The organism is Thalassobacter sp. HA4-2 (assembly GCF_055693705.1).
Genome location: NZ_JBVFUK010000003.1, coordinates 1 through 110343, shown reverse-complemented (window position 1 = coordinate 110343; position 110343 = coordinate 1). Strand labels below are relative to the sequence as shown.

Sequence of the window (110343 nt, the reverse complement as noted above, 5' to 3'; positions counted from 1 at the left end):
TACCTGGTCATTGCCGCACGTCCCGAGTTGGTCACGCGACTGCCCCGGCCCGGGCGATGGATGCTTCTGGTCAGGATCCTTCTTGGCGGTCTGTTGCTGGCAACAGCCGCATGGCTCTTGTTCGTTCTTGTCGGCGTGACGGGTGGGCGTGCAGCTGCCTTCATCTCGGCACTCACAGCTGTGTTCATTGTCGCCGCATCAATCCCACAGGCAAACCAATGGGTACGGCGTGCGGTTCTCAGCGCCTGTGTTTTTCTGGCGATTTTCGGGGCAGGTCTCACCTCAACCCCTGACCGCACCACAGCAGGGGTTGATGCGACGTCCCACTGGCAGGATTTCGAACCCCTCGGCATCGCGCGCCGCGTCTCTGAAGGCGAGACGGTGTTCGTCGATGTGACCGCGGATTGGTGTCTGACCTGCAAAGCCAACAAGTCTCTCGTGCTTGACAGGGATCCAGTGCGTGCGCGGTTGCGCGGCGGTTCCGTGATCGCCATGCAGGCGGATTGGACCCGCCCGGATGACAACATCGCGCGGTTTCTCGAGCGATATGACCGCTACGGCATTCCGTTCAATATCGTCTTCGGGCCAGGGTCGCCTTCCGGCATCGCTCTCCCGGAAATTTTGACGCCACAGGCAGTTCTTGACGCTCTCGACACAGCGTCTGTTCGAAGTGTCGCGTCGGAGTAACGCGCTTAATCGAGCTGAAGATCGGAAATCGACGCAACGATTCTGCCCTTGGTATCATCGCTTTCGGCCGACACGGCCAATCCAATCAGGGCACCCGGCTCGATCCCGAACGCAGTGCGATGATCTGATGCGAGATCGACCTGCTCACGATACTGCCCGATCTCTGAAGGGCGCAGGACTTTGCTGCGCAACCGGGGCGAATAGGGGCTGGGCAATATCGCATTGGTCGGGTGCGCACCGCCCCACACGTAGATCAGGGCGCGTGCGCTGTCCTCTTGAAGAATGCGCCGCGCGCTCTTTCCGCTCAGAGCGTCCACCCTCTCCGGATCGACGAACACGAAGTAGATCGCCAGATTTCTGTCGTCACCACCTTTGATCGTAAGATCGGTCGGTCGGACACCCTCGTGGACCCGCCAGACCCAACGCGCAGATTCAACCGAACGATTGAGGTCCTTAACGGGGCGCCAGAGCAACGAGACCGTACCGTCCGAAACGATGTCCAACTGGCGTCCCCGTTGACCAAAATCGTTCGAGAAAAGGCGCAAGAAGCCCTGCTTTTTCCAGCTGCCGTCAAAAGAAATGACCTCGTTGGCGATGCCCGCGGCTGGTGTAAACACGGCGCATGTCAGCAAGGTCAGGACTTTGGCGACATGGACCATTGCTCGTCCTATATCCAACCGAGTGCGCGCGCGGGCATCCAGACCCCCATAAAGATCATCATCAGATTTTCGGTCAGCGACACAAATCCCAGTGGCACGTTCGACCCGCCACCAACGCAAGCGCATTTCAATTCTCGCCCGTCGATATAGACCGCCTTGAACACGGAAACCGCCCCGATGGTCCCGATCACGAGGGCAATTGGGGCGCTGATCCACACTAGTGCGCCCGCGACCATGAGAACGCCCGCGATGGCTTCACCAAAGGGATAGATGTAGCCGTAACGCACCCAGCGTTGCGCGAGCAGATCGTAGTTCAGGAACATCGTCGAGAAGCCTTCGATATCCTTCAGCTTCTGGACGGCAAGGAAGCACATGGAGATCGCGATAAACCACTCGAAAGCACGGAGCGTACGTATCGACCCAGAGAACGCCCAGCTGAGACCCAGGGCCATCAGAAACGACACCGAGAAGATCGCGATGACCGGCTGATAGGTTGTCTCGTCCGCGTCCTTAACCTCTTTCCCGAAGTGCTCGCGCAAGGCGTCATAGCCGCCGATGCGCGTACCGCCGATGAAGGTCTGGGGTGTTGTCGATACGTCGTGTTCCGCCTTGAACGCGTCCGTCTCTTCGCGCGTCGTCAGATGATGATCTTCGACCTCATACCCTTCGCGCTCCAAGAGATCTTTCGATTTTAATCCATAGGGGCAGAGGTGGTCTTCCATGACCATGCGATAAAGAACAGCCTTTCCTGCGGCCTGGTTGGTATCTTTCGGCATCATGTCCTCCATTGGTCTAGCCGTTGCAGGTCCAGTAGCCCATGGAGCCAACCGCGAGCGGGGTTTCACCGGTCAATTCGAACAGAAGGGTAGAGCCTTCTCCATTGTCAGCATCGCTCATCGCGACGGTCATCTGGCCACCATCGGCCATCAGAACACCTCCAGAGGCCACACTGCCGGTCGCTTCGAATTGCACCAGCGACCCGGAGACCTTCGCGATTCCCTGCCCGTTTCCATCGGTCGCCAATATGGGGTCGGCGTTGACGGCGCGAACGAACGTACACATCGGCTCGGTGCCGAGCCCGCTTTCGATCTCCGCGTCCGAAAGAGGAGCAGGACGGATGCCTGCAATGACCGGCGTCGAGATTGCCTGCGTCAGGCTTGCCACGCTTGCAGGTCCATCGGATTTACCCAATGGCCATTCTGGCCCAGCTTCACCATTTGCCTCGATGTCGGCGAGCAGGAAGCGCATCTCCGCAATTTCCCGATCTTGGGCCACGACAATTTCTTCAGCAAGCGCTTTGACGCGCGGGTCAGTGATTTCCGCCCTCTTGCTGGTCATGATTGCAATCGAATGGTGCGGGATCATGGCACTCATCCAACTTTCATCCTGCACGGTTTCTTGGCCGCGGACGAGCCAGAGAGCGCCGGCGAACAGGACTGCCGAGCCTGCGAGAATGGCGACATTGGCGGCGAGGTTTTTGTACATGCCCCACATAAACAGGAGCATCACGACTGCCATCGTCGCACCCATGACAAAGGTCATATAGAACCGTGTCTCGCTCCAATAGACATGCTCAATGGCATAGGTGTTCAGATACATCAGGCCGAACATAATAGCGGTCGACGTTCCAACCATCGCGAGGAAGCGCCCGTAAGAAGACTTGCCGTGACTGTCCGATTTCGCGGAATCGGCTGTGCGGCTGTCGTGATTTAATATTGCTGAATCTGACATGTGAACTCCTTTCGCTTTTCTCTCAAACAAGATTCCAGCGCTGGAGGGTTCCGAAATAGAACGCGTTTTCAGCGGATGTTCTTCAGGTCACCAGAAAGATCCTTCAAGATCGGGCAATCCGGTCGGTGGTCTCCGCGGCAGGCCTCGACGAGATGGGACAAGGTCTCGCGCATGTCCTGAAGCTGCGCGATCTTGTCGTCGATTGCGCTCAGGTGCTCTTCGGCGATGGCCTTCACCTGAGCGCTCGCCCGCGTTTCATCCTCATAGAGATTCAAGAGATTGCGGCAATCCTCGATCGAGAACCCGAGCGCGCGCGCGCGACCCAGAAACGCAAGCTTGTGCAGATCGGTCTCGCGGAATGCGCGGTATCCGTTGCCGCTGCGCTGCGGCCTGACCAGGCCGATATCCTCGTAGTAGCGGATGGTTTTGGGCGGGATGCCAGACCGCTCTGCAACTTCTCCAATGTTCACGACACGATCCTCCTATTCCGCGGGTTGGGTCTGTGCACTGATCCGTGGTGCGGTGATGTCTCTGTCTTCACGCAAGGCCGGCGCGATGCGGCGCAGACGCAGGGCGTTTGTCAGAACCGATACCGACGACAGGGCCATAGCACCCGCCGCGAAGACCGGGGAAAGAAGCAAACCAAAGGCCGGATAGAGAACCCCGGCAGCGACCGGGATCAGCGCGACATTGTACCCGAAGGCCCAGACGAGGTTCTGGCGAATGTTCGACATGGTGCGCCTGGAAACCTCAACCGCATTCACCACGCCGCGCAGATCGCCTGACATCAAGACCACATCGGCGGATTCGATAGCGACATCGGTTCCGGTGCCGATGGCGATGCCGACATCCGCATGGGCCAGGGCCGGTGCATCATTGATGCCGTCGCCGACGAAAGCAATCATTCGGTCTCCCGCGCGCAGATCGTCGAGCGCTGCGACCTTGCCATCCGGCAGGACACCCGCGATCACGTGGTCGATTCCGGTTTCGCGCGCGATGGCCTCCGCCGTCTCGCGTTTGTCTCCGGTGATCATCGCAACCTTGAAACCGCGCGCGTGCAGGGCTGCAATGGCTTCCTGGCTGGCGGGTTTCACGGGGTCCGCCACGGCGATCACTGCGGCCAGTTTGCCGTCGATCGCCGCATAAAGCGCTGTCCGGCCCCGCCCTGCCAGCTCGGCTTCCGTTTCGACCAAGGCGGCGATTTCGATCCCTTCGCGGGACATATAACGGTCCGCGCCGACCATCACCTCCTGACCTTCGACAGTCGCGGCGACGCCGTAACCGGTGATCGACCGGAAGCCCGTGGCATTCGGAACGGCGATCCCTTCGGCCCGCGCGCCGCGGACAATGGCTTCGGCGATGGGATGCTCAGACTGGGCCTCCACAGCGGCGATCAGGCTCAGCACTTTGTCTCGGTCGAAACCGTCGGTAGTGACCAGATCGGTCAGCGACGGCTGGCCTTCGGTGACAGTCCCCGTCTTGTCGAGTGCGATGACATCGACTTCGGACAAGGCTTGGAGCGCATCCCCCTTGCGGAACAAGACTCCCATCTCTGCGGCGCGCCCGGTGCCCACCATGATCGACGTGGGTGTGGCCAAGCCCATGGCGCAAGGACAGGCGATGATCAGAACCGAGACGCCGGCCACCAGCGCAAAGGTCAAAGCCGGGTCCGGTCCGACAAGCAACCAGATCACAACCGTGAGTGCCGCGAGCACCATGACGGCAGGCACGAACCACAGGGTCACGCGGTCAACTAGGCCCTGGATGGGCAGCTTGGCACCTTGAGCCTCTTCGACCATGCGGATGATCTGCGCGAGTGTGGTATCTGAACCAACCCGTGCGGCCTTAAACGTCAGGCTTCCAGTGCCGTTGACAGTCCCGCCAGTGACAGCGGCACCAGCGGTTTTCTGCACGGGCACGGGCTCTCCGGTAATCATGCTCTCATCGACATTACTCGACCCCTCGGTCACCTCGCCATCCACGGGGATCCGTTCACCCGGTCGGACAAGGATCACATCGCCGACAGCGAGTGCGTCGACATCGACCTCCGCCGTTTCACCGCCCCGAATGACGCGCGCGGTGCGGACCTGCAGGCCCAGCAAAGCCTGAATCGCTGCGCCGGTGCGACCCTTCGCGCGTGCCTCAAGCCAGCGCCCAACCAGAATGAGGACGACGATGACCGCAGCTGCCTCAAAGTAAACCGCGCGTACCCCCTCTGGCAGGAGTCCGGGAAGAAAGGTTGCGACCACCGAGTACCCCCAGGCCGCGCCGGTGCCGACGGCAACGAGGCTGTTCATGTCCGGCGCGCCCTTGAAAAGCGCGGGAAACCCCTTGGTGTAGAAATGGCGTCCCGGCCCGAAGAGGACGAGTGTTGCGAGGACGAACTGGATGATCCAAGACGTTTGGAGACCAATCGTCGTCATCACCAAGTGATGAAATGCCGGAATAAGATGGGAGCCCATTTCTAGGATGAAGACCGGGAGCGTTAGAATTGCTGCCAAAAGGACGCTGCGACGCAGTCCGTCGGCTTCTTCTGCCTTGCGTGCGGCGCGAGACTGGCTCGCCTGCGCCTCTGCAATCTCGGCCGGATAACCAATCGCCGCCGATGCCGCCATCAAATCGCCCAAGGACACCGCGCCCTCGAGATACTCGATCGTTGCCGTTTCTGCCGCCAGGTTCACGCTGACGGAAAGCACTCCGGGCACGGCCGCCAGTGCCTTGTCCACCCGTCCGACGCAGGATGCGCAGGACATGGACGCAATGTTCAAAGTGACTTTGGATGTCCGCGCGGGATAACCCAAGGAGGCAAGCGTCTGCGTGGCGTCGGTTAGCCGAGACGGATCATCCAGCGAAAGGCGCGCCGTCTCAGACGCGAGGTTGACGGCGACGTCGGAAACGCCGTCGAGCCCCGCCAAGGCCTTTTCAACACGTCCCACGCAGGATGCACAGGTCATGCCGTCGATGCTGAGCGTTGTTTGGCTGGTGTCGGTCATAGCGTGTTACCTGGATTGTATGGTCTAGGCAGATATAGGGCTTCCAGTCACTGGAAGCTCAAGGGGTCATCGGAGATTTCTTTTGGTGACCGGCACAGCATCAACCTGAAGCATGTCTAACCCCCTGTTTCCAATTGAAATGTATCGATTTGTAAACTTGGCGGACAAGCCACCGGTGCGCTATTCCCCGGTCAGGAGAGTGCCCGATGAAAATGTCAGATCAGGAACAGCAGCCGCAGAATTCAAAAATGATGCACGTCGGCATGTGGGTGTGCTGCGCGGTGATGCTGCTTCCGCTGCTTGTTTTCTTTGCCCGAGGCGGCTCGTTTTTTGGATTGCAGGACATTTTGGGCGTTCTAGCACCAATCGCCCTTTGCCTCGGCGCACATGGCGTGATGTTCTTCTTCATGGGGAAGTCCTGCCATGGAAGCGGCAAGTCATCGGATAGCAACGCACCCGCGCCCTCAAAAGCCCCTTTTCCAACATCGATGGATGCTTGACCTTCCACCCGCTGGAACCCTTAGTTCCTATGAGTGAGAAGAGGATACACCATGAAATTTCACGTCCCAGACATGAGCTGCGGCCATTGCATTGCAGCTATCGAAAAAGCGGTCAAGGCTGCAGACCCGTCCGCAACCATTCGGCCGGATTTGGCTGCACACACGACAGAGATCGACTCGACAGCCTCCTCCTCGGCGGCCCTGCTTCAGGTTCTTGCGGAAGCTGGTTATCCGGCGACCGCTCTGGAAGAAGGTCCGGAGGATTGAAGAGCCGGATAAACACGATCTTGAAGGCGTCGGGCTTGATCTTTAGTGCTTATCTGCTGACCGGATGTTCCACGACACCCGTGGTCGATGCGGACGGTGCCTTCACCGAATTGCCTGAACCACTCGTCGGTCTCGCTGCGCCATACCAGAACCTCAACAAGGTACGGCTTGATCCGAATGACAATTGTTTTTGGTATCTTCACAACGGCCCGGTTGAAGCGACCTGGTTGCCTCTCAGAACGCCACAAGGCAATCCAATCTGCCAGGCGGTGAGCTAGTTCAAGACGCTTTGAGCAACACCAAAATGCCCCATTAGCCCCCGATCGCATCTTCGGGCGGATACAGGTGAGCGGTTTTGCCCGTTTCCACGTTGGGATAGAGATCGTTGATATGTGCCATGATCATGCGCACGCACCCCGAACTCGCCCGACCTCCGATCGAACGCGGCTCAGGCGATCCATGAATACGCAGATAAGTGTCCCGGTTCCCCACGTAGAGATAAAGCGCACGGGATCCCAATGGGTTGGTTGGCCCCGCGTCCATCCCCTCCGCATGCTGTGCATAAAGGTCCGGGTCGCGTTCGATCATGTCGTCCGTTGGACGCCACGTGGGCCACTTGGCTTTACGCCGGATCGTGTAGACACCCGGCTCGTACAATGTCCCGCGTGCGATGGCCACGCCATAGCGCATCGCCGTGCTGCCGTTCGGCTCGATATGATACAAGTAGCGCGCAACGGCATCGACATGGATGTCACCCGGCACGAGGCCCGCCTTTGCCTCCACCCGAACCGGTAGGAACCGCGGATGAACCCCCCACGGATTGGAAGTTGAGGGGTCATAACCCGGAGGTGTGACTTGCGCATCCCAGACATCCCACATCGCGCGCGGGGACGTGGGCGCTGCCGATATCGACGTGGCGAGTGGCGCCGAAAAGAGCATTGCAGACCCTACCACAAAGTGCCGACGCGTCAGTTTGGCCATCAAAATACCTCTTTCACTCGTCTTGACTGTGTCCGTTCGCCAATTGTCAGGAAACTATTGACCTGCGGCGCGTGCCTCCTGCGTAAGACGGATCATCTGATCGGCCTCGATGACCCCCGGAACCAGCGCGTCTCCGATCACAAAGGATGGCGTGCCATTGAAGCCGAGCGCGCGGCTCATCTCCATTGACGCCGCGATATGGGCATCGATCTCAGGTGCCTGCATGTCCCGTCGCAGCTGCGCGATATCCAAACCAATCTCCTGTGCGACCTGGATGACGGACGCTTCCTCGGCCCGGCCTTGCATGCCCATCAACGCCCAGTGAAATTCCTCGTATTTACCCTGCTCTCGCGCGGCCAATGCGGCGCGCGCGGCAAAAACAGAGCCGTCGCCGAGGATCGGCCACTCTCGATAGACCAGCCTCACATTGGGATCTTCGTCCAAGAGCGCTTCAATATGCGGCTTTACCCTACGGCAATAGGGGCAGTTGTAATCGAAGAACTCCACGACCGTGACGTCGCCTTCTGGATTTCCGAGAACCGGTGCGTTCGGGTCGTTCTCGAGGAGATCGCGATTTTCGGAGAGGACACTCGCCGCCGCGGCCGCCTGCCGTTCCTGTTCACGCCGTTCAATGATCTGAACCGCCTCGAGGACGATCTCCGGGTTTTCGCGGATGGCCTCCAGGACCAATTCCTTGACCCGGTCTTCGCTGAGCGCGTCAGCATGAGACGCGAATGGGGCGAGCAAAGTGACGACCAGAGACATCGTCATTGCGATCTTCATGAGAGTTCTCCTAGTTCACCGGCACACCATGGGTGCGCGCGTACTGAATATCCTGTATTTCCTCGGGCCAGGTCGACTTGATGTACCCGAGGATATTCCAGATTTCCTGGTCGGACAGTTGGTCGCCGAATCCGGGCATACCGCTGTCGAACTCCATGCCCTGAGCGGCCATCACCTCTCGGCCCCCAAGCTTTGTGTAGTCGAACAGCACCTGGTCGGCATGATGCCAGGTGTGACCCGTTTCATCATGGGGAGGTGCAGGCAGCCGACCGTCCGCGCCCGGACTCCGCCAGTTGTCCTGACCCTCCAGATTGGCCCCATGGCACGCAGCGCAGGTCTCGGCATAAAGCGCTTCGCCGGCCACGAGATCGACGCTTTCCGGCATCACCACGCTTTGGACATCACCGGCAGACCCGGTCCAGACATAGGCTGCCGCCCCGAGAGCCGCCAGGACACCAATCCCGAGGATGGCAGCCATCGCTCTCATGCCACATTGACCCATGTCATCATGCCGGACGCCGCGTGTGACAGCATATGGCAATGCAGCAACCATTTTCCGGGGTTGTCTGCCACGAAGGCAAGGGCGCGCACTTCGCCCCGGTCCAGCAGTGTGGTGTCGCGTAGCGCGCCGAGGCTGCCATCGGCTGCGATCTCGTGAAAGTGCATCCCATGGAGATGCATGGCATGCGGAAACGACGTGTCATTGGTGATCTTCAGCCGAACGGTTTCGCCACGCGACAACTCCGCCAGTGCTGGACCATCCATGCCCCCCACCGCGCCATTGAAGGCCCAGAAGTTTCCTGTCTCCATCATGTCGCGCATCGAAGACATCCGACCGCCCATCATGGCACCGCGCATGCCGCCCATGGCCCCCCTTCCATCAGCAATGCGATGTCCCTTGCCGATCCCAGATCGGGGATGGCATGGGCATTCGGTGGGAGGGGTTGAGGCGTTCCGCGCCGCGCGCGTGTACCGTCGCCTGTCACCTCGAAGGCCACCTGAGAAAAGCTTTCATCGCGGCTCAATTGCACGATATGGCCTGCGCTGCCGACCTCTGCGGTCACGTCGACGATCAGGTCCACCCGTTGTGCCGACGACAGCAGGAATGAACCTTCCACGGGTTGCGGCACGGCCAGCGGCATCCCGTCCATGGCCACAATCCAGCCTTCGAGCCCCTCCAGCGCAAGTTGGAAAATCCGGGCGTTGGACGCATTGATCAGCCGCAGGCGCAGACGCTCATGCCGTTTCACGCTCTTTGCGAGATTGTAGACGCCGTTCGTTGTGATGTAATTTCCAAGACGCCCGGCATGGCTGAGGTCATGCATCGCCCCGAAAGTATCCGCAATCTGGGCTGTTTCCGGATCGATCCGCCAATCGTCGAGGATCAGGACCTCTTCACGGTCGATATCGATCGGCTCCGGCTCTTCGACGATCAGCGCACCCTGAAGACCACGTGCGACTTGCTCGAACGAGCGGTTGTGCGCGTGATACCAGTAGGTGCCCGCATCGGGGACAACGAAATCGTAGTCAAAGCTGTCCCCGGGGCGAATGGCGTCCTGCGTCAGACCGGCCACCCCATCCATCGCATTGTCGATGCGGATCCCGTGCCAATGGGTCGATGTCGGATCGGGTAACTCATTGATAATACGTCTCTGTACCCGCGCGCCTTGCGTAACCCGGATTTCAGGGCCCGGCGCGATACCATCGAACCCCCAGATCTGTGTTTTTCCGTAGTCATCAGGCAAAAGCTGTATATCTGCGACCCGGGCTGTCACCGCGCGCATGTCTGTCTGCGCGAACAGTGAATTCGGCATGCACGCCAAACCGGCAGCACTCATGCGAAGAAAATCGCGTTTTGAAAGTTTCATGATGGCACCGTTAGAATTGAGGTGAAGACAGCCGTGGCAAGCAAGATGACACCGATACAAACCCATTCGAGAGAAATCGATCTTGCAAGGTGTGGCCCAGCTTTGGGATCACCGCTCTGCAAAGCGGGCACAAGCCGTGTTTTGTTGATGGCGGCAAGGGCCAGAAGCAGCGTCACGACGGCAATCTTTGCCAGAAGTGTCAAACCATAGGCAGTGCCGAGAAGCGCGGGTAACGAACCAACCAGTCGCCAGGTCATTACCACGCCAGCGAGTAGTAGGAGTGGGACCGCAACAGATGCGACCTGTCCAAAGCGATGTCCAAGCACGGCAGCAACTCGCAATGTGTCCGCAGACCCCGAAAGCTTATGGAGTGGAAGAAGGACGCCGATCCAGAATGCGGCAACGATCAGATGACCGAACAAGACGCTCTGAAACCACAGGCGATCTTCGCTGGCGACATGACCGATCTCGCAAAAACTCCAGATTGCCAAGAAACTGCCCAAGAGCGCGACCCATAGCCACCGTCCCCCCAAGACCACACCGGTCAGGAGTGCCCCCAGGCCCAGTAGCCGCAACAGCAGGGCGTCTCCGGGCGGCGTTTCCCAGAGCAACGCCAGGATCGCCAGATCAGTCATGCCTGAAGCATCATCCATGAGCACCGCGCCCCGCACGGCAAAGCCGAGGAATGACATTGTAGCCGCCAAAAGAGCAAAGAAGACGGCCCAGGCGCGTAGAAAACGGTCGAGCCCAGCCAACTGCTCGGAAAAGACTTGGCGACAGAGTATCAGCCCGGCACTCGTGAGGACGCCGAGATAGAGCAAAAACTTTGTGGCAACCGCAGCCTGTCCCCAGATATCCGGCACCGCTCACTTCACTTCAAACGAGAAGACACCGTTCATCGGGTGCCCATCAACACCAAGCCCGCGCCATTCAATGTGATACATGCCCGGCCCCATGGGCGTGAGAGGAAGCGAGAATTCTTTGACAAAACCGGATTGGGTGCCGAGGTCCAGAGCCTCGGTGTGCGTCTCAGCATGGGTCATTTCGACTTTCGTCAATCGCATCCCATCGTTGAAGCGCAATCCAATCGTCTCCGGTACGGCGTCAAGAATGGCTCCGTCTGCAGGCGTCATGCTTTCCTTTTCAGAATGGGCGAGGGCTTGCGCGCTGGTCAGCGCCAAAAAAATTGTCAGTGCGACTCTGTATATCACGGATCGTCCTTCGTCGGTTTCTTCAGTCAGTTTATACCATTCGCGCGTTGCAACTCACGCACATAGGCCACGATCATTTTCACATCGCCATCGGTGACACCTTCGACCGGCGGCATGTTCCCAAAGCGCCAATGATGCGCACGGACACCATTCTTGGCCGCCAGAAGGAAAGCGGCATCCCCATGGTGGCTGGGTTCGTAAATCTTATGCACAAGAGGGGGCGCCACACCGTCCTGCCCGGCAGCATTTGCGCCGTGACAGGCTGCACATTTCGCATCGTAGGCCAGTTTGCCGACCTCCGCGTTGGCCGACAGCACTTCCGGCAAGGCGACATCGACCATGGGCCCGTTGGCGCGAGACGCGTCGTCCGTGGTCGTTGCCACGTCATCGTCAGTTGGTCCTGTCCACCAGAAGCCAATGCCAAGAACCACCGCAAGGGCGACGGATAAGATCGTGTAACGCCCCATCAGATCAATTTGACCTGCGTTCCGACCGGTGTCCGATTGTAAACCTCAATGATATGTTCGTTGTAGAGGCCGATGCAGCCGCTCGACGAACGACGACCAATCTTGCGTGTATCGTGTGTCCCGTGAATGCGATAATATTGCCAGGTCAAATGCAGCGACCGCACCCCGAGCGGATTGTCCGGACCTGGCGGCATATAGGCCGGCAAGGACGGATCGCGCTCGCGCATGGATGGCGTGGGTGTCCAATCCGGCTCAGGATCTTTGAAAACGATCTCTGTATAGCCCCGCCGCGTCAGCTCATCCGTCATTGGAACCGATGTCGGATAAAGAAACATTTCACCGTCGGCTGTCCATTGCTGAAGCGCCCGTGAATTGGTGTCCGCGATAATGATGCCTTTGCCCAGATGATCGAAGTGGTCTTGCCAATCGTGGGTTCTGAAGCTCGAAGCGTTGCGCCGAACCGGTGCGCGTGGTTCTGCGCGCAGCACCGAAGGCGCAAACAGGAGCGCCGCGCCGACGCCGCCGACAAAATGACGACGCGACCAAAAGGATCGATTTCTTGCCTGCATGGCTCTGCCTCGTTTCCATGTCGAACGCTTTGTTTTCTATCGAAGATCAGTGAGCGACGGAACGCAGGGAGCCCCGGAATTTTGTAAGGTTATGTATCAACCCGCCGGTTGGACCGCGGCGCTACACTTTTTTAGTCCGAGCCGAAAATCCGGTTTCGGCGCGCGCTTCGGGATGCTCTGACGGAGATGTCATTGCAGCTTGATGCGCAGTCACGGGCAAAACAATGTGCGCACGGAGTCCGCCCTCTGCACGGTTCGACAGGGTGATCGCGCCGCCGTGTTGCAAAACGATGCTGCGGGCGATTGAAAGGCCCAGCCCATGGCCTCCGGTTTCGCGGGAGCGCGATCCTTCCAAGCGCAGGAAGGGCTGAAACACATCGCGCAAGCGGTTGTCAGGGATTCCCGGCCCATCGTCCTCGACCAAAATCTCGATGCTCTCGTCAGAGACGCCCCAGGTTAGGGTCGGGTTGCGCCCGTAGCGCCCCGCGTTGTCGATGAGATTGCGCAAAGCACGGCGCAGCGCCTTGGGCTTGATCTGCACCATTGCCTCGGGTCCCGGGCGCACGTCCAACGCACCGTTGGTAGCGTCCCGAATGTCGGTCAGGAACGCGCCAATCTCGGTCCGTTGCAGGGCCTCGTCCTGTCCCACACCGCGCGCATAGGCCAGCGTGGCTTCCACCATATCCTGCATCTCGTCGAGAGAGGCCGTGATGCCGGTCTTGGTCTCCGCATCCTCCACCATCTCGGCATGAACCCTGAGCGCGGTGAGTGGCGATCTCAAGTCATGGGCCAGGGCGGCCAGCATTTGCGTCCTGTCCGTGACGAAGCGAGCCAGGCGCGTTTGCATGTCATTGAAGGCCGTCGTCAGGTTCCGCACTTCATTTGGGCCGACCGGCGTGAGGGGTCCTTGCCCGCCACCGCGCCCGAACTCCTCGGCTGCCGCGGCGAGATCATTCAGTGGCCGCGTCAGGCGCGTCAGCAGAAACCAGAAGATCGCAAGCAGCAACACGGCGGCCGTCAACACGAAAGAGAGGGTGGAGGCCCAAGACCATTGTATGGGCGGCCGCTCGAACCGGGTGGCGACGTTCAGCCATTGGCCTCCGGCAATGGCGATCGAGACCTCCATCTCGAGGGCCGCCAGGGTGCCCTGCATCATCTCGGCGTGCATTTCCGCCATTTCCGGAGAGAGGTTCGGCAGCGGCAACAGCCCCTGTTCAATCTCATGCACTTCGACCCGGATATCGCGGGTGTAGCCATCGTTCAAAAGCGCACGCACGCGCGCTTCTATCGCTCCGTTCTCATCATGGTGGGTGTGCGTTACGGCAGGCGTGTCGCCGAGATCGAAGCGTACAAGGGGCGAGTTTGCCGCCGCCACAATATCCTCATGCAACGTCGGCGGTGCCTCCTCGATCAGACGGGCGACGTTTGCCGCGCGTCCGGCTGCCTCGCTGCCGATGGCCGCTTGCACGGCCAGCGACCGTTCATCGACGAAAAGCCACAAACCCACGACCTGCGCCACGAACAGAACCACCACCACCAAAAGGGCGATCTGTGAGCGGAACCCCATTCGCATCAGGCCTCGACCTCCACATCACAGTTCAGGCAATATCCACCATTGCGCACGGTCGATATGATCCGGGGGCGAAGCACATCGGGTTCGATTTTCCGGCGCAGGCGCGAAACCTGATTGTCGATCGTTCGGTCAAATGGTCCGGCAACACGGCCGGCGCTCAATTCCAGGAGCTCATCCCGGCCGATCACCGCCCGAGGACGCTCAAGTAAGACCGTCAGCAGCTTTGCTTCGGCCGTGGTCAATGTATTGACCGTGCCATCGGGGCAAATGACATGGCTGGCGTCGTGATCGAATGTGATCCCGGCAAAAACGGCCCGCTTGCCCGCAAATGTTCCGCCATGGGGTGCATATCCGTCCCCCGCACGGCGCAGGATCGCATTGATCCGGGCCAGAAGCTCGCGCGGATTGAAGGGCTTGGCCAAGTAGTCATCTGCACCGGTGTCGAGCCCCTTGATCCGAGCGTCATCGTCGCCGAGCGCCGTCAGCATGAGAATCGGGGTATGCTGCTGCTCCCGACGCAACCGTGCACAGGCCGCGAGCCCGTCCTCTCCCGGCATCATGATATCGAGCACGATCAGATCGAATTTGTCCTCGCTCAATCGCGCATCCATCTCGCCCGCACTTTTGGCTCCCGTCGCGCGCAGCCCGTTTTTCTCCAGGTAGCGCGTCACGGAGTGCCGGATCTCGGCATGATCATCGACGACCAGAATATGCGCCGATGCCGCCATCAGCGATCGGGTCCCACACATCGGCACGTCTGGCTGATCGGCCTACTATTCAATAGATTGAGTTCCATAACACCCAGAATAGATTGTTCTTTCGGGAAAGACCCGCACCTCGTTTGTCGCAATATGTATCAATCGACCTGACATGTCTTGACCCTCCAGCTGCTGGAAGCCCCATCTGACGCGGCATGACAGGCGCAAGACCAGACATATCGGGGCAACATCCCGCCCAATCAGTGCACCGGACCATGGCGGCGCCCGCGTGGATCGGATTTGCGCTTTTTGTGGTCACAATGCCCGCCCACCTCCTCCTGGAACAGGCAGACTCGCTTGCCTTGGCAGCGGTCACACTGGCCCTGATCGGCGGGGCCTATATCGGGTTCGGTGCCGCCGATGGCCGTCGCTCCGTGTTCTGGTCTGAGCTGGCGGTTGCTCTCGTCTTTGGTGCGGCGGCCGTAGCGGGTCTCCTTTGGCATTGGGCAGCCTTGCCTCTGGGTCTCGCGCTCCATGCGCTGTGGGATCTTGCCCATCACAATGCGGTCCGGCTTGCCCGGGTCCCACACTGGTACATCCCGTTTTGCGTCGTCTTTGACCTGATGGCGGCAGCCTTTCTTGTGCTGCTTTATACGAGGTAGGCCATGGTGCGTGTCGTTGTTCTTGTCCTTCTGGGGCTCTTGCTTCTCGTCCTGGCGCGTCCGGACCTTGCGGGGCTCGATGCCGATCTGCCGGAGCGCGACGACCTGCGCCTTTGGATCGAGGCAGCTGGTCTTCTTGGTCCGCTTCTGGTCGTGGCGCTGATGACGCTGGCGATCGTGGCCAGTCCCCTGCCCTCGGCGCCGATCGCGCTGGCTGCCGGGGCCGCCTATGGTCACACCTACGGAACACTGCTTGTCGTGCTCGGCGCGGAGATCGGCGCGCTTGCTGCGTTTCTACTCGCGCGCGGGCTGGGGCGCTCTTTCGTGGAACGCCATGTCGGCGAGACGATCGGGCGTGGACTTCTGGGGTCACAGAATACACTGACGTTTCTGGTGTTCGGAAGCCGACTGCTGCCGTTCCTGTCCTTCGACATGGTCAGCTACGCTGCAGGATTGAGCGTCTTGCACCTTTGGCGGTTTGCCCTGGCGACCCTCGCGGGGATCATTCCGGCCAGCTTCTTGCTCGCCCATCTCGGCAGCGAAGCCATGAATGGGGACGTGCAAACCGCCACCTGGACGGCGCTGGCGCTTGGCGCATTTACCGCCGCGTCCGTCCTCTTTGCGGTATGGCGTGACCGCCGCACGCCGAAAAAGGAGATCTGACATGGCCACTCATTCACATGCGGGACATATGCCGTCGTCGGGAAAAGCTCTGGTCATATCTGCCTGGCTGACCGGCATCTACTTCGTGATCGAACTGGCCGTCGGGCTCTGGACCGGCTCGATCGCGGTGCTGTCAGATGCGTTTCACACGTTGTCCGCCGTCGGGGGCGTGCTCGTCGCCATCATTGCGCAGCGGATCGCGCGCCGCCCGGCGGATATGGCGCGCAGTTACGGGTGGTATCGCGCAGAGATCATTGGCGCGCTCGTGAATGGCGGCTTTCTTCTCGGCATGGCGCTTCTGGTGATCTGGATGGGGGCGATGCGGCTCGGAAATCCGATCCATCTGCCCACGGGACCGATGCTCTGGGTGGCCTTCGGTGGCTTGGTCACCGAGGTGATCTCGCTCGGCCTGATGTGGAAATCCAGCCAGGATGATCTGAATGCCCGCGGGGCCCTCTGGCACATCATCCAGACCTTCGTCGGCAGCCTGTTGATCATCGTGACCGCGCTCGTCATCGAGTTCACCGGCTTTCTGGCGATCGATCCGATCCTTGGTATGGCCTTCGGGGTCGTGCTCCTCTGGGCCTCGATCGGAGTTATCCGCGAGGCGGTGCATATTCTGTTGGAAGGGACCCCGGAAGAAACTGATCTCTCGGCCGTGACCGCTGATCTGCGCGCGCAGGACGGCGTTCTCGATGTCCACCATGTCCACGCCTGGACCCTGACCAGCGGCAAGCACGCCTTCTCGGCCCATCTGCGCCATGCAGAACCTGCCGATGCCGCGCGCATCCTTGAGACCGCCTATACGCACCTTACCAAGCATCACCGGTTTCACATGGTGACCCTGCAGCTTGAAACGGACTGCCTCGACGAGCGCCACGCGGACGATTTGGACGTCACGCAATCGATGGGGCCGCAGGCAGAGCTTCATGAACCACCTGCGCACCGCGATCACCTCGACAGTGCCGCTCCGGATGCTAATCTCGAACGCAATTCAAAAGGAAACGACACATGAAACGACGTAGCTTTCTGCTGACCGGCGCTGCCGCCACAATCGCGCTCCCGGCCATGGCTGATGCCGGGCCCATCATCAAGGTTGTCAAAACCCCGACCTGCGGATGCTGCACGGCCTGGGTCGATCATGTCCGGCAAGCCGGATTTCTGGTCGAGGCCCAGGATGTCGATCAGGACGCCCTCTATGCGCTGAAAGACAGGCTCCGGATCGCGCCGGAACTGGCCGGTTGCCACACCGCCGTGGTGGGCGATTATTTCATTGAGGGCCATGTGCCGGCTGAGGACATCGCCCGGCTTCTTTCAGAGCAACCGGCGGCGCGCGGGCTGAGTGTACCGGGTATGCCGATGAGTTCCCCCGGCATGGGCGGTCCCGGTGCCGGCGATACGTTTGATACGCTGCTTGTCGGGCCTGATGGCGCGACATCGGTCTTTGCCAGTCATAGCTAGGCCAATCGGTAGGTCCCACGGGACGGGTTTGTAACCCGGCCCGCTTCGACAAGCGCCCGCAGCGCACGGTAGGTCGCCTCATGCGTCAGCTGGAGGCGCGCGGCAAAGTCGACGACGGTGCCATCCAGAAGACCCGCAACGATCCCCGCCATCACCCGATCCTCGGCGCGTCGGATGCCGACAATTCCCATGATCTGCCGGTGCGCCTGAACCTGTTGGGCCGCATGGCGTCCATAGGCCCGCGCAAAATCCGGGTTCGCGAAGGCGGCGAGAACCGCGGACTTGTCGATCCGGACCAACTCACCTGCATCCATCACGATGGCATCGCAATGATAGCGCTCCGAAAAGACCGAGGCTTCGGCAAAGCTGGTCCCGGATGTCGCCCGGTGAATGATGAGCCGCTCGCCATTCGGACCAACCCGTTCGAGATGCACACGCCCGGTTATCAGCACATAGAGGCCCAGGGTCCTTGCACCCTGTCGGAAGAGCACGTCGCCAGCCGCAATTGTGTGCGACTGACGCGCAGTTGTCGGGAGAAGGTCGTAGGGCTCTGGCAGCATATGATTGAAATCATATTCCAGAGCAGGCCTGCGTGCTACGAAAAACGGGTATCGTGCCGTTCAAAAGGATCCCCCCATGCGCCTTGTTGCTCTCCTGCTTGCCCTGTCATTTTCTGGACCCGTCGCGGCCCAGCACAGCCATTCCGCGACCGGGCATGCGATGCCGGGTCCGCAGGAAACCGGGCAATCTGCCTTTGCCGCCATGGCCGAGATCGTGGCGCTCCTACGCGCCGATCCCGCTACCGATTGGGCAAATGTCGATATCGCGGCCCTGAGGCGACATCTGGTGGACATGGAGCTTGTGACGATGGAGGCCGAGGTTACCCGCAGTGTGCGGCCCGCCGGTATCCGGTTCGAAATCCGCGGAGCACCGCGCGTTCTCGAGGCCATTCGCGCCATGGTGCCTGCCCATGCGCCGTTCCTGGCTGCCGAGACGGGTTGGGAGGTCACGACAGAGGATCTCGGGGATGGTGTTGCCCTCCTCGTCGATGGCGATTCCGACCAGATACAGGGTCTTGGGTTCTTCGGGCTGATGACCATCGGCGCGCATCACCAGGAGCATCACCTCATGGTGGCAAAAGGCGAACCGCCCCACCATTGAGCTGAAGATCCGCCACAGTTTCCCTCCGCCAGCCCCCGGGTTGCAGACAAAACATTACAAAACCCGCGTTGACGTTCCGGGGCGGGAAGGTTGCACACTCGCTGTGCTATGGATGCCACCGACGACACTGAACGCAGGGATTTCCTGTATTATGCCACTGCTGGCGCGGGCGTGGTCGCGTCCGGTGCGGCGCTCTGGCCGCTGATCAATCAAATGAACCCATCGGCGGATGTGCGCGCCCTGGCGACGATCTCGGTGGATATCTCCGGGCTCGCGGAAGGCACCCAACTGACCGTCAATTGGCGCGGAAAGCCCGTCTTCATTCGCCACCGGACGCAAGCGGAGATGGCCCAGGCGCGTGAAGAGGCGGTCTCCACCTTGCCGGACACCGATGCGCGCAATCCCAATCTTCCCGGCGAGGCCACAGCGCAGGATGAGAACCGGGCCATTCCGGGCCATGACGCCTATCTGGTGATGATCGGTGTCTGCACGCATTTGGGATGTGTCCCGCTTGGCGATGGCGCGGGCGATTTTGGAGGGTGGTTCTGTCCCTGCCACGGGTCGCACTACGATACCGCGGGTCGTATTCGCAAAGGGCCTGCGCCGGAGAACCTACACATTCCACCCCTGGCCTTGTCCGACAACATGGTGCTGACGCTAGGCTGAATAATATGAACTTTTTGACGTAGTCGCGCCGTGTGAAACCAGACCATATTCAGACGCCTTCCGATCACCATGGATTGCGTCGCACCACATCCGAATTATTCTTTGCCCGGATATTTCGCGAAGTGGGGCTCTGGCTTCCATCCAAGCGAGGTTGCGGTTGACGGGTGCGCGCCTGTTGCCCGAAGCGATCATCGCTCCAAACACGGCCAATGTGAGTCCCCATGTGAAGTTTGGAATGACTGATCTTTCGCTGTTCGGAGACCAAATGTGCCTAGATGGGTGGAAGATTGGGCAAAGAAGCGCGCTAATCAATACCAGACCGGACAGGAGGCCAATGACCATTAGATGCTTTGAACCACCGTCATGAGCGGTGTCCGAACACCTGTGCCTCTTTATGCGCATTGTCGCTCGCTTCAAACTCAAGCGTGGAATGCTCAATTGAAAAACGTTCATGCAGCACTGATTTGACGTTTTCTTTAATTTTGTCGGCCTCACTCATCCGGTCGCGTTCGACGACAATATGGCAGTCCAATGCCGCAGCGTGCTCCTGCATTTGCCACAGGTGGACATGATGCACGTCCACAACGCCATCGACACACTGGATCGCTCTGACCACGTCGTTTCCATCCACATCCGGCGGGCTTCCAAGCATCAGGGTTCGAATTGGGCCCCCTATTTCGGTGAAGGACAAATACAGGATGTAGAGCGCGATGCCGATGGTGATGGCCGGATCAACCCAACGCATTTCATAGAGTATAATGAGCGTCCCGCCGACTATGACGGCCACTGAAGCCAACGCATCCGAAAGGTTGTGGAGAAAAAGCGCACGGATGTTCACGCTCCCCTTCTGCATCGAATAGGTCAGCATTGCGGTCAGCGTGTCGACCACAAGCGCGATTCCACCGAGAATGACGACGGTCCACCCCATGACTTCGGGTGGATCAATCATGCGCATGCCACCTTCGTAGATCAGATAGAAGCCGATCACGATGAGGGTGGTGTAGTTGATCAGGGCCGCGACGATTTCGACCCGACCATAGCCGAAGGTCATACGCTCATCGGCTGGGCGGCGCGCGATCTTGCGTGCGGCAAAGGCAATGACAAGCGAGGCCATATCGGAAAAGTTGTGCAGCGCATCGGCGATCAGTGCCAGGCTGCCCGACAATATGCCCCCGACGATTTGCGCAACGGTAAGAAGCCCGTTCGCCCAGATCGCGATGGCAACCCGCCGATCGCCAGAATCCGGATCGATATGCGCGTGCCCGTGGTCATGTGGCATTGGCAGGCTCCTCATGCGCGTGTGTCGCGCGTCGGTCAGTCTTCAGGCGGCCGCTGCGGAAACCACGTACGCGCGCATTCATCCAGTGGCGTATGATATGACGGTATAAGGCACCACGCAGCCATCCAAAGGATTGCTCATGGGACAAATAGAAGGCGTCCGGCGTATCAAACACGCCGAAATCCTGCACGATGCCGGTTTTCTGAATGTAGGTATCTTCTCCGTTCCAGGCGACGGGAGGCGCGCCAAGGCAATCCGTGCCCGCGCCATAACCGCAGAGACTGTCCGTGTCCGAGAAAGACGTTTGCAGGACTTTGAGGAAAGCGTCATCCAGGATGAAGCCTTCAAGGTTGATCCAGGCACCTTGAAATTCGATCTCGACCCATGAGTGGAGAATTTCCTGCGGAGCAAGCGGATACACCAGCTCAGGTACAACACCGCGCTGCAAGCCTTTATGGATCGTAAACCCATGCAACCGGCAACGAATGCCGACACCACGCAGCAGCGCCATCAAGAGCGTGCCTTTGGTATTGCACTGCCCATAGCCGTCGGAAAGCACTTCGGATGCGGGGATGTCGTCAGCTCGATTGTATCCGAACGCGATTTCATTCCGAACGAAATCATAGGCAGCTCCGATCCGATCGTATTCGGATAAGCCGCGCCAGCTGCGGTTCTCAATTAGACGCGCAAGAGGCGCGGCATCAAAATCCAGTAGTTTGGTGGGTACAAGTAGGGGGTCGGTCATCTGCAACGGGTCGCTCCTCGAATCGTCTTGGAACAAGACTAATTGCTATAGTCACTGTAGCTTCAATCCTTTCTTTCAGAAAGAATCTCCCGCAACTATTTGTCCGTGTGAACCGCTTTGTGGTGTTCGCCGTGTGCATCGCGCAGGATGTCGATACCGCCCCACGCCGCGATCCCGGCCACGACCACACCCACGACTAGGTCCGGCCAGTTCGTTCCCAGCCAGGCGACGAGACCGCCAGCCACGACGATCCCGAGGTTTGCGGCGAAGTCGTTCCAGCTGAAGGTGTTCGCCGCGCGGATGTTGACGTCCGGTTCGCGAAGTCGGGCGAGCAACCAGACGCAGACCGCGTTGATCGCCGCGGCGATCAGGGCCATGGTGATCATGATCGTCCCGAGCGGATCCGACCCGCCGACATAGCGCCGCCACGCATCGTAGAGGATGCCTGCAGCGAACAGGATCAGCAGCCCACCGGAGATGTTCGCCGCCCCGCGTTTCCATTTGTCGGATCGGGACAAAGCGAAAAGGCTGATCGCGTAGACGAAGCTGTCGGAAAGGTTATCGAGCCCGTTGGCGATCAGGGCACTTGAGTCGCCGAAGGCGCCTGTTGCGAAAAAGGCCACGGCCAAACCGATATTGAGCGCCAGAACGATCCAAAGCGTCCGTCTCTCCATTGAATCTTGTCTAGCGGCCATTTTGTGGTTCCAGCTTGTGTTGTAGGACACATTAACTTCTGCGGCTGATCTGCGTTCCAGCCGGAATGTTGGCTGAATTCCTTCAGGCCCCGATTTCCTCGTGCTCGGTCAAGCATTCCGAATGGTCCCGCAACACCTCAAGCACCTTGCAATCTCCCGTCCGCCCGCCGCTGCATTCGTGAACCATGCGTTTCAGTTCCGTGCGCAGCGCCTTCAGGCGGTCCATGCGCTGCTCCACCTGTTTGAGCTGGCGACGCGCGATGGCATCTGCCTCGTCGCAGGGGCGGTTGGGATGGTCGCTGAGGTCGAGCAGCTCGCGGATCGCATCGAGCGAAAAACCGAGTTGCCGCGAATGGCGGATGAAGGACAGTCGGTCGAGCTGTGCATTGTCGTAGCGCCTCTGTCCGCCTTCGGTCCTGCCAGGTTCGGGCATGAGTCCGATCTGTTCGTAGTACCGGATGGTCTGCACTTTTGTGCCAGTCTTCTTTGACAGAGTACCGATCGTGAGCATTTTCGCCTCCATGAAAAAGATACAGTTTGTGTAGGTTTTGCCGTCGGAATAAACAAGTGTCGGATTCACAGACGCGTGAGTTCAAGCTATACCATGATTTCGTGCTTGAACCTCTAGCAGCTAGAGGATGTATCCGCACAGGCAATAAGAATCAAAATCAGGCGAACAGGATTGTCCCTTACATCGGCACAGAAGTTTCTTTGGGTTTTGGCAGGCGTGGCAGCGCTTGCCTTCGTATGGCTTTTGCTATGGTCCGATTATCGTGCCGATAGCGCCCGAACCGACGCCGAACCGCCTTTTTTCGCTGAGTTCGAACTGACGGACCACCAGGGTATGGTTCGAACCGAGGAGGACTTTGCGGGGCGCTGGATGCTGGTTTTTTCGGCTTTACCAACTGCCCCGACGTCTGCCCGACGACCCTATCCGAGGTCGCGGCGGTGATGGACAGTCTGGGCGACGATGCCGCCAAGGTCCAGCCGATTTTCATAACAATCGACCCTGAACGAGACACGCCCGCAGCACTCGCCGAATACGTCCCGCTGTTCGATGCGGGCATCATCGGGCTGACCGGCACGCCGGAACAGATCGCCGCTACATCCGAGACCTTTCCGATCTTCTTCGAACGCGTCGAAGAGGCTGCGGCGCCGGATGGTTACACGATGGGCCACACGTCGCATCTGTTCCTCTTCGATCCCGACGCGGGCTTCGCCGACTCGTGGCCCTACGGCACCTCCGCCGAAGAGATCCTCGCCGATCTGGAAGAGAGGATCTGACCGACATGATCCGTATGTCCGGAGAAACAGCCCTCGGGCTGGCGTGGATCATCGCGCTCGTCGCCTCGCTTGCCGTGCTTTTCATCGGCGAGGTGCTGGGGCAGACGCCCTGTGTGCTATGCTGGTTCCAGCGCGCCTTCATGTTCCCCTTGGCCATTGTCCTCGGGCTCGGCCTTTGGTGGCGGGACGGCCGCGTGGGGCGCTACGGCATCGCATTGGCGCTTGGCGGCGGCGCAATCGCCCTGTGGCACATGGGGCTGTACGTCGGTCTTGTTCCCGAACGCATCCAGCCCTGCACGGCCACCGGCCCCTCTTGCACCGATGACAACCAACTGGTCTTCGGCATCCCTATCCCGCTGATGGCGCTCGCCGCCTTCGCGCTGATCGGGGCGCTGTCGGCCCTTTCATTGAAGGACACACGAACATGAACCGACGCGGCCTGATCCTGTCCGTTCTCGCCCTCGGCGTCGCCGGTTTCGGCGGAGCCACCTGGTTTGCAACCCGCCCCGGCCCGGTGGCCGAAGCGGAGCCTGTTGCTCCGGAACTTGCTGAGGCGATGATCCGCCCCTACTCGCCCATCCTCGGACCTGCGGAGGCGCCCGTCACGATCGTCGAATTCTTCGATCCGGCCTGCGAGGCCTGTCGCGCCTTTCATCCCATCGTGAAGGACATCATGGCCGAGCATGGGGATGCTGTCCGCGTCGTGATCCGCTACACGCCCTTCCACGGCGCGGCATCCGAGGAAGCGATCCGCGTGCTCGAGGCGGCGCGCATGCAGGACGTTTACGTGCCGGTGCTTGAGGCCGTTCTGCGGGAACAGCCGAGATGGGCTTCGCACGGTGCCCCGGCGCCTGGCCTGATCCTTCAGATCGCCACCACGGCCGGACTCGATGCCGAGGCCGCGCGCACGCAAATGCTGGCGCCCGATGTCGTGGCGATCCTGAATCAGGATCGTGCCGACGTCGAGACCGTGGGAATTCGCCAGACGCCCACATTCTTCGTGAACGGCAAGCCGCTCGATCCATTCGGAGAGGCAGAATTGCGTCGTCTGGTGGCTGCCGAAGTCGCTGCCGCGCAAAGCTGAATGGAAAAGGCAGGATCAGAACGATGAAAAAGTATATTTTGACCAGCACACTGGCCGCGCTTTTGACCCTTGGAGGGCTCTCGGTGCCCGCGCTGGCCGGACCCGAGGATGTTGTCGTCGAGAACGCGTGGTCCCGCGCCTCCATCGGGATGAACCGTCCCGGGGCCGCCTACATGAAGATCCGCAACACTGGCGACGAGCCTGTGACGCTGATCGGTCTTACAACACCGCTCGCGATGATGCCCGAAATTCACGAGACGAAGACAAATGCCGAAGGTGTGAGTTCCATGAGCCCGGCGGGGGAGATCGCGATCGCCCCGGGCGAGAGCGTCGCGCTCGAACCGGGGGGCCTGCACGCAATGCTGATGCGGCTACAAGAACCGATGACGGAAGGGGACACCTTTCCGCTGACCCTGCTTTTCGACGACGGAGGCGAAATGACGGTCGAGGTGCCGATCCTCGGAATCGCCGCGCGGGGGCCAGAGGACTGATGCGGCGACGAGCGATCCTGGGGTACGGCGCGGCTGGTGTCGGGGCGGTCGCCCTGATGCTCTTCGTCGGTTGGTGGCAGGTCGATGGACCCGGTGGACCCGAACCTGTCGGGCAGCGGCCTGTGGCTCTGACCGAGATGGATTTCCGTCTGACGGATCATGAGGGCAACGCGGTCGGGCCAGAAACCCTGATCGGCCGCCCGACGATGGCGTTCTTCGGCTTCACCTACTGCCCCGATGTCTGCCCGACCACGCTCTCTGACATTTCGGGATGGCTCGACGATCTGGGAGACGAGGCCCACGAGATGAACGTGGCTTTCATCACGGTCGATCCCGAGCGCGACACTGTCGAAACGATGGCCGAATATGTCGGCTACTTCCATCCGGCGATCCGCGGCTGGACGGGGCCCGAGGAGCAGATAGCGCGCGTCGCGGACGGCTTCCGTGCCACCTACGAGCGGGTGCCGACGGAGAGCGGCGATTACACGATGAACCACACCGCGAGCGTCTTCCTGTTCGCAGCCTCTGGGCGGTTCGTCACCATGATCGACTATCACGAACCCAGAGAGTTCGCGGTGCCGAAGATCCGCCGCGCGCTGGAAAAAGAAATGGAGGGGGCGACATGAGGCTCAGAACTTTGGCGGCTTGTGTCGCAATTGCGGGGACGGTTTCGGGAGCGGCTATCGCCATCTCTGATTTCATGTCGAAAGAACCCGTGCCGCCGGAACTTGCCCAGGCAAGTAGCTGGATGCCACAACGTCCTGAAGTCCCCCAGAACGTTGACATTCCCGTGACGCTGCCCGCGGCGGCATGGGCAGACGATGCACACAATCTCAGCCCGCTGCCCCTTCTGCAGGTCGCTGTTGCCGACAGGCCGGTGCAAGCGATCGAGCCACCCCTGTCGACGTGGTCGCGCGACATTGCTCCGGGCGAAACGCTCGATTTCTTGCTGTCAGAGGCCGGTCTTGCGGCACCTGACAGAGCCGAAGTTGCCCTCGCGCTTGGTGCGGAATACGATCTGCGACGGCTGCGGCCGGGGCACTCGGTCACTGTCGCTTCGACCGTGGACGGCAGCCCCCGCACCGTCTCACTCGCCGTCGAGGACGGGGTTCGGATCGAGGTGGTTTTCGGCGAGCAGATGTCCACGCAGGTCGTGGCTCCGGATCCGGAAATCGTAACCCTTGCCGGCGAAGCCATGATCGACAGCTCGATCTTCGCGGCACTCGACGAAGCCGGCATACCCGCCCGTTTTTCCGTGGACCTTGCGCAGATGCTGGGTGGGACCGTGGATTTCCGCCGCGAGATGGCCGGCGGCGAAACACTAAGGCTTCTCTGGCGTGAGGCGCGGGTCGGCGAGGACAGGATCGGACAGCCCGAACTCGCCTTCGCCGCACTGGAGATCGGCGGTTCGCTCTACGAGATCGTATGGCCTGACGACGGCAGCGGTCAGGCGACGATCTACGTCGATGGCGAGGTGCTGCGCGTCTTCGCACAGCCGGTCGAGGGTGCGCGCCTCAGCTCGGTGTTCGGGCGCCGCACGCATCCGGTCTTTGGCAACGTCCGGATGCACACCGGCGTCGATTTTGCAGCGGCACGTGGGACACCGGTTCAAGCGACGGCACCGGGGCGGGTCAATTTCATCGGCTGGCGCGGCGGATATGGTCGCGTGGTCGAAATCTTGCACGGCTCCGACACCATGACGCGCTACGCGCATCTGAGCGCCGTGCCGGAAGACTTGGCACAAGGCCAACGCGTTGCGGCGGGAGACGTGATCGGCCGCGTCGGCGCGACTGGCACGGCGACAGGTCCGAACCTGCACTATGAGGTGCTCGTGGATGGGCGCCCGACTGACCCGCTCTCTGACGACCGGCTCGCCGAAGCGGCCGAGAGCGATGCGGATGATGCCGCCGCGCTCTCGCGTCTGGCCGAGGCGCGGGCGCTTCTGAATGAAAACCTCGGCAGCGAGATTGCCAAAACGACAACCGAAAGGCTCTGACCCATGAAACGTATGACCCAAGCTCTTGCCATCACGCTCGCCCTGTTCCCGGCGGCACAGGCCCTCGCAGAGGCAACGGCGATCGACGTCCGCAAGACGAACGGTTGCGGCTGCTGCCTCTCGTGGATGAACCATCTCGAAGAAAACGGGTTTGCGCCGACGGGCGAGAACATGTTCGGTGGGTTGCTGGTTCGCTTCAAGCTCGACAACGGCGTGCCGCAGCGCATGGTCTCCTGCCACACCGCGCTCATTGATGGCTACGTGATCGAAGGCCATGTCCCAGCCGCTGACATCCGCCGCATTCTCGAGGAGCGCCCGGACGCCGTCGGCCTCGCTGTTCCGGGGATGCCCTATGGCTCGCCCGGCATGGGGCCAGAAGACGACCGCGAGGCCTATGATGTCTTCCTCATCCGCAAGGACGGGTCGACGGAAGTCTTTTCGAGCTACGCCGAAGGATAATCTGGCCCGCCCATGGAAAATCTGTCTCCGATAGTGCTCGGCTTTCTCGGAAGTCTTGCCGCCGGATCGCTCACAGCAGTCGGAGCAGTTCCCGTGCTGTTCGGGCGCATCCCGTCTCGGGCCACACGCGATCTGTCGCTCGGCTTCGCTGCCGGTGTGATGCTCGCCGCTTCTTTCTTTTCGCTGATCATCCCGGCATTGGATGCGGCAGAACCGATGTTCGAGAACGGCGCGATGCCTGCGGCCATCGTATGCGTTTCGATTCTTCTGGGCATGGGGGCTGTCGCCCTGATGAACGAAAAGCTGCCGCACGAGCACTTCAAGACGGGACGCGAAGGGCCGGAAGCGGCGTCTTTGCGGCGGGTCTGGTTGTTCATCATTGCGATCACGATCCACAACTTCCCCGAAGGCCTTGCCGTGGGGGTCGGCTTCGGATCCGGAGGTATGGAAGGCGGCCTACCGCTCGCCATCGGCATCGGGCTTCAGAATGCGCCCGAAGGATTGGCCGTCGCTGTATCTCTGCTGGGCGAGGGATATCCGAAGCTGCGCGCCTGGGGCATTGCGGCGCTGACGGGCATGGTCGAGCCGATTGGCGGCCTGCTCGGGGCCGGGATCATCACACTGTCGGAACCGCTGCTGCCATGGGGACTGGCCTTTGCCGCGGGCGCAATGCTCTACGTCATCAGCCACGAAATCATCCCCGAAACCCATCGCAGCGGCCATCAGAACAGGGCAACGCTCGGTCTCGCTGTCGGGCTCGTTCTAATGCTGTTTCTCGATGTCTGGTTGGGATGAGGCAATGTCATCATACAAAGTATCTCCGATGATCGGCATATTTGCAGCGCTTGCTGCGTTCGCGATCGATCAGATCACCAAAGCCATTGTCGTTGCGAATGCCGTCACTATTAGCGCTGGGATTTCCGTGTTTCCGGGATTCAACCTCGTCTTTTATCGTAATGACGGCGTGACTTTCGGGATGCTGGGCGGCAGTCCGTGGTGGAGCCTAATCGCTCTCGCTCTTGCCATCTGTGTTTGGCTAGGGGTTATGCTGTTTCGCGCCGAAAATGCGGTCGAAACACTTGCCTATGGCGCGATCATTGGCGGAGCCCTGGGCAATGTCATCGATCGTGTGCGGTATCGGGCTGTAACAGACTTTCTCGATTTCTACATTGGCACAACACATTGGCCTGCCTTCAACTTGGCCGACGTATTTGTCGTCAGTGGCGTGGGGCTCTTGCTCGCCGCGCCATGGATCAGCGCGCGGCGTTCGATCAAGTCGTGAAGCCGGAAATTCTAAACCGCATCGCTCTGCGCCACCGTTTTCTTTCGCGGATGACGCTTGGTTTCGCCGCCGGGGCGCTGACCGTTCTGACTTTCCCGCCTCTTTCGATTCTCCTGCTCGTTCCCGTTGCCTATTCCGCGTTGTTTGTCGGGCTTCGCGATCTCTCCTTCGGGCGCGCTTTCCTCGTCGGCTGGGCGTTTGGTCTCGGCCAGTTCGGTTTCGGGATTTCGTGGATTGCAGAGAGTTTCTACGTCGAGGCCGAGCGGTTCGGGGCGATGGCGATCCCGGCCGTCGCGGGATTGTCCGCAGGTCTCGCGATTTTCCCGGCCATTGCCGCCGCGCTTTTCGCCGAAATCGCGCGGCGCGGAGCCCTGGGTAGTCTCTTGGCTTGCCTCCTGTTCGCGACCTCCTGGACCGCTGCCGAGTGGTTGCGAGGTCACGTTTTGACAGGATTTCCGTGGAACCTCGCCAGCTACGCTCTGGTCGATTACGCCGCTCTTCGCCAGCCCGCCGCCTGGGTCGGAAGCTATGGGTTAAGCTTTCTCACCGTGTTCGTTGCGGTACTCCCCGGCGCGGCTGTCATGGTGTCCGGGCGGCAACGATTGACCGTTTCGCTCATGGCGCTGGCCGGCATCGCGACGATGTGGGCTGTCGGCACGCTTCGCCTCCAGTCGGATGCACAACAGCCACCCACTGTCGACCTGCGCATTGTCCAAGGCAACATTCCACAAGAGGAGAAATGGGCGCCCGAGAATCGCGAGGCGACATTCGCGCGCTATCTTGAGCTTTCAACCCGGCGCGGCGATTTCGACGTTCTTCTCTGGCCGGAAACCGCCTTTCCGGGTTTCCTCGATGAGGATACGGAGGCGCAGGCCCGCATTGCCGCTGCGCTAACGGAAGGCAGCGTGCTGCTCACCGGGGTGCCGGACCGTGTACCGAGCGACGATGGCACCCGATATTTCAACACGGTCCAGGCTTTTGGCGCGACCGGCAGAATCCTGACCGGATACGCGAAACACCATCTCGTACCCTTCGGCGAATATGTGCCATTCCGTGGCTGGTTGCCCATCGAGCGGCTCACGGCGGGCCTGGGCGATTTTACGCCCGGACCGGGCCCGAGAACGCTTGCGCTTCCGGGTGTGCCGCTGGTCGCCGTGGCGATCTGCTATGAGATCATCTTCCCAGGGCATGTGGTCGACGACCTGTTCCGGCCGGACTGGATTTTCAACGCGACAAACGATGCCTGGTTTGGCACCAGCATCGGACCCGAGCAGCATCTGGCTTCCGCACGTACGCGCGCCGTAGAGGAAGGCCTTCCAGTCATCCGAGCCGCGAATACGGGCATCTCTGCGGTCATCGACGCGAGCGGAGAGATCGTTGCGCGGCTCGATACCGGCGAAACGGGCATCATCGACGCTAGCCTGCCCTCCGCGCGACCGCCGACACTCTACGCGAGCTTCGGGGACTGGATGCTGTTGGCGCTCATCTTGGCTTCGTGGAGCTGGGCAATGGCGCCAATGCGACGGCTCACTACCGCCGCATGAGAAAGACCGTCATGCAAAGATGTGGATAGGTGTCCCGTCCTTCACCATTGCATAGATGTCTTCGATCTCCCGATCCGTGACCGCGATGCAGCCAGCTGTCCAGTCGCGGACATTTGTCGGGTCGATGCCGGGGCGTGGGCCACCATGGATGAAGATGTCGCCGCCGGGGGAAAGGCCCTGCGCTTCGGCAAAGGCGATGTCGGCCTCGTTCGGATAAGAGATGCCAACTGAAAGATGATACGTACTTTCAGGGTTGCGCTTATCGACAATGTAGGTGCCCTCCGGGGTCCGGCCGTCTCCCTCGAATTGCTTGTGACCCTCAGGAGCGAAACCCAGCCCGACCGGATAGGTTTGCAATACGCGATCGGCTCCGTCGAGAACAAGCAAGCGCTGTCCCTTGTAAAGCCGAACACGGGTCACCTCGGGTCCGCCATAGCTGCGGAACTTGCTGGCACACCCGGACAGAAACGCTGCCAGCCCGCCCAACAGGACGGCGCGGCGGGGAAATCGGATGGTCTTCACTGCTCGATGCCTCTTTGGTGAGGTCTGATATGGACATCACGTTACTTTGCAAATGCAGCGTGATCAATGTCCGTGGGCAAGCGCGGCCTTTGCCATCTGTGGGCCAACCTGCTCACCGCCGGACGGCGGCGCCTTGGCCTTTTGGCTGTTCAGCAGGCGCAGGGCGTTGGCCACCACCAGCAATGACACTCCTACATCGGCTGCAATAGCGCCCCACATCGATGCCACTCCGAAAGCGGTAGCGACAACGAAGACGCCCTTGGTCGCCAAGGAAATACCGATGTTCTGATGGATAATCGACATTGTCCGGCGCGAATGACCGATCAGCCAAGGCACCTTCCCGAGGTCGTCTGTCATCAGGGCAATATCCGCCGTCTCGATTGCCGCGTCCGAACCAACGGCACCCATTGCGATGGCGTAATGCGCGCGCGCCATGGCCGGGGCGTCGTTGACCCCGTCGCCGATCATGGCCACCATGTCATGCGTTTCGACCAGTTCTTCGATGGCTGTCACCTTGTCTTCGGGCAGAAGCTCGGCACGGACCTCGTCGATGCCGACCTCGGCTGCAACAGCGCGCGCTGTCCGCTCGTTGTCGCCCGTCAGCATAACGATGGTCTTCACGCCCTGCGCGTGGAGCTGTGCCACGATGCCCTTGGCATCGGGGCGGATACGGTCGCGCAATTCCAGGATGCCGGTGACGCCGGTGTCGTCGCCCACGGCAACAAGGGTGCTGCCGGCCCCTTCGATGCGGTCGCGCAGATCCTTCGGAATGGCGTCGCCGAAACCCTTCTCCTCGGCAAACCGGTCGGACCCTAGCCAGATCGACCGGCCGTCTGTGCGTCCTTCAAGTCCCCTACCTGGAACGGTTCGGGTATCTTGCGCGGCGGACACATTGATGCCGTCGGCTTCTGCCCGCGCGAGAATGGCGCGCGCCAAGGGATGCGAGGAACGTGCCTCCAGCCCAGCGGCGAGGGTCATCAGATCTTGCGCCGATGCTTTGCCCAGCGGATGCACCGCCGCCACCTCCGGCTCGCCCATGGTGATCGTGCCGGTCTTGTCCATGGCCAGTGCAGTGGTCTTGCCCGGTGCCTCAACATATGCACCGCCCTTGATCAGCACCCCAGCCCGCGCTGAGGCGGCGAGTGCGGCGACGATGGAGACCGGTGTCGAGATGACCAGAGCACACGGGCAGGCGATCACCAGCAGCACGAGTGCATTGTAGAACCAATAATCCCAGGCCCCACCGAAAATGAGCGGCGGCAGCAGGGCAATTGCAATGGCGAGAGCCATGACGATAGGCGTGTAGATGCGGGCGAACTTCGCCACCCACTGCTCCACCGGCGCGCGGCGGGCATGGGCGTCACCGACCATGCGGATGATCCTGGCCAACACGGTATCCGAGGCGGCCTTCGTAGCGCGCACCGTCAGTGTGCCTTCGCCGTTGATCGTACCGGCATAGACTTCGTCGCCCCGTTCCTTTGGGACCAGCGCACTCTCTCCGGTGATTGGCGCCTGATCGACGGCCCCTGCCCCATCGACAACCTCACCATCCAATGGGATGCGGTCTCCGCCGCGCACGACGAAACGTACGTTGATAGCAACCGCGGAAGCCGGTACGTCCGCTTCCGAACCGTCATCATAAAGAATTCTTGCCGTCGGCGGCGCCAGGTCCAGCAGAGCTGAAACCGCATTCCTCGCACGCCCGACGCTCCAGCTTTCGAGGAAAAGCGAGAGCGAGAAGAAGAACGCAACCGTCGCCGCCTCGAAAAATTCGCCGAGGCCAATTGCACCCGCGACTGCGACGACCATGAGCAGGTTCATGTCGGGCGACAGCCGCCGTGCGGACGACCATGCCTTGGGCGCCACGAGCCAAACACCGAACAGGATCGCAACCGCGAATAACCCTGCCTCGACCAGTGGCATCGGCGCTTCGCCGTGCCCTGCGAAGAGGCCGAGTGCCCCCCATGCCGGTCTCGATGATGTGCCACAGAAATCCCGCGGCCCAGAAGCCACCACTGAGCGCCGTAAACAGCCGCTGGCGTGCAAGATGGGCCGCCTGGTCGACCGACGCGTTTTCGGCATCCCAGGGCTTGGCGGTCATGCCGGTGCTTGCGACCAGTTCTGCAATTTCGCCGTCCGATACACTCTTGGCGCTGTCGAGGATAGTCATCCGTCCATTGATCACGTCGAACGCAAGATGTTCGGCCCCGCCGATCTTCGGGCCGACCACCTTGTTTAGGATTGCTACCTCCTCGGCGCAATCGAGGCCGGACACCTGAAAACTGCGCCCGCCCGCTGGCGCGGGGTCGCCGGAACGATGTCGCCGCACGTTCCGGCGACCCCGCAGCAGCTGCCGCCGCTTGTCTGGGCATCTTCGGCGTGATCGTGGTCGTGACGATGGGTGTCGGACGGCATGAATGGACCTCTGGATTCGGGTGCTTTACCATGACATAGCCCCTACAGTGGCTAGAGCTTCAAGAGCAAAATACGGTGGTATTTCAGATTGTTTTATTGCTACACGGTTTGATGACCGGCTCGTTCACCCCTTGAGGCATGAGAACCGATCGAAGGAAAACCAGAAACGAAAGGAAGCTCGATGCGGGGTTCGATGCTGAAGCAAAAAATGATGGTTGCGACGGCGCTGTCGCTCCTCGCTGGATGCGCCATTGCTCCAAGTGGCAGTAGCGACCCGGCGAATGCGATCGGGAATGTGCCTGAGAGCGTGGTGGCAATGGCGGCGCCCGATCAGAATATATCGACCGCCCGCCTCAGGCCGGAAGACGGCTGCTATTGGTACGAGCACAGCGGCCCGGTGGAGGTGACCTTGCTCCCTCTGCGAACAGCGAACGGCAACCCGATCTGCGCCGCGCGCCCAACCTGAGATCGATCGACGGACCGCAGGCACGTTGGCCGACCGAGCGCTCCCTCAGCTGCGGGCTGTGACGCTGTCCTCTGCCGAATACAGGTGAGCTGTAGAGCCGAGTTCTACATTCGGATAGAGATCGTTGATGTGGGCCATGACCATCCGCACGCAGCCTGAACTCGCGCGACCGCCGATGCTTCTCGGGTAGGGTGTGCCGTGGATCCGGAGATAGGTGTCGCGATCCCCGACATAGAGATAGAGTGCCCGTGATCCGAGAGCGTTTTCCGGCCCTGGTTCCATCCCATCGGCCCATTGTGCGTTCACGGGATCGCGTTCGATCATGTTTTGTGTTGGCGTCCAGTGCGGCCACCTGACCTTGCGCTTGATGGTATAGACACCTGGCTCGTAGAGGTTGCCCCGCGCGATCGCCACGCCGTAGCGCATCGCGGTTCCACCCTCTTCAATGTGGTAGAGATATCGCGCGACCGCATCGACATGGATATCTCCCGGCACGAGACCGTCCTTCGCGACGACTCGTTGCGGCAGGAACCGCAGGTGCAATCCCCATGGGTTGGAAGTCTCGGCAACATAACCCTGAGGCGTCACCTGTGCGTCCCATTCAGCCTTCTGAGCCTCGGTGGGCCAAGTGTCGGCAAAAGCCATACCGGGACCGGTCACCGAAAAAAGCGCCGTTGTTGTCTGAATGAAGTGTCGTCTTGTCAGCATTTCGTACCCTTTCGGTTCTCACCGGCGATTGATGGCAAGAACGGTATGTGTTCTCCTTGAACAGATAGGACTTCTAGTGGCTAGAGGTTCAAGGGCAAATTTTCGTAAGTAAACATGCGATCCTTGCAGTTTCCAGTTTGCTAGGGAGGAGAAAACTGCTCGCACGATACCTGGTCCGAAGTTGCGCAGCGACAATTCGTTAAGTCGCAGATTGTCTGGAAATTTAGGCACAGCGGCTTCGATATCGCGACCATGAGATCGGGAACGTCACGGCACAGGGAACTTACGCCACTCGCAAATGCTACGATGCCATCTCTGGCTCCGGCTCTCATTCCGTTATTTCGCCCCGTTACAACCTTCACCCACTGGAGCTTCAAGCGATCAATTGTCACAAAAACGTGAGACGAATGGCTAACGAACGCTTTGGGCTGGAAAAGCCTTGTCGCATTCGAACGGAAAGTGGCTTAAACGATCATCTGGGGCGGCACTAAAGCGTGCCAGGTCAAGCCGGTGTCAGCCTCGACAAATGACCTATATTAGGTCAGCTTTCCACATGCGATACCTCCCGTGCCCCGTCACCTCGCGGATCAAACCGCTTGCCTCCATCCATGCGAGATTGCGCTGAAGGGCGGCGCGGCTGGCTCCGGTCATGGCCTCAGCCATCGGGGCGGAGACCAAGGGCCATTCCGTGAAAACCTTTCGCAAGGCAACCGGCGTGCGGCCAGATAATTGCGCCATGACGTTTTCTGCCCGCCCGATCCACACTTCAATATCATCAAGTGTTCGCATCGCCGTTAGAATTGCGCTGTTCATCCCATCCAACCAGCGGGCCAAACGCTCGGGTGGCAAGCCCGAAACGCGCAGCCCCCCGGCCCCGGCCATAGCGAGCGGCGCGAAGATGGCACCGCTTCCATCGCTGGTCGCGATCCTGGACGCGGTGACGGCAGCTTCGATCTGGTCGCCGTGGCGTCCGAGGCCCGCCAAGCTCCACAGGTGATACCCCATGCACGCCCGCGTGATCGGGTGGAGACCCTTTGCGGCTGCCATGACGTCCAGCCACCCACCCGCGCGATCCTCGAAACGCTCAGCGCTGTCTTCAATGTTCTCGGGATCGCGGCGATCCAGGAAGGCGGCCAAGTCAGCTTTCGGTCCAGGACCGCCTGTTAGGCGCCGAACAGCCCATCCAACTCTTGCCAGTGCATTTGGGTCATCCTGTGCACCTGACAGCCGCATCGATATCCAGAGCGCCAGACGATCAGAACTCACCCGATCCCCTGCGAACCAGCTGAGATCCGCTGCCTCGATAAGAGCGAGGCGATGCCGCCAGCCTTCCGGGCCACGCAGCAGCCGGTCATCCAGAGCTCCCAGGCGTCCAGCCACTCTTGCCAGTCGCGCAGCGTGAACGCCTTCTGCTTTTGCCCAGTCTTCGACGACAGCAGTGTCGGGCGGTTCCGCCCGTGGCCCTGGAGGCAAATCATCCGGTTCTTCTTCAAGTGACCTAGGTAGAAACCAGAGATCGTCTTCGTGAGCCTCTTCATCCTCCTCGATGGTGATAAGGGGGTCGTCGTAATCATCAGTCAAAGAAGAGGCTTGCGTCACCATGTGTGCAAAATACTGATTTTTTGCACATTGCCCAGGCGTTTTCGTGGCCGCTGCCTGCGCCCTTTATATAGTACGAGCGCGCGACTGCAGGTGAAACCTCTCAGATCGCTTTCAGCGCAAGGAAACCAAAGGTTTTTGGACGAGCACGACGAGAGAGCACCTACTTGCATTTGTTTACAAACGGTCGTTTATTGGCGATATATTAAATTGCAAACGGCCCAGTTTCATGCCCCTGATTGGCTATGCGCGCGTCTCCACCGAGGATCAGACCCCCCTGCCCCAGTCTGAGGCACTGCAGTCTGCGGGATGCGCCGAGATCTTTGAAGAGCACGCCTCGGGCGGCAATCGCGCGCGGCCCGTGCTTGCACGTGTGCTGGAGCGGATTGGCAAGGGCGACACGCTGGTCGTCGTGCGGATCGACCGGCTTGCGCGGTCTTTGTCGCACCTACTTGAGGTGATCGAAAGACTGGAGGGCAAGGGGGCGTTCTTCCGCTCGCTCCAGGACCCGATCGACACTGCCTCGCCCCAGGGCAAGTTCACGTTGCAGGTTCTGGGCGCTGCGGCTGAGTTCGAACGCGCCCTGATCCGCGAGCGTACCAAAGCCGGACTTGCCTCGGCACGCTCAAAGGGCCGCGTCGGCGGCAACCCAGGTCTTCGCGCCAAGGACCCTAAAACGCTGCGCAAGGTGCGGCTGGCGCGACAGGACGGCTACATGGAGCGCTTGAACGAAACTGCGCAGGATTGGGTGCCCCACGTGCGCCGTTTGCGCCCCGATATGGCTTGGGAAGACGTCCTGCGGATCATCAATGGCCCCCTGCCCCATGATCGGCGCTGGACGCAAAGCCGCCTGCTCCGCGCCGTGAAGGCATATGTACGCGACGGGTTTCTACCCGCCGAAGTGCTGGATCGTGCTGGACGCCGGGATACTGATGACCGCCTACCCGCGATCGTCGCCGCCATCAAAGGCGCAGACCCGGATGTCACGCTGCAGGCGATCTGCGACCGGTTGGAGGCTATGCGCGAGCGTACCCCGCGTGGCCGCACGAGGTGGCAGCCGTCGTCGGTCAAGATGTTGCTCGAACGAGCGGAGCGACTTGGTCTAATTTCATCAGAATCGGCGAACTCCCGACTGTAACTAGCAGGGACTCATCCAACTGAATCTATCGCTCCAGACACCGTCAGAAGGTCAATTGTGCCATTGGGTGCATGGGTTTAGCTGAAACCATCCAAACAATTCGGATCGGTGGCTTGAAGTGCGATCGTGTCGACTTAATACAACAAAATCAAGAATTTGCGGCTATCCTGATGCGACTGAACGTATTGGTGCTGTGGATAACTTTCACACTACATCTAGATTCTTCTTGCCGGACTCACTGGATCGTGGCATTCCCATTCTGACGGCAAAACGCGTCAGACACGCTGTACACCGTCAGAATGACTAAGAGCCTCAACAGAGGCCGAGAGTGGGCGGCAGGATATGGATGATCGTAACGTTGGATACGCGCAAGGCATAGGGTCTTCCGACATCGGAGCATTTGCCGACAATCTGGCTGAGTCTTTGGATCGCCAGATGAAAATCGCTTTCGAGCCCGAAGAACGAAAGTCCTTACGCCGTTTCAGTTCTACCGAGGTCGCCAGCCTCCTGCGCGTGAGCACATCTAACCTGCGCAATCGGCACAAGGACGGCAGCTTCCCGGAAGTGCATACAGACAACCGCGGACACCGGTTCTACACAGCCCAAGAGATTGATGAGTTGCGCGATATTCTGGGGCGCACTGGAAAGAACGCAGAAAGTTACCGCCCTGGTCGACGTGAGGGCGATCGTCTCCAGGTGATATCCGTCGTCAATTTCAAAGGCGGATCGTCAAAAACGACGGCAACGATACATCTTGCACAACGGTATGCCTTGCGAGGCTACCGAGTGTTGGTCTTGGATCTCGATCCGCAGGCAAGTCTGACCACCTTTTTCGGCTTTCGGCCCGAGCTCGAGTTCGCCGAAGGCGGCACAATCTATGATGCCCTGAGATATGAGGAACAAGTTCCGCTCTCAGCCGTCATCCAAAAAACCTACTTCCATAAGCTCGATATGGTCCCAGCGGGCCTAATGCTATCGGAATACGAAACCGAGACGGCAAACGCCCTCGCCCGCCGGGTGCAGCCCATATTTGCGGAGCGTCTCGCCTTAGCGCTTGAGGAAGTAGAGGCGAATTACGACATCGTTCTGATCGACTGCCCACCTCAACTTGGTTTTTTGACCCTTACGGCGTTGGCAGCCTCTACGGGACTTTTGGTAACCGTAGTACCTGGCATGCTCGACATCGCTTCCATGAGCCAGTTCCTGAAACTTGCTTCGGAAACGGTCAAGGCCGTGGAAGAAGCCATTGGCCGGCGCGTTACCTGGGACTTCGTAAAGTTCTTGATCACGAGATACGAACCGTCGGACGGGCCTCAGACGCAAATGGCGGGCTACCTGAGATCGATCTTGGCCGGACAGGTCATGACTGAACCAATGTTGAAATCTACGGCAATCTCGGACGCTGGTATGACCCAGCAAACCGTCTACGAAGTTGATCCGAGCCAATTCATCAGAAAAACGATTGATCGCGCTCTGACTAGCGTGAACGGCGTTGGCGATGAGTTGGAACAGACAATCCAAATGGCATGGGGGCGTCGCTGATGGCCCGAAACATCTTCAACCAGCCCCCAAAGGATGAGACGGAGAGCGCAGCCCCTCCCCTACCCCGCCAAGAGCGGCAAAGCTGCCAGGATCTGTTGGCGGATTGCGCGACTCGTTGCGCGAGATTACAGCAAACTCGATCCGCGACATCGAGCCCGATCAGATTGATATGGATGGGCTGCGCGATCGGTTGGTGCTAGAAGATTCCAGCATCGATGAATTGGCCGAGAGTATCGCCAAGCATGGCCAACAAGTGCCAATCATGGTCCGTCCATCTGCCCAACCGGACAGATACCGCATCATCTACGGCCGCCGCAGGCTTGCGGCGATCCGCAAGGTGGGTGGAACGGTCAAGGCAATTGTTCGAACCTTGGATGATGACGCATCTCTGATCGCTCAAGGCCAGGAGAACAACCTCAGGCTTGATCCGTCTTTCATAGAAAAGTCACTGTTTATCAAAGAGATGCAGGAATCCGGCTACAAACCCGGTGTCATCCAGGATGCTCTGGGTCTGACCCGGCAAGGCGTATCCAACCACAGGGTCGTCATAGAACAACTGCCAGACGGCCTTGTTCAACTCATCGGGCCAGCACATGGGATCGGACGACGGCAGTGGAGTGATCTGGCTGCCTTATCGGTGAAGGTAGATTTGGTGGACGTCGCCAAAGAGGCGCTCGCCACTCTACCCGACGACACACCTAGTTCCGAAAAGTTCCAAGCGGTCTATTCGGCTTGCTCGAGCAAAGCACGTAGCGACAAGAAGCCGCCCAATCGTGGCCTGACTTCGGTCATCAAAGATGAGAACGGCAGTTCATTGGGCACGCTGACAGTCGACCAGAAAACAATCGCCATCAAGATCGCCAAGAAGGACAACCCAGAATTCGGCCAATGGATCGAAGAGCGGGCGGAGGCAACGCTTTTGCAGCTCTTCGAACAGTGGCGGAATGAGAGCGGCTCTGGGTCCTAAGCCCCGAGCCACACAGAGTAACGCGAGCAGAGGAGAAAAGCGAAGACCAGAAAGAAAAGAGCCCCCCAAAGTTTCCCCTGGAGAGCCCTCATCATTCGATTAGCACTCATGATGTAGCAACCTCCAGCAAACCGGTCAAGAGTCACCGATTCGGTGGACGGATTTTTATTGCCTTTTCCTGAGCGAAATCTCGGGAAGAGACTGGGAAGTTGTGGGCCGAACGGTCGTCGTGAACAAGCCATGGCATTTACAAAACTATCGATCAGATCCGCTGGTGCTGATGCATCACGCGGCTCAATTTCTGCGGCTGAAACCGACATTTGGACCATCTTCAGGGCACTGAGAGATGCCCGCAGCGTGTTCGGTCTGCGTCCTGGCCATATCCAAACACTTCAAGCAATGCTCAGTTTCTTGAAACCAGGCCATGGCGAAACGGTTTTCGCGTCCAACAACTCGATTTGCCAGCGCGTCGGCGGAATCGACGAACGGACCCTCCGCAGACACATAAACCGTTTCGTTGAACTCGGTTTCATCAAGCGCAATGACAGCTCGAACCGAAAGCGCTACCGCGTTCGCTCATCCCGCGGTCAATGCATCAGCTATGGACTGTCTCTAGCCCCCTCCTCCAACGTGCGAACGAGCTTATCGCCATCGCACATGAGATGGAAAACAACCGGCGGGATCGGATATTTGTCCGCAAACAGATCCTTACAAAGCTCGCCCATTTGGAAGAGCATGATCCAAGCAACACATTCATCAACCACGCACGGAGAGCTCTACGCAGGAAGCTGAGCCTGCCCGAATACCGCGCGCTGCTCGCCGACACGGACAGCGAATGCCAGAGTTTGTATACCCCAGATGACTCACCAGAAACTATGGAATTGCCCGCCAATGACGGACAAACTGTCCGGCACCAATCTAAGTCTGAAGAAGAAAAAAAGATTTAGATAGCAACATAGGCAATGAAGCTCTGAAACCAGACTTGCTAACCTCAGTCTGCAATCAAGCGACTTCGTTCTCCACAGAGAGACTTAGAGACTGGTTGGACATTGAAAACCATGCTCGAACACTTGCACCCATGATGGGCATTCACCCAGAAACATTCGAGAAAGCCAAGGATGCAGTAGGAGCTCAGAAAGCGTCATGCGCGATTTTCATCATGCTAGAACTTGGAAAACGCATCAGGGACTTTGGAGCGTATTTTCACAGTATCACCTTGGGCCAACGTCAAGACCAATTTGATCCATTGGCTTTGATCAAGCGTCTGTCTAAAACTGCTATGCAATCCGCCTAGTGTCCACCGCGGTGGACGTCTGACCGGCAAATGGTCCAATGACGCGCGGTCTCTCCACGCGCATCAACGCCACGAAGCCAAAATCCACTAGCGCGATACTGCGCGGTCATTCCGTGTTCCTCCGACCGGCCAATGTCCACCGCGGTGGACAGATCAGGCACCAAGTCTCACAGCTCACATGCGTGACAGTCGCTCTTCATCATCCACCACTGCCAAAGAACCTTTATTGTCAGTCCAGACCCACAACACGATGTTGAAGTCCGATGATGACGCACCCTTCGCAAAGCTTTGGATCAGAAGCCCCGCAAACCGATCCGCTATGAGGGCGCATGCTAAATCCTGCGTCGGAACTGATTGCCCTTCGAGCATTTTCATGCGCCATGCAGGATCGGCAAGCATTGACGCTGTCATCCCATACCGTTCGAGCCTGTCCTGATCGCGGGTATCGAAAATAGGCCCAAGGTCGGCCTTGTAGGACACCAGGATAGTGGGTTGCAGGCTGCCGACCTGGTTGGCTTCTCTAAGAGCGGTCGCGGGATCCAGCGAGGTGTAGAGGGCAGGGGTGCCCTTGGCGTTAAACCGCCCTCCATAGAGTTCAGCGCCTCGTCCGGACAGAGGTTCACGCGCATAGACCGGGTTCAGGGCGCGATAGAGCGGCCCTGAGTAGCGTCCATCTTTCAGGGGCATCAGGCAAAGACGCCCGCATCGACCGCATCGATGTATTCCAGAACTTGCTGCGCTTTGCCTTCCTGCACCAGCTGCATGGCTGTCCGGCCATCAAAGCCGGGCAGGGGCTCTGACCGGTACCATGCATAGGCCATCAGTTCCGAGCCGAAGCGCGGTTCGACTTTGTTCAGCACCTCTACCAATTCGCGCAGGCGGCGCTGCGTCTTGTCCGAACCGATGCGGGTTCGCCTCTGCAACGCGTCTTTGCCCAAGCCGACGGTCAATGCGATCTCTTCTGCTGATGTGCGTAGCACCGCGGCGATCTTGCGCGGTTCGAATTGCCCAGCTTCAGCAAAGTTCGTGATGTGCATGATCTATGCCCCTACAGTGATACTGACGGTATATAGCGGCAATATTGCTGAAATTCAAGCTGTCAGGAGGTACTGTGCCTTCGTTTCCCATGCTAATCCGTAACGCTTTATAGCTCTGAGCGTCGGAAATCCTAATTTTTGGGCTTGAGAAGTCGCCGTAGGCGCGTTTTTTGCCGATCGAGAACATCAGATAAGTTATTGAAAATATGCCAAAGACTGCGGCAGTCGGACCGGGTTTGCCGATATGGCTTGCCGATCTTGGACCAGAACCGGCACTTATTGCATGCAGTCACTGGGGTCCGCGGTGGTGTCGGGCCATTGACAGTTACCTCAGACCAGTTGGCTGGTGGAAAGTAAAAGTGGACTTCGGGTTTTGTGACTGACGGATGAGGGCCTTCGGGGTGCCTCGGACGGGTCCGGGCCGGGTTCCGGTCTGACGTTCCTGATGAAGGCATTCCCATGCAAACAGGTGTCTTGCGCGTCTTGCGCGCGACCGCTGCCTCCTGGTGGCGGCATAGAGAACTGCGCCGAACTGGCCAGACGGCGCTGGCACAGCAGCTCGAACGCCAGACCGTCCAGCGTGACCTTGGCTATCTCAGGCAGGCGGCGACAATGCCGGACGCGCATGTGATCTGCGGGGAGGGTGGCACTTTCCTGCATCTCGGCTGGACCACCGTTTCGACTCTCGCGCCGATCGAGTGCTTTCCCTTGGCCGTCCTGGCGGTCGCACGAGGGACGCCCCTCATCGATACCCGGCCCATCACCGATGTCTTCGCCTTCGCGAACCTGCCGCAGGTGAGGCGGGACGGATCGGTCAACCCTGAGCATTCGGGTGTCGGCAGGTCTGTCACGCTGTCCACCTACATCGACATGGTCGAAGAGCTCGGCGCAAGCATCACCAACGATCCGCGCCCCTGTCGGTCAACCTAGTCACCACTCCCTCTCATCAACACTCGAAAGGAGGCCAGCCATGGCCCGATCCCGCACGCCCAAATTCGATGCCTCCGAGGTCATCACAAACGAAATCATCCGCATCATCGAGCGCGGCGTTCTGCCGTGGCGCAAGCCCTGGACGGCAGGAGGCAGTTCTCGCCCCCTGCGCGTGGGCGGTGAACCCTACCAGGGCGTGAACAACTTCCTGTTGACCATGCGCACCGTGATGGCGGGCCACAGCTCGCCCTTCTGGATGACGCTTCCGCAGGCCAATGCTTTGGATGCAAAGGTTCGCAAGGGCGAGAAGTCCTCTGTCGTTGTCTACTACGGCCAAAGCCGGAAAGACGCTGGCGGCGAGGATGATCAAGGGGAGAGCGATGATCAGTCCGAGGAGGCCCACATCTTCCGCTTCCAGAAATCCTACCGCGTGTTCAATGCCTGTCAGATCGAGGGTCTGCCCGACAGTTTCTTCCCAGATCCGGAGCCGGCACCCGAACATCCGCCGTCCGAGCCCATCCCGCATATGCAGGCGTTTTTTGACGCCATCGACATCACAACCGTCTTCACAGGAACGGAAGCGTACTACCTGCCGCCCGTGGACAAGGTCTACATGCCGTCCATCACGCGGTTCCAGGACCCGCGCAATTTCTACGGGGTCTGGGCGCATGAGCTGGCCCATGCCACGAAAGCCCCCCATCGACTGAACCGTGATTTCGGGTTCTCGAAGTTTGGCAACACGTCCTATGCGCGCGAGGAGATCGTCGCGGAATTGACCTCGGTGTTCCTGGGTCAGACGCTCGGCTTCACGGCGCATACGCTCGAGATGAATGCCGCCTATCTCCACAACTGGTTGCGCGTTCTTCGGTCGGACAAGGGTGCGATCTTCAAGCACGCCGCAGATGCGCAGCGCGCCTGCGACTATCTGATTGCCAGATCGGAGGTGGGCAGGGCAGGGCGCAGTGCCGAGGCCGCCTGACCACAGCGAGAACGGAGACACCTATGCCACGCAAGGAGCCCAAGACGCTGCGGGTGGCCTGCTTCGCTGACGGCCGCCGCAAGATCATCACCTTCAAGCGCAGTGCCTATTGGTGGAGCGCGTCCGAGGGTGCCTATCCACTCTCGGCAGCGCTCGAGACCATCAAGGAACAGGGTGGCTGGGTCGAGACAATCCCCAACCCGAATTACAGATCCAAGGGGCTGTTCGGATAGGGCACCTTCTCCTTCGGTCCTGCCGCCAGGCGGAAAAGAAAAAGCAGGCTTTGAGATGGGTGTTTCAACTTCACAGAGGAATGCCCCATGACCATCACCGCACAACCCCAGACAGACCGCCCTGATCCGAGTGTGATCGCAGCGCAGAACGACGCGTTTCGCAGGCTCGCATGCCTTGGAGTACCGCTCGCGCAGCCCATCCAGGGCCGGATGCATGTCACCCGCTCGCTTATGGAGGCTGGCGACGGCTTCATGGCCGAGGCGGTGAAGGCCACCGGTGAGTTTGCCACGTTCGAGCCTGAGAATGATCCCGAGGGCTGGCACGATTTCGGGGCGGTCGAGATCCGGGGCGAGACCGTGTTCTGGAAGATTGATCTCTATGAAGCAGACTCGGATTTCCGCTACGGGGCTGAGACCCCGGACGATCCCGCCACCACCATGCGCGTTTTGACCATCATGCTGGCGCGCGACTGGTAGAAGGGCAGGGGACGCCTCCCCTGACATCTCAGACGATGAAGGCCCGCTGCCCCCAAAAAGGCAAAGCGGGCCTTTTGTCGTGGTGATCCCCGAAGCCGGGGATTGGTCACGCGCATGAACGCGCGGGCCGCTCCAAATCCATCGAGAAGGATATCCCATGACCGCAAGCTTCAAACCCGTCTCCGTCGCCATCGGCGATCTGGTCCCGCATCCCGCCAATGTGCGCAGCAATTCGCCGGAAACCTACGACCCCGAGAACATCGCACACCTGAAAGCCAGCATCGCGGTGCTGGGTCTCCTCCAGCCGCTCCTTGTCCAGAAGCTCGACGGCAAATACGCCGTGCTTGCCGGTGGCCGCCGTCATGCCGCGCTGAACGAGCTGGTCGCCGACAAGGCCGCCAAGGGGTTCACCGCCAAGACCAAGATCGACTGCCGCCTCGTGCCGGACGACTGCGATGTGACGACGGCGCTGTCGCTTGCTGAGAACATCACCCAGGCGCCGATGAACGCCATCGACGAGTTCGAGGCTTTCGCCCGGATGATGGAAGTCGACGGCCAGACGCCCGAGACGATCGCCAAGACCTTCGGCACCACGGTGGCGGCCGTGAAAGGCCGGTTGCGCTACGGTCTGATCCATCCCGACATCCGCGCCGCCGCTCGGGCGAAGACGATCACGCTCGACACGATGAAGGCCTTTGCGGAGCATCCGAGCCAGGAGGTGCAGCGCGAGGTCTTCGAGGCGCTCACCAAGGAAGACAGCTATCTGCAAGCCTATACCGTCCGACAGGCGCTCAAGACTCGCGGCGTGCAGGTAAGTGACGATATCGGGGCTTTTGTGCGTGAAGACTATGAGGCCCGCGGCGGCGCGGTTGCGGCCGATCTGCTGGAAGAGCATTCCGTGCTGGAAGATGCGGCGCTGGTCGAGACCATCCTGCTCGAAAAACTCAGTGCCGCTGCCGAAGAGGCCCGCATAAAGCTGGGCTTTGCCTGGGCCGATGCGATGGTGCGCTATGATTACGCGACCATGGCCGACTACGGCCGCGTCTATCCCGGCCCGATCGAGCCGGATGAGGCTGCCCGGAAGCGCATCGATGAGATTACCGCCGAGCTTGAGAAATTGCAGCTCGAGATGGAGGATGAGGGGCTCGAGGACGGTGCCTACAACGCGCTTTACGACCGCGTGGATGCCTTGGAAGAGGAAGCCCGCGACCTGCAGGAGGCCTACAGCGCCGAGGACCTGGCGCGGTCCGGGGTAATCGCCTCGTGGTCGAATGGTCAGGTGACGCTCCATGTGGGTCTCGTCCGCCCGGAAGACACCGTCAAAGAGGAGGGCGCGCGCGGCTCCTCGGCAAGCCCGACCGCGGAGGAGGCCCCGGACGCCGGCGAAATCACCTACCCGGCCTCGCTGGCCGAGGACCTCAAGACCGAGCGAGCCATGGCGCTTGGGGCCGCGATGGCGCTGCATCCGGAAGCCACGCTCGATCTGACGCTCTTCAAGCTGGTCAGTGACGTCCTTGGCGCCGGCATGAGTGCCACGCAGGCGATCAAAGTCGACGCCCGCAAGGAATACCGCAGCCACGCCAAGATGGATGAGATCGACGGCACCTCGCTCGAGCAAGTGGCTGCGGCACATGATGCGCTCGATCTGTCCTGGTTGGACGAGGCCCGGTCTCCCGCCGATCAGTTCGCGGCGTTTCGCGCGCTGAAGCCGGGCGAGAAGGCCAAGCTCGTCGCCTTTGCAACCGCCAGCACCACGCAATCCTGCTTCGCGCGGGACCGCCAGCGCGACAGCCTGATGCATGATTTCGAGATCGAGATCATGCCCGACATCCGGGCCCACTGGACGCCGAACGCGGCGCTGTTCAATCGCTTCAAGAAGGCCTGGCTCCTGAAGATCCTCGGCGAGGATCTGGGCCTGGCCCAAGAGGCGGTGACGCTGGCCTCGTCGAGCAAGAAGGAGATCGTCGCCTTCTGCGACAAGCTTTTCGCCGAGCCCTTCGCCACGCTCACGGACGCGCAGCGCGCTGCCGTGGCCGCCTGGCGCCCGCCTATGATGCAGACCAACGGTGTCGCTTGTGATGAGGCGGAGCCCGCTGCGGAAACCCCGGAGTCTGATAGCGAGGTCGCGCAAGCGGCCTGAGTCCTCACGCGACCCGCGCGAGCCATGCCGCCCGGGCGGGTCGACCCTCCCACACCCAACGGAAAGACATCCCATGGCTATTCTCAAGTTCTCTGCGTCCGCTGTCGCGGCGCAAATCGCACATGCGCGCGCCTGCAAAACCTTCCTGCCCAACTGGAACGGGCCCGTGGACAGGCCGGCTCTGATCCTCATCGTCGGCAATGGTGTGCATCTGCGCTCGAACGGCATCGATGGCACGACCACCCGTATCGTCACCACCGAACAGGCCGATCCCTCCTTCGCCTTCGCCGACGGCATGAACCCATTTCGGGATACCGACTGGATGGCGCAGCGCCGCATGGCGTTTCGCGATCTGACCGGCCAGTTCTACACCGACATCCTCGATGATGTGCAGGTGCTCATCGACCGGGGGCGGGGGGCCATCCGGCTCGCCACCGATGGCCACAGCATCCGCGTCTTCGTGCGCCGGGCCTCGGATTATCTCATCGGCGGGACCTACGAGGTGCCGTCAGGCCTCGGCGGCACCTTCCGGGTCATCCTCAAGGATGCCTGCGACACCTTCGCGATCGTGCAGAACTGCGGCAATTGCGAGGATTTCGACGCCATGCAGCCCTACCGCGTGCCGCTCGATGCGCTGATGGAAATCGATGACCGGAGGGTGGCGTAACCCGCCCTTTCTCAAACAAGCATCGCCAATACCCTGCCGGGCCTGCGGCCCTCTCGGGACATTGGCGACAACAATTTTCCCAAACGAGAGAAAGGACTCTGAAATGGGTTGGCTTTTCTACACCGACGGCCGCGTCCAGAACTACGCGGATGAGAAAGCGGAGATTGCCCGGCTCTGCACCTTCGAGGGCGACACGCGCAAAACCGAACTGGTCAAGGCATGCAAGGTCGGCTCCACCTGGTATGCGGCGGCGAAGGTCACAAGTATCGATGGCTCGCCGGTCGAGGACACGACCTATGTGACCGATGCGGATGGCTCCATCACGTTCGGGGCTGTCTTCCTCACCCGATACGATGACGGCTGCTGGGGCTACAAGGACATGGAGGAAAGTGCTGGCCCGAACGAGTCGCGTGCTCCCCTTGGGCTGATCGAGCTTCTCTCCAACCTGAAAGACGAAGGCAGCTACGCCCATGCCTGGCGTCAGCGCTGCCGGGATTGGGCTGCGATCCCGGACTATGAGGAAGGCGACAAGATCAGGCTCGCCACCCCTGTGACGCTCACCGATGGCAGCACCTGCCAGATTGTCACCGCGACCCACTACAGGCGGGGCCGGCAGAAACGCCGCTGCTACCGCATCGAGGAAACCGGCGGCCTCGTGCGCCTGTCGAAAGCGACGCTTGTGGGCTCGGAGCTGATCAGCTCCGCGAAGGGTGCGGCCAGCCCAGTGCTGGCGGAGTATCTCGCGGGGCGAGATTAGGTCCTGCGCCGGACGGTTCATCGACCTGCCCGGCGACAGCAGATCCTGCGGCTTGTCTTGACAAGGCAATGCAAATGCATTACCTATCGCAGGCAGCAAAGACCCCCATTCTTTCAGGAGACTGCCATGACAGCCCTCGCACAAGATGTCTCGAGACTCACGGATCGGTATCAGACGACCGTGCCGGCGGGTGTGCGCAAACAGCTCAAGCTGGGCAAGGGCGACCAGATTCGTTACTGCACCGAGCCGAGTGGCAGGGTCTATATCGAGCCCGTGCGCAGCGACGAGGAAGATCCCGTGCTCGGAGCCTTTCTCGATTTTGTCGAGGCCGATATCAAGGCGCATCCGGACCGCATTCGGGCGTTCGATGGGGCTTTGCATGACCGTCTTGCAGCACTGGTCGGAGACGTTGACGTCGATCTCGATGCGCCGCTATCGCTCGAGGATGAATGAGCGGCGATAGCGTGCCCGCCCAAGCGCCCCTTGTCGTAAACGGATGGTCGATTTATGCGCATCCGCTCTTTCTGGATCAGCTCGAAGGGCTGATTGAAGAGGTCGAGGCGCGTAAGGCACGCGATCCTAAGACCTGGCGCAAGAAAAACCCGACGAAACGGCTGGCCGCCATCTTCAAGCTGGTCACCGAGGCCATACCGGCAGATCCGGGTGCCGCCGCCTTCCGGCAAGGCGGCACACTCGGCGATCACCGCAAGCACTGGTTCCGGGCGAAATTCTTCCAGCAGTATCGGCTGTTCTACCGGTTCAACAGCGATGCGAAGGTCATCGTGGTGGCATGGGTGAACGACGACAAGACCCTGCGCGCCTATGGCAGCAAGACGGATGCCTATGCGACGTTCAAAGGGATGCTGGAAGATGGCAATCCACCTGACAATTTCGACGCGCTCTTGAAAGAAGCTGCAGCGGCGGGCAAGCGGTTCGAACCTTCCCTTGAAGCGGCGCCCGATCGGTAAGTGGGCCAGCTTGCTGTGACCCTTTGGCATTATCGTTTACGACGCCCCGCTGGAAGATGTAGCATCGGCTGATAATACGGTCGGAGAAAGCACAATGATTGAGGCGGAAAAGGATAGGCAGCACCTCGGGCTAGAGGAGCAATGCGCGCCTGACCTGACGGGGCACCGTTTCCCAATTGCTGTGCACGTTGCAGACATGCCCGATGACCTCGGCAAGCTGCTGGATATCGGGCTCGAGGAGCATTTCCGTGGCGGCTGATGTCAATTCGTATGACGCGTGGTTTCGCGCGAAGGTGCAGGCCGCGCTGGAGGAGGAATGCACGGGAACATCTCAAGTTCAGGTGATGCAGGCCGCACAGGCATTGATTGATGCGAAACGGGAGGTCGAACCCAAGTCCTGACCAAGCCTTGGAGGTCAGCGCGGTCTGACCCCCGTCACCCTGAAAAGCGAAAGCGGGCTTTTTGTCCTTTGGAACTCAGACCCTGATCCAAAGGAAAATCCGCATGACCAAGCCCAAACCGGCAAACCCGGCTCTCTCAATCTCAACCGCTAACCTCACCTCTGCCCTCGCGCAGATCGGCACGGAGATCGACCACCAACCCCTGCGCAGCTCAGCGCTGGCGCGCATCATGCGCGAGACGTTTCATGGCAGCGATGCCGGCGGTGCCTGGGACTGGCGCATGGCATATGACCTGATGCAGGCCGCGGCTGTTCAGGTGCTGCTGCGTGGGGAAGGTGCTTCAGGTGACATCGCCGCTGCAAGGCTGCTTGCCTCGCGGCTCCTGACGGAAACCCGCCGCTCCGAGCAGCAAATCCGGCTGCAGCAGTTTTCCACGCCGCTGCCATTCGCGGCGCTGGTCGTGCGGGCTGCGGCGATCCGCAAGGGCGAGACCGTGCTGGAGCCGTCGGCGGGCACCGGAGCTCTCGCTGCGTTCGCGGCACGGGCTGGTGCCACGCTTTTGCTCAACGAGATCGACCCCTTTCGCCAGCGCCTCCTGCCCGCGGTCTTCGGCGGCGACGTGACGGGTCACGACGGCGAGCATATCGACGATCTGCTGCAAACGCCGGTACTACCCGACGTCGTGGTGATGAACCCGCCCTTCACCTCCTCGGTCGATCGCTCCCGGGACAAACACATCGCCGTCAAGCACCTCATTGCGGCCGCAAAGCGCCTGGCACCCGGTGGGCGGCTGGTTGCGATCATGCCGCTCGGCTTCACGCCCGAACGCGATGCCGCGCATTGGTCCCGTGCCTGCGGTCTCCTAACGCCGCGACTGGCGTTGACGATGCCGGGGCAGGTCTACCGCAAGCTCGGCACAACTGTGGAAACCCTGCTGATGGTCTTCGACAAGGTGCAGGAGGATGGCGCGTTCATGCGGGCCAGTGTGCAGGATCTGGATGAGGCCTTGGCATATGTCGACGCCGTGGCCGCGACCCGGCTCGAGATTCGCCCCGGCCAACGGGCTGAAGCAATCCCTCATGCTCGAGCAACCGTTCCATCTTCTGTTCCGCGCAAGACCGCCGCTGCGCCTGTCGCTGCCTCCAAACCCCGGGCGAACGCCGTCCGTCCGCTCAGCTTCACGAGCCTTCAGACCCCCCGTGACAACACGCCCGTCTCGGACATCTACGCGCGCTACCGTCCGCAGCGGATCGAGATCGCGGACGCGCAGGAACATCCCACGCCGCTGGTCGAAAGCATCGCCATGGCCTCTGTCGCACCACCCGTGCCCTCAGGCGCGGCCAGATCGGAATTGCGCCTGCCCGCCAGGCTGATTGAGGAGGGACATCTCTCCGAGGCGCAGCTCGAGACCATCATCATGGCGCATGATGCCCATGGGCGCGACCTGCCCGGTCGGTTCACCATCGATGACGACCAGACCAAACTGACGCGCGCCGATGATGACCCGGAGACACGGGCCTATCGCCTTGGCTATTTCTTGGGCGACGGCACCGGCTGCGGCAAGGGGCGCGAATGCGCGGGGCTCATTCTCGTGAACTGGCTGGCCGGGCGCAGGAAGGCGATCTGGGTCTCCAAATCCGCCACGCTCATCGAGGACGCCATCCGCGACTGGACCGATCTTGGCGGTTCGCCCGCCGACATCCAGCCGCTTTCCAAATGGAAACCGGACCAGCCCGTCCCGATGGGCGACGGGATCCTCTTCGTCACCTACGCCACGCTGCGGTCCGCGGGCAAATGCGGCACCACGCGGCTGAGCCAGATCCTCGACTGGATGGGCGAAGATTTCAACGGCGTCCTCGCTTTTGATGAGGCCCACGCCATGCAGAATGCGGCAGGGTCAGAGCAGGGCAGGGGGGTCAAACCCTCCCAGCAGGGCCTTGCGGGCCTCCGGCTGCAATTGGCCGCTCCGCGCGCCCGCGTCTTCTATATTTCGGCCACGGGCGCCACGAGCGTGCACAACCTCGCCTATGCCGCGCGACTGGGGCTCTGGGGGCAGGGGCCCGAATACCCCTTCCCGAGCCGCGAGAGTTTCGTGTCGGCAATGGAAGCCGGCGGCGTTGCCGCAATGGAGGTGGTCGCGCGCGATCTCAAGACGCTCGGGCTCTACACGGCCCGTGCCCTCAGTTTTGATGGCGTGGAGTATGACGTGCTCGAACACACGCTCACCCCGGCCCAGATCGAGATCTACGACGCATACGCAGGCGCGTTTCGCACCATTCACCACAATCTCGAAGCGGCACTGACTGCGACTGGCGTCAACGACGCCTCGGGCGAGACCAATGCCTCGGCCGCACGCGCCTCGGCTAAGTCCCGGTTTGAAAGCACGAAACAGCGCTTCTTCAACCATCTCCTGATGGGCATGAAGGCGCCAACCATCATCCGCGCCATCGAGGAGGATCTGGCGGCGGGCAATGCTTGCGTCATCCAGGTGGTTTCGACCGGCGAAAGCCTGCTGAAACGCCGGCTTGAAACGATGGACGCGGAAGACGAGCTCGTCGAGGGCGCGTTGACACCGCGGGACTACGTCCTGGGCTATCTCGAACAAGCCTTCCCGATCCACGCGCAAAAGCTGGTCGAGATCGACGGCAACATGGTCGCGGAACCCTTGCGGGATGAGGCTGGCGCGCTGGTTGTCTCACGTGAGGCCCTTGCCCTGCGCGATGCGGCCATGATGGAGTTGATGACGCTGGCCCCGATCCCCTCGGCGCTGGATCAGATCCTTTGGGCCTTTGGCGACGAGGCCGTCGCGGAGGTCACTGGACGCTCGATCCGGCCCCTCAAGGCTGAAGATGGCTACCTCTTCATCGAAAAACGCGCCGCCAGCAGCAATTCCTCCGAGACCCAAGCCTTCATGGACGGCGAAAAGGATATCCTGATCTTCTCCGATGCGGGCGGGACGGGCCGCTCCTATCATGCGGCCCAAACGGCGAAGAACCAGAAGCGGCGGCGGCACTACTTGCTGGAACCCGGCTGGCGCGCCGATGCAGCGATCCAGGGGCTGGGTCGCACACATCGTTCGGCGCAGATCAGTGCGCCCTTCTTCCGGGTCTGCACTTCGGATGTGCATGGCGAGAAGCGCTTCACCTCGACAATTGCCAAACGCCTCGACCAGCTGGGAGCCTTGACGAAGGGCCAGCGCGAGACCGGCTCGCAGGGCATGTTCCGCGAGGAGGACAATCTGGAAAGCCCGATCGCACGGGCGGCGCTGCGTGGGTATTTCGCCGATATTGCCGCCGGGCGCGCTGAGGCGATGAGCTACGAGAGCTTCACCGACTGGACAGCCCTGCGGCTGATCGACAAGGACGGGGTGCTGCTCGAGGAGTTGCCGCCGATCCAGCGGTTTCTGAACCGGGTTCTGGCCCTGCCCATCCACATGCAGAACGCGCTTTTTGCGGAGTTCATGGCGAGAATATCCGATCAGACCGAACGGGCGCGCGCGGCGGGCACGCTCGATCTCGGCGTCGAAACCCTGCGTGGCGAAAAGATCAAGCAGGTCTCCACGGAGGATCTCTGGACCTGCCCGAAATCCGGCGCGGTCACGCGGATCATCGGACTTGAGGTGACGGACCCGGTCCACGTGCTGTCGGCAGATGACGCCCTCTCGCGCAATCCCGACAAGCTGCCGATGGTCAATCGCGCCTCCGGTCGCGCGGCGCTCATCTCGGCGCGGCCCATGCAGATGTATGACGAGGATATCGTCACGCTGATGCGCAAGGCCGTGCGGCCCAACGGGTCGAGCTATCTCGAGGAAACGCGGTTCGAGTTCTCGGCCTGGGAAGAGATCGGCAAGCCTGAGTTCGTACGGCTTTGGGAGGCCGAGGCTGCGTCCCTGCCGAAAACCACCACGACCAAGCTCTACCTGCTGACCGGGCTGCTGTTGCCGATCTGGAAGGACATTCCGACCACCAATGAGCGCATTTACCGGGTCACGCCCAAGGGGGCGACCGCCATGATCGGGCGCACGCTGAGCGAGGAAGGGGCGGCCGCGTTGCGTGCGCGCTTCCTCGTCTCCAATCCGCAAACGCCCCAGGAGATGCTGACCGCCGCATTGGGCATCACCGCGCCGGTCGATCTGGGCCGGGGTCTCACCCTGACCCGTCGCCGTGTCGCAGGCGAGATGCGTCTCGAGCTTAGCGGCGCGGACAAGGGCATGATCGACGGCCTCAAGGCCATGGGGTGTTTCACCGAGATCATCGCCTTCCAGCTGAGGGTGTTCGTGCCGCATGGGGACGGGGTCGATACATTGGGCATTCTGGCACGGATCGTGGGGCAGGGAACCAGCAAGGCGGCAGACCAAGCCGCTTGAAAAGTCAAAGTGGGCTTTGGGACGGGCGTCGCGGATCGGGATTTGTCCGGTTTGCGCGTTCCGGGCACGCGCGGGCCAATGCCTCGCCCGGCCCCCCAATTGCAGACAAGAGGACAGACCCATGACCAATCCCCAGATCGATTATGCCGCAATGGCGGCTCAGTGGCGCGCGGAGCGCGAAACCGCGCTGAAGGCGACCCGAGCGGAACTGATCGCGCAATTGCGCGCGCTTGGCATCAGCGAGGTCACTGCCGAATACGAAGGCTATGGCGACTCCGGCAATGTCGAGGATGTGACCGTGCAGCCTGCGGAGGTCCAACTGCCGGAACCGCTTGTCACCGCAGTGGGCGATTTCGCCTGGTCGCTCGCCTATCACCATCATCCTGGGTTCGAGAACAACGAGGGCGCCTATGGCACGCTGACCTGGGACATCGCAGCCGACAGCATCACGCTCGATCATGCGGACCGCTACGTTGAATGCGCGCACAGCCATGACGAGGGACTGTGAGATGGCACATCCGCTTCATCACGCTGAAAGCTCTGCCCGGAAATTCGGCGGGGTGCCGTCTGACTATCAGTCCATCCATGACTGGTTCGATGCCTCGAAAGAGCACCTCGCGCTCTTCACGCACCGAGCCTTGCGTCACCATGCCCAAGGCCTGTTCGAGGCCGAACGTGTCTTCGGCCTGACCCTGACCAATAGCGCGGGTCGGGACATTCCCGTGCGCTGGATCGGTGAGCAGCATGTCCGTGAAGATTGCCAAGGCCGCATCCCGAGCATGGCGGACTGGCTGCGACGGATCCAGCCCGAGCCATGGATGGCCAATGGCCATATCGACCGGCATGCCGGCGATGAGCCCTGGGGCGACCCAAGGGTTGCCTGGGCCTCCGAGGTCGCCGCCGGAAGAACGGTTCTTGGCCTGAAGGATTGGATGGCGGCGCGCGCGACGCAAGCCACGCAAAGCGCCTGACAGCTCTCGGTCGTTTGCCAAACGAATGCTGCATAGAAGCCCGGTCGGAAGATCGGGCTTCTTGCGGCGTTTACCCACCATTCTTCTTGAGGAGGTTCGCATGACACTCGAAGACATCAAGGCGGCCGTCGATGCCGGCCAGACCGTGCATTGGTCCAATACCGGCTACGTTGTCCACAAGGACCGGCTCGGTCAGTACCTCATCACTTATCTGCCGAACGGCAGCTGCATCGGCCTGACCGACCGGGGCGGGCACGGGTTGAACGGAAAAGAGGCGGAGTTCTTCATCGTGCAACCGAAGGTCGCCGCAGAAAATCTGGGCCGCCAATCAAGACCAGATGGGCAGGGGAGGGGCGTAGCACCCGGAGGCGCGGGGGTATTCCCAGTCGGACGGCAGCTCTGACCCGTGGGCGGGGCTGAAAGGAAAGCAAGCTTTCTGGTTTGTGATCCCAGGAGGGGTCGAGAAAGCAATCCCGGATGCGCTGGCAAGAACGTCAGGCACCGGCCAATCCAAGAAGGAACTATCCCATGTTCGCAGGAACCCTCACCCGCAATGTCGAGACCGCCGCCGCCGAATACACCGGCATGATTCACTCGACGCGATTTGACATCGCCATCCAGCTTGAGGCACGGGCCAAGATGTCCGCGCGCAGCCCGGATTATGACGTGACGGCGATCAACAAGTCCGGTCGCAAGGTGCGCATCGGCACGGCCTGGAACGAGACCGGCAATACCAGTGGCAACCCCTACATCTCGATGCAGCTCGATGTCGGCCTCGGCCCGTTCCGGGTCAACGCGGTGCAGACGAAAGAGGCGCGCGCGGCCCAGAGTGGCGAATTCGAGATCATCCCGCTTGTCTCGAACGGCCTGATGAAGTCCGGCTCGCTCTCGGGCGAGCTCACCGCCATGGACGCCGACAACGCCTTCACCGGCTACATCGCCAACATGATGTTCGATCTGGAGTTCATGCTGATCGAGAACAGCTACAAATCCGAGGAGACCCACCCGGATTACCGGATCGAGGTCAGCTCGCCCCGGGGCACGCCGATCCGCGTCGGATCGGCCTGGATGGCGAAAAGCAGCCGCACCGGCAATGACTACCTGTCGCTGCTGATCAACACGCCCGATGGTGACCTGCGTGTGAACGCCGTGCAGAACGAAGAACAGCGCGGCGGGCAGACTTTCTCGATCATCCCGTTCATCGACAGCGGTGAGCAGCTACAGGACGCAGGCGCGGGGCTCTCGCTGGTCGCCTAATTGGCACGCGAAGGGAAGACGATCTGAACACAAAGGGGAACCGTGGGATCACGGTTCCCCTTTTGGCGTGTTTGTTTGGGTATATGATTGCTCTACCCATTAGGCAGGGTTTTTGCGGTGTTGGAAGGCATGCCAAAATAAAAATGAACTCTACGGTTACTATTTGGTCAGCCAATCTCCATAGGCATCGATATCAATCATTGGTACGGTGCCGCTGAACTGGAGGCGTGAGATCAGCGCGAACAAGAAGGCTGTTGCCGGTTTCGACCCCTCGACAAGGTCATATCCGCCCTCTTTGTCGAACAGGAAATGCCCGTGGGACGCTACACACCCGATGTCCAACCTTCTATCGCCAGCGCCTTCGTTGAGTACCTTCTCGAAAGATGCTCCCAAAGGAGGCTTCCACTCGCTCTCGAAGGTCAGAAGACCACCAATAATGGGAATGAGCTGTTTTGGTGGATAGACCCCACCAGCGTGTGGGATCGGTAGACTGGTCCGATGCAAGCTTCTGACTGATGCGACCTTGTCTTGAGCATATTTGACAAGATTTGCGTCTGCTGTCTGCTTGGCCTCGAAAACGGCGTAAACACTCTCAGCCGGGACAATGAGTTGCTTCTCGTACGTGAAAATAAAAGGCGAGTATTGGCGGTCAAAAACGACGGCATCAATCTGGTCGCTGAAATTTCCAGTGCTATCGACGACGTGCGCGCTCGCAACTTGATATCTTTTGGGCAGGTACTGGGCGAGCATATCAATCCAAATGGCTTCGCTTGCATCGCCTTTTGTACCCGGATGCTTGAAGGACTTCCGCGCTGTTGACAGCCGATGCTGAATATCCTCGTGCAACGACGATAGAAGCTGTGATAGCGACCATTCAGCCATTGGTTTTTCCTTCTAAGACAGCGGGAATTTTGGCCCGAAGAAAGCGCGCCACGCTTTCAGAGCGTCTCCGTTCTTGCCCTGGCGCGCCAAGTGGATTGCGGCAGCGATGTCGCGGTTTGCCTGTTCCAGAATTGTCTGGGCGCGTTTTACCATCGCCGCGTCCATTCGATCGCTGACAGGAGACCCGAGCCCGGCCGGATCTGGCCAATCCTCGTGAATTCGGTCGCGCAGCGTAGCGAAGAACGCTTGGATTTCGCGATCGTGTGAACCGCCCCAACCACCATGTAGGCACTCCATCGCCATGACCTCGATTAGAAAGGATGGCTTGATTGGTTTTTCTCCATGACGGCTGTTTTGGTTCCAGTACTTCACCATGCGCACTAGGCCCTTCCACTCATTGCCATAGGCTTGATGGGCCGCAACAGCCTTCTGCGCGTGGATTTCCGGATTTGTTCCCATCCACTTCCCGGTTGTGTTGTTTGGGATCTCGTAGTCGTCTCCGTTTGCGAATGCGGGCACGGCATCCACGCTTACAACCCGGTAGTCTGTGTTGTCGTCTGAATCGATAACAACACCGAAATCTACACCTACGGAGCGTCCCTGTTTCTTGACGGCGCTGCTTCCATAAACGTCAACCAACGTGTCGTAGAACGCGGTCAGTATCTCGTCAGGGTGTTTCTCTCGATAGTGGTTCTCGTCCTTTCCAAGAACAAAGAAGATATCGACATCTTTGAGTGGTTTGGACTTGGTCCAACGGGCGTAGCTTCCTGTCAAAAAGCTACGGTCGATCTGAAAGGCCTTATCCAGGTGCTCGCGAACTTCCTTCTGCCGTTTGGACGCGTTTTGCTGCTCTCTATCGTTCAACTCCAAGCGGCTCTTGAACTTCTTAAATGCGTCCGGGAGTGAAATCATGATGCCTGCCTCCAATACGATGCCGTCGCTCCCAGACCATTGTGTTCGATGGTGGAGCCAAGGCTTTGACGAACCATACCGTCCGTAGAGCGGGCAGTGGTTCGGTACCAACCAGGGACATCAGGTCGTCCAGGCTTTGTACGTAGAAGGAGGTCATACTTGGCGCTTGCCGGTGCCACTCCCGCTTTGCGAATTGCCCAACGGAGTTGATCGGTGTCCGTCCAGAAGTTTCCATCTCCAGCAGACCAACTGTAGGCCACGTCAATGTCCCAACGCAGGATCAAACCATTGGATGCCGGATCGTATATCTCCAGTGTGATCTTCTCGAGGTCTTCGCTCTCCAACCATGCCTTAATGCCGCGCATGTTGATTTCCGTGTCGTTCACGAAATTCGCTGGGTCCATGCCACTCAGACGAATAATGTCTTTGAGGCTCTTGAGGATGTTATCAGCCACATAGGTGACAGACTGGGTGCGGGAATATGTGATGACCGATGTCATGGCTTCAGCAACCCTTCGAGGTCAATTTCGAGCTCGGCACCTTGCGAAGCGTGCGAGCTGTCTTGTTTCTTGGTTTCGTTTTTGTCGCGGGCCGTGATGCGCTCACTCTTCTGTTTCAAAGCCGATTGAACCCAACCGAGGTCATCGGGCTCACAGGGCAGCGAAATCGACCAATCACCTTTTAACGGGTCAAACCCGAGAACGTCTTCGTTCGCGTCCGACCCATCGATCGCATCGTCATCGTATAGACAGTAAATGCGTGTCTGCGGTCCCTCGCAGCTGACAATGATTGGCGAGTTTTTGCAGGCTTTGTCCGCGATTATGCTGCTTGCAATGCCAGCGACACTGCCGAGTTCTTGCTGCGCTCCGGTATTTGTCCGGGTGAGCAAGGCGCTGATTGCGGCCCATGTAGCCAAGGCGTCGCGATGCGGAGAGCTCCGGAATGTTCGGCGGGTTACAGTCGGCATCACTTCCCCCGATTTGCTTTTTTGTTGGTTTGGGCTGATTTCGCGGCTGCTGCCAACTGCGACAGTGTTAACGAACCAGGATTCAAGGCCACCTGAGTGTTCGAGGCGAGCGCGTTTGCAACGGTTTTTCGGATCGTCCTTCCGTCAAGGCCGACGAATTCGCCGGCACAGGTATCGAAGCTACGGTCTCTGGTAAGCTCTTCTATCTCAGGATATGTGCTGCCTAGCCCCAACAGACATTCCCGCAAAATGGTCTTGCAGGCTTCCTTTTCAGGAAGGGGGACTTCAAGAACCAGATCGCATCGGGAAACGAAGGCATCGTCCACCGCTTCCGGGTAGTTACTGGTCGCCACAAACAGCAGGTTTTTGTGAGATTCTGCCAGCAGGTCAAGCTGAACCAGAACGGCGTCCGTGGCTCGATGAATGTCAACTGGGTTGGCATCCAGGCTGAGCCTGGACCGGTCGACCGCAAGTGTTTCCACCTCGTCTAGCAGCACAATCGTTGGGCCTGCATTGGCAAGCTCTGAAAGGGTCTGCGCGAAGAGGTCAGAAACCGCCCGCTGCGTTTTCCCCATGGCGGAACTCGTCAGGCCATGCGCTTCAACCTCGACCAGTTGGAAGTTGCCCCCCTTGAAAGCCGCTGCTGTCCGGTTGGCCAAGCCTCGAGCAAGTGACGTTTTGCCTGTCCCTGGCGCGCCAACCAAGAGGATGACGCCATGGAGCGGTAACACGGCTCGTCTCATCTTTGGTCGCATAGTGAAATTCAGAACCGCCTGAGAGAGCAGGTGTTCCTTCATCTCGGCTTCGACGATGATTGAGTCCCAAAGTTCCGCCAGGCCGGGGTCCGGCAGCGCCGTGATCTTCTGAATTCCTTTTGGCAAGTCGCCCGCAAATGGCGCGTTCATGACTGCTTCCTCGCTTCTTTGCCTGTCTAGCGCCACTTTGGGCGATTGGGCGGTTTACAAATTTGCCTTCCTTTTGGCCTCATGTTACCATCTAGGGACAATAAGCCGCGCTTTCAAGCGTTGTAGTTTACAAAATATCAATCATATGGGTGAAATGTAAACCACCCACTGGGAGGACGCTATGATTGGCAAGAGACTCAAAGGAGCCCGGGCGGCATCTGGCCTTTCGCTCCGTGCGCTTTCTGATGCCATGGAGAACAAGGTGTCCGCTCAAGCCATAGGCAAGTACGAGCGCAATGAAGACATGCCCGGATCGGGCGTGCTGCTGAGTCTTGCCCGAGCGCTTGAGGTCTCTGTTGATTTCCTGCTGAGCGATGACGAGCTTGAGTTGGAGGGCGTTGAGTTTCGCAAGTCAGCCAGTTCGTCAGCCAAGGAGATCGCGACGATCGAAGCCAAGACGCTCAATATGGTTGAAAAGTACCTGGCTGTCGAAAGCTTGCTGAATCTTTCGAGTCAGGAATGGGATGCCCCGCACGAAGCGCCCTACTGGGTGACCGATGTTCGTGATGCCGAGGACGCGGCTCGCAACATGCGTGCTTCTTGGCAGCTTGGTCATGACCCGATTCCAATGCTTTCCGAACTCCTCGAGGAGCACGGGATCAAGGTGTTGTCTCTGGACGTTGATCGGATTGATGGCCTTGCGGCCAAAGTCCGTCGAAAAGAGCATCACTCCGCACGTGTTATCATGATCAAGAAGAAGACCTGGTCTGAGCGGAAGCGCTTCAGTCTGGCTCACGAACTGGGCCACATGGTTCTTAGGGTCGCCGAAGGGTGCGATTCAGAACGCGCCGCAAATCGATTTGCTGGCGCATTCCTCGTTCCGGCAGAAGTGCTTCGGCAGGAGATTGGTGCCCGCAGAACTGACATAAGCATAGGTGAGCTCATTAGTCTGAAGGATCGATTTGGCGTTAGCATTCAAGCGCTGACGTATCGATGCAAGGATTTGGAGATCATCAACCAGGCAACATTTGCGCGCCTGTTCAAAGTCTATAAGCAACGTGGTTGGCGGGATGAGCCGTTCGAGGAGCCGAATTCCATTCCTTGGGAACGAGAAGAACCGGACCGTTTTCAAAGGTTGTGTTTTCGTGCCCTCTCCGAGGGGTTGATTGGGTTGTCTCGCGCAGCTGAGCTTCTCGAAATACGAGTAAAAGAACTGGAAGAACGTTTGGACCACATGGCATAGTCGCTGTGTGCAAGTTCTTGTTTCTGATACTTCTGTCCTGATCGACATCGAGAGAGCCTCGCTGACCGCGAGGCTCTTTGACCTCCCCTATGATTTCGTTGTGCCAGATATTCTTTATGAAGCGGAACTCCTTGAGTGGATGGGCCCTGATCTGATCGATCTGGGACTGAGAGTGGAGGAACTTACGCCAGAAGAAACTATACGCGCGACTGAGCTGAAGCGGGCGAAAGCTATGCTATCGACGCCAGATGTCTTTGCATTTTGCCTCGCGGCTGAGAGGGGCTGGGTTCTCCTTACCGGAGACGGTGCGCTCAGGGTTGAGGCAGAGCGCCAAGAAATCGCGATGCACGGCGTCCTGTGGGTCTTCGACGAGATGGAACGTCACGAGGTTTGTTCGACCGACCTCCTAAAATCTGGTCTCGAAGCGGTTCGTGATCATCCGAGATGCAGACTTCCCATAAGAGAAGTCAATCGGCGCCTCGCGCGGTACTGATATGTTCGCGCTCTCCGGTGAGAGACAAATGTTGCCAAGTTTTTCTTTGATCTAGCCTTGCGGCCTCCCCAGCTCGGCTTCGCGTGTCGCAGGGGAGAACGGCCCTTCGGTCCGTCGCGCATTCGGCCATGCGGCCTCACCGCGGCGTTGCACCCGGCATCCCGGTTTGCCCGCCTCGCGAGCACGTCCCTCCCCGGCCGCTCCGCCGGCTTGCGCTCTGGTCTGTTTTGCGGGGCAAAACGATCCCGCCGCTTCATCCGTCTCTCGCGTCCGGTCGGGCCGTTTGCCTGCTCGGGTCGGGCAAACCTACCGTCAAAACACACACACATGAGCGCGGAAGCATATCCTCCGGATGGCCCCCAAATCAGCCCGCGTCAAGGATCGCAAAACTTTTCGTCAAGGGCGGGGCCAGTGGTGCGGAGCGGCCCCGTGCGTGAGGGTCCGCACGTGTCCCAGGCTGCGCGCGGAAAACTTTTGCGCCCGGCAAGCCGGCGGCTGCGCCGTCCCTGACCCGGGCAGATTCGGAAACCAGGCATTCGGCCATGCCCCCACACTCACGTGGTGGCTCCTCAACCGAATACTGGAGACCAGACATGGCTTACGACACCGCAAACACCTACGAGACCATCGAGCTTTTCGGACTGACCGAGAAGGACGCACAGCTGCCGATCCCGGAAGATCACATCCTGACCGACCACATCATCCGCGAAAGCTTCGAGGCTCTGCTTGGTCAATTGCGCAATACCGGCCTCGAAGCAGAAATCGAACCACTGGCTCACGGGTTGGCGACGATCCTTCAGCGGCGCAAGGTGGCGCTTGGCAAGGAGGTCGACCGCACCGCCGACAAGATCGGCGCGCTGGCAAAATCTCACGACGGATCGGAGATCGCCGAGACCGCGCTCGAAGAGGCGCAGGCCCGCTTCCTGCAGCTGCGCGAGATCGTCAGCGCCATCGAGTTGATGAGCGAGGCGGCGGCGGAATGCTATGAGATCGAGACGGGCCACGCCTTCATCCCGGCAGCCGGGTCGCGCGCGAGCGTCCGGGCGCAAGAGACAGGCGCGGTTTTCGAGGCGCGGCAACTGCTGGAGCAGCACGACCGCGAAACCGCCGAGAAATCGAAAGTCGAGGGGGTGCCTCTGATCGTCTCGGGCGCAACCGACTGGACCGATGTCGATGTGATCTTCAACACGCTCGACAAGGTTCGCGAACGGATCAAGCAGAACCGCAATCAGGAGATCTTCCTCTGCCACAAGGGTGGCAAGCACGGGGCGGAGATGATTGCGGCTCGGTGGGCCCGGGCACGCGGGGTCGCACAGGCGCGCTTCGATCCGCGCTGGTCCGCACACGGGCGGGCGGCACCGTTCAAGTGCAACGACGAAATGCTGGACGACAAGTTCGCGGCGACGGGGGTTGTACTCTTCGGCGGCAACGGAGTCGCGCTGAACCTCGGGCAGAAGGCGGAAGCGAAAGGTCTGACGGTCATGCGGGTCGCTGATCCAGCGAAGAAGACCGCGCAGGAATGAAGAGAGAGGGTCGCGCTTGGCGCGGCCCTTTCGTCATGTCTCACGGCGCGTGCGATCGGTCACACTTGATCGGTAGCTCACGGCGTCCAGAACCGTCATCCCTCTACCCAGCCCGTCAGAGTGCGGCCCATCCGCATCGGTGTGGGCTGGGGATGGGGCGCACCTCACGCACATCGTTAGCCGCACAAGACACGAAGGCTCGAGACGTCGCACTTTAGGCTGAAGACTTGCGCGTCCCTCGGGTGGTGTTTCGGAACATCGCATCCACGCGGGCGGGCTCCGTCAGCACCCCGGCCAGGATCGGCGAGACGCGGACGCGGCTGGTGGCGGCCGCGTGATGGCATAGGTCATTCGGGTCCCTCCTTTTTGCTATGCATGTGGATCGCACGGGGTCGGCCCGTTCGTGCCCTCAGCTGACGCTTCGGCAAGCACAAATACGGCTTCCACGGCGGAGCCGCGGACCCTCCGCATTTGCGCTTGCGACCGGGCCTCTTGCCCCCGTGCTGGGTGATCCCCATCGCAACAAGGAGTAGCCCAAATGACCAACCACTACGTCGCCACCGTCCCCGTCAAGTTCACCGATACCGATGGCCAGGAGCGCACCCGCTTTCAACGCGTGGGCGCCATGTTCCGCAACACCCGCAACGGGGATGGCTCGGAGTTCTTCAGCCTCAAGCTCGATTTCCCGGTCGCGGTCTCGGAGCTGGTGATGTTCCCGCCGAGCGCGAAAGATCCCCAGGACTAAATCCTCTGACGAGGATGGGCCGCCCCAGGACGATCCTGGGGCGGCCCGATCCCTGTTCCAGGGATGCCGGGTCCGGCGGTCAGATCGCCCGAGGTGACCTCCTCTTGGTGCCGGTCGCTGCGCGCTCAACGGACGATCGCCGCTCGGAAGAATTAGGCCGCGACAGACCGGCCAGTCAGCCTCAAGGGGGCCATCCGCAAAAACCTATCGGCCAGGGCCTCCCGGTTTTTGCGGCGGAGATTTGGCGGAGCCAAATCTGGCCCTCCTTGACCCTGCCTGTCCGCCCTGTCGGAGGGGTTTGCACCCGCCCGCGGTTCGGTCCGAACACATGCGTGTTCGGCCAGACCCTCGGGCGGGGCTGGGGAAGGGGGACGCCGAAGTTGGAGGCTGTGCTGGTGGTGAGGGGGCAGGCCCGCGTCCCTGTGGGCCGCGGGGGAAGCGGACACCAAGGCTGCCCGGGGCTGAATGCAACGTAAGTATATAATTGACAGTTAGGTATATTATCGTAAGGTAAGGCAGCCTTGGTGGAAGGTGGCAGGAAATAGGGGGTCTTTCTTCCGCATGTCCCGAACAAAACGCCTGACAGAGATCGAGAAGATGCAGATCGTCCGCGAGGCCGCGGAGGGTGTGTCGACGTCTGAGCTGGCTGAGCGTTTCCAGGTCACATCACGGGCCGTGCGCTATGTCTTGAAAGCCGATGCCGAGCGCCAGACGGATGCCGCAATTCCGGTCTCCGCTGTCAGTGTGAAGGTGACGACCGCGGAGCTGGCAGCCCTCGACGCGGTGCTGGCCGCGGCCGGGATCGAGAGCCGGGCCGAGGGTCTGCGGCGGCTCATTCAGGCGGCAGGCGGGGTGTTCGTTCCGGACGCGCAGATGGCGGCCGAAATGGCGCGTTACCGCGCCTCTCTGCACGAGGTCGGCAATGGGGTCGCGCAGATCGCCAAGCAGATGACGCGGGCCAACCAGATGGGGCAGGGGGCTAATGGTGGCACGCGTGCGGAGTTCTCCGAATTGCGCCTCGCGCAGATGCGCGGACTGGCGCGGTTCATCCTCGACTCCGCTGACGAGATCGATCTGCTCCTGCGCCGCCGTCGCGACGCGATGCAGCTCGAGGCCACGGCCGCGCTGAGGGAGTTTGCGCATGCGGCTGAATGATGCTGTCGATGCCGTCACGGGCGAGGTTTTCCGGGACGGCTGGAGCCGGATCCGGGGCTCGATGCAGGGGCTGCATGTCGCCAAGCAGAGCCAGCTTGTGCGCGCGGCGGCAGGGCATCGGCCAGCCGTCTTCAAGGCGATCCGGGGCGGCGGTACGCATACCAAATCACAGCTCACAAACCAGCTCGAGTACCTCACCACCAAGTCCACCCATATCGTGGACAGCAGCGGGTTCTTCGATGGCAAGGCGAAGCTCGAAGCGAAGGACATCAAGGACCTCACCGAGCGCTTTGCCAAGCGGTGGGACGCGGGCTTCAAACCCAAGCTGGGACAGACCACCCATATGCTCATGTCCTTTCCCGTGGGCACGCGCGGGGAGGATGTGCGCGACATCGCGACGGATGTGGCCGAACGGTTCTTCCAGAGCGATGAGGGGCATTTCGACTACATCATCGCGGTGCATGAAGACCGCGATCACCCCCATGCGCATCTGGTGCTGAACCGCCGCTCGCAGGAAGGCGAGTTTTTCTATCTGGGGCGCAACCACCGCTTCAACTATGACGACTTCCGCTTGGCTATGGTCGAGGAGGCAGAGAAGTACGGCGTGCGCCTTGAGGCGACGCGCCGGGTGGATCGCGGGGTCGTGCATTACCCCGCTCGCACAAGCGAAGTCTACGCCGCCAAAGAAGAGGGCCGCGCACCCCGCGAGCGGGAGCGTGTAGGGGCCGACCTGACGCGGACGCTGGCGGAGATCGCCAACACCAAGACCGTCTACCACGCGCTTGCTGCGGAGGCTTCGCGAGAAGCCCGCGACGATATTGCGGCAGCCCTCTTCCACGCGGGCGAGCTACTGGCGCGCGGCGGGCAGGTGGACCGAACAGGAGATGTCTATATGGCCGAGGATCAAAGCTTCGAGGATCTGAGAAGCCTCTATGCGGAGAAGCTCGCGCGGGTACAGGGCATGATCGCCGAGAAGTCCGATGCGGAGCGTCCCGTGCTGGAAAAGCGCCTCATCGAGATCCAGACGCAGGTCCAGCACATGCAGCCGCTCGGATTGCGTTCGAGCACGTTGTCAGAGGCGCCCTCGGAAGGCGGGATCTATTCTGAGGCCAATATCGACGCCAGCCGGCTGGACCGTCTGGCCGAGCCGGACTTGCGGTCGCGCATAGACACCGCGCTGCGCGGAACCGGGATCAGCACATCGGAAGTGGTGGCCCGGATCGAAACCAGGGCCTCGAGTGCCGCGCTCGAACATCAATGGATCGCCGATGATCTCTCCAAGGTGGCCGAGGCGCGCGATCTGAACCTCGAACGCCGCGCCGATCTGGAACAGGCGCGCGACATTCTCAATGACGTGCATGTGGAACTTGGCACGCTGTTGGAGCGCGAGAACGTGCTGCGCCGGGATGGCGTCATGGAAGCGGAACCGGTCAGCGAGCGGTTCCATTATCACCGGGACGCGGTCCGGGCGATGGAAGGGACAATCCGTCAGGAGATGCGCGCCGACGGCCTGACAGCGCAGCAGATCGAGGACCGGGATTGGGAGGTGGTCTCAAGGGCAGAGCGCCGGATCGAGGCGGAGCAGCGCGCGTATCTCGAGGCACATGCGGAGCTGCTCGCACGCCCTGGCGATGTGATCGACCGGTCTGAGCCCTACCGGGAGACCATCACCGATGTAGCCCGCGCCAGTGCGATCACCCGCGAAGTCGACCGCATCATGGAGGGACGCGATCTCCGCACACCTGTTGCGGATGCTGTCGCAGATGACTTGCGCGCGCGCTATCCGGACATGCCCTCCCACCTCGCCCGTGGGCTCGGCGCGACTTATGCAGCCGTCGTCGAGATACGCGACACGGAGGCCATCAATCAGGTTCGCCGCGACAACGAGTTGCGCGAGGGGCTTGGGGTTGGCACGCGTGACGAACGTCTAGCCACCCGCGATGAAACGGCGCCGCAGACTGACCGTACCGACCGCCTCGCAGACGAGATTGCGCGTGTTCTGGATCATGAACGGGCCGGGGAGCTGTCCGCGCCCTTCGAGACCGAGGCGGAGCGGGGCGCCTTCCGCGAGGAGATCGCGCGGGTGCTGGATGAACGCCAATTGGGCCGCCTCACATCCGGCGATGCCGATGCGCTGGACAAGGTTCTCGAGGACCGTCTCGACCGGCTCTACGTCGCCAAGGTCTACCTGCAATCTGATGCCGCGACGGCTAACACGGACGCCTTGCGCCAGGTGGTCGATGAACTCGCCGACGCCGAATACGAAAAACACCGCACGACAGACGTGGATGGCGAAACCGAGCGGGGACAGGTCCATTGAGCGCCGCCATGGGAAAAGCGCGGATCGCCACCGGCGTTTTGCTGGTAACGCTGGTGACCGCCGCCATAGGATACACCATCGCCTCGGCGGTGCTGACATACCAGGATCTGGGCTTCGGGGCCGAAATCGACTTTGCCTATATCGCGCAGAACTATCTGGCGATCCTCGATCGCCGCCCAGAGGATGCCCAACTCATCCACCTGATCATCGGCAGCTTCGCCGCAGCTGGCTTGATGCTGAGCCTTGCTCTCTCGGGATCCGCCCTGACACGGTTTGGCCAGACCCATTGGCAGAGCGCGCGCGAAATGAAGGCAAACGGTTTTTTTGGAGAGCCAGGGACCGGATTCATCCTCGGCAAACTCGGCAATCCTAAATCCCGCGCGAAATACATTTGCTCCAAGGTCTTCCCGCATGCGCTGATCGTGGCTCCCACGGGTCGCGGCAAGACCACGGGCTTTGTCATTCCGAACCTGCTGACCTGGCAGGGCTCCGCAGTGACGCTCGATGTGAAGGGGGAATGTTTCGAGGCCACGGCGCGGCACCGCGCAGCCCAGGGCGACAAGGTTTATCGCTTTGCCCCCACCGATTGGGAGGGCAAGCGCACGCATCGCTACAACCCGCTCCTGCGCATCTTTGAGCTGAAAGATCCCGCGCGCCAGCAGATGGAACTGCAACTCCTCGCGACGCTCTTTCTGCAAAGCGACAATGACCGGGTGCAGGGCCTCCTTAAAGGCGGGATCGATCTCTTCGTGGCAGCAGGCCTGTTGGCGTTCCAGCGCAAACGTCCGACCCTGGGCGAAGTCTACCGCATCGCGGCCTCGGGCGGGAACAAGCAGAAGGAGTATTTCGCGCGGGGTCACGAGGTCGACAACAGGGCGGCCAAACTGATCTTCACGCGGCTCGCTTCGACCAATAACGACACGCTGACCTCCTATGTCTCGCTCCTGATGACCTCGGGGCTCGACCAATGGCAGAACCCTGCCATCGACGAGGCGACGGCGGTGTCGGATTTTGATTTCCGGACGATCCGCAAGAAACCCTTCTCGGTCTATCTCGTGGTCCAGCCACTTATGGTGAAGCCGCTGGCGCCGCTGATCCGCCTCTTCTTCTCCGATCTCCTCTCGGCCATGCAGGAAAAGGATCCAGGGCCAGACGAGCCGTGGCCCGTCATGATCATGCTCGATGAGTTCAATCGCTTGGGCAAAATGCCTATCGTGGTCGAGAGCATAGAGACCCTGCGGACCTATCGTGGACATTTGGCAGTTGTCACCCAAACCATCCCTGCCCTCGATGAAATCTACGGCGAAAACACCCGCCGCGCCCTGCAGGGCAACGCGGGCGTGAAGCTCTATCTGACGCCTTCTGACGAGAAGACCGTCGAGGAGTTGAGCAAGGCGGTTGGCAAGACCACCAAGACTGTCGTCACGCGGTCGCAATCCATCGGCAAAAACCCCTTCGAGGGCCGTAGCCAATCCACACGGACCGAAGAGAGCTCTCTGCTCCCCGATGACGAGGCCCGCCGCCTGCCGCTCGATGAAATCGTCATGGTCATCGACGCGCAAATGCCGGTTCGGGCCAAACGGATCCAGTATTTTGACGATCGGCTGTTCAAGGCGATCCATGCGGCACAGACGGGCGATTTGCCTTTTCCGGAGCTGGGGGAGGGGGATCGCAAGGCACGCTGCCGCTGAGTATGCGCGCCATGCCGATGACACCGCCGCCGGATGGGTCAGGCGGCCCCGAGACCGACGTTGAGGCGGCACGCCAGGCTGCTGATGGCCAATGGCCAGGGCGAACCGATGTCACCCCAAAGAAGACTGCGCCCGTCGTTCAAGCTGCTATCGCCGAGGAACAACGACAGATGGAGATGGATTTCTTTGACGAGAATTCGATGGATGGCCCAAGAGAGAATGCTGACGTTCAAGTGTTTGAAACCGCTTTAAAAAATCTTGGAATGTTGGAAGCTCGTATCTCAGAAAACTGAACTTGACCAACGTAATTAGCGTCAGATTTGACGTACCTATTTTACGGTTGCGGTTCTAAGGTCCCTTGGACAGCCTGTATGCTAGCCACCGCACATTTGGCCGCCCAAGAATATCTGCAAATTCGCCTTCGGAATTAACAGAGAAACCAGCCATTTGTGCGGATTGCTCGAACTCTGTTGCATCAACAGAATACATGCTTCTGTCTTTGTCAGAAGGGCCAATTCGCAATGTGACGAATGCAGCGCCTTCATCGGAAAGCAATTCATAGAGTCGCGCCAAAGAAGGTGCTCTTTCTTCTGGGGGAATGTGCATCCACACAGCACTCATCAGAGCAATATCAAACTCGGCTCCTGACAGAAGTGGGTGACTTAACTCAGGAAGCTGCCCATCAATCCATTCGATGCCACCGTTTTCATGAATGGCTTTTGCAAGTGCTCGCATAGATGATGAAGGCTCCACCGCGATGACGGAATGACCTTTGGATGCAAACCAAGCCGCATCGCGACCGCTGCCAGAACCTATGTCGATGATCCTCAAGCTATTCGTTGGAAGCGTTGAAATCAGAAAAGGATAGGCATCTTCAAAGGATACGGCCTCGTAACTGTCGGCCAGAGCTGCTGCATGCTGATCGTAGAATTCTATAGCGTCTAGGTTCTTCGTCATGGGATCCTGTTGGAATGTTTGTTCGTACCAGAAGGCACCTAAGAGCGCGAGGCTACACAACGCGGACCAACAAAGCATAAAAGAGAACAAATTGCGAACAGTTTTGTCGCGATTGCAGAATCTTTCTAGCCGACTGTCGGAGGTTGAGTTTGCGCTCGCGTCTACGAATCCGTCCGGCGCGGCTTGTCGCAACCAGGAAAGATAGCAGTCCATAACGTGCCGGAAGCGAAACAGGACCGCGAAAAGCGCTCCATTTCCTACTACCGCTGTGAGCAGCAAAGCAGTAACAAGCCATGTGTTCTCTGGTATGCGCGAAACCCCAAACCATAAGCCGCCTGTAAGTGTCATTGCCAGAACTGGAATCTGCCACATGATCTGGTTTAGCGAGCGGAACTGCTGATAGTTCTGCTGGTATGCTTCACTCTTTAGGTCCATGGACTGATGCCTTTCGATTGTGGCAATCGTGTTATTCTCGCGACCAGGCACTGCGTATCAAATCTGCTAGCTCCGCCATCTCGTCTTCATCTGCGAAGGGAACTTGGGCCAATATGATCTCGCCTTCGCCAGATAACTTGGCTGCGAGATGGCCACGCCCCAAGAGTCTTTCCGCTCCTGGTTCGTCGAGTACGAGAACAGAGTTTCGTTTGTCCGCAACCTTTAGAACAAGCCGGTTGGTCAAGTTGGCGCGGAGCTGCATCGGGAGGGCATCCTTGTCTGGTCGCTGCGTTATGAGGACCAGATTGATCCCTGCAGCGCGGGCTTTCACACCAAGGCGGCTCGCGTTGAGCTCGACTGCATCACGGTAGTCATTGATCAGCATCCAATCCGCAAGTTCGTCGTGAAAGACCCATATCCTTGGCAGACGTTCGTTAGGCGGCACTTTCTTATTATAATTTGCAAGTTTGGTCACACCCGCGTCTGCGAGAAGACGGTTGCGTCGTTCCATCTCTTCAACAAGCTCCTCAAGTGTCTCAATGGCCTCCTCTCTTGAGGTAATGAGATCACCATCGAGGTGCGGCATTCGACGAAGCCAAGGGAAATCAATCCCCGCCTTTGGATCGATCATTCTGATCCGTGCGCTCTCAGGGCTGTTTGTTGCGCAGATATCGAGTAGTAAAGACTGTACCAGAACGCCTTTCCCGCTTCCGGTCTCACCTGCAATCAGCGTGTGCGGACCATGAGGTTGCTGGCCAGCAAACCCCTCTCCAACATTGAGGTATAGCAGCTCTCCGTCAGCCTCCTTGGCGCCAATAAGCAAGCTCGTGTTTGTTTCAGGGGCGGTTTCCGGCAGCTCACGAAGTCTCCAAAGGTCTCTCAACCTAAGGATGGCACGCTTTGGGCGCCGCACCATGACAATAACCTCCATCGGTGCCGCCAGGAGATTAATGACATCTATGGCGTGAGAGGTCAGGAGTTCCTGCCGTCTCTTTTCGATCTTGGGAAGCGTGAGGTCATCCGAGCCCCGAAGGCGAATGAGTGCAGCGTTGGGCGTCAAGCGTGATCCGATCAGCTCTGCAGTCATATCGTAGCCGCGAAGCGCCCGCTGCAGATTGATGACTGTTTCTTCAAGCCAACGTTGCGCATCATCATCGTCGTCGTTTGTCCCGGAACTGTTGAGCCAGGATGCCAACTCAGCGGATGGCATATTGGTGATCTCTGGCGCCGCAGAGCCCTCGTCTTTCATTTCGGCGCCCGTCAGTTCTGTCGTGTTTGAATTTTCATCAGCAGTTGTTTCGACCTGAACAGGATCGGCGCTGCCAGTCTCCGTGGACGACAAACTTACCTCTTCTTGATTGGACGTCTCCGTATCCTTTTTTTCGTTCGGAGGTGTCGAGCCTTCATCAGGCACTGCACCATTCACGGCGCGTGAAATTAATGCCGTTTCCCAAGGGTTCATGGGATCAATATCGCCAACCTCAGTTTGAGGAAGTTGATCAACGGCAAAGGCACGCAGCCGAGAAGCGACGCGCGGTTTGTCAAACACTTGCTGAATACAGTGAGAAGCGCCCTTTAACTGAGTAGAGCCGCCTGCATCAACATATTCATCATCATCGTGAACAAATACGTGCGAGAAACCGGCTAGCGCAATTGGCACGTGGTCGAGGCGAACTTCCTCTGACCATTTATGCAGGTCCCATCCGCCGAGTATTTCCGGATCAAAGGGCTGCATGCCTTCGATCATGAAATCACCGATGCGATGTAGCCAGAGTTCACGGTCAATCCGTGCACCCTGGGGATCGAGTGCCCGGCCCAGACGCAAAACGGTTTCTTCGAGCTGTTTTGCAGATTTTTTTGCCTGTGACCGGTATCCGCGTGCTGTAACGAACTTCGCCTCGGAAATCGCGATCTTCAGAACGGGCTTTCCGTCCTCGATGCGTGGCGCAATCGCCATGATGTCGGCAATTTGCTCTTCCTTTTGTCCAAACCAGGAAGCGAAATCGTCAAGGCAATACCATCCTGTTGGAAGAGTAGGGTCGCCGAGGCCGCGTTTCAGTTCTTCCATAGAGAGGACGACACCCAGCAACTCATTTGCGTAGCGCCCGTACCGCGCGGCGCGCATCACGACATGGCCGGAGAGCTGGTTGGCTTGTTCGGTTAGCCGGTCAACTGCGGCAATCCCATGAGTTGCAACGATGGTTGGGTCGATATGGTCCAAGCGCTGCTTGATAAGGGTTTGCAGTAGGCGCGGCTTGGCCGTCGTCGATACCGTAATGTTTCGGTCGACCCCACGATCATGGATGTGTCGAATGACCTGAACACCGTTGTTCGAAAGGAGCCGACGGTCCACAAGCTCGTCGTAATTGACCACCCATTCCCCAATACGGTGAGCGTTTTTGAAGACGTCGGCGATTTGGGTGTCTTTGAAGTTCACCTCCCGTGCGGGGATCACGTCTTCTGCACGTGCGTTGTCGCCCTCCAGGAAAAGCTGAAGAGCGTTCAGATATCGCTGACCTACCTGCGGCTGCACTGGGGCTGTCAAATATACAGAAGTTGCCGTATCCGCAGCTCCTACAGGACGTCGGCGAGACCAGCGGTGGGGAACATGAGAGATCAAGTCCGGACGTTGCGTTCCGGGGGCGCGCTTCCAACGTAGCTCTGCGTTGCGGGCGATGACATCCTGAAGGGCGACAAGGTCGGCCGCGCGGGTGTCTTCGTCGTCAGTGACTGCGCTTTCGTCAAGAAATCCAACACGTAGTCTTGAAAGGAAGTTCCGGGCTGCCTCACTCGCCATTACCGAACCGGTATCATCGCTGACTGCGACATTTTGCTGTTCGTAAACCTTGCGCATCCGCATCGGCTGCGAATGCGTCAGGAGAAGGTCGCATTGAAGCTCGTTCTCTTGCTCAACTTTGCTCGAAAGCTCCGCCGCAAGCGCGCTCGGAAGCGCCTTAGACTCCGCATTGTATAGCACAACCGAGAAATTTGTCCGCTCGTGGGGAAGCAAATTCAAGAACTGTTCCCCGACCGCGCTGAAGGCCTTGGCGGCGACGCCAGGCTCAACATCAAGCGCATCCTCGACATTGCCGTTGCCACCACGCCGGGGTTGTTCCGCTAAACTGTAATCGAAAGAGGACTCAGCAACGGACAGCAGGATGGCTTGATCTTCGGCGAAGCCGATACAGACTTCCGGATAGTAGTCGGACTGCAACTCTAGGGTTCTCTGCCCAAAGAGCAGGTCGGCGCGGAATATGTCCTTCTCTTCAGCTGCTAGCACGCTCTTTACAAGCTCAGCAGTTTGGTGAGCCTTGATGTGGATTTCTGCAAGGCGCAGGGGGTGCCAAGGAAGAACAATCGCAGCCGACGCGCCGTCACCAACGTTGGCAACACCTACTCGCAGCAGTTCTTTCCAAAGCGTCTCTCGCGCAAGGTCGTTGTTGGCATGAACCATAAGCGCTTCAAGGAGATCACCGTATTTTTTAGCCTGGGTTATAAGACTGTCAGCGGCGATACCCTCACCGTCAGTGCCAACCCACGCTCGGATCGCCTCGGCATACCCTTCACGGAAGGCTTCGAAGGCATCTCGAATGGCTGCGCTTCCTTCGGGCGAGATCAGCCCTGATAGTTTGTCGAGTTCGCCGAGGAAAGCCTCGCTACGGTCGCCACTGGCTCTATTGGGTGCGACCATCGTACCGTTACTGCCATTCAGTGCATCCCGGATGGTGCTTACCTCTATCAGATCGATGCGCTGTATACGCCCCTTCGCACTCGTTGATTGTCGGGCAATATCGGCTGTCGGTAGAAGTACGCGGTCTCCTTGTGCATTCGCGACCCTGACAAGATCATCTGCCATTGAGCAGGCGAGCGCGGCTGGGGACATCTCCCAAATAAAGAGAAGCTTTGCTTTGGCGCCGTCTGGGTCGAGTTCAACTTCGAACTTGAGACTTCGAGCATCCTTGGCTCCGGATGTGCTACGTGCAAGATCGGCGTCCACATTCGGGAAATAGAAATCCTGCATCTTTCCGAAGTCAAAGGTCACGTCAGAGCCGAATAGGTGTTCAATGCCGCGAAAACGGAACGCAAAATATCTGGCGACAGCTGCGTTCTTCCCGCGCCAAAAGCTCTTCTCACGACTGCGCGGAATACGCACAGTCAGCCTTTTTGATTTTAGCTCGATATCGTTTGTTCGGTCACGGAGTCTTTGTAGAGTCTCGATCAGACCGACGAAGAAGTCAGAGTAGGGCTTTGGATTATTGAAGACAAATTTTTCCCAAGCGGCGTAGAGTGTTTTATCACGTGCAATGTGCTCCTGGTAATGGTCGAACAACGATGCGAGATCGTCTGTGGGGTCCTTTGGAAATGGAGCAAGCAGAAGGGTCCGCTCATCGTCTTCGAGCAAGTCATCAAACTCATCATCAAAGAACTTGACGGTTTTCTCGCCAAGTGGAAGTCGTTCTGGGCGCCTAGGGCCCAAAAAACCTCTGAAACGGAGCGCCAATCGAGCTCAACAACGTCTTCTTGGCTTTGCCGCCAGACATCAGCAGAAAGATCATCATCCAAAAACCGTTGAATGATATCTATTGAAGGTTGCTCTAGGCGTCCTCCAACAGCAGTAAGGTTTTCTGCCAGCTGTTCGTCTATAGGGTCTCCACGTTCGTTTTCACGAACAAGTAGAGGCCGAACATTCTGATGAAGTCGCCGAAAAATTTTAGCCCACTCGGTACTCCTCGCGCGCTTTGCTTCGGGGATTCTGTCGAAGTCGCCTGCGCTGCGCGGCAGTCTTAGTGCTGGCAGGGCATTATCTACCGCCTTCTGCAAAGGCATACCTTTTGAAATAACATTGTCCGAGATTGCCAATACGAAAGCCGAAAAAGTTTCAATCGTCCGCGCTGCGTGTGTTTCATTTGCAGCCTGCAAGGCAGCCGCTAAGTGCTCTCTCTTCTTTTGATCAAGAAACCGATCTGTAAGGCCTGCGCAGTGCATCCAATCCGCATATCGAAGCCTGAGTTTATCAGTTTCAATCCGCGTCACCTTCTCGACGCTCTTGTCGTTTCTTTGCAGCTCATCCTGCGAGGCAGCAAAGAGGACGGCGCGTTTGTCGTCTGGGAGGCGGCAGTGCCGCCAATGAGTGATGGACTCATCGCTCCTTGTTTCCGCTGGCAGATCCCCATTCGGATCAAAGACGGTGCCCACTCTTACCATCACTTCATTCGAGATTTCGACATCTGTGATTACAGCCTGCGCCACTGCGCGAACGACTTCAGCGTCGAGGCCCAACATGCATATGCGCTGTGTACCCTCAGGTTCCCCGGACAACTGCTCTTTCAATGAGGCGGTTGCCACGGCCGCGATTAGTTCGGTCCTAGTCATAGTGGCCTCCTGAACGGGTTTTCGACATATGCGCAGTCATCTGACAGGCGCCGAAGCAAGCCCAACGTCCTAAGGCGTTGTTCGAGACGCTGCGCGTTCTGTGAAAACGCATACTGATCCGTCGGAAGCTGACCGTAAGCCTTTTCAGCTTCAGGAGCTGCGATTACGATCCGAAACCTGTCGTAAAGCTTGGCGAGAAAGCGATGATACTCTTCTCGCTCACCATCAACTGTACACATAACCAACGCTTTGATGAGGGAATCATTGGGCGCGTACCAGGTCCCCACACCTCGGCGAGAAACAGCAAGTCCGATCTGACGCATCCATTCCAAATGCACCTTTGAAACGTGTTGTGAATGACGTTTCTCAGCGTAGCTTCTCAAGGCATTGAAGATCGTCTCTGGGTCGCCCGAGGCCGGACCATCTTCCGGGTCCCATTGAAAACGCTCAGTTAGGTACTCTCTAACGGCGTCAGCAGGCGCGCGCTTCTGCAAGGCTTCTTCCCAATCAGGGTCGTTCTTCGCGCTGTCTATGTACGCGCGAACGGCTCGATTTGTGAGCATGCGGTTGGCGCGCAGGTTCTCGGCTGAAATCTCGAATAGAGTTGTCTTTTTGGGTGCTGGAATTTCAAGGACAAACCTGGGCTCGCCTTGATCACCAGTTTCTTCGATTGATCTACGCAGCATGTAGATGAGCATGTGCAGCGCAGAAAGGCGTACCAAGGGGTCGATGACTGCATTACCTGGAAGATCAAGGCTAAGAAGCTGACGCCATGTCTTTGCAAGCTCTTTATATTCATCGCGCTGAGCAAATGGCAGATAGCCTATACCTCCCGTAACGGAGTTGGCATCGATCCGATGGTCGTCGGGGAGTAGTGCCTTAGCGACGCGGTTCCAGGAATTATCGCTTCGTAAAATCTTCTCGCCAATCAATTTGGCGATTTCGGGGCCTTCGCCACTGCGGGAGAGCATCAAGTACAAAAGTTCCCCGCCACGCGCGAAAAAGCGTCTATCAGGACTACTATTGGGATTGTTTGGCAAGTCAGCGTAAAGGCAATAGGGGCCGTAAGGGAACAAAAAGCGGCTAGTCCATCTCCGTTGCCTGTGTGGTTCAACAGCGGTGTTTTGGAAGAGTTCGACAATCCTTGCGAGCTCAGAAAACTCGCCACATCGGTCTCGTAAAAAAGCGAAACTTTGATCGCTCTCGAATTGCTTAAGCCAGGCGTCCCATTTCTCACCGTCCAGCTTTTCACTTGCATCAATATGCTGGATATGGGGGTTGCTGAAGATTAACTCACGCAAGGGTATCAGCCTCGGCGTGTCATAGGTGAACTGCTCGTGCGCGCCTTCATTTCGAACCTCTGCTAGACCGTGCTGAACTTGATCACGGGAACGAAAGACGGACAGGAACTCCAGAAAAACAAGCCAAGGGGTCTGATCGTTATAGAAACGATGTCCCCAGATCGCCTCGTCAACCCAGACTTTAATGCCTTTGTACTGTGTTGGAGTATCAAGTCGTGTCATGCGTCACCTACACGAACGCGAATATTGTCGGGTTGCGGCCGCCCCCTTGGGTCGACGGTAATGGCGCGAAGGCTCACTTCCCCTTGCACAGGCTGCGCACCCATTATTTGGTCGAGCCGCTCGATCAGCCGAAGCTTGAAATCCAAAAAGTCCTCATAGCACTGACGAGAGAAGCTCGCGGGCAGGCTGCCGCGTGCGACGCGGATCAGGTATTCAAAATGTGTAAGTTGTAGTTCGAGCTGGTCGACGACTGTCTCAGGCCCTCCGGCTGGATCGATAACTTGCACAATCGGAGTGAAGTCATCTGACGCAAGTGCAAAGCGAACGTACGGATCACGTCGCTGCGGGCTCGCGCTCAGCTCGTGTGCAAGGATCGATGCTATGCGCCCACGTCCATCCCCGCCGGATGAGGATAGATAGAGCTTGGTGCCGTCGTCGATCATCATACCGCAGAATGTGCGGTTGAGCCCCCGCACCAAGAGTTCAGAAATGCGAGAGATGTCGACCTTATCAGTTAGTCTCCGGCCAAATTCCAAGAACAGATCAGCTGAGCGGTAGACACTTAATGACCAGGGCTTCAACTCACCTTCATCCGGAAGTGTAAAAAATAGTCTCTGGCGCTGCCTCGCCAAGGCTCTCATGAACTCAGTGATGTTTTCTCGCTCGCCTTCGAGATAGTCCCTGAGAAAGGGGGCGTAAGCATCTGCGCCGTAGAAGTGATCACTCCCGATGTGCGTAGCAAAGATTGTTTCGTTATTATAGCGTCCATAGATAAGGAGGTTATCGATTTGGTTGTCGGTCTCTCGTCCGACACCGAAGCCCTCTAGCGCCGTAAATGCCTGGTATTGCTGACGTTGTCTCTCGGGAAGATTAGCGCCAAAAACATTCGTGTAGGGATTTGTCATCCGGTAGTTGTCCGTCTCGGCACGGTTCTTGGCTTTTCGGCACGTCAGCAGGCTTGATGACATCCGGTCACCGAGCAGAATGTTTACACTAAGGAGCAGAAGGTCGCGGATGGGCAAGTGCGTGCGATTGGCCCGCGCAAGGCTGAGAAGCTGAGAGAGGCGCGTCTGGAAAAGGGACTCTCCGTCCTTTGCGCGCAATCTATCCCGGTTGATACGGATCGGGCAGCTTGTGTTTCCATCGGCATCAAGCAGCTCGCACCCTGAGCAGTTATCCCACTGAGGGTGCTCAACAATCTGTTCGATGATGGCAAGAAAATGCTTGGCTGCGTCAAGGCGCGACAGATTATAGAGGTCGAGCGAAAGATCATCTCGGGTGGTCTTGTCCGTCACAAGCATGGACTCAATCGAGACAAATGTGCGGAAGGCCTCTTCACCATTTGCCTCGGCCCAATCGCGCAAGGACGCAAGCAGCTGCCCATCGTTCGCGGCTACCAAATAAACATTAGGAGAGTTTTGGTCGCCAATCGCATCCATGAAACCGGGTAGAAGATCGTTTTTTTCGGTTGACGTCACTTCGCTGAGGTCTTTGACAATACGAAGTGTTTTTCCTGACCCAGAAAGTGGCAGGGAAACAATCTTTTCCCCCTTTTGCCATTCCTGCGGGTTATCAGCGAATTCTTCAAACACGCGTCGGCAGTGGTAGGTCTTCCCATCGCCAGCAGTCCCGGTGAGCACCACTGACCTAGGCACGCTTGACCGAAAGTTCTCAAGTATTGCTGGAAGTTTGGACGGCGTTATCTGGATTGGGGGCACTATGCCTTTCCGATCAATCTCAGCTTGGATGAGCTCGTCATACATGTTGTCCGTTGCAGAAATCGGACCGTAATGGCGCAAGAAATCTACAAATTTGTTTGTGTGCGTCATAGTCCGCTACTCGCCCTCCCTATCGCTCATCTTTATTGTGAACGCGGCATCGACCCTGTCACTTTTATTATCTAAAATCAATTATTTATGGCAGGCAAGACAACCCTTCGCCTGACCGTACAGCTCATCTATGTCCAGACTATCCGGTTCATCGCGCAGGGGGTTCTGCTGCCTTTTGGCTTTCGCCCGTTCAAGCCGCTTCTCATAGTCTTCTTTGATCTGCCTTACGCGTTCAGGCTCTGTCAGCTCATCAAGTGACTCTCCTTGGCTCCAAGTGAAAGGTGAGCCATTCTCTACGGCGCTTTTCTCATAGGCCTTTGCTTCCTCAAAGGCTTCTGGATGCTGCTCTTTCAAGCGGACCCACTCGATCTTCTGCTGGTAAAAACAGAACGTGCAGCCGCTACGCGAGCGCCAATCATAGTATTTGGGTAGACCTAAGCCTGATGATTCAAGGATTTCATGAACACCTGGCTTATCAATGCCATCGTCTTTGAACGGCAGTACGATCTTTAGGTTTTCATGCTTGGAGCTGTAACCTTCCCGGTACTCCTCGTCCCCGCGAATAGCGACGTAGCTGTAAACCTTTTTTCCTTCTTCCAGCATTGGTTTGAGCCAGTGCTCGAATGGTCTAAGCTTAAGTTGCCTCGTGCACCAACGCGTTTGCGGTGACGGCAGGAAATTATTGTACTGTTTGAGCCAGAAGTCGAAGTCTCTGTCAGGATTTAGTCTCAAAATGGACTTCCCAAGAAAACCTTCGAGGCGCCCAAGGAATTCGTAGACTTCTGGAAGTTCTTTGCCCGTATCGGTAAAGAAATAATCAATATCAAGCTCTGGGTGGTGCTGGCGCATATAAACTGCGAGAGCAGCGCTGTCCTTGCCACCCGATACGCCCAAAACATGCTTTTCTTCGGCGTCACTCATTATACTACTCGTTCCACTTCCATTTTGTTGCCATCAATTTCTTCGTCACTCATGTAGCGGCAACTCAACTCGGCGAGTGCTGCAAGAAGCAGATGGCGGTTCTTTGGGGTCTCGACATCGATGACATCTTCAAGTCTTTTGATTATTTCTTCGACCTTTTTTCGCTCGCCTTCTGAAACTTCAAACTCGGCGTGCACGGGAGCCGGACGGCCGTTTAAACCAACAACGACCGCCATGGAGCTCCGCTTATCGCTCCGGCCTTTCACCCGCGCGAAGTTCTCCGCCCGAATAAATCTCTGCGAAAAGTCTGCAAGCTCGACGGAAGCGCGATCGAGGTCGGGATCGGTCCAGTCACGCGGCGGCTTATTTGCAGCCAAACTTGCAATGCCTTCTAGGTCTTGTTCTGTCCCTTCAAACTGAGAAAGCCTTCCAATGAAGGCATTCAGACGGAAGTCGCCACCGATCTCACGAATGTTCTCTGCCCGTGCGCGCAGCTCTCCGAGAGCCTGCGGTGAGGCGTTAGGCACCTGAAGCTCGGCCAGCATGAGATCATGCAGACGTCGCAGCATCGACGGGTATGAGGCGACAAGCTCTTCTAGCCCTTCGCGCACATCCTTAACGATACTCTGGAGATTGTTGTCCTCGTCGAGTGCGCCGCGCCCGCCGAACGCGGTAGGAATGTCGTCGAACAAGAACTTGTTCGGATCGTTTGCGTGCTTGAACAGATCGCGCACCCGCGTTGCGTTAGAGGACAACTGCATGGTCCGCTTTGTCCAAGGGTGCAGCTTGTCGAATATAGCAATGAGTCCGCGGGCGACGTCGATAGGCGCGAGATGTGCCAGGTTGTTTGAGGCATCGAGATCGCGCACGACTTCGGCCATGCTCGATAGCAACCTACGAGATAGATCGGAAAGGTCCATCCACCGGAGCTGTATCTCGCCAGCATCTTTGGCGAGGATTTCAACATCGATATCCTTAAACCGCGCTTGGAAGATACCCGCGCGGTACAGGGCGACGTTTTCTCTTTGTGTGAGGATAAAGGCCACGATCATAACTGGCTTTAGCCCTTCTTTTAGGCCGAAGGGCGGCTTACCCCAGAGATCGTAGAGCTCCGATACGGTAACCGTTCTGTCCTTTGCCTCTCTCAAGTGCTCTGAGGCGGCTTCCCAAAGCGGATTAAGATTGCTCGGATCGCGTTTTTTCGACGGCGCGCGGAATTGCCAGGCGCCATTTACCTTTCCGTACAATCCGGTCGCTTCTAGGATCGAAGCAAATAGGCCGCCTTCAGCAGGATACCCCTCTATGCCAAGGCACTCATCACCTTCTCGGCCGACCATCGCGCGTAATAGCGCATTCTGGGCGGCTACGGCGTTACTCGACGGCTTGATGCGGTTAAGAAGCTCATTGTTGACCTTTGGCGAGAGCGGGAAGCGCTTGGCGGCCAAATCAGAGGCGGCATTGTTGATTTCGGCCTGATCCCATTTCTGCGGCTTGTGGTTCTTCAGGTACCAGGTCGCATGGTCAAAGGCTGCCCTAAGCTCTTCTTCGAGCTGACCTTGAAGAGCCGTTCTTCTCGCCTGCACTTCGCGCTGCGCAACGGTATCGCCAGCGAGGTCAGGATGCTCTTCTTGTACTTCACTGAGCGCGATAAGCTCTCTTGCGAGATCGACGATCACCCATGCGCGCTGCGACAGGCCAGCGACAACATCCCAGTCCTTGGATTCACGCGCCGCCTCACGGCACAATTTCTCGGCGATTTCTTGGCTTTCACCTTCCGTGGGGATCGCAAGAAGGAAGGCACCAATTGTTCCTGACTTGGGAACGTAAGCTGCGGCGCGTTCGATCAGGCCATTCAAAGGTGCTACTTCGACATCAAACCAGCGTAGGGCGCCGGTATCATGGTAGTGCCGTTTAGCAAGGATGGGCTGGAGTCCTGCCAGCTTTTTGAGCGCTGCGAAATCAACCTCTCGAACGCGCTGCAGGGCATCCTCAATTGCGCGATCAATGTCGAAATCGCTGCCAGCATAAATTGCGTAGGCGTCGGCGAACTTCCGGAAGATCACAAGAGACCACTTCTTGAGCTGCCCGAGTGCATCCTTCACCGTCTTTTTCGATGCCTCCGGCAGACAGGCGGATAGCAAGCTGTCAGTGGGCGTGAGCCCTGAACGTTCTTTGAAGAGGTCAATCAGCGCGATTGTCTTTAAAAGGCGAATGTGAAACTCGCTTCCCCCCAAAGCTTCACAGCGCTCTACCGCCTCGGCAGCCATTGCCCAGCGATGACCGTCCGGAGACGCGAGAATAGAAGGCTCTAGATTAACCCGAAGGTAATCCCATAACCGGTCCGGCTCATATAAGACGCCCGCGTCATTATGACGGATGAAATCCTGAAAACCGTGCGGCTCTGCTGAATTGAGGAAGCCGAAGATACTGCGCTGGTTTTGGCCGAAGCGTCGCCGGGAGATCGGGCCAAGAAGACAGGCCACAACGGGATGAAGCGGCCAGCATCCCTCAAGCGTTTCGGAGAGGTGCCGTGACGCCGCCGGTCGTTGACGCTTAATCTCGTCGGCAACCGTCACCGAGAGTGAACCAGGTTTCGTTAGCGCGCGCCCGTTCTCAATTGCACGAGAGATGAGCTCGATTTGCTCTTCTCCTGCGGCATTCACGGCGAGATCGATAAAGCGGCCTTGAATCTTCGACCACTCGTCGCGCATTTCGCGCGACAGCCGGTTGGCATAGTCCTCGAAAGCCTGATGCAGAATACCAATGACGATCAAGCGCCCTTTACTACGTGAGGCAGCTTCTGCGAGGAGCTGAAAGATATAGACATCGGTGCCGTCTTGAGCTGCGGCTTCTAGAAACTTACCCATCTCATCGATGAATAGAACAACACCGCCATGGCTACGCGGTGCCTTTTCTGCAGAAGCCGTAAGCGTGGCAACGACAGCATCATCCGTCCATTTTCCCGTTTCAGGACTGTCACCCAGCCCGGCCTCTTCAATGGCACGCCCAATGATGTCCACCGCGTTCGCACGCTTGCCTACAACCGGCAAAACCTGCCAGCCTTTCGATTTCGGGGGAGAGCTTCGAGAATTGCATCCGCAGCCTTGCGACCGATGGCCGCCTCGGCCTTCGAGCGAAACTCATCATCGCCTCCAAGCAATGCACTCATCGCTATGACAAGACTCGACTTTCCGCTGCCGTAAGGGCCCGTCCAGGTAAACGCTCCATGCCCTGTATCGGAGAGATGGTGTGCCACCGCCTGAAGAACATCGACTGACGATTTTGGGCAGACAAATCCCTCAAGAGCGTTGAGGTCATTGTAATCGCTATCAATTTTGATCGATCTTTGGAACCGGCGCCCAATGTTCACGGTCTCGGAAAGCATGATTAGGCCGCCTCTCTACTCTCGATAGTTTTTTTCTTGTAATCACACATCGCGTAAATGAGCGCTGCTTCCATATCCAATGCAACATCACGGATGACCTGCTTGAGGCCTGCTGTTTCCGACCACCTGAACGAGCCTTTCGTAAAGTCCTCAAGCATCAGAAGCCGATCAGCAACGTCATTTTCATCAAGCAAGAATACGCGCCCCGGCGAGCCCGGCTCGTGCGCCACAGCTTCGAAAGAGAGAGTCTGTGCAGACGAGTAGTTTTTCCAGAAATCAATCAAGGCATAGAGGAAGACCCCATTCCCCAAAGATGACTTTGGCCCTCGCACGAACCTAAAGCCGTCGCGGCGACCAACCGCTTTAATGAGACCGAGCTCCGCAAGCGGAGACTCCAAAGAGTCTTCAGGCGATGCCGCGCCGGACGCAGCTTTCGCCACGTAGGTTCGCAGGAAGCACTCGACATCACGGCGTACGGTCGTAGCAGAAACGCGCGGCCATTCACGATCCTTGGCCACCTTCTCCAATGCGCGAACGAGTTGTTCGCGCTCAAACGTAACGCCGGGAAAATTATTAAAACTCCAATACCAAGTTGTTTTTTCAGGGCGGCCCGCAAGATTCCAATGAATTAGCCAAAGCGTAGCAGGGTGTTCTACGTATCGATCAAGTCCGCTTATTCCGAATAGCTGTCGGCCGAGACTTGTTGTTACAAGCGCGTTGGCGCCCTCTCCATCTTCGATAATACCGGACGCCGTTGCCCAATGGCGCATCGATGAAACCATGTTCTTGCCGACCCCGAATCGCGCTATAGAATCATCACGCGTGAAGGCGAGCTTACCGTCCGGACCATCTTCGCGCTCATAGACCGCATCGTATGCCTTCTTCAGCCATCCGTAGCGGAGCGGGAAGGTCTCGTGACCCGAAAATTGTGGTCTATAGTCGTCGCTGTAGATAGGTCCTCGTGGCATTGAATCTCGTCCTGGAAGATTGATCCAGCTCGACACTAACCCACAAGATATGGTAGGGTCAAACTTGTTCCTGGGGATATCCCCAGAAAGTCTCTGACCTGCCGTCAGAGCGAGATTTCAGAATCGGGTTGCGATAAGGTGCTGGTAAGTTTATGAAAATTGACGGTGTGATATATCTGGACCATCAGGCGACCTGTCCGCTCGACTCGACCGTTTTTGCCGAGATGGTGCCATATTTTGAAGGCCGCTTCGGCAACCCACATTCGAGTGATCATGCCGTTGGTTGGCGCGCTTCTCAAGCTGTTCAACGTGCTGCTTCGGAGGTCGCGAGGCTTATAGGCGCTGACCCTGACGAGATCATCTTCACATCCGGGGCAACGGAGGCCAACAACCTCGCTCTGCTCGGCTTAGCCCGAGAAGGTTTAGCGAGCAAGCGGCGGCGGATTCTCCTGAGCTCCATTGAGCACAAATGCGTCCTGGAAATTGGGCGGGCACTTTCAGCGGAATATGGGTTCTCTATTGAGCATTTACCTGTGGATACACAGGGCGCACTTGATCTTGATGCCCTAGAGAATTCCATTGCTGACGATGTCTTTCTTGTCTCTGTAATGGGTGCCAATAATGAAATTGGCACGATTCAGGATATTGAGAGAATCTCTCGCATCGTGGGAGCTTCCGGTGCGTACTTTCATTGCGATGCGGCGCAAGCGCCAAGTGCGATGGATGTGTCGCGGCTTGCTGATCACGCCGATCTTGTCAGTTTGTCGAGTCACAAGATGTATGGCCCTTCTGGCATCGGCGCGCTTTTTGCTCGGCGAGACCTTCAACCTTTGATGCAGCCTAGAATCCTTGGCGGCGGCCAGCAAAATGGCTTGCGGTCGGGCACGCTTCCAGCAGCGCTTTGCGTCGGCTTTGGCGCTGCTGCACGTATCGCAGCCTCAGAGGAAGGCGATCATCGCCGAGAGCAATTGGCCGACATACGCGGTTCATTCCTTAAGCAGCTACAAAGCCTTCCCTGCCGCATTTGGGTGAATGGGCCGCTTGAAACAGAGCGCAAGCATCCTGGAAACCTCAATGTTGGCTTTGAAGGAGTATCGGCTGCTGATCTCCTCAGCCGACTGCAGCCCAAAATTTCTGCCTCGACAGGCTCCGCCTGCACAAGCGGGATATCGGAGCCTTCCCATGTGCTTCGCGCCATCGGACTCGATGACGAGCGCGCCTCGTCATCGGTGCGCTTTAGTCTTGGGAAGGACACGACGCTTGATGATGTGAGTGAAGCGACGGATCTGATTAAAGAGGCGGTTCTTGATTTGATTGGTAGCGGTCTATTGGAAGTTGTTTAGGCTCTCACAGAGGGCTTGTGGCGCGTTATGAGTGTTACAAAAGGTCAATCTCGAACGAGACCGAGTATTCTCACGAAATCAAAAGAAATGGTCTTCTTCGCGAATAAATACCAGCATGTCTTTAGGTGAAAATTTTTCTTCGGTTGCTGAGTTCCAATTGTGCGCAGTCATCTCCGCCCCAGCCTTCCCAGACGTGCAAGTTGCGCCAGCATCTGGGATCCGGCCCCCGGTGAACCTGTGCCGCTTGCCTGACCTGTCTGTCCCATGCCTTGCCGCACTGGCATCTGCTGCACACCAAAGAACTGCCGCGCTCTAAGGGCGGCAAATTCCGCACCACTTGCGCCACCGATTAAGTAGCGGTTGTAGGCTTGCTGGCTGCCCATGGCGGCGCGGGCGAAGCTGTAGCCGCCGCCGAGACCTCCGGAGAGTGCGGGCATCATGATGTTGCCGGAGATCGCGCGCACGATGAAGGGTGTAGCAATGATGAAGCCCTTGGCCATGAGGACCATCATGAAGAAGGGGATGAGCGCGCCGATGTTGGAAGCCCCTTCCGGGTCGCCAAGCTCGCCTATCAGAGCGGAGGAAACGCCGGTAATCGTCGCGAATACGCCGGCCACGACGATGGGGTAGAGCGCGAAGGAAACCAGTGCCGACAGCCAGCGTGCGAAGTAATCTTTAGTCACCTCGAAGAGGGTGAGGAAGATCATCACCGGCGCGATCCCGATTAGAAGTGCGATCATCAGGCGGGAGGCCACGAGGATGAAGGCGGCCAGCCCGCCGAGTATCGAGAGCAAGAGGACCCCGACAATGTCGAGCATGGCGCCGGCCATCCAGTTCAGTTCTGATCCGGCTGCATTGAGGTAGTCGCCGAGTTCAGCGATCAATCGGTCAAATTCTTCCGCGAAGGTACCAGAAGGGCCGGGAATTCCACCACCGACCGAAGCCACGAGCGCCCCCGCAATGCTGTCGATGCCAGCCAGGATGGCGGAGGAGAGGGCGTTGAACTGCACCCAGTTGGTCGCGAATATTCCAATCAACCCGATCTTGACCGCGAGCCAGAAGGCCGTGCGGCCGTCCATCGCCTTGTATTGGTAGATCATGTTCAGGAAGACGAGGATCACCACGAGCGTTGTTCCCAGGACGAGAAGCGTGCCGACCGTTGCCGCGACCGACCCGAACTGGGTTTCTGCGGCGGTGTCGAGATAGCCCTGGGAGGTTTCAACGAAGTAGGTGACGACGCTCATAACGGGGTTGCCCTACCAATTGCCCGCGGCTTCGCAGATGGCTTTGGCCTCAAGGCGAACGTCGTTGGCGCGCCGATTGTAGGCGTCCGAAGCTTCCAGCATTTCCCAGCGTTCATCACTGGCGTAGAGCTCACGAAACACCGCCTCTGCCGCGTCCCAAGATGGGAAGCGGATTTCACATTCGCAGCTTTCGGTCTCAACGATGCGCTCGAGATTCTGGGCGCGGTAGATGTCTTGAACCAACACGCGCTGATAGGCTTGGCGCAGGGGGATTTCTTGCATCCAGACGGGCTCGGCGGGCCGGTCCGCACAGAAGTCAAAGTTGCGATCGAGGGTTGGCACCAGATTGCGCTCAGCGAAGGCGGGGGCAGCAATCAGGCCGAGGCCCAAGTTTAGGGCCAGCGCGGCCAGCAAAGGGGATTCGGCGCCTGCCTCATGCCGTGGCTCCGATGGTTGTGGTTTCCCGCTTCAGGAAGACCGTGTGCCCGACATTGGCGAACTCCGAAGAGCTGATCGACACGACCTCCCAGCCTTCGGCCCCCTTCGCATTCAGGCAATCCTGCATGTCGGCGAGACTGGTCTTGCGGGTCATGGGGAAATTGAGGATGTCATATTCAAAGGTCTTCATTGGGAAGCTCCAATCTGGCCCATGCCGGGGAGGTAGAATTCTGTGATACCGCGTTTGCCGTCATGGCGGCCGGCCTGGATGATCACGTCGATGGAGTTCTCGATGTACTGGATCATGTCGGCATAGGTCATCGGGATTTCGGTCTTGAGTGCTGCGATCGCGAGGCGTTGGACGGCAAGTTGGGGGGTTTCTGCGTGCAGCGTGGTCATGGACCCGCCATGGCCGGTGTTGATCGCCTCGAGGAAAGTCATGGCTTCCTTGCCGCGCACCTCGCCGAGGATGATCCGGTCGGGGCGCATGCGCAGCGTTGCGGTGAGCAGCACGTCGGCTGTCTGGAATTCCGCGTCACGATTGGCGATGAGGGTCACGGCATTGGGCTGGGTCGGTAGAAGCTCGGCGGCTTCCTCGATGGTGACGATGCGTTCCTCGGATGGCACGTGCGAGAGGATCTTGCGCGCAGCCACGGTCTTGCCAGTGGAGGTGCCCCCGGAAACGATCATGTTAAGCTTGTTGTCGACACAGAAGGCGAGGGCATCGTCGATCACACCAGCGGCCACGACCTCGCGCAGTTCCCGGGTTTTCTCGAGGCGCAGTTCCTCGAGTTTGCGTTCCTTGCCATAGAGGAAATCGAGCGCGATGCCGTCGAGCGGCAGGCTCGAGAAGAACCGCAGGCTGATGGACATGGCGGAAAGCACGGCAGGTGGTGTGATGACCTGCGCCCGGATCGGCCGCCCCTTGTAGGTGATTGAGACCGAGACGATGGGGCGGTCCTTGCTCATCGTGGTATTGGCGGAGGAGGCGATCTGGTTGCCGAGGTCTTTCACTTCGGTTGCAGTCAACGCCTGGTCCAGCTTTCGCATGAAATGATCGCCCTGGAATTCTCCCCAGCAGGTGCCATCGGGATTGATGCAGATCTCGATGACATCGTCGCGGGCGGCGGCTTCAATCCGATCAAGCGAGGTCTGGAGATAGCTCAGAGACATGGGCTTAGAAGATCTCCAGATCGCGGTCGACCATAACGGTGACGCGGGCGCCTTGGTCGACATAAATGACGGGACCGATGGAGAGGTAGTCGCCAATCACAGAGTCCGTGGCATCGGCAAGATCATCGCCCACGTCTTCCAGCACGTCCGCGGCGGTTTCGTCTTGAACATTTGCAGCGGCCGCACTTGGTGCGGCGGAGATCAGAGAAATCAGCGCCGCAGAGCCGAAACGCTCATCAAATCGTGTGTCGACGAAGCCGGTCACGCCGGAGCGGCCCAATTCGTCACCCCCGAAGGAGCTGATCTGGATCGTCTGGTTGTCGGGAAGGATGATCCGATCCCAAGCGATCGTCACCCGGCGCTGCGCGATATCGACGCCAGAGCGATACCGCCCGATCAGGCGGGAACCACGCGGGATTAGAAGGCGTGAGCCATCGAAGCTGTAGACATCTTCCGAGACAACAGCACGGGTCTGGCCGGGCAGGGAGCTGTCGAGGGCGGTTTCCATGACGGCCTGGATCATCGTACCCTGAATGATGGTGTTGGACGGATTGGCAATGACGTCAGCCTGTGTCACTGACGTAGGCAGCGCGCCGTTCAGCACAAAATCCGTCACATCCCCAAAAGTCCGTTCGGTCAGAGCCGTCTCATTTGCGCCCGAGGTGCCACCAAAGGCGATGGTGGGCGAGCTGATGCGGCGCTCTTGAAACGCGCGCTCCTCGGCTGCGCGGCGTTCGAGTTCCGCCAAACGTCGTGCTTCCTCCTCGCGGCGGAGCCGTTCTTCCTCCCGCGCGCGCAATTCGTCCTCGGTGGGCCCGATGGGTGCGGGAAGGGGGCGGTTGGCCTCAAGCTGTGCGAGTTCCAGGTCCATGCGGAGTTGCTCCAGTTCGCGATCGCGCGCCGTGAGCTCATCGCGAAACTGCTGCTGCGCGGTTTCCGAGGCGGCTTGCAGGGCCGCGATCTGCGCGGTCAGCGCATCGATGGCTTCGGCGGCAGCCGTGTCTTCCTCGACCACCGGTTCGGGCGCGTTGCGCAATTCCTCGATCTGGGCCTGAAGGGCGGCGAGTTGCGTCAAAAGCTCGGCATTCGGTTCCACCGGTTCCGGTGCGACCAGAACGACTTCGGGCTCTGGTGGGGGAGGGTTTCGATGGCGCCAAACCCGTCGCCTTCATTTTGGAACACGTCCGGCGTGGCCGTAGGCAGGGCTTCTTCTTCCTCGGGTTGGGACATCAGATAGAGCAGTGAACCACCCGCCCCGACCGCGAGGACGACGACCAGCGCGAGCAGCGGCGAGCGCCGTGGGGCAGGGGGTGAGCTCGCGCCTTTGCCTTGCTCGAGGGCGGCGAGACGTTTCTCGAGGTCCGCGTTTCCGGTGTCGCTCATGATCCCACCCCCGCAGGCGGTGTGGCCTCAATACAGACCACCTCGTCACCGATCCGCAGCACCCATTGCCTGTTCACCCCGGAAACCCGGATCACTCCGTCCTCGGTGGCTTGTGTGTTGACCGTCCGTTCGCGGCCATTGGCGTAGCGAAAGATCGCGGGCACCGGTGCGTTCCGCGGGAATTCGAAATACGTGAAGGTCCCGTCATCCCAGACGCGGGTCGGGGTGAACTCGGTGCGCGCGCTGGCTCCGTAGTTGTAGTTCGGCGCTTGGGCCGCGATGGCACGCGTGGGCCGCGTATTGTCTTCGGGGTAACGGAACTGGACCACGTAGAAGGTCGGGCTGCGGACCTCCTGGACGTTGAAGTAGTAGCTGCGGCGGTTGGTATAGACGGTCACGTTGGTATGGACGCCGCGCGCGACGGGCTTGATCGCGAAGGCTTGGCCACCGGGTACACCGTCAATCTCGAAGCCCTCCGTGTCCCCTGCGATGATTGAGCGGATGCTTTCTCCCTCGCCGAACTCGACCGTGGTCACATGGGTGAGCGACACGCTGAGGCGGTAGACCTGACCTTCCTGGTAGGTGGCCAGCCGCACGCGGTTGTCATTGGGACCGCCGCGCGGGATGGCTTCCGCGAAGGCGAGGCCGGGCAACAGAGCAATGACAAAAACAAGCGATCTCATAAGCAACAACGTCAGTTCTCCAATCTGTCGGAGCGGATGGAATATTCGAGCACGGTGAAGCCGAAGGGGTTGGTCCAGACCTCGTCGATGGAGCGGCGGGTCTCGGGGCGGAACTCGAAAAGAAGCGTGGCGGTGAAGAGGCCCGTCTGGACCCCGTTGATGGATGTCAGGCGCTTGCGCAGGCGGACTGTGGCGCGGTTGGTGCCGATGCGATTGATACTGAGGATTTCCACATCGAGCCGGGCATTCGGGCCATAGACCGTGGGCGGGTAGTTCTCGTTGGCGCTGTTCCAGATTTGGCGCAACCCGCCCTCGGCAGCGCCGTCCGAGCGGCGCAGAACGCTGCGGATGCGCAGATCGTTGTCGAGCTGGTTATAGACCTCGCGGTCGGTCACGTAACGGAAGACCTCCGCCTCAATAATGGCCTGGTTGGCAGTCACCGACGTCGCGCCCACCGAGGCCTCGGGCAGGGCAAAACCTGTCTCGGGATCGTAAGGCACGACCACAGGCGGCGGATCGACATCAAGGATGGCAACGGCCGCGGCGCTCAGGCATCCGAGGATGCCGAAAATGAGCCCGATCAGCCCAAGGCGCTGCCAAAGCCGTTCGCGGCGCAGCGCGCCATAGACCAGCTCTTCTTCGATAATTTCCTTTTCACTCGCCACGCGTCACACCCCTGAATCAGTCTGCCTGCAGGTCCGGCAGGGTGAAATCCATGAAGCGCTGTTCTTCGGCGATCGTCGCGGCATCGATCACGCCGCCCGTGCCGTCGCCCACGGTCTGCACCGCTTCGAGCTGCCACATGGCGACCAGCGCAATGGCGAGCTCCGCTGTCACGCGCGTGTTGAGATCGATGCTTTCCTTGAGTTCATCCATGTCGTCGATGAGCCCGACAAGACGGTCGACCCGTTCAAGAGATTGGCCTGCATCCTCATAGCTGTTCTGAGCCGCCGCCGAGACGAGCGCACCGGTTGTGGCTTGCGTCGCCACGCGGTTCGCGCCGGGATTGCCGCTGGTGGCCATTTCCGAAAGCGTATCGTCGTCAAAGCCGAGATCAGCCAGCACCCGGTCCATCTGGGTTTCGATCTCGCCGGCACCGGAGCCAGAGAGGCCAGAGAAGTCACCCGTCTTGATGGCTTCGATGGTGGCGAGGATGTCTCCGAACTCCTGGTCGAGCAGGCCGTTCAGCTCATCCTCCATCTCGGTGCGGATGATTTCCGGCAGTTCGGCGAGACGGGTAAGAGCTTCATATGTCCGTTGCAGCTCCGCGAGTTGGTCCGTGAGTGTCGCAAGCTGTTCGCGGAGCTGCGTCAGCTGCTCGTTTTGCAGGATCTCGTCTTCGATCATCTGCCGGAGCTGCTGGATGTTTTGCGCGATGTTCTGGGTGTCGACCACGGGTACGCCCTGCGCTGCGGCAGGGGAGAGGGCGCCGAGATGCAGGCAAGCCCCAAGCGTTGTGGCCAAGGCCGTCCTCACGAGTAAATCTCTCATCAGTCTATCTCCCTGATCGTGAATTCCATGAACGCGCCCTCGGCCATGCGGGCGCTGGCCTGTGCCAATTCCTCGGCCGAAAGCACGCGGGTCCGCGCCGCTTGAAGACGAATACGCGCGGCGACGAGACGCACGAGTTCGGCGCGGGCATAGGTGTTGAGCGCGATGCTCTCCTGCACATCTTCGGTCGTGGAAATCCGCTCGACGATATCCGCAATGCGCAGGGCGGCCTGCCTGATCGCAGCGGGTGAGTTGTTGCCATAAAAGGCCGCCCCATGACCCGTGAGGGAGAGGTTTGCATTGGCCAGAAGCGTGGGGTCGATCGTCCCAAGCGCTTCGATCCCTCCGATGCGGCTTAGGTAGAGATTGTAACGTTCGGGGATGACCTGGACGTAGTGCTGGGTCTCGGCGAAGGGCGGTACGCCCCCATATTCGAAGACACGGCCGGGTCCGGCGTTATAGGCCGCGAGCGCGTTGATGATATTCCCATCGAAGGTGTTGAGTTGGGTGGCGAGATAGCGCGCGCCGCCATGCACCTGCAGGTAGGGGCTGTCGTAGTATTCCGGGTTGATGCCAAGATCGCTGGCGGTGCCCGGCATAATCTGGGTAAGGCCAAAGGCCCCGACCGGCGAGCGTGCGCCGATGGTGAACCGGCTTTCCTGCCAGATGAGCGCTTGCAGCAAGGCCCGCCATTGAACCGGGGAGAGGCCCGCGCGCCCCACGCCCGCAAACCCGCTGGTCTCCTGGGCGACGCGGATGATGAGCTGCTCTATGTTTTCCGCCGCATCCCCGAACATCTGTGCGCCGCCGGGATTGGGATCGATTTCGCCACTTCCGTAGACAGCTTCAACGGAACGGTCGGGATCCCCGCTCCCGCTCTCAAGCCCTGAGACCATCGCCGGCAGGCCCTGTCCGCCAAAACTTGTCTGGGCATCGAGGATGCGCTGCAGGGTGGCCAATTGCTCCCGTTCGATCTCGGCGATGAGTTCACGCACGGAAAGCTTGTCCGCTTGAACGGCGAGGTCTGCCTCGCGGTCGCCGGTCTCGACGATATCACGCGCGGTCAACCCGCTGTCATTTGTCGGCACACCTTGGGACAAGGCGAGACCGGGCAGCAGGCAAAGGGCCAAGATATGGGGCAGCTTAGACCTCAACGTCACCCTCCGGCGCGCCGAGGGGCGTGAAAGTGCAATCCGGCGCGACAGGGGCCGTCGAGGCGAGGAAGGTAAAGCAATTGGCCTGCGGTTCCTGGTACTGGGCGCAGGAGGCCAAAGCGCCGAGTGCGGCGAGAAGCAACAAAATGCGGATCATGAAAGCCTCCAAAAATCTGGGCGGTCGCGGTAGTCGGCACCGACGAGCGCCTCGCCTTTCTCCATTCCGCCGAGGATAGTGAGATTGGGTCCGAGCGCGCTCAGATCGGCATCAACGACAATGGAGCCCTGATCATCGCGGATGAGCGCAAGGCGGCTGTCGCTGCCGGTGTTGAGAAGCACGTCGAGTTCCTTCTCATAGAGATTGAGCATCGCGTAATCGGACGCATGGGCACGGATGTTCGGGAGGAGGATCTGCGTCGGCACGGCCTCGACGATGGTCTTGCCGGTCCGAGTACGCTCGAGCTGGCTGGCATATTGCGTCATCATCACCGCGACGGTGTTCTGCTTGCGCGCGGTCACGAGCCAGTTCGACAACCGCTCGGCGAAATAAGCGTTGTCGAGCGCCTTCCAGGCCTCGTCGATCACGATGATGGTGGGGCGGCGGTCTTCGATCTCGCGCTCGACCCGGCGGAAGAGATAGGAGAGGACGGCCATGCGTTCCTTTTCCGCCTCGCTGTCGAGAATCCCGGTGAGATCGAAACCCACCACGTCGCCTTCGAGCGAGAACGTATCTTCGAGCGTCTGCCCGAAAATCCAGCCATAGCGGCCCTCTTCGGTCCATTCGAGAAGGCGCTGGTGCAGATCGCCGCCATCGTCAGTGGACACGAACAGCGATGCGAAATCCCGCCAGTTCCGCAGAGCGGGGTTTGTGGCCTGCGCGTTCTGGCGGACGACTTCCTGGATGCGGTTGGTCTGCGCAGGCGTGAGCGGTTTGTCGGCGCGATATAGAAGCGTGGCGAGCCAGTCCGAGAGCCACGCCGTGCCACGCGCATCAGTTTCCGTCCAAAGAGGATTGAGGCCTGTAGGCTGCCCGGCTTTCAAAGACGCATAGCGCCCGTCATTGGCGCGGACCGCCATCTCCATACCGAGACGGTAATCGAAGACGAAGATCCGCGCCCCTGCTCGACGGGCCTGCGTCATGAGAAAGGCTGAGAGGACTGATTTACCCGATCCGGGCCGACCCATGATCAGGGTATGCCCGCTTGTCGGTTCTTTGTCGGGGCTGCCTTGCTCGTGATAGGAAAACCGGTAGGCGCTCTGCTCGGGCGTGGGCAGATAGGTGATGACCTTGCCCCAGGGTGTTTTCTCGGCGGGTTTGCCCAACTGGGTCCGGTGGAATGCCGCAAAATCCGCGAAGTTGCGGTTGGTGATTGCACTGGCGCGGACACGTTTGGGCTGGTTGCCGGGATGCTGGCTGAGGTAATGCGCCTTGGCCGCGACCCGCTCGCCGATCATCTTCACGCCTTCGGCGGCAGCGGCGTTGACGATCTCGGCGCTGAGCGTTTGCAGCTCTTCGAGCGTGTCGCAGAAGAGCGTCACGACCATGTGGTGCTCGCCGAAGCTCTGGCGTTTGGCCTCGAGATCATCGGCGGCAACGTCGAGCGCTTCCATGAGTGAGAGGGCCGCGTCCTGGCTGGCCTGCATCTGGCGCTTTTGCCGCTTGATGCGACCCGCCATGAGGTTCGAATTGATCGGCGTGAAGGAATGCGTGACGATCATATCGACGGGCAGGTTCAGCATATCGAACATGGTGCAAGAGGTGGCCTCGGAATATTCCCCGATGGTAAAGCTCTTGCCATAGCGATGTCCCACGACGCCCTCGGAGAGCTCGAAGTGATCCCCTTGAAACGTCACACGGGTGTTGGCGACGTTGAAGGACAGGAAGCCGTAGGTATTGGTCGGGTAAAGCGGCAACTCCTGGCCGGTGTTGAGCGCGCCCAGAAGGCCGATGAGTTCGCCACTTTCGGCTGTAAGCACGCGCGGGTTCAGCTCCATCAGGCCTGACACGAACACACTCACGGCCTCGCCCAGACGACGCAAGCGCTTCTCGGTTGCTTCCTTGAAGCGATCAGGGGCGCTGCGATTCAGGAAGGGCAGGACGCTTTTCGGGGACGGGCGGTGAATGACCGTGAGCGTCAGGGTTTTGTCGCGCAACCCGCTGTTTTCAAGTTTCGCACGCCAGAGCCGGTCGACTTCTCCTGCAAAACTGTCCTCGCGCACAAGCTCAAGGTCCGGCGTGATCGCCTTTGAGACCTTGTGGACGTAGTAGCTGAACTCCGGCCCCAGTTGCGCAATGATCCGGGCAAAGAGCGCGGTCACCTTGTCGAGATAGGCATCATCTGTCGTGTAACTGTTGACCCCGTCGAGCCGGATGCACTGGAAAAGTTCGTTCACCCGCGTCCGCACGGTGCGGTCATCGACCAGGCTGACGTAAGGAAGCATATGCGCGAGGCGGGTCTCGCGTGCATACCAGTCCGGCGTCATGGTCCGGGGATCGAGGGTTTCATCCAAGGCTGTATTAGGGCGCATAGCTGTCCCCGCCGTGAATGGAGCGGTTGCGCGTCGGTGGGGTTTCCTGCAGCGCCGTCATCATCACGTCGATGAAGCGCGGGTCCCAGTCCGCGGCCTTCCAAAGCAATGGGTAGAGCAGGGCGGCCACGCCCAGCACTACGATGTGCTGGATCCAGACGAAGAGCAGCACCGAGCCAAACAGCCAGACCATCGCATACATGATGGGCAGGCCCAAAAGCTTGGGCGGTCGCACGAGACCCAGAAAGAGGGGCGAGCGCTCAGCCACCGGCAAAGACCGCGGCAACGATGGTGGGCGCGGCGGCGACACCGGCGATGCCGACTAGCACCCAGAGGGCCTGGCGCAGATCGATGATATTGAAGAACCAGCTCAAGAAAACGCCCAGAACGGCGAGCGTCGCGATCACAACGCCAAGCGGGCCGGTCAGCGCATCCACGATGCCCTGCAAAAGGCTCTGGATCGGCGAGAGATCGATGCTTTGGGCGAGGGCCGGTTCAGCAACGAGCAGGAAGAGCGCGAGCGACGCAACAAACAGGTGAGATATGTGCTTCATGAATTTGATCCTTCCAATCGGGCCACGACGGCCATGACACGGGCCACGTGGTTCTGGGTTTCTCTGTAGGGGGGAATGCCGCCATACTGGCGCACTGCATCCGGTCCGGCGTTGTAGGCTGCGAGCGCAAGACGCGGATCGCCGAACGTTTCCAGCATCATCGCGAGGTAGCGGGCGGAGCCGTCGAGGTTTTGAAGGGGATCGCGCGGGTCGACGCCCAGATCCCGCGCTGTCGCGGGCATCAATTGACCAAGGCCAATGGCACCAGCGCCCGAGATCGCATCCTGCCGGTAGGCGCTCTCGACCTCGATATTGGCACGGTAGAGAGTCAGCCAATCACGAACCGAGAGATCCGTGCGCCGAAGCCCGGGATGCCCGGCGTAGCGAAGCGCGGTGGCCTCGATGGCCGCCAGAACATCGGCGCGGGGCAGGGGAGCAGGCCGCGCTAGGGATGCCATCTGCACTTCGTCTGGCCCAAGGTCAGTCTCGCCGAGGATCGCCAGCTCATCTGAAGCGGACCCCTGTCCGATGCCGGCATTGTAGTTGCGGGCAAAGCTGTCCTGGGAGCGAGACGGGGTCAGAGAGCCATCGCTCTCCATGACCAGTACCATCTGCGCAGTGACGGGACCCGTCAGGAACCAGAAAAGGAGAAGGCTACTTGCTGCCGCCCTTGTCGGTCGCAGCCAGCTTGTGCGTTGTCCGCTGACCTTCCTCGAGCGGCACATCGGCATGGGAGAAACCGATCCCGATGAGGAAGGACACCACGCCTGTGATGGTCTTGAACTCGCGGATCTTGATGTCGTTATAGGTCGTCCGGGTACGGGCAGTGACCAGCAGCTTTTCCACGCCTTCGTCAGAGACGACGCGCATGATCCAGACCCCGTAATAACTCGGGCCCTTCTTGTGTGCCGACTCCTGGCACAGGATTTCAGCGCTATAGCCACTTTCCACGAGCTCGCGGAAACGTGCTTCCGTAACCACATTTGGTGCTTCGATGTCCCAGTTCATGGCCCGGCTCACGCTTTCTTCAAACGCGCAACACCCGGGCATTCCCACTTGAAGCCCAGAGTTACGATAGTATATTATTAACCGCAAGATATAATGCGGCAGATACGGCTGTATCTCGGTTACTCAAACTCTAGGCCCGGCCATTGGCGTCTATCAAGGAAAATAGGGGTTTCAGAAACCTGCGGTTGAGCCGATGGGTGAAGATGCAGGCTGTGGCCTTGCTGATGCTCGTTCCGGTCGCAAGCGACGCCGGGTCATGCCTCGCCCCCGTCCGGCCTTTCGTCCCAAGCGATTCGCAGGCCGCCCGAGACTACGCCGACATCATCCGTCGGGACTTCGAGGTCTACATCGCGGACATTCAGGACTACTTTCGCTGCCTCGAGCAGGAGCGTGCGCGCGCCTTCGAAGAAGCCCGCGAAGTCAGTCAAGACTATAGTCGGTTTCTGGAACTGGTGGGGGACTGATGGGCGATTGGGTGTGCATCAGGATTGCACCCAACGGAAGCAAGACGCCGATAACACCCTCAAATATCTACTTTTTAGATAACAGATTTCATCCGCTAGCGACGTCACAAAAGGTATGTGACGCGTGGCGAAAACAATCAGAACAAATGGCCAGTTGGCGCTCGTCCGTGCGTTGGTTGATGCACGTCAGAATGCGGGTCTCAGCCAGCAACAGTTGGCGGCGAAGCTCAAACGCCACCAGTCGTTTGTGGCACGTCTCGAAAGCGGGGAGCGTCGTATCGACGTCGTGGAATTTACAGTTCTTGCGAGGGTCATTGGCTTTGACAAAAATGAAGTCCTGTCGATCGTCGAAGCCGCCACGGAGCCCGACCACAAGATTTGAAAGCAATGTAATTTTGGGACGCTCGGCTTTGTGCGTCCCCAAGTGAAGTGAGCTCCTCAAGAAAGAGCGGTTAGCCAACATCCCCCAAGCGCGGCATGCGGTGCAGGCGAGCACCGCAACTCGTCACGCTGCAAAATCAGAGCCTCAGTGCAGGAAGTCAGTAAACAGTGAACGATGAAAAAGGTGAGGGCGTCGCGATCGCCAATCTGATCGGGACCGATGGGTGCAGTGTTGTTGGTTGGGTGTATCGCTGGAGTACAGGCGGGCATGCGGTGATGTGGGACGTCCACGGGCCCCAGCCGGTGTCGGATATCCGGCCGGATCTCACTGCGGAACAGAAGCAGGAAATTGACTTCGACGCGCTCACGCAGATCGGAAGAGACGAGGGCGGGTGAGGTGAGAACCCGCACTGAATGCCGAAATGCCAATTTGCTTGTGGACCGCGACGGGTACGCGGTGCCTCGTACAAGTCAAAAAAGCCGAGCTCCGTGGCAAGCCAATACGGTGGCAGGTCAGTAGTTCACCTGCTCAAAGCCGTAGTTGCCCTCGTAGTCGCGCCAATCGACGAACACGGATCGATGATAGATACCGGGGCAATTCTGGCCCCAGCGTTCGAGGCCGATATGGGCGGAAGGTAGGGCGCTGATAGAAGACCTCTGCCAAGCGAAGTCACCTTGGGTTCCGTATGTGCCGAGGACCACGGTGGCGCTACGATTGCAGTCGCCGTCACGTCCGGATTCGTGCTGCCGCGCATAACGAACATCAAAGACGCGGATGGACCGCACGAAGTTGAACTCAGGTCCGCTGATATCGATGTCCGCGCGATCTTGAACGAGCCGGAGGGCCTGGTCGGCGGAAACAAGGTAATCTGGGGCCTCTGGGGTGCGCCAAGCAGCCGCAATAAGGTCAGCGGTATCGCGCGCTGGAAAGGATTGTCGCGGCCCAGTGCTGTTGTTCTGGAAGAACGCTTCAAAGATGCGGTCTGCGCTGTTTGACGCCGGAGGGGTCTCGTAGGACGCGCCCATTGGACAGCGCCAGATTTGAAGCGGAGGTTCCACCGGCCAAGGGGTAATTCGTCGGATGAATTCGGCGCGGGCTCGGGCGCACGGCACGGAAGCAGGCCAGCCACCAGACAGGCAAAGGAGGATCGCGCAATCGATCGGATATGTCTGCGCGCGGGCGGGCATCGGCATCGAAGTACTTGTCACAGTCAAAGCGACTGCGACCGAGGGGAGGAGTTTCTTAAGTAGGTGAAGCATGCGGAGGGCTCTCTGGAACAAGGCTCAGCATACATACGATAATATACTATCGCAACACTAAGTATAAAGACGCATAATGAAGTTTATGTAAATAAATGATGGTCGCAGAGAAAGTCGACTGTTGTCTCCCGACATGCCAACCTGCTCACATGCAACGGTTCTTCTCAACCAAGATGCCGGGCGTGAATTTTGTAATGAACGTCTTGGTCTTCAGCCTAATCGGTCTCCTGCCGGTCTTGCTCGTTTATGTCATGCGTGCGCCTGGATTTGCTTCGGCATTGATGGACGGTGGACCGGCGCTATCACGATTTCTCAGGCAGGTTCTGACGAATGGCCTACCGGTCATCTTTATCGTCAACTACGTCGGCTTCTTCCTGTTTGCGATGTTGAAGGCGAAAGACACCAATAGCCGTGATCCGGCGGTATTCATTCTCTTCGATGTGATAACTCGCGTCGCTCTTTTTCTCGTTCTCCACGCCTTCATTTACGTGCTTTCCGCCAGTTGGTTCGGCTCTTTTGGAGGCAGTCGGGCGACGGCTCTTTCAGTGGTTGCGCCCACACTGGCGCGGTCAGCACTCATTGAAAACATATCCGGAGTCTACCTGTACGCCACTTTGGTAAGTGCACTGCCGCTCTATGTTACGGCAGCCGGAAAGTCGGCAATCCTGAGACCAATCTTTGATCTCTTCCCAAAGAAAATGGGCGCGGTTTCGGTTGCTCTCCTTGCTTTTTTGTCGGCCGCTGTGTGTCTGACGGCTACTGCAGCCGTCATCCTGCGTCTCCTGAGCTAGACTGCCGTCACGCTCTCATCTGAGCGGGACGCGCGCCAAGCTTTGGCAAGAGCCAGGATCCAGAGCCCTGCAAGAACGAAACTCCAAAGCGCGTTCCAACTCGCCATCGACAGGCTCAGAAATTCCCACGCGACTTCGTCACACATCACCAAGGTTGATGGAGCGGATGATGCGGAGGGCAAAAGGTCCGAAGCTAACAAGTTCGACATATCAAGACCAGAGCCGGTGCACGCCGTCGGACCTTCCCACCAACCTCGTTCGACGCCGGTATGGAACATCCCGATACCCGCTGTCACGAACGCGGCGGCAGCGCCTGCCATCAGTAGCAGTAAGATGGGCAAACCAACCATGAGGAGCACGCCGATAGCGATGGCGATCGCGTGAGGGTATCGCTGCCAAATGCACATCGCGCATGGTGCGTAGCCCGCTGCCTGAAACAAGAAGGCAGCCAGCAAAAGAACGGCCGATCCGCCGGCAGCGATCAAACCAAGTTGTTTCGAAGACAGCCGCATTCACTTTCCTTTCGCCTACACGCAGCTCGGCGGTCGAACTCGGTGTACCTCTCCAAATACGCGCCGCAGTTGCCGATTTCTCGGCAACTGCGCATTCATGATCAGTTCGGCATTATGGCCCCGATTGCGTACATGCCATCCTCGCCCTTGACGAGCATCAGGGTCACCTCGTCACCATCGGTCACCTCGCCCATCATCTGCGCGTTTTCCAGAACCGTCATATCCATCGTCATTGCAGGCCAGCCGATCTCGGGAATCGGGTCATGGCTCACGTTGGCCGTGCCGTCGCCGATGGAATTGATCACGGCCTTTGCGTGAACTGCGCCCTCCATTTGTTCGGCGGACATCGGCATGTCCGAATGATCCATATTGTGGTTCATTTGTGCGATAGCCCCTGTCGCGGACAGGGTCAGAAGTGCGAGACTTGCAGTCAGTATCTTCATGAGAAGCTCCATTCTTGAGGTTTGTGCGTTCGATTATTCGGCAGGCAGTGCTGCATCGACGGGCTGCTGAATTGGGGACGTGATTTCGCGGTTAACGCGTTTCAGCGCGAGCCGTTTCCAAATCACGAATATGGAAGGAATGACAAAAAGCGTCAGCAGGGTCGCTGTCACCATACCGCCGATCATCGGTGCAGCGATGCGTTGCATGATCTCCGAGCCGGTGCCGGTGCCATACATGATCGGTATCAGCGCCGCGAAGATGGTGGCCACGGTCATGACTTTGGGTCTCACCCGAAGAACAGCTCCCTCAAAGACGGCCTCCTCGATATCGTCTTGTGTCAGCTTGCGGCCTTCGGATTGACCGAGTTTGCGTCGCTTTTCCCAGGCGAGATTGAGATAAAGCAGCATGACGATAGCTGTTTCGACGGCCACGCCGGCCAGGGCAATGAAGCCGACAAGGACGGCGATCGAAATGTCGAAGCTGAGATACCACAGAAACCAGACACCGCCTGCCAACGCGACAGGAAGCGCGGCGAGAATGATGCCAACTTCGATCACCCTATTGAACGCCATGAACAACATCAGCGTGATGATCATAAGCGTGGCGGGGGCGACGATCGCCAGCCGGTCCTGCATCCGCTCGATGTACTCATACTGCCCGGACCATGTCAGAGAATATCCGGGCGGTAGACGCACCTGATCGGCCACGACCCTCTGCGCCTCGGCGACATATCCGCCGAGGTCTCGTCCTGCGATATCGATAAACACGAACCCCGTGCGCCGAGCGTTCTCTGATCGGATCATGCCCGGACCATCCACAATTCGAACATCGGCCAAGGCGGTCAGCGGCACATGAGCCCCCGATGGGGTGACAACGGGCAAGTTTTCGAGGCGTTCGGGGCTGTCGCGCCACGCCTGCGGATAGCGCAGGTTAATCGGAAAGCGCTCCAGCCCTTCAACGGATTCCGATACCTGCATCCCACCGATGGCGGTTTGCACCACATCCTGAACATCCCGCACGCTCATCATGTATCGCGCTGCGGCGTCGCGCTTGACGTCGATTTCTATGAAGCGCCCGCCTACCGGACGCTCCGCATAGGCGGAGGCAGTTCCCTCGATATCCGACACGGCTCGTTCCACTTCGATCCCGATGTCTGTGATGACGTTCAGATCAGCACCCGAAATCTTGACACCAACCGGCGTTCGTATCCCGGTGGCAAGCATGTCGATCCGGTTCTTGATCGGCTGGATCCAGACATTGGTCACGCCAGGGATCTGCACAGCCCGATCAAGCTCATCGCGAATTTTTTCCATGGTCATGCCAGGGCGCCACTCAGCTTCTGGTTTGAGCTGGATCGTGGTTTCCACCATCGTGAGTGGTGCAGGATCGGTCGCTGTCTCTGCGCGCCCCACTTTGCCGTGCACAGTTTCGACCTCTGGGATTGTAGCGATCAGGCGATTGGTCTGCTGCAGGACCTCGCGCGCCTTACCGATCGACACGCCCGGGTAGAAGCTTGGCATGTAAAGGAAGTCGCCCTCATTCAGCTCGGGCATGAACTCGGACCCGAGCCGTTGGTACGGATACCACATTGAAGCCACGAGGGCGCCGGCAAGCAAGGTTGTCGCCCACGGCCAGGCGATGGCTGCGTCGAGAAAGGGACGATACAGGAAGACCACCAATCGGTTCAGTGGGTTTTTGCGCTCGGGCAAAATCCGGCCCCGGACAAAGTAACCCATCAAGACCGGAACCAGTGTGATCGATAGGATCGCGGCGGCGGCCATCGCGTAGGTCTTTGTATAGGCCAGCGGGGCAAAAAGCCTGCCCTCCTGATTTTCCAGCACAAAGACAGGCAGAAAGCTGACCGTGATGATTGCCAAGGAGTAAAAGAGGGCCGGACCGACCTCAGAGGCGCATTCCTGCACGATCCTCCACCTGTTTTCTGCGGTAAGCTTCTCCTTCTCCAGCCGCCTGTGCATCGCCTCGATCATCACGATCGACGCATCGACCATGGCTCCAATGGCAATCGCTATGCCGCCAAGCGACATGATGTTCGCATTCACACCCTGCGCTTTCATCAGAATGAAGGCAGCGAAGATTCCGAGGGGCAACGACAGAAGGATCACCAGTGATGAGCGCAGATGCAGCAGAAAGGCCGCACAGACGAGGACGACGACAACGAATTCCTGCGTCAGCTTCTTCTTGAGATTGTCGATTGCGCGTTCGATCACGCCGGACCGGTCATAGGTCGTGATAATCTCGACACCTTCCGGCAGGTTCGGCCGCAACTCTTCGATGCGGGCCTCCACCGCTTTGATGGTCGCAAGGGCATTGCCACCCCATCGCATGATGACCACGCCGCCAACGGCATCGCCTTGCCCGTCAAACTCTCCGACGCCGCGGCGCAATTCCGGTCCTAGGCGAATGTCAGCAACGTCGCCGAGGGTCAGAGCAGCTCCACGCTCGTTGATCATTAGGGGGGCGCTGGATAGATCAGAAAGCTCATCGATGTATCCGGACGAGCGGATCATGAATTCTGCTTCGCCCATCTCGATCACGCTTCCGCCGGTCTCTCGATTGGCCGCTTGTATCGCGTTCCTGAGTTGTGTCAGCGTGATATCGTAGGCCCGCAATTTGTTCGGATCGACGACGACCTGATACTGTTTGACCATGCCGCCAATTGTTGCCACTTCAGACACACCGTCGACAGCCTGCAGTTCGTATTTCAGAAACCAGTCCTGCAGCGTTCTCAGTTGCGCGAGATCGTGTGTGCCGGTTCTGTCGATCAACGCATATTGGTAGATCCACCCGACCCCGGTGGCATCCGGGCCAAGCTGAGGGGACACTCCGTCCGGCAAGCTCCCGGTGATCTGCCCAAGATATTCGAGGACGCGGGATCTTGCCCAATACAGGTCCGTGCCATCTTCGAAAACGACATAGACAAAACTGTCACCAAAGAAGGAAAAGCCGCGTACATCCTGTGCGCCAGGTACCGCCAGCAACGATGTGGCGAGCGGATAGGTGATCTGGTTTTCGACCACTTGCGGCGCCTGCCCCGGATAAGGGGTGCGGACGATCACCTGCACATCGGACAGGTCCGGTATCGCATCGACCGGTGTCTCGCGGATGGCCCAGATGCCTGCGACACCCATCATGACGGCAAGGACCAGAATAACAAACCTATTGGCCAGCGAGGCGCGGATGATCGCCGGGATCACTGGGTAACCCTCCCGTCACGGACAACATCGATCAATGTCATCGAGAAATCCGGGTTGCGCCGCAGGATGAGCGTGACGTCCGTTCCCACTGTGAGTTGGGAAATCTCGAGCTCCTCAGCCAAGGGAAAATCCATCGTCATTCCGGGCATGCCGATATCGGTCATCGGCCCATGGGTGATGTTCGCCGTCCGTGATTGAGCATCGATGGAGTTGATTTGACCTGAAACCTGCATGGGCGGTGCCACGGGTTCGGCCGCTGCCAGCACCATGTTCATGCCGTCCGGGCGCGCGAAAGTGAGCACCATCTCCACATCTGTCATCAAAGCGGCAGCGTCGAGTGACGGATCAATATCAAAGGCTATGGTCATGCCAGGCATGCCGATATCGGTCATCGGTCCATGGGTGATCGTGGCCTTTGAGGCGTCTGTATCGACACTATCGATCGTGCCTGAGACCACGATGGGCGGTGCCGCAGCTGCCTCAAGCTCGACATCAGACAAGATCATGTTCAAGCCATCCGGCCGTGCAAATGTGAGGGTCATTTGGACGCCGGTTTTCAGCGATGCCATGTCCAAGCCCGGATCGATGGGGAAATCCATGGTCATGCCTGGCATTCCGATCTCAGCCATGGGCCCGTGGGTGATCGTTGCGGTTCCGGAATGCAGATCGAGGTCGTCGATGGTGCCGGACACCATGATCGGCGCCGCGGCATTTGTTTCAGCCGCTTCCACCTCTTCGGGATCGGCGCCCTCGGCGCGGACCGCGACTACGGAGAAAAGGCCGCCATCACCTGCCGTGAGATCGAATTCGATCGGCGCATCGAGGGGCACGGTCTCGAGATCAACCCCCAACACCGGCAGGTCCATCGTCATTGCGGGCCAGCCAAGCTCTGGGATCGGGCCGTGCTCCAGCGTTAGCTTGCCATCCGACGTCACCGCGCGTGCAATCCCAGTGCCGGTACCGGCAATTCCATCATCTGGCGCAAGTTCGGTGAGGCTCAGGAGTCCATCGGCGCCACGGGCCACGAGAAACGCGACTGCCTCCCCCTCCTTTAGCCGATCCAGGGGAACATCGGCTCTCACCGGGAAGTCGGATGTCATCGCTGGCCAGTCAAGGCTTTCCAGGGCATCATGCTGCACGGTTGCCACCCGATTCTCAGGATCGAGAGCAACGAGAACACCGCTGCCCCGCGCCGGGTCGGCATCCGTTGGCGCCATGCGCGTGAAGCCTGCGCTCAAAGCGCTTTCGCTGTCGATCAGGAACTGTGCGGAGGCAACGACCTCTTCACCCGGACCCAGGCCCTGAAGAATTTCTGTCCGCCCTCCTTCTCCGAAACTGTCCCGGAGACCGGCAGTCACCAATCTCGGTCGGAAGGTCCCCTCCCCTGTTTTCAGGATGACGCGCTCAGCCGACCCTGTCCGTATTACGGCCTCAGATGGCACTGTCAGGACCGTCCGGCTTTCGTTGGGCCTGAGACTGACACTTCCGAACATTCCGGGGCGGAGCACGCCATCGGAATTGTCAAACCTCAGTCGAACAGGAAGCGTTCGTGTTTGGGGATCGAGTTCAGGATAGATGTAGTCGATGTCGCCTTCAAACACGCGCCCTGGCAAGTGTTCGAACCGAGCGATGGCCCGCATATCCTCAGACAGCCGGGCAATATCACGTTCAAAGACATCTACAATGAGCCAGACCTTCGACAAGTCAGCGACGGAGAAGGCAAGCGTTCCAGGTTGCAAATACATGCCATCGGCCGCATTCAGGGCGATGACCACGCCGTTCTGTGGTGCTTCGATCTCGATGTTGCGAACCAATTCGCCGCCCGCCTCGATCTCCGCAACCTGGCGGGCGGACATACCGTGGCTCATCAGCTTGTTGCGCGCCGCATCCAGAATGCGGGGGTCACCATCTTCGACAGCGCGAACAAGATCACCCGTCGCGGCTGCGATGAGTGGAGAAAAGAGCTCGAAAAGAACCTGCCCCCCGGCAACGCGGTCTCCGACCGCTCGGACCTTAAGCCTTTCGACCCAACCTTCTACCCGCGTATGCACATGACTGGTCAGATGTTCGTCATACCCCACGAAACCCACAGTCTCGATCCGAGGCTGCACTTCACTCATGCGGGCGACCGCCGTGCGTACGCCGATTGCGTTGATTTCGGCCGCGTTCAGTGTGACCTCGGCAGGATCACCAGATGGTTCCTGTCCGGCATAGACTGGAATAAGATCCATCCCCATGGGCGACTTGCCCGGTCCTGGTTGACGGAAATTTGGGTCCATGGGCGCAACCCAATAGAGAATCTCGGGGCCTTCAGATCCGCCTTGCACCGCTGGATTCAGGTACAACCGCTCAACGTAAACCCCACCGCCAAGGCCAGCTGCCAAGGCAAGAACTGAAAGTGCCGCGTATCTTCCACGCATAAATATCGTCTCCTGACGGCTGCATTGGATGCAGCGATCGATTGGTCAAACAGCCCGCATATGCGGGCACCGAAACGTCAGGAGTGTCGGGGCGGGCGATCGGGCACGAGGGGCTCACGGGATACATGAGCCCTGGAGAATGCGGCCCGTGTTGGCGCCGTAAACGCGGTTTCTTCAGACCGATGATCCAGATGTTGCTGGTAGTCCATGACACAGCAAAGACCGGTGTGGCACCCGTCGCCGTGTCCTGCGTGAGCGTCCGTTTGCCGCTCGCCATTGTTTTCGGGGTGGTGCGCGTGAATGTGGTTGGACACTTCTCCCACAGAAGCGATGTACAGGCCGCGCTCCACGCCGCTGATCTCTCCATCAAACGGCATTGCCTGCGTTCCGACGACGGTGATCGTCAGACACACACAGGCAAGACATGCCGATCGCAGGAAAAAGAACGCGTTCCAAACCATATGCGAGAAATAGCGCTCTTCAGAAGTTGCGGCAATTGGAGCGGGGCTGAAAGATTGTATCAGTTTGTAAAGTTGACCTTTTCCAAGGCTTCACACTACGAACTTAAGGGGACACGGTGAGATCAGGCTTCAGATGGATTCCAAGAAACGGTCAACGCTTCTGACGATCGGTGCGATCATCGCAGGGTACGCCGCCCTGCGCACAGTTCCCTCATTGTTGCCGGAAAAACTGGAATTGCAGGCACTCGATAGACCAGAAGGATTTCGTAAGTTCGTTGCGGGTGAGACGTCAGGCGGCTTCGATCCTTTCGTAGGCCTGGGCACGGCGGACAGCACCGAAGTGGCGGCGCAGAAAGCCGCAGCCTTGGAGCGCGTCTCCGATAATATTTGCTCGGCCCTTTATGGTGGTCTGACTCCCACGCCTACGCAGGTCCCGATGGCGTCGTTCTCGGACTACTATTGCCCCTTTTGCCGCGTGCAAACCAAACGGTTGGCCGACATGACGAGCGAGATGCCAGACAAGATCGCAGTGGCTTGGCATGAATTGCCGCTCCTCGGCGACAGCTCAAATCTTGCGGCCAAGGCAGCTCTGGCGGCGAAACGGCAAAATGCCTATGTCGCCTTTCATGAACGGCTGATGAAATCCCCTTTCCAGGCAACGCCAGAATATCTCTCGCGCCTCGCCACTGATCTTGGCGTCGATGGCAGCCAATTGATCACCGACATGGAGAGTGCCGAGATCACGCGCGAGCTGGAAGACAGTGCAGCGCTTGCACGCGTGTTCGCCTTTGTCGGCACGCCGGCCCTCGTGATCGGCCGCACTGTCGTCCAAGGTCAGATCAGCGACAAAATGGTTCGGGAAATCATCGAGTTGGAGCGCGAAGAGGGTTGGCAGAATGTTTGTAAGGCTGCTTAGGCTGCAAGGCTCGCCCCGGGAAGTCCTGGCGTTTCTCGTCAATCGACTGTGGAGGCAACATGGATAGGCGGTGCTTCATCCTGCTTGCATCGACATGGGTCATGGGGCCGCAGGTCGTTGCGGCCGCCACGCGCGAGATCTGGTCGGCTGCCGAGACGGCCGACGCATTGGCGCAGAACAGGATTTCCCTGATTGATGTTCGATCGCGCCCCGAATGGGTGGAAACGGGCGTCGCGAAAGCCGCATGGCCGATCAGTATGCACGAACCCGTGTTCGAGCAGCGCTTGTTCGCCGCACGCGATTTTTCAGGCGAGAAACCCATTGCGCTGATCTGCGCCACCGGGGGGCGCAGCGGCCGTCTTTTGAGCGCCTTGAAACGAGCCGACTACACGGGCTTCATCGATGTCTCGGAAGGCATGCTGGGATCACAGAAGGGGCCAGGCTGGATCGCACGCGGATTGCCCGTGACGGATCTGGAGGCGGCCTTGGCCAGCCTGCCTGGCGTACTGCGTTGACTGCATGCACACCCAAATGACGGTCCGAGTTTTTCACCTCGGGGCTTGGCTTCTGCTCATCCTTATCGGTTGCGTGGGCATCTTCCTATCCGATGCCGCCAACGCTGCCGAATCCGAGAGCTTTTCAAACCCCGCCGTCACGGCGCGTCTGATCTCGGCCGAAGACGGGATTGCGCCGGATGCCGCCTCCGTCTCACTTGGGTTGGCCTTGGAGTACGGCGAGGGCTGGAAGGGATACTGGCGCACCCCCGGCGAGGTTGGCTTGGCACCGGAGATCAACTGGTCGGGTTCGACCAACCTGAAATCCGCCGAGCTACTCTGGCCCGCGCCGGAACGGTTCGAGGCCTTCGGGATCGAAAACTTCGGCTATTCCGGTCAGGTTGTCTTGCCGATCCGCGCGAGACTTGAGGACGACGGCCACCCTCTGGAACTGCGTGCCCGCGTGTCCTTGCTGACATGTTCGACTGTCTGTGTGCCCCATGACTTCGAACTTTCACTCGCCCTGCCACAAGGCATCGGGATCGATACAAACTCGGCTCGCCAAATTGCTACTTATGCCGATCGCGTTCCCGCGGTACCCGAGAACAGCGACATCAGGATATCGGTCACGGCCCTCGATGCGCGCGACTCGGCTCTCATCGTTGTGGCAACGAGCGACACACCGTTCGGTGAGGTCGACGTGTTCCCGGAATTCGGACCCCTTGTGACCTTTGGCAAACCAGATATCCGGTTGGATCGCGATAGAACGGAACTCTGGGCACAAATACCGATCAACGCCTGGACCGAAGAGCATGCAGAGCCTTCGGTGACGATCACAGACACCGCACGTGCAATCACGGCGCCGATCACGCTTACCTCAGATCCCCCTGCCCCACCGTTTTCAAGCGCGAACCCTCGAACGAGTGTGCTGAAGGTCGTGGCGGTGGCCGCCATCGCCTTTCTCGGTGGTCTGATCCTGAATGTCATGCCCTGCGTGTTACCCGTTTTATCGATCAAGCTCACATCCGTTTTGAAGGCAACCGGTCAAACCCGGCAGATGACGCGCAACGGATTCCTGTTTTCAGCCTTGGGGGTACTGACATTTGTCTGGGCGCTTGCGGCTGCCTTAGTGTTTCTTCAATGGATCGGAGTATCCGTCGGCTGGGGTATACAATTCCAAAATCCGGTCTTCGTGACGCTGATGTTCATGGTCATCGTCGTCTTTGCCGCCAATCTCTTCGGTGCATTCGAGATAACCCTGCCCGCGGCCCTTCAAGACCGCCTGGGTGCCAGCAATGCCAGAGCCGGGTACATCTCAGACTTTGGCACCGGACTGCTTGCGGCCATCCTCGCTACGCCGTGTTCCGCCCCGTTCCTCGGCACCGCGATCACCTTTGCGCTCGCGGGTACACAACTGGACGTGATAGTGATATTCACGGCGCTCGGTCTTGGACTGGCCCTCCCC

115 protein-coding genes and 5 pseudogenes are annotated in these 110343 nt (G+C 59.2%); 60 read left to right on the top strand and 60 right to left on the bottom strand.

The features are described 5' to 3' along the window. Positions 1-687 (top strand): thioredoxin family protein (locus ACZ1G0_RS16420; RefSeq protein WP_472737965.1); only part of this gene is annotated, 687 nt, incomplete at its 5' end. Positions 688-692: 5 nt separating this feature from the next. Here the strand turns inward: ACZ1G0_RS16420 and ACZ1G0_RS16415 are convergent. From ACZ1G0_RS16415 to ACZ1G0_RS16395, 5 genes are all read right to left on the bottom strand, one after another. Beyond that, complete coding sequence (locus tag ACZ1G0_RS16415) at positions 693-1346, bottom strand: DUF3047 domain-containing protein (RefSeq protein ID WP_093454938.1); 654 nt, start codon at positions 1344-1346, stop codon at positions 693-695. An 8-nt stretch (positions 1347-1354) separates the two neighbouring features. Further along, positions 1355-2122 (bottom strand): MauE/DoxX family redox-associated membrane protein, encoded by a 768-nt coding sequence (locus ACZ1G0_RS16410; protein WP_093454968.1) that lies wholly within the window; start codon positions 2120-2122, stop codon positions 1355-1357. 16 nt (positions 2123-2138) lie between these two features. Continuing rightward, entirely contained in the window at positions 2139-3077 is a 939-nt protein-coding gene (locus ACZ1G0_RS16405) for a DUF305 domain-containing protein (RefSeq protein WP_093454939.1), read from the bottom strand. A 68-nt stretch (positions 3078-3145) separates the two neighbouring features. Further along, positions 3146-3547 (bottom strand): Cu(I)-responsive transcriptional regulator, encoded by a 402-nt coding sequence (cueR, locus tag ACZ1G0_RS16400; protein WP_093454940.1) that lies wholly within the window; start codon positions 3545-3547, stop codon positions 3146-3148. 12 nt (positions 3548-3559) lie between these two features. Beyond that, entirely contained in the window at positions 3560-6070 is a 2511-nt protein-coding gene (locus ACZ1G0_RS16395) for a heavy metal translocating P-type ATPase (RefSeq protein ID WP_472737964.1), read from the bottom strand. 206 nt (positions 6071-6276) lie between these two features. On the opposite strand from ACZ1G0_RS16395, the gene ACZ1G0_RS16390 reads away from it, so the two are divergent. The 3 genes from ACZ1G0_RS16390 to ACZ1G0_RS16380 are packed head-to-tail and all read left to right on the top strand — an operon-like array spanning position 6277 to position 7115. Continuing rightward, a complete protein-coding gene (locus tag ACZ1G0_RS16390) occupies positions 6277-6570 on the top strand; it encodes a hypothetical protein (protein ID WP_093454942.1) in 294 nt (97 codons plus the stop codon). A gap of 51 nt (positions 6571-6621) precedes the next feature. Beyond that, the gene (locus ACZ1G0_RS16385) at positions 6622-6837 is read left to right on the top strand and encodes a heavy-metal-associated domain-containing protein (RefSeq protein ID WP_093454943.1); all 216 of its coding nucleotides are present in this window, start codon (positions 6622-6624) and stop codon (positions 6835-6837) included. A gap of 35 nt (positions 6838-6872) precedes the next feature. After that, positions 6873-7115 carry a hypothetical protein gene (locus ACZ1G0_RS16380; RefSeq protein ID WP_472737963.1) on the top strand — a complete coding sequence of 81 codons (243 nt, stop codon included), beginning with the start codon at positions 6873-6875 and terminating at the stop codon, positions 7113-7115. A 34-nt stretch (positions 7116-7149) separates the two neighbouring features. Here the strand turns inward: ACZ1G0_RS16380 and ACZ1G0_RS16375 are convergent, their stop codons facing one another. From ACZ1G0_RS16375 to ACZ1G0_RS16330, 10 genes and pseudogenes are all read right to left on the bottom strand, one after another. Continuing rightward, positions 7150-7818, bottom strand: a complete 669-nt coding sequence (locus tag ACZ1G0_RS16375) for a L,D-transpeptidase (protein ID WP_093454944.1) — start codon at positions 7816-7818, stop codon at positions 7150-7152. A 54-nt stretch (positions 7819-7872) separates the two neighbouring features. Continuing rightward, on the bottom strand, positions 7873-8601 hold the full coding sequence (locus tag ACZ1G0_RS16370) for a DsbA family protein (protein WP_093454945.1): 729 nt from the start codon (positions 8599-8601) through the stop codon (positions 7873-7875). Between the two features lie 10 nt (positions 8602-8611). After that, positions 8612-9088: a c-type cytochrome gene (locus ACZ1G0_RS16365; RefSeq protein ID WP_093454946.1), complete on the bottom strand. Its 477-nt coding sequence runs from the start codon at positions 9086-9088 to the stop codon at positions 8612-8614. Beyond that, positions 9085-10469: pseudogene (locus tag ACZ1G0_RS16360) on the bottom strand (multicopper oxidase family protein). Before ACZ1G0_RS16360 ends, ACZ1G0_RS16365 begins: the two are co-directional and overlap by 4 nt. Next, entirely contained in the window at positions 10466-11332 is an 867-nt protein-coding gene (locus ACZ1G0_RS16355) for a copper resistance D family protein (RefSeq protein WP_093454948.1), read from the bottom strand. The pseudogene ACZ1G0_RS16360 and the gene ACZ1G0_RS16355 overlap by 4 nt, the downstream one beginning before the upstream one ends. Positions 11333-11335: 3 nt before the next feature. Further along, positions 11336-11680: a copper resistance CopC family protein gene (locus ACZ1G0_RS16350; protein ID WP_093454949.1), complete on the bottom strand. Its 345-nt coding sequence runs from the start codon at positions 11678-11680 to the stop codon at positions 11336-11338. 26 nt (positions 11681-11706) lie between these two features. Next, complete coding sequence (locus tag ACZ1G0_RS16345; RefSeq protein ID WP_093454950.1) at positions 11707-12147, bottom strand: c-type cytochrome; 441 nt, start codon at positions 12145-12147, stop codon at positions 11707-11709. Then, positions 12147-12716 carry a L,D-transpeptidase gene (locus tag ACZ1G0_RS16340; RefSeq protein WP_093454951.1) on the bottom strand — a complete coding sequence of 190 codons (570 nt, stop codon included), beginning with the start codon at positions 12714-12716 and terminating at the stop codon, positions 12147-12149. The genes ACZ1G0_RS16345 and ACZ1G0_RS16340 overlap by 1 nt, the downstream gene beginning before the upstream one ends. Before the next feature lie 121 nt (positions 12717-12837). Beyond that, positions 12838-14283 (bottom strand): ATP-binding protein, encoded by a 1446-nt coding sequence (locus ACZ1G0_RS16335; RefSeq protein WP_244525681.1) that lies wholly within the window; start codon positions 14281-14283, stop codon positions 12838-12840. A gap of 5 nt (positions 14284-14288) precedes the next feature. Then, on the bottom strand, positions 14289-15017 hold the full coding sequence (locus ACZ1G0_RS16330) for a response regulator (protein WP_093454969.1): 729 nt from the start codon (positions 15015-15017) through the stop codon (positions 14289-14291). Positions 15018-15202: 185 nt separating this feature from the next. Between ACZ1G0_RS16330 and ACZ1G0_RS16325 the strand changes: the two genes are divergently transcribed. Genes ACZ1G0_RS16325 through ACZ1G0_RS16310 form a run of 4 tightly spaced genes read left to right on the top strand, consistent with a single transcriptional unit; the run spans position 15203 to position 17773 of the window. Further along, on the top strand, positions 15203-15649 hold the full coding sequence (locus ACZ1G0_RS16325; protein ID WP_472737962.1) for a DUF6010 family protein: 447 nt from the start codon (positions 15203-15205) through the stop codon (positions 15647-15649). Between the two features lie 3 nt (positions 15650-15652). Next, positions 15653-16312, top strand: coding sequence for a TVP38/TMEM64 family protein (locus ACZ1G0_RS16320; protein WP_093454953.1), 660 nt, complete (start codon positions 15653-15655; stop codon positions 16310-16312). 1 nt (position 16313) lies between these two features. Beyond that, positions 16314-17327, top strand: a complete 1014-nt coding sequence (locus tag ACZ1G0_RS16315; protein WP_244525679.1) for a cation diffusion facilitator family transporter — start codon at positions 16314-16316, stop codon at positions 17325-17327. Beyond that, positions 17324-17773, top strand: a complete 450-nt coding sequence (locus ACZ1G0_RS16310; RefSeq protein ID WP_093454954.1) for a DUF411 domain-containing protein — start codon at positions 17324-17326, stop codon at positions 17771-17773. The genes ACZ1G0_RS16315 and ACZ1G0_RS16310 overlap by 4 nt, the downstream gene beginning before the upstream one ends. On the opposite strand, the gene ACZ1G0_RS16305 is transcribed toward ACZ1G0_RS16310, so the two are convergent. After that, positions 17770-18333 (bottom strand): Crp/Fnr family transcriptional regulator, encoded by a 564-nt coding sequence (locus ACZ1G0_RS16305; protein ID WP_093454955.1) that lies wholly within the window; start codon positions 18331-18333, stop codon positions 17770-17772. The two genes, ACZ1G0_RS16310 and ACZ1G0_RS16305, sit on opposite strands and share 4 nt — an antisense overlap. A 76-nt stretch (positions 18334-18409) precedes the next feature. Here ACZ1G0_RS16305 and ACZ1G0_RS16300 point away from each other — a divergent pair, with 76 nt between their 5' ends. Together ACZ1G0_RS16300 and petA are read left to right on the top strand one after the other, a co-directional pair. Beyond that, positions 18410-18934 (top strand): hypothetical protein, encoded by a 525-nt coding sequence (locus ACZ1G0_RS16300; RefSeq protein ID WP_093454956.1) that lies wholly within the window; start codon positions 18410-18412, stop codon positions 18932-18934. A gap of 108 nt (positions 18935-19042) precedes the next feature. After that, positions 19043-19600 carry a ubiquinol-cytochrome c reductase iron-sulfur subunit gene (petA, locus tag ACZ1G0_RS16295; RefSeq protein ID WP_093454957.1) on the top strand — a complete coding sequence of 186 codons (558 nt, stop codon included), beginning with the start codon at positions 19043-19045 and terminating at the stop codon, positions 19598-19600. A 361-nt stretch (positions 19601-19961) separates the two neighbouring features. On the opposite strand, the gene ACZ1G0_RS16290 is transcribed toward petA, so the two are convergent. The 4 genes from ACZ1G0_RS16290 to ACZ1G0_RS16275 all read right to left on the bottom strand — a co-directional run bounded on the left by ACZ1G0_RS16290 (position 19962) and on the right by ACZ1G0_RS16275 (position 22830). Then, entirely contained in the window at positions 19962-20879 is a 918-nt protein-coding gene (locus ACZ1G0_RS16290; protein WP_093454958.1) for a cation diffusion facilitator family transporter, read from the bottom strand. After that, positions 20869-21624, bottom strand: a complete 756-nt coding sequence (locus tag ACZ1G0_RS16285) for a transglutaminase-like domain-containing protein (protein ID WP_093454970.1) — start codon at positions 21622-21624, stop codon at positions 20869-20871. The genes ACZ1G0_RS16290 and ACZ1G0_RS16285 overlap by 11 nt, the downstream gene beginning before the upstream one ends. Before the next feature lie 95 nt (positions 21625-21719). After that, complete coding sequence (locus tag ACZ1G0_RS16280) at positions 21720-22298, bottom strand: cation efflux transmembrane domain-containing protein (RefSeq protein WP_274582271.1); 579 nt, start codon at positions 22296-22298, stop codon at positions 21720-21722. A gap of 103 nt (positions 22299-22401) precedes the next feature. Beyond that, complete coding sequence (locus ACZ1G0_RS16275; protein WP_093454971.1) at positions 22402-22830, bottom strand: MerR family transcriptional regulator; 429 nt, start codon at positions 22828-22830, stop codon at positions 22402-22404. A gap of 207 nt (positions 22831-23037) precedes the next feature. On the opposite strand from ACZ1G0_RS16275, the pseudogene ACZ1G0_RS16270 reads away from it, so the two are divergent. The 10 genes and pseudogenes from ACZ1G0_RS16270 (at position 23038) to lnt (ending at position 30459) form a co-directional block, all read left to right on the top strand. After that, positions 23038-23603: pseudogene (locus ACZ1G0_RS16270) on the top strand (SCO family protein). A 5-nt stretch (positions 23604-23608) separates the two neighbouring features. After that, positions 23609-24031, top strand: a complete 423-nt coding sequence (locus ACZ1G0_RS16265) for a disulfide bond formation protein B (protein ID WP_093454961.1) — start codon at positions 23609-23611, stop codon at positions 24029-24031. Continuing rightward, complete coding sequence (locus tag ACZ1G0_RS16260; protein ID WP_093454962.1) at positions 24028-24687, top strand: DsbA family protein; 660 nt, start codon at positions 24028-24030, stop codon at positions 24685-24687. Before ACZ1G0_RS16265 ends, ACZ1G0_RS16260 begins: the two co-directional genes overlap by 4 nt. A gap of 23 nt (positions 24688-24710) precedes the next feature. Next, entirely contained in the window at positions 24711-25178 is a 468-nt protein-coding gene (locus ACZ1G0_RS16255) for a copper chaperone PCu(A)C (protein ID WP_093454963.1), read from the top strand. Then, on the top strand, positions 25178-25804 hold the full coding sequence (locus tag ACZ1G0_RS16250) for an SCO family protein (protein WP_274582272.1): 627 nt from the start codon (positions 25178-25180) through the stop codon (positions 25802-25804). Before ACZ1G0_RS16255 ends, ACZ1G0_RS16250 begins: the two co-directional genes overlap by 1 nt. Further along, the gene (locus tag ACZ1G0_RS16245; RefSeq protein ID WP_274582273.1) at positions 25801-27174 is read left to right on the top strand and encodes a M23 family metallopeptidase; all 1374 of its coding nucleotides are present in this window, start codon (positions 25801-25803) and stop codon (positions 27172-27174) included. The genes ACZ1G0_RS16250 and ACZ1G0_RS16245 overlap by 4 nt, the downstream gene beginning before the upstream one ends. 3 nt (positions 27175-27177) lie before the next feature. Next, on the top strand, positions 27178-27633 hold the full coding sequence (locus ACZ1G0_RS16240; RefSeq protein WP_274582274.1) for a DUF411 domain-containing protein: 456 nt from the start codon (positions 27178-27180) through the stop codon (positions 27631-27633). A gap of 12 nt (positions 27634-27645) precedes the next feature. Continuing rightward, positions 27646-28428, top strand: a complete 783-nt coding sequence (locus ACZ1G0_RS16235) for a ZIP family metal transporter (protein ID WP_274582275.1) — start codon at positions 27646-27648, stop codon at positions 28426-28428. A gap of 28 nt (positions 28429-28456) precedes the next feature. Continuing rightward, the gene (gene lspA, locus ACZ1G0_RS16230; protein ID WP_274582276.1) at positions 28457-28915 is read left to right on the top strand and encodes a signal peptidase II; all 459 of its coding nucleotides are present in this window, start codon (positions 28457-28459) and stop codon (positions 28913-28915) included. Beyond that, the gene (lnt, locus tag ACZ1G0_RS16225; RefSeq protein ID WP_274582277.1) at positions 28882-30459 is read left to right on the top strand and encodes an apolipoprotein N-acyltransferase; all 1578 of its coding nucleotides are present in this window, start codon (positions 28882-28884) and stop codon (positions 30457-30459) included. Before lspA ends, lnt begins: the two co-directional genes overlap by 34 nt. Positions 30460-30468: 9 nt before the next feature. Here the strand turns inward: lnt and ACZ1G0_RS16220 are convergent, their stop codons facing one another. Together ACZ1G0_RS16220 and ACZ1G0_RS16215 are read right to left on the bottom strand one after the other, a co-directional pair. Further along, positions 30469-30981, bottom strand: coding sequence for a L,D-transpeptidase family protein (locus tag ACZ1G0_RS16220; RefSeq protein ID WP_274582278.1), 513 nt, complete (start codon positions 30979-30981; stop codon positions 30469-30471). A 63-nt stretch (positions 30982-31044) separates the two neighbouring features. Continuing rightward, positions 31045-33396 (bottom strand): annotated as a pseudogene (locus tag ACZ1G0_RS16215) (heavy metal translocating P-type ATPase). Between the two features lie 181 nt (positions 33397-33577). Between ACZ1G0_RS16215 and ACZ1G0_RS16210 the strand changes: the two are divergent. After that, complete coding sequence (locus ACZ1G0_RS16210; RefSeq protein ID WP_093454916.1) at positions 33578-33862, top strand: hypothetical protein; 285 nt, start codon at positions 33578-33580, stop codon at positions 33860-33862. 45 nt (positions 33863-33907) lie between these two features. Here ACZ1G0_RS16210 and ACZ1G0_RS16205 read toward each other — a convergent pair whose 3' ends face one another. Then, on the bottom strand, positions 33908-34570 hold the full coding sequence (locus ACZ1G0_RS16205; protein WP_093454917.1) for a L,D-transpeptidase: 663 nt from the start codon (positions 34568-34570) through the stop codon (positions 33908-33910). A 531-nt stretch (positions 34571-35101) separates the two neighbouring features. Further along, the gene (locus ACZ1G0_RS16200) at positions 35102-36172 is read right to left on the bottom strand and encodes a hypothetical protein (protein WP_472737961.1); all 1071 of its coding nucleotides are present in this window, start codon (positions 36170-36172) and stop codon (positions 35102-35104) included. A gap of 226 nt (positions 36173-36398) precedes the next feature. Between ACZ1G0_RS16200 and ACZ1G0_RS16195 the strand changes: the two genes are divergently transcribed. The 6 genes and pseudogenes from ACZ1G0_RS16195 (at position 36399) to repC (ending at position 41110) form a co-directional block, all read left to right on the top strand. Continuing rightward, positions 36399-37307 (top strand): recombinase family protein, encoded by a 909-nt coding sequence (locus ACZ1G0_RS16195; protein ID WP_472737960.1) that lies wholly within the window; start codon positions 36399-36401, stop codon positions 37305-37307. Between the two features lie 342 nt (positions 37308-37649). After that, positions 37650-38849, top strand: coding sequence for a plasmid partitioning protein RepA (gene repA / locus ACZ1G0_RS16190; RefSeq protein ID WP_472737959.1), 1200 nt, complete (start codon positions 37650-37652; stop codon positions 38847-38849). A gap of 115 nt (positions 38850-38964) precedes the next feature. Then, positions 38965-39816, top strand: a complete 852-nt coding sequence (repB, locus tag ACZ1G0_RS16185) for a plasmid partitioning protein RepB (RefSeq protein WP_472737958.1) — start codon at positions 38965-38967, stop codon at positions 39814-39816. Positions 39817-40056: 240 nt separating this feature from the next. After that, positions 40057-40377 (top strand): annotated as a pseudogene (locus tag ACZ1G0_RS16180) (helix-turn-helix domain-containing protein); the annotation flags it as partial. 101 nt (positions 40378-40478) lie between these two features. Continuing rightward, entirely contained in the window at positions 40479-40763 is a 285-nt protein-coding gene (locus ACZ1G0_RS16175; RefSeq protein WP_472737969.1) for a hypothetical protein, read from the top strand. Positions 40764-40798: 35 nt separating this feature from the next. Continuing rightward, positions 40799-41110, top strand: a complete 312-nt coding sequence (gene repC / locus ACZ1G0_RS16170; protein ID WP_472737957.1) for a replication initiation protein RepC — start codon at positions 40799-40801, stop codon at positions 41108-41110. A 174-nt stretch (positions 41111-41284) separates the two neighbouring features. On the opposite strand, the gene ACZ1G0_RS16165 is transcribed toward repC, so the two are convergent. Next, the gene (locus ACZ1G0_RS16165; RefSeq protein ID WP_472737956.1) at positions 41285-41797 is read right to left on the bottom strand and encodes an RES family NAD+ phosphorylase; all 513 of its coding nucleotides are present in this window, start codon (positions 41795-41797) and stop codon (positions 41285-41287) included. Continuing rightward, positions 41797-42147 carry an MbcA/ParS/Xre antitoxin family protein gene (locus ACZ1G0_RS16160; RefSeq protein ID WP_005617048.1) on the bottom strand — a complete coding sequence of 117 codons (351 nt, stop codon included), beginning with the start codon at positions 42145-42147 and terminating at the stop codon, positions 41797-41799. The genes ACZ1G0_RS16165 and ACZ1G0_RS16160 overlap by 1 nt, the downstream gene beginning before the upstream one ends. A 459-nt stretch (positions 42148-42606) precedes the next feature. Between ACZ1G0_RS16160 and ACZ1G0_RS16155 the strand changes: the two genes are divergently transcribed. The 16 genes from ACZ1G0_RS16155 to ACZ1G0_RS16080 all read left to right on the top strand — a co-directional run bounded on the left by ACZ1G0_RS16155 (position 42607) and on the right by ACZ1G0_RS16080 (position 56293). After that, complete coding sequence (locus ACZ1G0_RS16155; RefSeq protein WP_472737955.1) at positions 42607-43077, top strand: hypothetical protein; 471 nt, start codon at positions 42607-42609, stop codon at positions 43075-43077. 40 nt (positions 43078-43117) lie between these two features. Beyond that, the gene (locus ACZ1G0_RS16150; RefSeq protein ID WP_472737954.1) at positions 43118-44056 is read left to right on the top strand and encodes an ArdC family protein; all 939 of its coding nucleotides are present in this window, start codon (positions 43118-43120) and stop codon (positions 44054-44056) included. A 23-nt stretch (positions 44057-44079) separates the two neighbouring features. Next, positions 44080-44289 carry a DUF6330 family protein gene (locus ACZ1G0_RS16145; RefSeq protein ID WP_472737953.1) on the top strand — a complete coding sequence of 70 codons (210 nt, stop codon included), beginning with the start codon at positions 44080-44082 and terminating at the stop codon, positions 44287-44289. A gap of 87 nt (positions 44290-44376) precedes the next feature. Beyond that, positions 44377-44766: a DUF3768 domain-containing protein gene (locus ACZ1G0_RS16140; RefSeq protein WP_472737952.1), complete on the top strand. Its 390-nt coding sequence runs from the start codon at positions 44377-44379 to the stop codon at positions 44764-44766. A 157-nt stretch (positions 44767-44923) separates the two neighbouring features. Beyond that, positions 44924-46906, top strand: a complete 1983-nt coding sequence (locus ACZ1G0_RS16135; protein WP_472737951.1) for a ParB/RepB/Spo0J family partition protein — start codon at positions 44924-44926, stop codon at positions 46904-46906. Positions 46907-46979: 73 nt separating this feature from the next. Then, positions 46980-47573, top strand: coding sequence for a hypothetical protein (locus tag ACZ1G0_RS16130; RefSeq protein ID WP_037911611.1), 594 nt, complete (start codon positions 46980-46982; stop codon positions 47571-47573). A gap of 103 nt (positions 47574-47676) precedes the next feature. Further along, a complete protein-coding gene (locus ACZ1G0_RS16125; protein ID WP_472737950.1) occupies positions 47677-48330 on the top strand; it encodes a DUF6927 domain-containing protein in 654 nt (217 codons plus the stop codon). A gap of 126 nt (positions 48331-48456) precedes the next feature. Further along, entirely contained in the window at positions 48457-48783 is a 327-nt protein-coding gene (locus ACZ1G0_RS16120; protein ID WP_472737949.1) for a type II toxin-antitoxin system PrlF family antitoxin, read from the top strand. Next, positions 48780-49298, top strand: coding sequence for a type II toxin-antitoxin system YhaV family toxin (locus tag ACZ1G0_RS16115; protein WP_472737948.1), 519 nt, complete (start codon positions 48780-48782; stop codon positions 49296-49298). The genes ACZ1G0_RS16120 and ACZ1G0_RS16115 overlap by 4 nt, the downstream gene beginning before the upstream one ends. A gap of 94 nt (positions 49299-49392) precedes the next feature. Next, on the top strand, positions 49393-49557 hold the full coding sequence (locus tag ACZ1G0_RS16110) for a hypothetical protein (protein WP_170850626.1): 165 nt from the start codon (positions 49393-49395) through the stop codon (positions 49555-49557). Further along, positions 49547-49699 (top strand): antitoxin PaaA2 family protein, encoded by a 153-nt coding sequence (locus ACZ1G0_RS16105; RefSeq protein ID WP_009820264.1) that lies wholly within the window; start codon positions 49547-49549, stop codon positions 49697-49699. Before ACZ1G0_RS16110 ends, ACZ1G0_RS16105 begins: the two co-directional genes overlap by 11 nt. A 103-nt stretch (positions 49700-49802) precedes the next feature. After that, positions 49803-54065, top strand: coding sequence for a strawberry notch-like NTP hydrolase domain-containing protein (locus tag ACZ1G0_RS16100; protein ID WP_472737947.1), 4263 nt, complete (start codon positions 49803-49805; stop codon positions 54063-54065). 121 nt (positions 54066-54186) lie between these two features. After that, the gene (locus ACZ1G0_RS16095) at positions 54187-54573 is read left to right on the top strand and encodes a DUF6878 family protein (protein WP_472737946.1); all 387 of its coding nucleotides are present in this window, start codon (positions 54187-54189) and stop codon (positions 54571-54573) included. 1 nt (position 54574) lies between these two features. After that, positions 54575-55036, top strand: a complete 462-nt coding sequence (locus tag ACZ1G0_RS16090) for a DUF6915 family protein (protein WP_472737945.1) — start codon at positions 54575-54577, stop codon at positions 55034-55036. Positions 55037-55136: 100 nt separating this feature from the next. Then, a complete protein-coding gene (locus tag ACZ1G0_RS16085) occupies positions 55137-55439 on the top strand; it encodes a hypothetical protein (RefSeq protein ID WP_472737944.1) in 303 nt (100 codons plus the stop codon). Positions 55440-55564: 125 nt separating this feature from the next. After that, complete coding sequence (locus ACZ1G0_RS16080; RefSeq protein WP_472737943.1) at positions 55565-56293, top strand: DUF736 family protein; 729 nt, start codon at positions 55565-55567, stop codon at positions 56291-56293. A gap of 159 nt (positions 56294-56452) precedes the next feature. Here the strand turns inward: ACZ1G0_RS16080 and ACZ1G0_RS16075 are convergent, their stop codons facing one another. The 5 genes from ACZ1G0_RS16075 to ACZ1G0_RS16055 are packed head-to-tail and all read right to left on the bottom strand — an operon-like array spanning position 56453 to position 59959. After that, positions 56453-57175 carry a DUF6602 domain-containing protein gene (locus ACZ1G0_RS16075; protein ID WP_472737942.1) on the bottom strand — a complete coding sequence of 241 codons (723 nt, stop codon included), beginning with the start codon at positions 57173-57175 and terminating at the stop codon, positions 56453-56455. 12 nt (positions 57176-57187) lie between these two features. Continuing rightward, entirely contained in the window at positions 57188-58087 is a 900-nt protein-coding gene (locus ACZ1G0_RS16070) for a CBASS oligonucleotide cyclase (RefSeq protein ID WP_472737941.1), read from the bottom strand. After that, complete coding sequence (locus ACZ1G0_RS16065; RefSeq protein ID WP_472737940.1) at positions 58084-58587, bottom strand: HORMA domain containing protein; 504 nt, start codon at positions 58585-58587, stop codon at positions 58084-58086. Before ACZ1G0_RS16065 ends, ACZ1G0_RS16070 begins: the two co-directional genes overlap by 4 nt. Further along, positions 58584-59054 carry a hypothetical protein gene (locus ACZ1G0_RS16060; RefSeq protein WP_472737939.1) on the bottom strand — a complete coding sequence of 157 codons (471 nt, stop codon included), beginning with the start codon at positions 59052-59054 and terminating at the stop codon, positions 58584-58586. Before ACZ1G0_RS16060 ends, ACZ1G0_RS16065 begins: the two co-directional genes overlap by 4 nt. Continuing rightward, positions 59054-59959: an AAA family ATPase gene (locus tag ACZ1G0_RS16055; RefSeq protein ID WP_472737938.1), complete on the bottom strand. Its 906-nt coding sequence runs from the start codon at positions 59957-59959 to the stop codon at positions 59054-59056. The genes ACZ1G0_RS16060 and ACZ1G0_RS16055 overlap by 1 nt, the downstream gene beginning before the upstream one ends. A gap of 181 nt (positions 59960-60140) precedes the next feature. Here ACZ1G0_RS16055 and ACZ1G0_RS16050 point away from each other — a divergent pair, with 181 nt between their 5' ends. From ACZ1G0_RS16050 to ACZ1G0_RS16015, 8 genes are all read left to right on the top strand, one after another. Continuing rightward, the gene (locus ACZ1G0_RS16050) at positions 60141-61202 is read left to right on the top strand and encodes a helix-turn-helix domain-containing protein (RefSeq protein ID WP_050532443.1); all 1062 of its coding nucleotides are present in this window, start codon (positions 60141-60143) and stop codon (positions 61200-61202) included. A 7-nt stretch (positions 61203-61209) separates the two neighbouring features. Beyond that, entirely contained in the window at positions 61210-61695 is a 486-nt protein-coding gene (locus tag ACZ1G0_RS16045; RefSeq protein ID WP_193143257.1) for a PIN domain-containing protein, read from the top strand. A gap of 593 nt (positions 61696-62288) precedes the next feature. After that, the gene (locus ACZ1G0_RS16040; protein ID WP_472737937.1) at positions 62289-63218 is read left to right on the top strand and encodes a DUF2493 domain-containing protein; all 930 of its coding nucleotides are present in this window, start codon (positions 62289-62291) and stop codon (positions 63216-63218) included. A gap of 538 nt (positions 63219-63756) precedes the next feature. Then, positions 63757-63963, top strand: a complete 207-nt coding sequence (locus tag ACZ1G0_RS16035) for a hypothetical protein (RefSeq protein ID WP_007120662.1) — start codon at positions 63757-63759, stop codon at positions 63961-63963. A gap of 561 nt (positions 63964-64524) precedes the next feature. Continuing rightward, complete coding sequence (locus tag ACZ1G0_RS16030; protein WP_132464656.1) at positions 64525-65118, top strand: helix-turn-helix domain-containing protein; 594 nt, start codon at positions 64525-64527, stop codon at positions 65116-65118. Then, positions 65105-67438 (top strand): relaxase/mobilization nuclease domain-containing protein, encoded by a 2334-nt coding sequence (locus ACZ1G0_RS16025; RefSeq protein ID WP_472737936.1) that lies wholly within the window; start codon positions 65105-65107, stop codon positions 67436-67438. The genes ACZ1G0_RS16030 and ACZ1G0_RS16025 overlap by 14 nt, the downstream gene beginning before the upstream one ends. Next, the gene (locus tag ACZ1G0_RS16020) at positions 67435-69129 is read left to right on the top strand and encodes a type IV secretory system conjugative DNA transfer family protein (RefSeq protein WP_472737935.1); all 1695 of its coding nucleotides are present in this window, start codon (positions 67435-67437) and stop codon (positions 69127-69129) included. Before ACZ1G0_RS16025 ends, ACZ1G0_RS16020 begins: the two co-directional genes overlap by 4 nt. Before the next feature lie 2 nt (positions 69130-69131). After that, positions 69132-69422 (top strand): hypothetical protein, encoded by a 291-nt coding sequence (locus ACZ1G0_RS16015; protein WP_472737934.1) that lies wholly within the window; start codon positions 69132-69134, stop codon positions 69420-69422. 55 nt (positions 69423-69477) lie between these two features. On the opposite strand, the gene ACZ1G0_RS16010 is transcribed toward ACZ1G0_RS16015, so the two are convergent. From ACZ1G0_RS16010 to ACZ1G0_RS15970, 9 genes are all read right to left on the bottom strand, one after another. Continuing rightward, entirely contained in the window at positions 69478-70521 is a 1044-nt protein-coding gene (locus ACZ1G0_RS16010) for a class I SAM-dependent methyltransferase (RefSeq protein WP_394407027.1), read from the bottom strand. 31 nt (positions 70522-70552) lie between these two features. Next, the gene (locus ACZ1G0_RS16005) at positions 70553-71437 is read right to left on the bottom strand and encodes an FtsK/SpoIIIE domain-containing protein (protein ID WP_472737968.1); all 885 of its coding nucleotides are present in this window, start codon (positions 71435-71437) and stop codon (positions 70553-70555) included. A gap of 3302 nt (positions 71438-74739) precedes the next feature. Further along, complete coding sequence (locus ACZ1G0_RS16000) at positions 74740-75804, bottom strand: hypothetical protein (RefSeq protein ID WP_472737933.1); 1065 nt, start codon at positions 75802-75804, stop codon at positions 74740-74742. 86 nt (positions 75805-75890) lie between these two features. Then, complete coding sequence (locus ACZ1G0_RS15995) at positions 75891-77417, bottom strand: hypothetical protein (RefSeq protein WP_472737932.1); 1527 nt, start codon at positions 77415-77417, stop codon at positions 75891-75893. Then, positions 77414-79057 (bottom strand): hypothetical protein, encoded by a 1644-nt coding sequence (locus ACZ1G0_RS15990; protein ID WP_472737931.1) that lies wholly within the window; start codon positions 79055-79057, stop codon positions 77414-77416. The genes ACZ1G0_RS15995 and ACZ1G0_RS15990 overlap by 4 nt, the downstream gene beginning before the upstream one ends. Before the next feature lie 270 nt (positions 79058-79327). After that, positions 79328-80167: a phosphoadenosine phosphosulfate reductase domain-containing protein gene (locus ACZ1G0_RS15985; protein ID WP_472737930.1), complete on the bottom strand. Its 840-nt coding sequence runs from the start codon at positions 80165-80167 to the stop codon at positions 79328-79330. Beyond that, complete coding sequence (locus ACZ1G0_RS15980; protein WP_472737929.1) at positions 80167-83187, bottom strand: hypothetical protein; 3021 nt, start codon at positions 83185-83187, stop codon at positions 80167-80169. The genes ACZ1G0_RS15985 and ACZ1G0_RS15980 overlap by 1 nt, the downstream gene beginning before the upstream one ends. Before the next feature lie 17 nt (positions 83188-83204). After that, entirely contained in the window at positions 83205-83552 is a 348-nt protein-coding gene (locus ACZ1G0_RS15975; RefSeq protein ID WP_472737928.1) for a P-loop NTPase family protein, read from the bottom strand. 2 nt (positions 83553-83554) lie between these two features. After that, positions 83555-84556 carry a DUF4007 family protein gene (locus tag ACZ1G0_RS15970; RefSeq protein ID WP_472737926.1) on the bottom strand — a complete coding sequence of 334 codons (1002 nt, stop codon included), beginning with the start codon at positions 84554-84556 and terminating at the stop codon, positions 83555-83557. 116 nt (positions 84557-84672) lie between these two features. On the opposite strand from ACZ1G0_RS15970, the gene ACZ1G0_RS15965 reads away from it, so the two are divergent. After that, a complete protein-coding gene (locus tag ACZ1G0_RS15965; RefSeq protein ID WP_472737925.1) occupies positions 84673-85863 on the top strand; it encodes a cysteine desulfurase family protein in 1191 nt (396 codons plus the stop codon). Positions 85864-86030: 167 nt separating this feature from the next. Here the strand turns inward: ACZ1G0_RS15965 and ACZ1G0_RS15960 are convergent, their stop codons facing one another. The 15 genes and pseudogenes from ACZ1G0_RS15960 to ACZ1G0_RS15890 form a co-directional block, all read right to left on the bottom strand. Continuing rightward, entirely contained in the window at positions 86031-87107 is a 1077-nt protein-coding gene (locus ACZ1G0_RS15960; RefSeq protein ID WP_472737924.1) for a TrbL/VirB6 family protein, read from the bottom strand. Positions 87108-87119: 12 nt separating this feature from the next. Continuing rightward, positions 87120-87497 carry a hypothetical protein gene (locus tag ACZ1G0_RS15955; protein ID WP_472737923.1) on the bottom strand — a complete coding sequence of 126 codons (378 nt, stop codon included), beginning with the start codon at positions 87495-87497 and terminating at the stop codon, positions 87120-87122. Positions 87498-87540: 43 nt separating this feature from the next. Continuing rightward, on the bottom strand, positions 87541-87735 hold the full coding sequence (locus ACZ1G0_RS15950; RefSeq protein ID WP_472737922.1) for a DUF4177 domain-containing protein: 195 nt from the start codon (positions 87733-87735) through the stop codon (positions 87541-87543). Then, positions 87732-88718 carry an ATPase, T2SS/T4P/T4SS family gene (locus ACZ1G0_RS15945; protein WP_472737921.1) on the bottom strand — a complete coding sequence of 329 codons (987 nt, stop codon included), beginning with the start codon at positions 88716-88718 and terminating at the stop codon, positions 87732-87734. The genes ACZ1G0_RS15950 and ACZ1G0_RS15945 overlap by 4 nt, the downstream gene beginning before the upstream one ends. A 4-nt stretch (positions 88719-88722) precedes the next feature. Further along, positions 88723-90101: pseudogene (locus ACZ1G0_RS15940) on the bottom strand (TraB/TrbI/VirB10 family type IV secretion system protein). Beyond that, positions 90098-90784 carry a TrbG/VirB9 family P-type conjugative transfer protein gene (locus ACZ1G0_RS15935; protein ID WP_472737920.1) on the bottom strand — a complete coding sequence of 229 codons (687 nt, stop codon included), beginning with the start codon at positions 90782-90784 and terminating at the stop codon, positions 90098-90100. Before ACZ1G0_RS15935 ends, ACZ1G0_RS15940 begins: the two are co-directional and overlap by 4 nt. Before the next feature lie 11 nt (positions 90785-90795). After that, positions 90796-91449 (bottom strand): VirB8 family type IV secretion system protein, encoded by a 654-nt coding sequence (locus ACZ1G0_RS15930; protein WP_472737919.1) that lies wholly within the window; start codon positions 91447-91449, stop codon positions 90796-90798. 16 nt (positions 91450-91465) lie between these two features. Then, positions 91466-92275 (bottom strand): type IV secretion system protein, encoded by an 810-nt coding sequence (locus ACZ1G0_RS15925; protein ID WP_472737918.1) that lies wholly within the window; start codon positions 92273-92275, stop codon positions 91466-91468. After that, complete coding sequence (locus tag ACZ1G0_RS15920; protein ID WP_472737917.1) at positions 92275-93363, bottom strand: lytic transglycosylase domain-containing protein; 1089 nt, start codon at positions 93361-93363, stop codon at positions 92275-92277. The genes ACZ1G0_RS15925 and ACZ1G0_RS15920 overlap by 1 nt, the downstream gene beginning before the upstream one ends. Positions 93364-93418: 55 nt before the next feature. Then, positions 93419-93586 (bottom strand): hypothetical protein, encoded by a 168-nt coding sequence (locus ACZ1G0_RS15915; RefSeq protein ID WP_472737916.1) that lies wholly within the window; start codon positions 93584-93586, stop codon positions 93419-93421. After that, positions 93583-95913 (bottom strand): VirB4 family type IV secretion/conjugal transfer ATPase, encoded by a 2331-nt coding sequence (locus ACZ1G0_RS15910; RefSeq protein WP_472737967.1) that lies wholly within the window; start codon positions 95911-95913, stop codon positions 93583-93585. The genes ACZ1G0_RS15915 and ACZ1G0_RS15910 overlap by 4 nt, the downstream gene beginning before the upstream one ends. 34 nt (positions 95914-95947) lie before the next feature. Further along, positions 95948-96226, bottom strand: coding sequence for a VirB3 family type IV secretion system protein (locus tag ACZ1G0_RS15905; RefSeq protein WP_472737915.1), 279 nt, complete (start codon positions 96224-96226; stop codon positions 95948-95950). Then, positions 96219-96512, bottom strand: a complete 294-nt coding sequence (locus ACZ1G0_RS15900; protein ID WP_472737914.1) for a TrbC/VirB2 family protein — start codon at positions 96510-96512, stop codon at positions 96219-96221. Before ACZ1G0_RS15900 ends, ACZ1G0_RS15905 begins: the two co-directional genes overlap by 8 nt. Continuing rightward, positions 96509-97123, bottom strand: a complete 615-nt coding sequence (locus tag ACZ1G0_RS15895) for a lytic transglycosylase domain-containing protein (protein WP_472737913.1) — start codon at positions 97121-97123, stop codon at positions 96509-96511. The genes ACZ1G0_RS15900 and ACZ1G0_RS15895 overlap by 4 nt, the downstream gene beginning before the upstream one ends. Positions 97124-97166: 43 nt before the next feature. Then, positions 97167-97520, bottom strand: coding sequence for a hypothetical protein (locus tag ACZ1G0_RS15890; RefSeq protein ID WP_012187165.1), 354 nt, complete (start codon positions 97518-97520; stop codon positions 97167-97169). Positions 97521-97723: 203 nt separating this feature from the next. Between ACZ1G0_RS15890 and ACZ1G0_RS15885 the strand changes: the two genes are divergently transcribed. The 3 genes from ACZ1G0_RS15885 (at position 97724) to ACZ1G0_RS15875 (ending at position 98761) form a co-directional block, all read left to right on the top strand. Continuing rightward, positions 97724-97984: a hypothetical protein gene (locus ACZ1G0_RS15885; protein WP_472737966.1), complete on the top strand. Its 261-nt coding sequence runs from the start codon at positions 97724-97726 to the stop codon at positions 97982-97984. Between the two features lie 124 nt (positions 97985-98108). Further along, entirely contained in the window at positions 98109-98366 is a 258-nt protein-coding gene (locus tag ACZ1G0_RS15880) for a helix-turn-helix domain-containing protein (protein WP_068241761.1), read from the top strand. A gap of 167 nt (positions 98367-98533) precedes the next feature. Continuing rightward, complete coding sequence (locus tag ACZ1G0_RS15875) at positions 98534-98761, top strand: hypothetical protein (RefSeq protein ID WP_472737912.1); 228 nt, start codon at positions 98534-98536, stop codon at positions 98759-98761. A 117-nt stretch (positions 98762-98878) separates the two neighbouring features. Here ACZ1G0_RS15875 and ACZ1G0_RS15870 read toward each other — a convergent pair whose 3' ends face one another. Beyond that, complete coding sequence (locus ACZ1G0_RS15870) at positions 98879-99625, bottom strand: hypothetical protein (RefSeq protein WP_472737911.1); 747 nt, start codon at positions 99623-99625, stop codon at positions 98879-98881. Positions 99626-99774: 149 nt separating this feature from the next. Here ACZ1G0_RS15870 and ACZ1G0_RS15865 point away from each other — a divergent pair, with 149 nt between their 5' ends. Continuing rightward, positions 99775-100416: a hypothetical protein gene (locus ACZ1G0_RS15865; RefSeq protein WP_472737910.1), complete on the top strand. Its 642-nt coding sequence runs from the start codon at positions 99775-99777 to the stop codon at positions 100414-100416. On the opposite strand, the gene ACZ1G0_RS15860 is transcribed toward ACZ1G0_RS15865, so the two are convergent. The 4 genes from ACZ1G0_RS15860 to ACZ1G0_RS15845 all read right to left on the bottom strand — a co-directional run bounded on the left by ACZ1G0_RS15860 (position 100413) and on the right by ACZ1G0_RS15845 (position 107007). After that, positions 100413-100928 carry a disulfide bond formation protein B gene (locus tag ACZ1G0_RS15860; RefSeq protein ID WP_093454931.1) on the bottom strand — a complete coding sequence of 172 codons (516 nt, stop codon included), beginning with the start codon at positions 100926-100928 and terminating at the stop codon, positions 100413-100415. The two genes, ACZ1G0_RS15865 and ACZ1G0_RS15860, sit on opposite strands and share 4 nt — an antisense overlap. Before the next feature lie 101 nt (positions 100929-101029). Further along, positions 101030-101371, bottom strand: coding sequence for a copper-binding protein (locus ACZ1G0_RS15855; protein WP_013959881.1), 342 nt, complete (start codon positions 101369-101371; stop codon positions 101030-101032). A gap of 33 nt (positions 101372-101404) precedes the next feature. Next, a complete protein-coding gene (locus tag ACZ1G0_RS15850) occupies positions 101405-104587 on the bottom strand; it encodes an efflux RND transporter permease subunit (RefSeq protein WP_093454932.1) in 3183 nt (1060 codons plus the stop codon). Then, complete coding sequence (locus ACZ1G0_RS15845) at positions 104584-107007, bottom strand: efflux RND transporter periplasmic adaptor subunit (protein WP_472737909.1); 2424 nt, start codon at positions 107005-107007, stop codon at positions 104584-104586. Before ACZ1G0_RS15845 ends, ACZ1G0_RS15850 begins: the two co-directional genes overlap by 4 nt. Before the next feature lie 182 nt (positions 107008-107189). Between ACZ1G0_RS15845 and ACZ1G0_RS15840 the strand changes: the two genes are divergently transcribed. From ACZ1G0_RS15840 to ACZ1G0_RS15825, 4 genes are all read left to right on the top strand, one after another. After that, a complete protein-coding gene (locus ACZ1G0_RS15840; RefSeq protein WP_472737908.1) occupies positions 107190-107588 on the top strand; it encodes a hypothetical protein in 399 nt (132 codons plus the stop codon). A gap of 13 nt (positions 107589-107601) precedes the next feature. Beyond that, positions 107602-108384 carry a DsbA family protein gene (locus ACZ1G0_RS15835; RefSeq protein WP_093454935.1) on the top strand — a complete coding sequence of 261 codons (783 nt, stop codon included), beginning with the start codon at positions 107602-107604 and terminating at the stop codon, positions 108382-108384. Positions 108385-108485: 101 nt separating this feature from the next. Next, entirely contained in the window at positions 108486-108899 is a 414-nt protein-coding gene (locus ACZ1G0_RS15830) for a rhodanese-like domain-containing protein (protein ID WP_244525676.1), read from the top strand. A gap of 4 nt (positions 108900-108903) precedes the next feature. Continuing rightward, positions 108904-110343 (top strand): protein-disulfide reductase DsbD domain-containing protein (locus ACZ1G0_RS15825; protein ID WP_472737907.1); only part of this gene is annotated, 1440 nt, incomplete at its 3' end.

Excerpts from the sequence above, each read along its gene's own strand:
- ACZ1G0_RS16340 (WP_093454951.1), bottom strand. The coding sequence starts at position 12,716 with ATGCAGGCAAGAAATCGATCCTTTTGGTCGCGTCGTCATTTTGTCGGC.
- ACZ1G0_RS16200 (WP_472737961.1), bottom strand. The coding sequence starts at position 36,172 with ATGGTGACGCAAGCCTCTTCTTTGACTGATGATTACGACGACCCCCTT.
- ACZ1G0_RS16325 (WP_472737962.1), top strand. The coding sequence starts at position 15,203 with ATGACAGGCGCAAGACCAGACATATCGGGGCAACATCCCGCCCAATCA.
- ACZ1G0_RS16165 (WP_472737956.1), bottom strand. The coding sequence starts at position 41,797 with ATGCCCCTGAAAGATGGACGCTACTCAGGGCCGCTCTATCGCGCCCTG.
- ACZ1G0_RS15885 (WP_472737966.1), top strand. The coding sequence starts at position 97,724 with ATGCAGGCTGTGGCCTTGCTGATGCTCGTTCCGGTCGCAAGCGACGCC.
- ACZ1G0_RS15935 (WP_472737920.1), bottom strand. The coding sequence starts at position 90,784 with ATGAGATCGCTTGTTTTTGTCATTGCTCTGTTGCCCGGCCTCGCCTTC.
- ACZ1G0_RS15865 (WP_472737910.1), top strand. The coding sequence starts at position 99,775 with ATGCAACGGTTCTTCTCAACCAAGATGCCGGGCGTGAATTTTGTAATG.
- ACZ1G0_RS16075 (WP_472737942.1), bottom strand. The coding sequence starts at position 57,175 with ATGGCTGAATGGTCGCTATCACAGCTTCTATCGTCGTTGCACGAGGAT.
- ACZ1G0_RS15895 (WP_472737913.1), bottom strand. The coding sequence starts at position 97,123 with ATGGTACTGGTCATGGAGAGCGATGGCTCTCTGACCCCGTCTCGCTCC.
- ACZ1G0_RS16305 (WP_093454955.1), bottom strand. The coding sequence starts at position 18,333 with ATGCTGCCAGAGCCCTACGACCTTCTCCCGACAACTGCGCGTCAGTCG.
- ACZ1G0_RS16250 (WP_274582272.1), top strand. The coding sequence starts at position 25,178 with ATGCGGCGACGAGCGATCCTGGGGTACGGCGCGGCTGGTGTCGGGGCG.
- ACZ1G0_RS16135 (WP_472737951.1), top strand. The coding sequence starts at position 44,924 with ATGACCGCAAGCTTCAAACCCGTCTCCGTCGCCATCGGCGATCTGGTC.
- ACZ1G0_RS16100 (WP_472737947.1), top strand. The coding sequence starts at position 49,803 with ATGACCAAGCCCAAACCGGCAAACCCGGCTCTCTCAATCTCAACCGCT.
- ACZ1G0_RS16000 (WP_472737933.1), bottom strand. The coding sequence starts at position 75,804 with ATGTTGGGCCTCGACGCTGAAGTCGTTCGCGCAGTGGCGCAGGCTGTA.
- lspA (WP_274582276.1), top strand. The coding sequence starts at position 28,457 with ATGATCGGCATATTTGCAGCGCTTGCTGCGTTCGCGATCGATCAGATC.
- ACZ1G0_RS16070 (WP_472737941.1), bottom strand. The coding sequence starts at position 58,087 with ATGATTTCACTCCCGGACGCATTTAAGAAGTTCAAGAGCCGCTTGGAG.
- ACZ1G0_RS15950 (WP_472737922.1), bottom strand. The coding sequence starts at position 87,735 with ATGAAGACCTTTGAATATGACATCCTCAATTTCCCCATGACCCGCAAG.
- ACZ1G0_RS16395 (WP_472737964.1), bottom strand. The coding sequence starts at position 6,070 with ATGACCGACACCAGCCAAACAACGCTCAGCATCGACGGCATGACCTGT.
- ACZ1G0_RS16320 (WP_093454953.1), top strand. The coding sequence starts at position 15,653 with ATGGTGCGTGTCGTTGTTCTTGTCCTTCTGGGGCTCTTGCTTCTCGTC.
- ACZ1G0_RS16330 (WP_093454969.1), bottom strand. The coding sequence starts at position 15,017 with ATGGCGGCATCGGCGCATATTCTGGTCGTCGATGATCATGCCGAGATC.
- ACZ1G0_RS16090 (WP_472737945.1), top strand. The coding sequence starts at position 54,575 with ATGGCACATCCGCTTCATCACGCTGAAAGCTCTGCCCGGAAATTCGGC.
- ACZ1G0_RS16275 (WP_093454971.1), bottom strand. The coding sequence starts at position 22,830 with ATGCTCACGATCGGTACTCTGTCAAAGAAGACTGGCACAAAAGTGCAG.
- ACZ1G0_RS16005 (WP_472737968.1), bottom strand. The coding sequence starts at position 71,437 with ATGGTGCGGCGCCCAAAGCGTGCCATCCTTAGGTTGAGAGACCTTTGG.
- ACZ1G0_RS16140 (WP_472737952.1), top strand. The coding sequence starts at position 44,377 with ATGACCATCACCGCACAACCCCAGACAGACCGCCCTGATCCGAGTGTG.
- ACZ1G0_RS16265 (WP_093454961.1), top strand. The coding sequence starts at position 23,609 with ATGATCCGTATGTCCGGAGAAACAGCCCTCGGGCTGGCGTGGATCATC.
- ACZ1G0_RS15890 (WP_012187165.1), bottom strand. The coding sequence starts at position 97,520 with ATGAACTGGGACATCGAAGCACCAAATGTGGTTACGGAAGCACGTTTC.
- ACZ1G0_RS16370 (WP_093454945.1), bottom strand. The coding sequence starts at position 8,601 with ATGAAGATCGCAATGACGATGTCTCTGGTCGTCACTTTGCTCGCCCCA.
- ACZ1G0_RS15870 (WP_472737911.1), bottom strand. The coding sequence starts at position 99,625 with ATGCTTCACCTACTTAAGAAACTCCTCCCCTCGGTCGCAGTCGCTTTG.
- ACZ1G0_RS16040 (WP_472737937.1), top strand. The coding sequence starts at position 62,289 with ATGGCTTACGACACCGCAAACACCTACGAGACCATCGAGCTTTTCGGA.
- ACZ1G0_RS16080 (WP_472737943.1), top strand. The coding sequence starts at position 55,565 with ATGTTCGCAGGAACCCTCACCCGCAATGTCGAGACCGCCGCCGCCGAA.
- ACZ1G0_RS16390 (WP_093454942.1), top strand. The coding sequence starts at position 6,277 with ATGAAAATGTCAGATCAGGAACAGCAGCCGCAGAATTCAAAAATGATG.
- ACZ1G0_RS16345 (WP_093454950.1), bottom strand. The coding sequence starts at position 12,147 with ATGGGGCGTTACACGATCTTATCCGTCGCCCTTGCGGTGGTTCTTGGC.
- ACZ1G0_RS16210 (WP_093454916.1), top strand. The coding sequence starts at position 33,578 with ATGCGGGGTTCGATGCTGAAGCAAAAAATGATGGTTGCGACGGCGCTG.
- ACZ1G0_RS16085 (WP_472737944.1), top strand. The coding sequence starts at position 55,137 with ATGACACTCGAAGACATCAAGGCGGCCGTCGATGCCGGCCAGACCGTG.
- ACZ1G0_RS15860 (WP_093454931.1), bottom strand. The coding sequence starts at position 100,928 with ATGCGGCTGTCTTCGAAACAACTTGGTTTGATCGCTGCCGGCGGATCG.
- ACZ1G0_RS16240 (WP_274582274.1), top strand. The coding sequence starts at position 27,178 with ATGAAACGTATGACCCAAGCTCTTGCCATCACGCTCGCCCTGTTCCCG.
- ACZ1G0_RS16030 (WP_132464656.1), top strand. The coding sequence starts at position 64,525 with ATGTCCCGAACAAAACGCCTGACAGAGATCGAGAAGATGCAGATCGTC.
- ACZ1G0_RS15845 (WP_472737909.1), bottom strand. The coding sequence starts at position 107,007 with ATGCGTGGAAGATACGCGGCACTTTCAGTTCTTGCCTTGGCAGCTGGC.
- ACZ1G0_RS16010 (WP_394407027.1), bottom strand. The coding sequence starts at position 70,521 with ATGGACCTAAAGAGTGAAGCATACCAGCAGAACTATCAGCAGTTCCGC.
- ACZ1G0_RS16300 (WP_093454956.1), top strand. The coding sequence starts at position 18,410 with ATGCGCCTTGTTGCTCTCCTGCTTGCCCTGTCATTTTCTGGACCCGTC.
- ACZ1G0_RS15835 (WP_093454935.1), top strand. The coding sequence starts at position 107,602 with ATGGATTCCAAGAAACGGTCAACGCTTCTGACGATCGGTGCGATCATC.
- ACZ1G0_RS16060 (WP_472737939.1), bottom strand. The coding sequence starts at position 59,054 with ATGCCGACTGTAACCCGCCGAACATTCCGGAGCTCTCCGCATCGCGAC.
- ACZ1G0_RS16235 (WP_274582275.1), top strand. The coding sequence starts at position 27,646 with ATGGAAAATCTGTCTCCGATAGTGCTCGGCTTTCTCGGAAGTCTTGCC.
- ACZ1G0_RS16365 (WP_093454946.1), bottom strand. The coding sequence starts at position 9,088 with ATGAGAGCGATGGCTGCCATCCTCGGGATTGGTGTCCTGGCGGCTCTC.
- ACZ1G0_RS16285 (WP_093454970.1), bottom strand. The coding sequence starts at position 21,624 with ATGACCGACCCCCTACTTGTACCCACCAAACTACTGGATTTTGATGCC.
- ACZ1G0_RS16375 (WP_093454944.1), bottom strand. The coding sequence starts at position 7,818 with ATGGCCAAACTGACGCGTCGGCACTTTGTGGTAGGGTCTGCAATGCTC.
- ACZ1G0_RS15975 (WP_472737928.1), bottom strand. The coding sequence starts at position 83,552 with ATGCTTTCCGAGACCGTGAACATTGGGCGCCGGTTCCAAAGATCGATC.
- ACZ1G0_RS16290 (WP_093454958.1), bottom strand. The coding sequence starts at position 20,879 with ATGCCACATGACCACGGGCACGCGCATATCGATCCGGATTCTGGCGAT.
- ACZ1G0_RS16110 (WP_170850626.1), top strand. The coding sequence starts at position 49,393 with ATGATTGAGGCGGAAAAGGATAGGCAGCACCTCGGGCTAGAGGAGCAA.
- ACZ1G0_RS16155 (WP_472737955.1), top strand. The coding sequence starts at position 42,607 with ATGCAAACAGGTGTCTTGCGCGTCTTGCGCGCGACCGCTGCCTCCTGG.
- ACZ1G0_RS15910 (WP_472737967.1), bottom strand. The coding sequence starts at position 95,913 with ATGACGCCGGACTGGTATGCACGCGAGACCCGCCTCGCGCATATGCTT.
- ACZ1G0_RS15965 (WP_472737925.1), top strand. The coding sequence starts at position 84,673 with ATGAAAATTGACGGTGTGATATATCTGGACCATCAGGCGACCTGTCCG.
- ACZ1G0_RS16175 (WP_472737969.1), top strand. The coding sequence starts at position 40,479 with ATGGAAAACAACCGGCGGGATCGGATATTTGTCCGCAAACAGATCCTT.
- ACZ1G0_RS16255 (WP_093454963.1), top strand. The coding sequence starts at position 24,711 with ATGAAAAAGTATATTTTGACCAGCACACTGGCCGCGCTTTTGACCCTT.
- ACZ1G0_RS16415 (WP_093454938.1), bottom strand. The coding sequence starts at position 1,346 with ATGGTCCATGTCGCCAAAGTCCTGACCTTGCTGACATGCGCCGTGTTT.
- ACZ1G0_RS16050 (WP_050532443.1), top strand. The coding sequence starts at position 60,141 with ATGATTGGCAAGAGACTCAAAGGAGCCCGGGCGGCATCTGGCCTTTCG.
- ACZ1G0_RS16310 (WP_093454954.1), top strand. The coding sequence starts at position 17,324 with ATGAAACGACGTAGCTTTCTGCTGACCGGCGCTGCCGCCACAATCGCG.
- ACZ1G0_RS16120 (WP_472737949.1), top strand. The coding sequence starts at position 48,457 with ATGACAGCCCTCGCACAAGATGTCTCGAGACTCACGGATCGGTATCAG.
- ACZ1G0_RS16035 (WP_007120662.1), top strand. The coding sequence starts at position 63,757 with ATGACCAACCACTACGTCGCCACCGTCCCCGTCAAGTTCACCGATACC.
- ACZ1G0_RS15995 (WP_472737932.1), bottom strand. The coding sequence starts at position 77,417 with ATGACACGACTTGATACTCCAACACAGTACAAAGGCATTAAAGTCTGG.
- ACZ1G0_RS15985 (WP_472737930.1), bottom strand. The coding sequence starts at position 80,167 with ATGAGTGACGCCGAAGAAAAGCATGTTTTGGGCGTATCGGGTGGCAAG.
- lnt (WP_274582277.1), top strand. The coding sequence starts at position 28,882 with ATGGATCAGCGCGCGGCGTTCGATCAAGTCGTGAAGCCGGAAATTCTA.
- ACZ1G0_RS15900 (WP_472737914.1), bottom strand. The coding sequence starts at position 96,512 with ATGAAGCACATATCTCACCTGTTTGTTGCGTCGCTCGCGCTCTTCCTG.
- ACZ1G0_RS16065 (WP_472737940.1), bottom strand. The coding sequence starts at position 58,587 with ATGACATCGGTCATCACATATTCCCGCACCCAGTCTGTCACCTATGTG.
- ACZ1G0_RS16260 (WP_093454962.1), top strand. The coding sequence starts at position 24,028 with ATGAACCGACGCGGCCTGATCCTGTCCGTTCTCGCCCTCGGCGTCGCC.
- ACZ1G0_RS16315 (WP_244525679.1), top strand. The coding sequence starts at position 16,314 with ATGGCCACTCATTCACATGCGGGACATATGCCGTCGTCGGGAAAAGCT.
- ACZ1G0_RS16145 (WP_472737953.1), top strand. The coding sequence starts at position 44,080 with ATGCCACGCAAGGAGCCCAAGACGCTGCGGGTGGCCTGCTTCGCTGAC.
- ACZ1G0_RS16245 (WP_274582273.1), top strand. The coding sequence starts at position 25,801 with ATGAGGCTCAGAACTTTGGCGGCTTGTGTCGCAATTGCGGGGACGGTT.
- ACZ1G0_RS16205 (WP_093454917.1), bottom strand. The coding sequence starts at position 34,570 with ATGCTGACAAGACGACACTTCATTCAGACAACAACGGCGCTTTTTTCG.
- ACZ1G0_RS16195 (WP_472737960.1), top strand. The coding sequence starts at position 36,399 with ATGCCCCTGATTGGCTATGCGCGCGTCTCCACCGAGGATCAGACCCCC.
- ACZ1G0_RS16280 (WP_274582271.1), bottom strand. The coding sequence starts at position 22,298 with ATGGAGAGACGGACGCTTTGGATCGTTCTGGCGCTCAATATCGGTTTG.
- ACZ1G0_RS16160 (WP_005617048.1), bottom strand. The coding sequence starts at position 42,147 with ATGCACATCACGAACTTTGCTGAAGCTGGGCAATTCGAACCGCGCAAG.
- petA (WP_093454957.1), top strand. The coding sequence starts at position 19,043 with ATGGATGCCACCGACGACACTGAACGCAGGGATTTCCTGTATTATGCC.
- ACZ1G0_RS15855 (WP_013959881.1), bottom strand. The coding sequence starts at position 101,371 with ATGAAGATACTGACTGCAAGTCTCGCACTTCTGACCCTGTCCGCGACA.
- ACZ1G0_RS16410 (WP_093454968.1), bottom strand. The coding sequence starts at position 2,122 with ATGCCGAAAGATACCAACCAGGCCGCAGGAAAGGCTGTTCTTTATCGC.
- ACZ1G0_RS16335 (WP_244525681.1), bottom strand. The coding sequence starts at position 14,283 with ATGGGGTTCCGCTCACAGATCGCCCTTTTGGTGGTGGTGGTTCTGTTC.
- ACZ1G0_RS16025 (WP_472737936.1), top strand. The coding sequence starts at position 65,105 with ATGCGGCTGAATGATGCTGTCGATGCCGTCACGGGCGAGGTTTTCCGG.
- ACZ1G0_RS16385 (WP_093454943.1), top strand. The coding sequence starts at position 6,622 with ATGAAATTTCACGTCCCAGACATGAGCTGCGGCCATTGCATTGCAGCT.
- ACZ1G0_RS15960 (WP_472737924.1), bottom strand. The coding sequence starts at position 87,107 with ATGAGCGTCGTCACCTACTTCGTTGAAACCTCCCAGGGCTATCTCGAC.
- ACZ1G0_RS16130 (WP_037911611.1), top strand. The coding sequence starts at position 46,980 with ATGGCTATTCTCAAGTTCTCTGCGTCCGCTGTCGCGGCGCAAATCGCA.
- ACZ1G0_RS16405 (WP_093454939.1), bottom strand. The coding sequence starts at position 3,077 with ATGTCAGATTCAGCAATATTAAATCACGACAGCCGCACAGCCGATTCC.
- ACZ1G0_RS16015 (WP_472737934.1), top strand. The coding sequence starts at position 69,132 with ATGCGCGCCATGCCGATGACACCGCCGCCGGATGGGTCAGGCGGCCCC.
- ACZ1G0_RS15840 (WP_472737908.1), top strand. The coding sequence starts at position 107,190 with ATGATCCAGATGTTGCTGGTAGTCCATGACACAGCAAAGACCGGTGTG.
- ACZ1G0_RS16150 (WP_472737954.1), top strand. The coding sequence starts at position 43,118 with ATGGCCCGATCCCGCACGCCCAAATTCGATGCCTCCGAGGTCATCACA.
- ACZ1G0_RS16125 (WP_472737950.1), top strand. The coding sequence starts at position 47,677 with ATGGGTTGGCTTTTCTACACCGACGGCCGCGTCCAGAACTACGCGGAT.
- repA (WP_472737959.1), top strand. The coding sequence starts at position 37,650 with ATGGATGATCGTAACGTTGGATACGCGCAAGGCATAGGGTCTTCCGAC.
- ACZ1G0_RS15945 (WP_472737921.1), bottom strand. The coding sequence starts at position 88,718 with ATGTCTCTGAGCTATCTCCAGACCTCGCTTGATCGGATTGAAGCCGCC.
- ACZ1G0_RS16095 (WP_472737946.1), top strand. The coding sequence starts at position 54,187 with ATGACCAATCCCCAGATCGATTATGCCGCAATGGCGGCTCAGTGGCGC.
- ACZ1G0_RS15915 (WP_472737916.1), bottom strand. The coding sequence starts at position 93,586 with ATGATCCGCATTTTGTTGCTTCTCGCCGCACTCGGCGCTTTGGCCTCC.
- ACZ1G0_RS15925 (WP_472737918.1), bottom strand. The coding sequence starts at position 92,275 with ATGAGAGATTTACTCGTGAGGACGGCCTTGGCCACAACGCTTGGGGCT.
- ACZ1G0_RS16055 (WP_472737938.1), bottom strand. The coding sequence starts at position 59,959 with ATGAACGCGCCATTTGCGGGCGACTTGCCAAAAGGAATTCAGAAGATC.
- ACZ1G0_RS16115 (WP_472737948.1), top strand. The coding sequence starts at position 48,780 with ATGAGCGGCGATAGCGTGCCCGCCCAAGCGCCCCTTGTCGTAAACGGA.
- ACZ1G0_RS15830 (WP_244525676.1), top strand. The coding sequence starts at position 108,486 with ATGGGGCCGCAGGTCGTTGCGGCCGCCACGCGCGAGATCTGGTCGGCT.